At 43.6% G+C, this 115,343-nt stretch carries 94 protein-coding genes; 53 read left to right on the top strand and 41 right to left on the bottom strand.

All coding sequences use genetic code 11. The annotated features are described in order from the left end of the window. The first annotated feature begins 24 nt into the window (after positions 1-24). Entirely contained in the window at positions 25-243 is a 219-nt protein-coding gene (locus tag ACO1R6_RS23625) for a PspC domain-containing protein (RefSeq protein WP_486268020.1), read from the top strand. On the opposite strand, the gene ACO1R6_RS23620 is transcribed toward ACO1R6_RS23625, so the two are convergent. The 14 genes from ACO1R6_RS23620 to ACO1R6_RS23555 all read right to left on the bottom strand — a co-directional run bounded on the left by ACO1R6_RS23620 (position 208) and on the right by ACO1R6_RS23555 (position 18,249). Then, positions 208-1,260, bottom strand: coding sequence for a glycosyltransferase family 2 protein (locus ACO1R6_RS23620; RefSeq protein WP_486268018.1), 1,053 nt, complete (start codon positions 1,258-1,260; stop codon positions 208-210). The genes ACO1R6_RS23625 and ACO1R6_RS23620 overlap by 36 nt on opposite strands. Further along, on the bottom strand, positions 1,250-1,585 hold the full coding sequence (locus ACO1R6_RS23615) for a YbaB/EbfC family nucleoid-associated protein (RefSeq protein WP_486268017.1): 336 nt from the start codon (positions 1,583-1,585) through the stop codon (positions 1,250-1,252). The genes ACO1R6_RS23620 and ACO1R6_RS23615 overlap by 11 nt, the downstream gene beginning before the upstream one ends. Before the next feature lie 196 nt (positions 1,586-1,781). Continuing rightward, entirely contained in the window at positions 1,782-3,686 is a 1,905-nt protein-coding gene (locus ACO1R6_RS23610; protein ID WP_486268015.1) for a T9SS type B sorting domain-containing protein, read from the bottom strand. Next, positions 3,683-4,840, bottom strand: coding sequence for an aromatic amino acid lyase (locus tag ACO1R6_RS23605; RefSeq protein WP_486268012.1), 1,158 nt, complete (start codon positions 4,838-4,840; stop codon positions 3,683-3,685). The genes ACO1R6_RS23610 and ACO1R6_RS23605 overlap by 4 nt, the downstream gene beginning before the upstream one ends. A 2-nt stretch (positions 4,841-4,842) precedes the next feature. Continuing rightward, on the bottom strand, positions 4,843-6,231 hold the full coding sequence (gene hisS, locus ACO1R6_RS23600; RefSeq protein WP_486267999.1) for a histidine--tRNA ligase: 1,389 nt from the start codon (positions 6,229-6,231) through the stop codon (positions 4,843-4,845). A 253-nt stretch (positions 6,232-6,484) separates the two neighbouring features. Then, a complete protein-coding gene (locus ACO1R6_RS23595) occupies positions 6,485-8,047 on the bottom strand; it encodes a GNAT family N-acetyltransferase (protein WP_486267997.1) in 1,563 nt (520 codons plus the stop codon). Positions 8,048-8,341: 294 nt separating this feature from the next. Then, positions 8,342-8,998: a CoA transferase subunit B gene (locus ACO1R6_RS23590; protein WP_486267995.1), complete on the bottom strand. Its 657-nt coding sequence runs from the start codon at positions 8,996-8,998 to the stop codon at positions 8,342-8,344. A gap of 241 nt (positions 8,999-9,239) precedes the next feature. Then, positions 9,240-9,932: a CoA transferase subunit A gene (locus ACO1R6_RS23585; protein ID WP_486267993.1), complete on the bottom strand. Its 693-nt coding sequence runs from the start codon at positions 9,930-9,932 to the stop codon at positions 9,240-9,242. Between the two features lie 33 nt (positions 9,933-9,965). Then, entirely contained in the window at positions 9,966-10,898 is a 933-nt protein-coding gene (locus ACO1R6_RS23580; RefSeq protein ID WP_486267991.1) for a bifunctional riboflavin kinase/FAD synthetase, read from the bottom strand. Next, positions 10,882-11,574: a tRNA pseudouridine(55) synthase TruB gene (truB, locus tag ACO1R6_RS23575; RefSeq protein ID WP_486267989.1), complete on the bottom strand. Its 693-nt coding sequence runs from the start codon at positions 11,572-11,574 to the stop codon at positions 10,882-10,884. The genes ACO1R6_RS23580 and truB overlap by 17 nt, the downstream gene beginning before the upstream one ends. A 2-nt stretch (positions 11,575-11,576) precedes the next feature. Beyond that, a complete protein-coding gene (locus tag ACO1R6_RS23570) occupies positions 11,577-12,416 on the bottom strand; it encodes an undecaprenyl-diphosphate phosphatase (protein WP_486267987.1) in 840 nt (279 codons plus the stop codon). Next, positions 12,417-12,632 carry a DUF3098 domain-containing protein gene (locus ACO1R6_RS23565; protein WP_486267985.1) on the bottom strand — a complete coding sequence of 72 codons (216 nt, stop codon included), beginning with the start codon at positions 12,630-12,632 and terminating at the stop codon, positions 12,417-12,419. It abuts the gene before it with no gap. A 78-nt stretch (positions 12,633-12,710) separates the two neighbouring features. Then, complete coding sequence (locus ACO1R6_RS23560; RefSeq protein WP_486267983.1) at positions 12,711-13,610, bottom strand: cell division protein FtsX; 900 nt, start codon at positions 13,608-13,610, stop codon at positions 12,711-12,713. Positions 13,611-13,665: 55 nt separating this feature from the next. Beyond that, a complete protein-coding gene (locus ACO1R6_RS23555; protein WP_486267981.1) occupies positions 13,666-18,249 on the bottom strand; it encodes a translocation/assembly module TamB domain-containing protein in 4,584 nt (1,527 codons plus the stop codon). A gap of 6 nt (positions 18,250-18,255) precedes the next feature. Here ACO1R6_RS23555 and tsaD point away from each other — a divergent pair, with 6 nt between their 5' ends. The 4 genes from tsaD (at position 18,256) to ACO1R6_RS23535 (ending at position 21,494) form a co-directional block, all read left to right on the top strand. Continuing rightward, a complete protein-coding gene (gene tsaD / locus ACO1R6_RS23550) occupies positions 18,256-19,260 on the top strand; it encodes a tRNA (adenosine(37)-N6)-threonylcarbamoyltransferase complex transferase subunit TsaD (RefSeq protein WP_486267979.1) in 1,005 nt (334 codons plus the stop codon). A gap of 254 nt (positions 19,261-19,514) precedes the next feature. Then, positions 19,515-19,982, top strand: a complete 468-nt coding sequence (smpB, locus tag ACO1R6_RS23545; RefSeq protein ID WP_486267977.1) for an SsrA-binding protein SmpB — start codon at positions 19,515-19,517, stop codon at positions 19,980-19,982. Between the two features lie 255 nt (positions 19,983-20,237). Then, positions 20,238-21,020, top strand: coding sequence for a C40 family peptidase (locus tag ACO1R6_RS23540; RefSeq protein WP_486267975.1), 783 nt, complete (start codon positions 20,238-20,240; stop codon positions 21,018-21,020). Between the two features lie 96 nt (positions 21,021-21,116). Then, the gene (locus ACO1R6_RS23535; RefSeq protein ID WP_486267973.1) at positions 21,117-21,494 is read left to right on the top strand and encodes a hypothetical protein; all 378 of its coding nucleotides are present in this window, start codon (positions 21,117-21,119) and stop codon (positions 21,492-21,494) included. A gap of 160 nt (positions 21,495-21,654) precedes the next feature. On the opposite strand, the gene ACO1R6_RS23530 is transcribed toward ACO1R6_RS23535, so the two are convergent. The 3 genes from ACO1R6_RS23530 to ACO1R6_RS23520 all read right to left on the bottom strand — a co-directional run bounded on the left by ACO1R6_RS23530 (position 21,655) and on the right by ACO1R6_RS23520 (position 24,590). Further along, the gene (locus ACO1R6_RS23530) at positions 21,655-22,143 is read right to left on the bottom strand and encodes a dihydrofolate reductase (protein WP_486267971.1); all 489 of its coding nucleotides are present in this window, start codon (positions 22,141-22,143) and stop codon (positions 21,655-21,657) included. 281 nt (positions 22,144-22,424) lie between these two features. Then, positions 22,425-23,354, bottom strand: a complete 930-nt coding sequence (gene fmt / locus ACO1R6_RS23525; RefSeq protein ID WP_486267969.1) for a methionyl-tRNA formyltransferase — start codon at positions 23,352-23,354, stop codon at positions 22,425-22,427. Between the two features lie 6 nt (positions 23,355-23,360). Further along, entirely contained in the window at positions 23,361-24,590 is a 1,230-nt protein-coding gene (locus tag ACO1R6_RS23520) for an exo-beta-N-acetylmuramidase NamZ family protein (RefSeq protein WP_486267967.1), read from the bottom strand. Positions 24,591-24,647: 57 nt separating this feature from the next. Here ACO1R6_RS23520 and ACO1R6_RS23515 point away from each other — a divergent pair, with 57 nt between their 5' ends. After that, complete coding sequence (locus tag ACO1R6_RS23515; protein WP_486267965.1) at positions 24,648-25,862, top strand: ABC transporter permease; 1,215 nt, start codon at positions 24,648-24,650, stop codon at positions 25,860-25,862. A 206-nt stretch (positions 25,863-26,068) separates the two neighbouring features. Here ACO1R6_RS23515 and ACO1R6_RS23510 read toward each other — a convergent pair whose 3' ends face one another. The 3 genes from ACO1R6_RS23510 to ACO1R6_RS23500 form a co-directional block, all read right to left on the bottom strand. Next, on the bottom strand, positions 26,069-27,256 hold the full coding sequence (locus ACO1R6_RS23510) for an MFS transporter (RefSeq protein WP_486267942.1): 1,188 nt from the start codon (positions 27,254-27,256) through the stop codon (positions 26,069-26,071). Between the two features lie 729 nt (positions 27,257-27,985). Next, entirely contained in the window at positions 27,986-28,363 is a 378-nt protein-coding gene (locus ACO1R6_RS23505) for a PH domain-containing protein (protein WP_486267933.1), read from the bottom strand. 80 nt (positions 28,364-28,443) lie between these two features. Then, positions 28,444-28,695 carry a hypothetical protein gene (locus tag ACO1R6_RS23500; protein WP_486267931.1) on the bottom strand — a complete coding sequence of 84 codons (252 nt, stop codon included), beginning with the start codon at positions 28,693-28,695 and terminating at the stop codon, positions 28,444-28,446. A 702-nt stretch (positions 28,696-29,397) separates the two neighbouring features. Here ACO1R6_RS23500 and yiaK point away from each other — a divergent pair. Then, entirely contained in the window at positions 29,398-30,399 is a 1,002-nt protein-coding gene (yiaK, locus tag ACO1R6_RS23495) for a 3-dehydro-L-gulonate 2-dehydrogenase (protein WP_486267929.1), read from the top strand. Positions 30,400-30,678: 279 nt separating this feature from the next. Here the strand turns inward: yiaK and ACO1R6_RS23490 are convergent, their stop codons facing one another. Together ACO1R6_RS23490 and ACO1R6_RS23485 are read right to left on the bottom strand one after the other, a co-directional pair. Next, the gene (locus ACO1R6_RS23490) at positions 30,679-31,440 is read right to left on the bottom strand and encodes a hypothetical protein (RefSeq protein WP_486267927.1); all 762 of its coding nucleotides are present in this window, start codon (positions 31,438-31,440) and stop codon (positions 30,679-30,681) included. Further along, positions 31,437-31,832 (bottom strand): response regulator transcription factor, encoded by a 396-nt coding sequence (locus ACO1R6_RS23485; RefSeq protein ID WP_486267925.1) that lies wholly within the window; start codon positions 31,830-31,832, stop codon positions 31,437-31,439. The genes ACO1R6_RS23490 and ACO1R6_RS23485 overlap by 4 nt, the downstream gene beginning before the upstream one ends. Positions 31,833-32,717: 885 nt before the next feature. On the opposite strand from ACO1R6_RS23485, the gene ACO1R6_RS23480 reads away from it, so the two are divergent. Further along, positions 32,718-34,145, top strand: coding sequence for a putative oxidoreductase C-terminal domain-containing protein (locus ACO1R6_RS23480; protein WP_486267923.1), 1,428 nt, complete (start codon positions 32,718-32,720; stop codon positions 34,143-34,145). Positions 34,146-34,336: 191 nt separating this feature from the next. On the opposite strand, the gene xylA is transcribed toward ACO1R6_RS23480, so the two are convergent. Next, positions 34,337-35,671: a xylose isomerase gene (xylA, locus tag ACO1R6_RS23475; protein ID WP_486267921.1), complete on the bottom strand. Its 1,335-nt coding sequence runs from the start codon at positions 35,669-35,671 to the stop codon at positions 34,337-34,339. 45 nt (positions 35,672-35,716) lie between these two features. Beyond that, a complete protein-coding gene (locus ACO1R6_RS23470; protein ID WP_486267919.1) occupies positions 35,717-37,234 on the bottom strand; it encodes a xylulokinase in 1,518 nt (505 codons plus the stop codon). A 515-nt stretch (positions 37,235-37,749) separates the two neighbouring features. Here ACO1R6_RS23470 and ACO1R6_RS23465 point away from each other — a divergent pair. The 5 genes from ACO1R6_RS23465 (at position 37,750) to ACO1R6_RS23445 (ending at position 42,896) form a co-directional block, all read left to right on the top strand. After that, positions 37,750-38,439, top strand: coding sequence for an NUDIX hydrolase (locus ACO1R6_RS23465; RefSeq protein ID WP_486267917.1), 690 nt, complete (start codon positions 37,750-37,752; stop codon positions 38,437-38,439). 32 nt (positions 38,440-38,471) lie between these two features. Continuing rightward, entirely contained in the window at positions 38,472-39,146 is a 675-nt protein-coding gene (locus ACO1R6_RS23460; protein ID WP_486267915.1) for a response regulator, read from the top strand. Positions 39,147-39,152: 6 nt separating this feature from the next. Further along, positions 39,153-40,538 carry a sensor histidine kinase gene (locus ACO1R6_RS23455; protein WP_486267913.1) on the top strand — a complete coding sequence of 462 codons (1,386 nt, stop codon included), beginning with the start codon at positions 39,153-39,155 and terminating at the stop codon, positions 40,536-40,538. 89 nt (positions 40,539-40,627) lie between these two features. Continuing rightward, entirely contained in the window at positions 40,628-42,196 is a 1,569-nt protein-coding gene (locus ACO1R6_RS23450; RefSeq protein WP_486267911.1) for a SulP family inorganic anion transporter, read from the top strand. Between the two features lie 25 nt (positions 42,197-42,221). After that, entirely contained in the window at positions 42,222-42,896 is a 675-nt protein-coding gene (locus tag ACO1R6_RS23445; protein WP_486267909.1) for a carbonic anhydrase, read from the top strand. Positions 42,897-42,971: 75 nt separating this feature from the next. Here the strand turns inward: ACO1R6_RS23445 and ACO1R6_RS23440 are convergent, their stop codons facing one another. Continuing rightward, positions 42,972-43,904, bottom strand: a complete 933-nt coding sequence (locus tag ACO1R6_RS23440) for a hypothetical protein (protein WP_486267907.1) — start codon at positions 43,902-43,904, stop codon at positions 42,972-42,974. Positions 43,905-44,233: 329 nt separating this feature from the next. Between ACO1R6_RS23440 and ACO1R6_RS23435 the strand changes: the two genes are divergently transcribed. From ACO1R6_RS23435 to ACO1R6_RS23405, 7 genes are all read left to right on the top strand, one after another. Beyond that, positions 44,234-44,644 carry a hypothetical protein gene (locus tag ACO1R6_RS23435; protein WP_486267905.1) on the top strand — a complete coding sequence of 137 codons (411 nt, stop codon included), beginning with the start codon at positions 44,234-44,236 and terminating at the stop codon, positions 44,642-44,644. A gap of 317 nt (positions 44,645-44,961) precedes the next feature. Continuing rightward, entirely contained in the window at positions 44,962-47,397 is a 2,436-nt protein-coding gene (locus ACO1R6_RS23430; RefSeq protein WP_486267903.1) for a DNA topoisomerase 3, read from the top strand. 86 nt (positions 47,398-47,483) lie between these two features. Continuing rightward, the gene (locus ACO1R6_RS23425) at positions 47,484-48,332 is read left to right on the top strand and encodes a metallophosphoesterase family protein (RefSeq protein ID WP_486267901.1); all 849 of its coding nucleotides are present in this window, start codon (positions 47,484-47,486) and stop codon (positions 48,330-48,332) included. Next, positions 48,313-48,957 carry a hypothetical protein gene (locus ACO1R6_RS23420; protein ID WP_486267899.1) on the top strand — a complete coding sequence of 215 codons (645 nt, stop codon included), beginning with the start codon at positions 48,313-48,315 and terminating at the stop codon, positions 48,955-48,957. The genes ACO1R6_RS23425 and ACO1R6_RS23420 overlap by 20 nt, the downstream gene beginning before the upstream one ends. A gap of 130 nt (positions 48,958-49,087) precedes the next feature. Further along, positions 49,088-49,309 carry a DUF2905 domain-containing protein gene (locus ACO1R6_RS23415; protein ID WP_486267897.1) on the top strand — a complete coding sequence of 74 codons (222 nt, stop codon included), beginning with the start codon at positions 49,088-49,090 and terminating at the stop codon, positions 49,307-49,309. Between the two features lie 53 nt (positions 49,310-49,362). Continuing rightward, complete coding sequence (locus ACO1R6_RS23410; protein WP_486267895.1) at positions 49,363-51,132, top strand: DUF885 domain-containing protein; 1,770 nt, start codon at positions 49,363-49,365, stop codon at positions 51,130-51,132. Positions 51,133-51,289: 157 nt separating this feature from the next. Next, positions 51,290-52,051 carry a YdcF family protein gene (locus tag ACO1R6_RS23405; RefSeq protein WP_486267893.1) on the top strand — a complete coding sequence of 254 codons (762 nt, stop codon included), beginning with the start codon at positions 51,290-51,292 and terminating at the stop codon, positions 52,049-52,051. Between the two features lie 54 nt (positions 52,052-52,105). Here the strand turns inward: ACO1R6_RS23405 and ACO1R6_RS23400 are convergent, their stop codons facing one another. Together ACO1R6_RS23400 and ACO1R6_RS23395 are read right to left on the bottom strand one after the other, a co-directional pair. After that, positions 52,106-52,699, bottom strand: coding sequence for a hypothetical protein (locus ACO1R6_RS23400; protein ID WP_486267891.1), 594 nt, complete (start codon positions 52,697-52,699; stop codon positions 52,106-52,108). Between the two features lie 80 nt (positions 52,700-52,779). After that, positions 52,780-54,165 carry a dicarboxylate/amino acid:cation symporter gene (locus tag ACO1R6_RS23395; RefSeq protein ID WP_486267889.1) on the bottom strand — a complete coding sequence of 462 codons (1,386 nt, stop codon included), beginning with the start codon at positions 54,163-54,165 and terminating at the stop codon, positions 52,780-52,782. Between the two features lie 381 nt (positions 54,166-54,546). Here ACO1R6_RS23395 and ACO1R6_RS23390 point away from each other — a divergent pair, with 381 nt between their 5' ends. Then, the gene (locus tag ACO1R6_RS23390) at positions 54,547-55,536 is read left to right on the top strand and encodes a dipeptide epimerase (RefSeq protein ID WP_486267887.1); all 990 of its coding nucleotides are present in this window, start codon (positions 54,547-54,549) and stop codon (positions 55,534-55,536) included. A gap of 4 nt (positions 55,537-55,540) precedes the next feature. Here the strand turns inward: ACO1R6_RS23390 and ACO1R6_RS23385 are convergent, their stop codons facing one another. Further along, a complete protein-coding gene (locus ACO1R6_RS23385) occupies positions 55,541-56,041 on the bottom strand; it encodes a DUF4199 domain-containing protein (protein WP_486267885.1) in 501 nt (166 codons plus the stop codon). A 545-nt stretch (positions 56,042-56,586) separates the two neighbouring features. Between ACO1R6_RS23385 and ACO1R6_RS23380 the strand changes: the two genes are divergently transcribed. The 3 genes from ACO1R6_RS23380 to ACO1R6_RS23370 all read left to right on the top strand — a co-directional run bounded on the left by ACO1R6_RS23380 (position 56,587) and on the right by ACO1R6_RS23370 (position 58,817). After that, positions 56,587-57,036 (top strand): MarR family winged helix-turn-helix transcriptional regulator, encoded by a 450-nt coding sequence (locus tag ACO1R6_RS23380; RefSeq protein WP_486267883.1) that lies wholly within the window; start codon positions 56,587-56,589, stop codon positions 57,034-57,036. Between the two features lie 50 nt (positions 57,037-57,086). Then, positions 57,087-57,758 carry a YceI family protein gene (locus ACO1R6_RS23375; protein WP_486267881.1) on the top strand — a complete coding sequence of 224 codons (672 nt, stop codon included), beginning with the start codon at positions 57,087-57,089 and terminating at the stop codon, positions 57,756-57,758. Positions 57,759-57,893: 135 nt separating this feature from the next. Beyond that, positions 57,894-58,817, top strand: a complete 924-nt coding sequence (locus ACO1R6_RS23370) for a cation diffusion facilitator family transporter (protein ID WP_486267879.1) — start codon at positions 57,894-57,896, stop codon at positions 58,815-58,817. A 6-nt stretch (positions 58,818-58,823) separates the two neighbouring features. On the opposite strand, the gene ACO1R6_RS23365 is transcribed toward ACO1R6_RS23370, so the two are convergent. Both ACO1R6_RS23365 and ACO1R6_RS23360 read right to left on the bottom strand, forming a co-directional pair. Then, positions 58,824-59,576, bottom strand: coding sequence for a Dph6-related ATP pyrophosphatase (locus ACO1R6_RS23365; protein ID WP_486267877.1), 753 nt, complete (start codon positions 59,574-59,576; stop codon positions 58,824-58,826). A gap of 97 nt (positions 59,577-59,673) precedes the next feature. Next, positions 59,674-60,225 carry a hypothetical protein gene (locus ACO1R6_RS23360; RefSeq protein WP_486267875.1) on the bottom strand — a complete coding sequence of 184 codons (552 nt, stop codon included), beginning with the start codon at positions 60,223-60,225 and terminating at the stop codon, positions 59,674-59,676. A gap of 222 nt (positions 60,226-60,447) precedes the next feature. Between ACO1R6_RS23360 and ACO1R6_RS23355 the strand changes: the two genes are divergently transcribed. Together ACO1R6_RS23355 and recR are read left to right on the top strand one after the other, a co-directional pair. Next, positions 60,448-60,729: an ATP-dependent Clp protease adaptor ClpS gene (locus ACO1R6_RS23355; protein WP_486267873.1), complete on the top strand. Its 282-nt coding sequence runs from the start codon at positions 60,448-60,450 to the stop codon at positions 60,727-60,729. A gap of 13 nt (positions 60,730-60,742) precedes the next feature. Then, positions 60,743-61,348 carry a recombination mediator RecR gene (gene recR, locus ACO1R6_RS23350; RefSeq protein WP_486267871.1) on the top strand — a complete coding sequence of 202 codons (606 nt, stop codon included), beginning with the start codon at positions 60,743-60,745 and terminating at the stop codon, positions 61,346-61,348. A gap of 298 nt (positions 61,349-61,646) precedes the next feature. Here recR and ACO1R6_RS23345 read toward each other — a convergent pair whose 3' ends face one another. Continuing rightward, complete coding sequence (locus tag ACO1R6_RS23345; RefSeq protein ID WP_486267869.1) at positions 61,647-62,444, bottom strand: alpha/beta fold hydrolase; 798 nt, start codon at positions 62,442-62,444, stop codon at positions 61,647-61,649. A gap of 828 nt (positions 62,445-63,272) precedes the next feature. Here ACO1R6_RS23345 and ACO1R6_RS23340 point away from each other — a divergent pair. Then, positions 63,273-64,490: a pyridoxal phosphate-dependent aminotransferase gene (locus ACO1R6_RS23340; RefSeq protein ID WP_486267867.1), complete on the top strand. Its 1,218-nt coding sequence runs from the start codon at positions 63,273-63,275 to the stop codon at positions 64,488-64,490. Positions 64,491-64,499: 9 nt separating this feature from the next. Next, positions 64,500-65,510 (top strand): bifunctional heptose 7-phosphate kinase/heptose 1-phosphate adenyltransferase, encoded by a 1,011-nt coding sequence (locus ACO1R6_RS23335; RefSeq protein WP_486267865.1) that lies wholly within the window; start codon positions 64,500-64,502, stop codon positions 65,508-65,510. Positions 65,511-65,526: 16 nt separating this feature from the next. Here ACO1R6_RS23335 and ACO1R6_RS23330 read toward each other — a convergent pair whose 3' ends face one another. Both ACO1R6_RS23330 and ACO1R6_RS23325 read right to left on the bottom strand, forming a co-directional pair. Next, complete coding sequence (locus ACO1R6_RS23330) at positions 65,527-66,099, bottom strand: D-sedoheptulose-7-phosphate isomerase (protein ID WP_486267863.1); 573 nt, start codon at positions 66,097-66,099, stop codon at positions 65,527-65,529. Between the two features lie 101 nt (positions 66,100-66,200). After that, positions 66,201-67,145, bottom strand: a complete 945-nt coding sequence (locus ACO1R6_RS23325) for an ROK family protein (RefSeq protein WP_486267861.1) — start codon at positions 67,143-67,145, stop codon at positions 66,201-66,203. 390 nt (positions 67,146-67,535) lie between these two features. Here ACO1R6_RS23325 and ACO1R6_RS23320 point away from each other — a divergent pair, with 390 nt between their 5' ends. The 3 genes from ACO1R6_RS23320 (at position 67,536) to lolA1 (ending at position 71,984) form a co-directional block, all read left to right on the top strand. Next, positions 67,536-68,570 carry a quinone-dependent dihydroorotate dehydrogenase gene (locus tag ACO1R6_RS23320; protein ID WP_486267859.1) on the top strand — a complete coding sequence of 345 codons (1,035 nt, stop codon included), beginning with the start codon at positions 67,536-67,538 and terminating at the stop codon, positions 68,568-68,570. 71 nt (positions 68,571-68,641) lie between these two features. After that, complete coding sequence (locus ACO1R6_RS23315; protein ID WP_486267857.1) at positions 68,642-71,317, top strand: DNA translocase FtsK; 2,676 nt, start codon at positions 68,642-68,644, stop codon at positions 71,315-71,317. 22 nt (positions 71,318-71,339) lie between these two features. Continuing rightward, positions 71,340-71,984 (top strand): outer membrane lipoprotein periplasmic chaperone LolA1, encoded by a 645-nt coding sequence (gene lolA1, locus ACO1R6_RS23310; protein WP_486267855.1) that lies wholly within the window; start codon positions 71,340-71,342, stop codon positions 71,982-71,984. Between the two features lie 110 nt (positions 71,985-72,094). Here lolA1 and ACO1R6_RS23305 read toward each other — a convergent pair whose 3' ends face one another. The 5 genes from ACO1R6_RS23305 to ACO1R6_RS23285 all read right to left on the bottom strand — a co-directional run bounded on the left by ACO1R6_RS23305 (position 72,095) and on the right by ACO1R6_RS23285 (position 77,390). Further along, the gene (locus ACO1R6_RS23305; RefSeq protein WP_486267853.1) at positions 72,095-72,730 is read right to left on the bottom strand and encodes an ABC transporter ATP-binding protein; all 636 of its coding nucleotides are present in this window, start codon (positions 72,728-72,730) and stop codon (positions 72,095-72,097) included. Continuing rightward, positions 72,720-73,514, bottom strand: a complete 795-nt coding sequence (gene lpxA, locus ACO1R6_RS23300) for an acyl-ACP--UDP-N-acetylglucosamine O-acyltransferase (protein WP_486267851.1) — start codon at positions 73,512-73,514, stop codon at positions 72,720-72,722. Before lpxA ends, ACO1R6_RS23305 begins: the two co-directional genes overlap by 11 nt. Positions 73,515-73,688: 174 nt before the next feature. Beyond that, a complete protein-coding gene (locus tag ACO1R6_RS23295) occupies positions 73,689-75,086 on the bottom strand; it encodes a bifunctional UDP-3-O-[3-hydroxymyristoyl] N-acetylglucosamine deacetylase/3-hydroxyacyl-ACP dehydratase (RefSeq protein WP_486267849.1) in 1,398 nt (465 codons plus the stop codon). Between the two features lie 26 nt (positions 75,087-75,112). Beyond that, positions 75,113-76,135 (bottom strand): UDP-3-O-(3-hydroxymyristoyl)glucosamine N-acyltransferase, encoded by a 1,023-nt coding sequence (gene lpxD, locus ACO1R6_RS23290; protein ID WP_486267847.1) that lies wholly within the window; start codon positions 76,133-76,135, stop codon positions 75,113-75,115. 25 nt (positions 76,136-76,160) lie between these two features. Beyond that, on the bottom strand, positions 76,161-77,390 hold the full coding sequence (locus ACO1R6_RS23285) for an HD domain-containing protein (RefSeq protein ID WP_486267845.1): 1,230 nt from the start codon (positions 77,388-77,390) through the stop codon (positions 76,161-76,163). A gap of 164 nt (positions 77,391-77,554) precedes the next feature. Here ACO1R6_RS23285 and porX point away from each other — a divergent pair, with 164 nt between their 5' ends. Genes porX through ACO1R6_RS23270 form a run of 3 tightly spaced genes read left to right on the top strand, consistent with a single transcriptional unit; the run spans position 77,555 to position 80,785 of the window. Continuing rightward, positions 77,555-79,117, top strand: coding sequence for a T9SS response regulator signal transducer PorX (gene porX / locus ACO1R6_RS23280; protein ID WP_486267843.1), 1,563 nt, complete (start codon positions 77,555-77,557; stop codon positions 79,115-79,117). Between the two features lie 8 nt (positions 79,118-79,125). Further along, entirely contained in the window at positions 79,126-79,554 is a 429-nt protein-coding gene (gene tsaE, locus ACO1R6_RS23275) for a tRNA (adenosine(37)-N6)-threonylcarbamoyltransferase complex ATPase subunit type 1 TsaE (RefSeq protein WP_486267841.1), read from the top strand. A gap of 1 nt (position 79,555) precedes the next feature. Next, on the top strand, positions 79,556-80,785 hold the full coding sequence (locus tag ACO1R6_RS23270; RefSeq protein ID WP_486267839.1) for an alanine dehydrogenase: 1,230 nt from the start codon (positions 79,556-79,558) through the stop codon (positions 80,783-80,785). Between the two features lie 75 nt (positions 80,786-80,860). On the opposite strand, the gene fahA is transcribed toward ACO1R6_RS23270, so the two are convergent. The 3 genes from fahA to ACO1R6_RS23255 all read right to left on the bottom strand — a co-directional run bounded on the left by fahA (position 80,861) and on the right by ACO1R6_RS23255 (position 83,612). Continuing rightward, positions 80,861-82,135 carry a fumarylacetoacetase gene (fahA, locus tag ACO1R6_RS23265; protein WP_486267837.1) on the bottom strand — a complete coding sequence of 425 codons (1,275 nt, stop codon included), beginning with the start codon at positions 82,133-82,135 and terminating at the stop codon, positions 80,861-80,863. 101 nt (positions 82,136-82,236) lie between these two features. Beyond that, positions 82,237-82,503, bottom strand: a complete 267-nt coding sequence (locus tag ACO1R6_RS23260) for a NifU family protein (RefSeq protein WP_486267835.1) — start codon at positions 82,501-82,503, stop codon at positions 82,237-82,239. Between the two features lie 5 nt (positions 82,504-82,508). After that, complete coding sequence (locus tag ACO1R6_RS23255) at positions 82,509-83,612, bottom strand: Mrp/NBP35 family ATP-binding protein (RefSeq protein WP_486267833.1); 1,104 nt, start codon at positions 83,610-83,612, stop codon at positions 82,509-82,511. Positions 83,613-84,365: 753 nt separating this feature from the next. Between ACO1R6_RS23255 and ACO1R6_RS23250 the strand changes: the two genes are divergently transcribed. From ACO1R6_RS23250 to ACO1R6_RS23160, 19 genes are all read left to right on the top strand, one after another. Beyond that, positions 84,366-84,521 (top strand): hypothetical protein, encoded by a 156-nt coding sequence (locus ACO1R6_RS23250; RefSeq protein ID WP_486267831.1) that lies wholly within the window; start codon positions 84,366-84,368, stop codon positions 84,519-84,521. A 146-nt stretch (positions 84,522-84,667) separates the two neighbouring features. After that, positions 84,668-87,763, top strand: a complete 3,096-nt coding sequence (locus ACO1R6_RS23245) for a SusC/RagA family TonB-linked outer membrane protein (RefSeq protein ID WP_486267829.1) — start codon at positions 84,668-84,670, stop codon at positions 87,761-87,763. 12 nt (positions 87,764-87,775) lie between these two features. Beyond that, positions 87,776-88,315, top strand: coding sequence for a RagB/SusD family nutrient uptake outer membrane protein (locus ACO1R6_RS23240; RefSeq protein WP_486267827.1), 540 nt, complete (start codon positions 87,776-87,778; stop codon positions 88,313-88,315). Continuing rightward, positions 88,263-89,306, top strand: coding sequence for a RagB/SusD family nutrient uptake outer membrane protein (locus tag ACO1R6_RS23235; protein ID WP_486267825.1), 1,044 nt, complete (start codon positions 88,263-88,265; stop codon positions 89,304-89,306). The genes ACO1R6_RS23240 and ACO1R6_RS23235 overlap by 53 nt, the downstream gene beginning before the upstream one ends. A gap of 30 nt (positions 89,307-89,336) precedes the next feature. Further along, positions 89,337-90,782, top strand: a complete 1,446-nt coding sequence (locus tag ACO1R6_RS23230; RefSeq protein ID WP_486267823.1) for an arylsulfatase — start codon at positions 89,337-89,339, stop codon at positions 90,780-90,782. A gap of 232 nt (positions 90,783-91,014) precedes the next feature. Next, positions 91,015-92,649, top strand: coding sequence for an arylsulfatase (locus ACO1R6_RS23225; protein WP_486267821.1), 1,635 nt, complete (start codon positions 91,015-91,017; stop codon positions 92,647-92,649). Between the two features lie 33 nt (positions 92,650-92,682). Beyond that, positions 92,683-93,741 carry a formylglycine-generating enzyme family protein gene (locus ACO1R6_RS23220; RefSeq protein ID WP_486267819.1) on the top strand — a complete coding sequence of 353 codons (1,059 nt, stop codon included), beginning with the start codon at positions 92,683-92,685 and terminating at the stop codon, positions 93,739-93,741. A gap of 520 nt (positions 93,742-94,261) precedes the next feature. Continuing rightward, on the top strand, positions 94,262-95,326 hold the full coding sequence (locus ACO1R6_RS23215) for a LacI family DNA-binding transcriptional regulator (RefSeq protein ID WP_486267817.1): 1,065 nt from the start codon (positions 94,262-94,264) through the stop codon (positions 95,324-95,326). A gap of 336 nt (positions 95,327-95,662) precedes the next feature. Beyond that, complete coding sequence (locus ACO1R6_RS23210) at positions 95,663-97,969, top strand: DUF7133 domain-containing protein (RefSeq protein WP_486267815.1); 2,307 nt, start codon at positions 95,663-95,665, stop codon at positions 97,967-97,969. Between the two features lie 995 nt (positions 97,970-98,964). Next, positions 98,965-101,037 carry an alginate lyase family protein gene (locus ACO1R6_RS23205; protein WP_486267813.1) on the top strand — a complete coding sequence of 691 codons (2,073 nt, stop codon included), beginning with the start codon at positions 98,965-98,967 and terminating at the stop codon, positions 101,035-101,037. A 98-nt stretch (positions 101,038-101,135) separates the two neighbouring features. Next, positions 101,136-102,476, top strand: coding sequence for a Gfo/Idh/MocA family oxidoreductase (locus tag ACO1R6_RS23200; RefSeq protein ID WP_486267811.1), 1,341 nt, complete (start codon positions 101,136-101,138; stop codon positions 102,474-102,476). A gap of 384 nt (positions 102,477-102,860) precedes the next feature. Next, a complete protein-coding gene (locus ACO1R6_RS23195; RefSeq protein WP_486267809.1) occupies positions 102,861-105,188 on the top strand; it encodes an alpha/beta fold hydrolase in 2,328 nt (775 codons plus the stop codon). 123 nt (positions 105,189-105,311) lie between these two features. Continuing rightward, positions 105,312-106,586: a BNR-4 repeat-containing protein gene (locus tag ACO1R6_RS23190; RefSeq protein ID WP_486267807.1), complete on the top strand. Its 1,275-nt coding sequence runs from the start codon at positions 105,312-105,314 to the stop codon at positions 106,584-106,586. A gap of 9 nt (positions 106,587-106,595) precedes the next feature. Continuing rightward, the gene (locus ACO1R6_RS23185) at positions 106,596-107,282 is read left to right on the top strand and encodes an SGNH/GDSL hydrolase family protein (protein WP_486267805.1); all 687 of its coding nucleotides are present in this window, start codon (positions 106,596-106,598) and stop codon (positions 107,280-107,282) included. A gap of 133 nt (positions 107,283-107,415) precedes the next feature. Continuing rightward, positions 107,416-109,743 carry a hypothetical protein gene (locus ACO1R6_RS23180; protein ID WP_486267803.1) on the top strand — a complete coding sequence of 776 codons (2,328 nt, stop codon included), beginning with the start codon at positions 107,416-107,418 and terminating at the stop codon, positions 109,741-109,743. Positions 109,744-110,087: 344 nt separating this feature from the next. Then, positions 110,088-110,300 (top strand): hypothetical protein, encoded by a 213-nt coding sequence (locus ACO1R6_RS23175; RefSeq protein WP_486267801.1) that lies wholly within the window; start codon positions 110,088-110,090, stop codon positions 110,298-110,300. Between the two features lie 190 nt (positions 110,301-110,490). Then, on the top strand, positions 110,491-111,564 hold the full coding sequence (locus ACO1R6_RS23170; protein ID WP_486267799.1) for a PAS domain-containing sensor histidine kinase: 1,074 nt from the start codon (positions 110,491-110,493) through the stop codon (positions 111,562-111,564). Between the two features lie 711 nt (positions 111,565-112,275). Beyond that, a complete protein-coding gene (locus ACO1R6_RS23165) occupies positions 112,276-114,681 on the top strand; it encodes a hypothetical protein (RefSeq protein WP_486267797.1) in 2,406 nt (801 codons plus the stop codon). 488 nt (positions 114,682-115,169) lie between these two features. After that, on the top strand, positions 115,170-115,343 hold a 174-nt coding region (locus ACO1R6_RS23160; RefSeq protein ID WP_486268088.1), incomplete at its 3' end, for a twin-arginine translocation signal domain-containing protein.

Raw genomic sequence — 115,343 nt, 5'->3', positions numbered from 1 at the left:
TCGTTAAACATTATTTTTGCCTGTATGGAACGCATTCAATACTTCCTGGAGTCACAAGCGTTTGGCGTCTGCGCAAAAATTGGTGAAAAACTAGGCTTTGCAACCAGCAGCATACGCTTCTCTTTTATTTATTTGTCTTTCTTAACCTTTGGCTCGCCGGTAATTGTATACCTGATGCTGGCCTTCTGGATGAATATCCGCAAAAACTTACGCCGGCAACGCAGTACGGTTTGGGACGTGTAAAGCTGCAAAAGTTTTTTTTTGCTTAATAAAATATTCCCAAACAATACTTTTTTGTAATACCAGATCCGGATTTATTAAATCGGCATTCTGTGCCAGGTGTTGCTTACTACGCCAGTATTTGCGGTTTTGCCATAAATGCCGGTGTGCCCTAAAAACTGCCGCCGCATCTTTGGGCTGACCATCGGTTAAAAATTTAAACGCCGCTACCCAATCTAATACCACCCGAATAAAAATAATTTGTTGCCGCTTTTGCGGGGCAATATTTTTATACAGCAAAGCCAGGCCGTTCCGGAAATTCAGGTAAGTTTTGTGCGGATTATTTTTTGGCAGGGTGCCCCCGCCAACGTGGTAAACTTCACTTTGGCCCTGGTACATTATTCTGTAGCCCAATAATTGCAAACGCCAGCACAAATCTATTTCTTCCATGTGGGCAAAAAAAGCTGGTTCTAAACCCTGGGCTTGTTTATAAGCCGTTGCCCTAACAACCAGGCAGGCACCGGTAGCCCAAAAAACTGGGGCTACATCGTTATATTGCCCGTAATCTTCTTCTATCGATTCAAAAACCCGCCCCCGGCAAAACGGATAGCCTAAAAAATCAATAAAGCCGCCGCCGGCTCCGGCGTATTCAAACTTGGTACGCTGGTAATACGATTTTATTTTGGGCTGACAAGCCGCAATGGTGCGGTCGGTATTCATTAAAGAAATAATGGGTACTAACCAATTGGGCGTTACTTCTACATCGGAGTTTAAGAGCACAAAATATTCGGCAGTCAAATTCTTTAGGGCGTGGTTATAACCTTCGCAAAAGCCATAATTTATTTCGTGCCGGATTAAAGTAACCTCCGGAAATTCTTTCCTTAAAAATTCGATGGAATTGTCGGTAGAAGCGTTATCGGCAACTACTACCTGGCAACCCGGCGAATACGCCAATACCTGGGGCAGAAATTGTTGTAAAAATTTTTGTCCGTTCCAGTTAAGAATTACAATAGCAACGCTAGAAAGAAAATCAGATACCAAAATTACTCATGTCTAAACCAGGAATATTGGGCAGTAAACCCTCAGTATGGCGTTTTAGCTCGTCCTGAGCTTTTTCGCCGGCTTCTGCCATTGCTTTGTTTACGGCAGCTACTATTAAATCCGAAACCATTTCTTTGTCGTCTTTATTCAGCAGGGAGTCGTCTATTTCTAAACTGATAAGCTTGCGTTGGCCGTTTACTTTGGCTTTTACCAGTCCGGCGCCCGACTCGGCGGTAACCGTAATAAATTGCAAATTGTCCTGGGCTTCCTTCATTTTAGCCTGCACTTCTTTTAGCTTGCCCATCATGCTAAACATATCAAACATAAGCTTATTCTTTAGAAAAGTAAATATTAAACAAAATTAGTTATCAATCCCTATTCGGCCAAATAAACCCGACCGGGTTTTCGGCAATAATAGGTTAACTAAGGGTTAAGTAGTAACCTTTAAGTGGGTGTGTGCTTTACCTGAACAACCCTTGTTGTTATTTATTTTAAAAACACCTCTTGCTGCCGCCTGCCGGTTATCTCACTAACGTAATTGTGCCGGTTTTGATTATTTGTTTGCCGGTAGTATCGGTAGCATTTAGAGAATAAGCGTAAACGCCCACGGGCGCTTCGCGGCCATTAATATTGCCATCCCAGCCCTGGGCCTGGTTGTTGCTCCGGAAAACTACTTTTCCCCAACGGTCATAAACCGAAAGGCTGAATTTACCAAAAACTATTCCTTTAATTTCAAAACGGTCGTTCAGGTTATCGCCGTTCGGCGAAAAAGCAGTGGGTATTCTAAAACTAGATTCTTGCCGTAGTAGCTGGGTGTTGGAATAACTTATTTCCTGGGCATTGCCAGAAGTAACTTTTATGCGGTAAATAAGTTGCTGTTGAGTATTAAGGGCCGGCGTGGTAAAGGTGTTGCCAGTAACCGGGGTGCTGCTGGCCACATTGCCGTCGGGTTCTAAGCGCTCTACAAAATATTGCCCATTGGTGCTAAAACCTATGTATTCGGTCCAGGAGAGGTTTACTAAACCATCGGGTGTTAAGGCTGCCTGTAAAAAGACGGGGCAAGTAATATTGCTGGCGGGGGAGGTGTTGCCACAATTATCGTTAAAAGATGCCTGGTAGCATACCTGGTTGTTTACCAGCCCAACGGGGGCATCGGTGTAAGTGGTTTGGTCTGTAGTAGCCAGGTTGGCAAAAGCCGCGTTGTTGGTACTTTTTTGGTAAGATATACTTTTAACCGGGCTGTTGCCCACTGGAGCAAAAGTAAGCAGTACCTGGTTAGTTGGGCTAAAAGTGCTTTGTAGAGTGCCCGGCGGCGGGGCAATATTGGTAGTAGCCATCAAACAAGTATCTGCGGAAACAGCCGTATAATTGTTTTTTAATCCGGCCCGTAGCTGATAACAATAGCGGGTGCCGCAAGCCACATCGGTATCGGTAAAAGACAGGGTACTACCCGGCAGGGTTTGGAGAAGATTTCCATTCCGGTATAGCTGATAATTCTCCAGCTGCGCATTTTCGGGGTAAGCGGGCCAATTTATATTTATCTGGATATTCCCGTTGGTGGCGGTAAAGGGTTGGCTACAAATAGCGGCTGGGAGAGTTATGTTACTACCGCAGCGATCCGTTAAACGTACCCTGAAACAAACTGAATTGGTCGTATTTATATTATTTAAGGTAAACTCCTGGGTTGCATTAGCCGGGTTCTTAATCGTATCGATTAAAGTAGCGGTGGTTCCATTCATGCGCTCCAGCACGTATAAATATTCGGGTTGCAGGTTTTTCAGGCCGAGCACCAAAGAGCCGGTCGAGGCCATTTTGGTAATCCGGATATTTTCCAGCGCCGGGGCTACCGGCGGAGGCAACGGCGAAATATCTTTTTCGGATTGACCGCTGCAAGAAGTACCCGTAAAGCTGCCGGTAACCGTTACTTTAAAAGGTCCGTTGGTGCCATAAGTATGTAAGACCGGCGTATTGCGGGTTATATTCTGGCGGGTGCCATCGTTAAAATCAACATGGTAGCTATTATATACATTGTCGGTAAGGCTAACCTTTACCTGGTTTTGGGCGCAAGAAACAACGTTAAAAGTAGGCGGCGGCGTATCTACTACTACAAATGTCCGTTCTTTCTGACTAATTTGCCCGGTATTTAAAAGTTGGGTTACTGTATATGTTCCTGGGCGGGTAAAGGTGGTAACTTTTACTGTGTCGTTAAAAGTCAGGTTATTAGTTTTATCGAAGTCGTAATATTCTTTGTCGGGTTGAGTGTTGGGTAAGCACGACCGGAACCGAACTGGTTGCCCGACGCAGAATTGCGTTACTTCCTGACCTTGCTGGTTATAAGCCTTAAAGTTATCAGGGCAGGTCGTATTCTGACCCCACAACAGGTTTTTACTTATAAAAAAAAAGACTAATAAAACTAACTTTTTCAAGTTACCGGGTTTGGCGATGTACTGCGTATAAAAGTGATGGTTTTTTCGAGTTGTTCCGAAACCATTTCTTTAGGAACGAATAAGGCGGAGTGATAATATGTGCTTAAGGTTAAATTTCCGGCTGTAATATTAAAAACCCGGCCTACTTGTGCCACCGTCCAGAAAGCCAGCGCCGTAAGTTGCTCGGTAAAATCTACCGCCTGCGAGAACAAGTGATTAATAATATTTAGATCGCCGCGGGTAAATACCACTTCAGTGGGGTTAGGGGCCACTAAATTTAACCTTTTTTGGTGCGATTGTACCAATGCCGACGCTAGTTGAAAGCCCGTAGTGGCCGGTGGTTCGGCATTGGCATACAGATTTTCCAGGGTTTCAGAAGTATAGTCAGATAAGGCACCAATTACGTGTTTTAACTCTGTTAATATAATTAATAATGCATCGCGGAGAAGACCTAAGTTTTGCTGGGCAACCGGTAAAATTATTTGTTCCTGAAAAACTGTTCTGGCTTTTGTAGCAGCCGCTTGTAGTGGCCCAATACCGGCACTAAAAGGTGCTTCGGGGGGAGTAAGCTGGCTCAATACCTCTAATAAATACGCCAACCAAGCCAGTTGCGGCTGGAGTTTAATTAAATTATTTACGGTTTCGGCGTAAGTAAAACTAGGTTGCGTGATGAATAAATTAATTTCGGCGGGTGCTAAGGCCAGCGGTTCCCAACTAAAAATATCGTTTACATCGGCGGCATTAAGTGTATAACCCTGAAAACTAACTTTGCCCTTGCCCAGTAGCGGCAAACATAATTGTGCTGCCTGGCTGGTAGGGGAGCCCTGGGTTTGTACCACCGGAAAAACCTCACGGTTATAAAACGCCAGCACCCGTTGCAGCACCGCCGGGTTTATTTCGGATTGATCCGGCTGAATAAAAGTATAAAGTTGTAATACCAACGCCAGCCGGACAACATCATCGGGCACAAACGGACCAAAACTAACCGCATGGGTAGACAGATAAGCCAGTGCCAGTTCTGCTTTCTCGGCGGGTAGAGTTGGTTCAGCATTTTTTGAAATTGCCAATTGGGGGAGCTCTAACTGGGGTTTTTCCCGCAATATAAGTTCCAGGTTGGCAATATTCAGGTTATCGGGCGTTAGTACAAAAGCCATAATTAATTTCCGGTAAGTTTGGTAATGACATCTTCGGCGGCTAAGGCTTGTTGTTCGCCGGTTTGCATATTTTTTAATTGCAATAAGCCAGTTTGCATTTCTTCGGAACCAACCAGCAACACGTAAGGTATTTTCTTTTGGTCGGCGTAAGTCATCTGCTTTTTCAGTTTGGCGGCTTCGGGATACAATTCAGTGGCAATACCGGCCTGACGGAACTGTTGCAGCAAGGGCAAAGCGTAGGTTTCGGAAGCTTTATCGAAATTAACAATTAAAAGCTGGGTAGTAGCCGTTGCTGCTTGGTTAAATAATTTGAGTTCTTCCATTACGTCGTAAATGCGGTCTACACCAAACGAAAAACCTACGCCCGACACATCGGGCAAGCCAAACATACCGGTTAAATTATCGTAGCGACCGCCGCCACTAATACTGCCCATGTTTACATTGTTTACTTTTACCTCAAAAATGCAACCGGTGTAGTAAGAGAGGCCACGGGCCAAAGTAGGATCAAATTCTAATTTGTTAAAATTATCAAATTTAAATCCTTGAAGATATCTATATACTTGGAATAGCTCAAATAATCCTAACCGGCCTGTTTCTTCTGGGTCATTGCTGTCTAATCCTTCATTTTGGAGTATATTAATTTTTTCAATATATGAACCTTGAATTGAAATTAAATCAAAAAGCCTGTCAATAGATTTTTTGCTGAAACCCTTCTCATCCAGTTCTTTTTGAACTCCTTCAATCCCAATCTTATCTAATTTATCAATGGCTATAAATAAATCAGATTCCTTTCCTTCCCCTTGAATTTCTTGATAAATTCCACTTAGAACCTTTCTATGATTAATTTTAATCGTGAAATCTGTAATGCCCAGGTTGGTTAAAACTTCATTAATCATCAGCACGATTTCGGCTTCGCAGAGCAAAGATTTAGTACCTACCACGTCGGCATCGCATTGGTAAAACTCACGGTAGCGGCCACGTTGCGGCCGGTCGGCCCGCCACACCGGCTGTATCTGGTAGCGCTTAAACGGAAAACTGATTTCATTCCGGTTCATAACCACAAAACGGGCAAACGGTACCGTTAAGTCGTAGCGTAAGGCTTTTTCCGAAATTTTGCGCAGCATACTTTTGCTGCCGTTTTGGTAATCGGCGGGGGTGGTTTTACTTAAATAATCGCCGGAGTTTAATATTTTAAATATCAGTTGGTCGCCTTCATCGCCGTATTTACCGGTTAAAACCGATAAATTTTCCATGGCCGGGGTTTCTAAAGGTTGGTAGCCAAACTTCTCAAAAGTTTTCCGGATAGTAGAAAATATATAATTTCTTTTTACCACCACCTGGGGGCCAAAATCACGGGTTCCTTTAGGAATAGAAGGTTTTTCTGCGCTCATACTAAATTAAAATTGGCCGCAAAGATAATTATTAGCCATTAGTGTTTTGTAATTAGTTTTTAGCTTTTTGTATTACAGTATTAATTTTTACATAAATCAATATCCTAATATTTGCTGTTCAGAAGTTAATAATAATACCCTTCATTCGATTACATTCAAATATAGGTTAAAAAGAAAAGCGCCAGTACAAACCAGCGCTTTCCTTAAAAATTGAATAAATACTAACTAATTACTAAAAGCTAACCGCTAATCACTAAAACACCGTATCGGCTATTTCTTTTTTCAAGAGCCAGCTCAGGCTGTAGAGATCTTTACGGCGGTCGCGGAGGTTCCGGACACTACCCGTCGAGTTCAGGTCTTTAAGTAAATCCAGGTCTAGGTCGGCAATTAATATCATCTCAGTATTGGGGGTTGCTTCGGCCACTACGGCATCGTGCGGAAAAGCAAAATCAGAAGGCGAAAATACCGCCGATTGCGAATACTGGATATCCATATTCTCTACTTTAGGCAAGTTGCCCATGCTGCCGGTTATGGCTACGTAGCACTCGTTTTCGATAGCCCGCGCCTGGGCGCACAAACGTACCCGCAGGTAAGCATTTTTGGTATCAGTCCAGTACGGTACAAACAATATTTTCATGTCCATGTCCGAGAGCATGCGGGCCAATTCGGGAAACTCTACATCGTAGCAAATTAAAATGCCAATTTTACCAATATCGGTGTCAAACACTTGCAATTTATTGCCGCCCCGCATACCCCAGTAATGGGCTTCGTCGGGGGTAACGTGCAGTTTGTATTGCTTATCCCAGGTGCCATCGCGACGGCAAAGATAACTTACATTGTGCAGTTGCTTATTGTTGTACTCGGGCATGCTGCCAGCAATAATATTAATGTTGTACGACAGCGCCATGTGCATTATTTTTTCCCGTACTTCGTCGGTGTAATCGGCCAAAGACCGGATGGCAGCCGAAGACGACGGGTCGTTGGAAAGTGCCATCAGGGGAGCGTTGAAAAACTCCGGGAACATCACAATATCGGCCTTGTAACTACTTACCGTATCAACGTAAAACTCAATTTGCTGGAGTAAGTCGTCGATGGATTTTAAGCTGCGCATCTGCCACTGCACAATACCAATCCGGACTACTTTTTTCTGACCGCCAATAATTTCTTCGCTGGGCTCGTAGTACACGTTAATCCATTCCAGCAGGGTAGCGTAGGCTTTCGATTCAATGTCGCTGGGCATATAGCCTTTCAGAATTTTCCGGACGTGGAAGTCATTACTCAACTGAAAAGTTAGAATTGGGTCGTACACTTCTTTGTTCCGCACCATTTCAATATATTTCTTCGGCGACATTTTATCGGCGTGCTCCAGGTAACCCGGAATCCGGCCGCCGGCAATAATAGCCCGCAGGTTCAGGTTTTCGCAAATTTCTTTACGCGCATCGTACAAACGCCGGCCCAAACGCAGGTTGCGGTAATCGGGGTGTACAAAAACATCTACGCCGTACAGGGTGTCGCCATCCGGGTTGTGGGTGTTAAATTCACCTTTCCCAACAATTTCGTCGTAGGTGTGTTTATCGCCGTAATCAGCATATTTTACAATTACACTCAGGGCCCCAGCCACTACTTTGCCTTTATCGGTAATACAAATCTGACCTTCCGGAAAAGCATTAAGTAAATTCTCGAATTCTTTTTTGGTCCAGGAACCGCCCAAATTAGAGTAAACCGTATCCATGATAGACTTAACCGCTTTAAAATCGGTAAGCCGCAATTGTCGGAGGGTTAATTTATGTTCAGTTTCTTTTATTTTTTCAGCCATTCTTTATCAATGGGATTTTTAACAAAATTAAAGGTTTGTTTAATGGATAACAGTACGAAGGAAAAATAAAGTTCGGTTTAATTTAATTGGCTGTGTTTAAAACCTTGATTATTTAAATAAAAATTAAGGTTTGATTTAAATTTTTTAAAAACCGGAACAAGTAAGTTTAGCCTTGGCGGCGTTCATGATTTTTGAATGGTGGGCAGGTTGACGGACCTAGGCGGTCGAGTAGTTAAGGAAAATATTAGATTGACTTGGCGTAAGAATTTTATTTGCCAGGAGATAGTTTGTAGTTTAAAACTTTATTTCAGGAACATCTTCCGGAATAATTAAACGACCGGCGGTAGCATTCTTAATTTCGTCTACGCTTACCCCCGGTGCGCGTTCCAGCAAACGGAACCCCTGCGTTGTAATATCCAAAACGGCTAAATCGGTTACAATTTTCTTTACACAATTTAAACCCGTAAGGGGCAAAGTACATGCAGGCAGAAGTTTAGATTGGCCGTCTTTAGAAGTATGTTGCATGGCTACAATAATATTCTTGGCCGAGGCGACCAGGTCCATAGCGCCACCCATGCCTTTTACCATTTTACCCGGAATTTTCCAGTTGGCAATATCGCCGCGCTCCGACACTTCCATAGCGCCCAGAATGGTCAGATCAATGTGTTCGCCCCGGATCATGGCAAAACTATCGGCCGAACTGAAAAGAGAAGAACCCGGCAACGTGGTAACGGTTTGCTTGCCGGCATTAATTAAATCGGCATCTACTTCGGCTTCGGTCGGGAAGGGGCCCATGCCCAATAAACCATTTTCTGACTGCAGTTCTACCTGCATACCCGCCGGAATATAATTGGCCACTAACGTAGGAATACCAATACCTAAATTTACGTAATAACCATCTTTTAATTCCTGGGCTATACGTTTGGCAATACCGTGTTTATCTAATGCCATGGTTTTAATGTGCTAATTTTTTAATGTGCTGATATGCTAATTGGCTAATGTGCCTTAATGGGTTATTTTCTTATTATACTGGTGTGCTAACGGGTTAATTGTTTTTACGCTTACTGGTGGTAATAATTTTGGAGAGCAGCTTTTAAATAGGCAGCAGCTTTTCTAAACGGTTAGAAATTTCCGGTTTTCCAATTAATACATTTAAGTAATTAGCACATCAGCACATTAAAAAATTAGCACATTATTGTACAGTCCGTTGTTCGATGCGTTTTTCGTAATGCTCGCCCTGAAAGATGCGCTGCACGAAAATACCGGGTGTGTGAATTTGATTGGGATCTAATGCTCCGGCTGGTACCAGTTCTTCTACTTCGGCAATGGTTATTTTACCGGCGGCGGCCATCATGGGGTTAAAATTGCGGGCAGTGCCTTTGTAAACCAGGTTGCCGGTGGTATCGCCTTTCCAGGCTTTTACCAAAGCAAAATCGGCTTTTAACCCGGTTTCGAGCAAGTACATTTTGCCGTTAAATTCGCGGGTTTCTTTGTTCTGGCCCACTTCGGTGCCGTAGCCTGCCGGCGTATAGAAAGCCGGTATGCCGGCGCCGCCCGCCCGGATGCGTTCGGCCAAAGTGCCTTGCGGTATTAAATCTACTTCCAGTTCGCCGGAGAGTAGCTGCCGTTCAAATTCGGCATTCTCGCCCACATACGAGGCTATCATTTTTTTTACCTGCCGGTTTTTCAAAAGCAAACCCAGACCAAAATCATCGACACCGGCGTTGTTAGAAATGCAGGTTAAATTTTTAATGTTTTTACGTAATAATTCCTGAATGGCATTTTCGGGAATACCGCATAAACCAAAACCGCCCAGCATGAGCGTGGCGCCGTCCGGAATATCGTGTAAGGCAGCCTGTACGTGGGGTACTACTTTATTAATCATGGGCAATAATTAAAAAAGTAATATAGGTTTTTTTTACCCGTTTAGCAAGGCCAGGGCGGTTTCCTTATCTTGGTGTAATTGCTGGCGCAGGGCCTCTATGCCGTTAAAATTTTCTTCGGCCCGGATGTAAGAAATAAAATAAACCTTAATTTCCTGGTGGTAAATATCGGCGCTAAAATCAAAGATATTTACTTCTATGGTTTGGGCAGTGCCACCTACAGTTGGGTTGGTACCAATGCTAAGCATACCGCCGTAAACCTGGTCTTTTATTTTAACTTTTACCGCGTAAATACCTTGGGCTGGTATTAATTTATGGGTATCGGCAATGGCAATATTAGCGGTGGGGTAGCCAATGGTGCGGCCTAATTGCCGACCGGCCACTACCTGGCCCGTAATACTGTAGGGCCGGCCTAAGTACGTATTGGCGGTTTGAATATTGCCTGCTTCCAGGGCTTTACGAATACGGGTAGAGCTTACCGCAATATGATCAATATCCTGGGCCGGAATTTCCTCTACCCGGAAACCCCAAGCCGGGGCGTGTTGCTGCAAATAAGCAAAATTGCCTTCACGGTTTTTACCAAAGCGGTGGTCGTAGCCAATTACCAATATTTTAGTCCGGATGGTTTCCAGCAATATTTTCTGAATATATTGCTCAGAGGTTAATGCCGCAAATTCTTTGGTAAACGGAATAATTAAAAGATAATCTATCGGGAAGGCAGCCAGTTGCTCTATGCGTTCTTCTATGGTAGAAAGCAAGCCCAAAGGGCTTTGGTTGGCTGCATCTAATACCAATCGCGGGTGAGGCCAATACGTAACTACTACACTCTGGCCATTGGTAGCCCGGGTAATTTCGAGCAGCCGCGCAATTATTTTCTGATGACCTATGTGAACACCATCAAAAGTACCGCTGGTGACAACCGCCTGCGGAAGCTCCGGGAAATCCCGGATATCACGAATGACGTTCATTTTCTAACATTTGTTTACGCAGTTCCAGAATGTCGGCTACGGTAAGGGCTTGGTCTAAGGTATAAGGGCCAATACGGGTGCGCACCAATTTAGATAAATGCGCGCCACACCTTAATTTTTCGCCGAAATCGCGGGCCAGGCTGCGAATATACGTGCCTTTGGAGCATACCACCCGGAAAGAAACCAGGGGCAAGTCGATAGCCGTTATTTCAAAAGCTTTAATTTCAATGGTTTTGGCTTTAATTTCGGCACCTTCGCCACGACGGGCCAAGGTGTAAGCTCTTTCGCCGTTAATTTTTACTGCTGAGTAAATGGGCGGAACCTGCTCTATAAAACCAGTAAAATCTGTAGTAGCCGCCCGGATAACTTCTTCGGTCAGGTAACTAATATCCTGGGTGGCATCTACTTCGGTTTCTAAATCAAAAGAAGGGGTGGTTTGCCCTAAAGTAAAATGGCCGGTATATTCTTTTTCCTGCGCCTGAATTTCTTCTATCTTCTTCGTGAATTTGCCGGTGCACAAAATAAGTAAACCTTCGGCCAACGGATCTAAAGTACCAGCGTGGCCAATTTTTTTTATGCGTAAAATATTGCGGACTTTTTTTACTACATCAAAGGAGGTCCAGGTAAGGGGTTTGTGTACCGGCAAAATCTGTCCGTTTTCTAAATCTAACTGCATGCCTACATTTCTAAATCAATACCCAGGGCCAGCATAATTAATATAATAGCACCTACCACAATGCGGTAATAACCAAAAATTTTAAAGCCGTGGCGGGTAAGAAAACCAATAAAAAATTTAATGGCCAGCATGGCTACTACAAAGGCCACCACATTGCCCAGCAACAAAATCTTTAAATCGTTTGCCGCAATAGCCTCGAAAGAAGCCGCAATTTTGGCGGTATTAAATTTAAGCAAGTCGTCTTTGATATCGAGGTGCAGAAAATCGGTTACAAACTTATAACCGGCGGCCGCCAACATGGTAGGAATAGCCAGGAAAAATGAAAATTCGGCGGAGGCTTTCCGGGAAATACCCTGGGCCAAACCGCCAATGATAGAAGCGGCCGAACGGGAAACACCGGGCATTAAGGCGATGCATTGCGCTAAACCAATAAAAAAGGCTTGCCGGTTAGAGGGGGTGCTGTGGGTTGCATCGTTGTTAAACCACTTATCTACAAACAGTAATACAATGCCGCCCAGAACCAACGAAATGGCTACCGTAATAATACTTTCGAGCATTTGGTCGATAATATCGTTCAGGGCCAGGCCTAACACCAACGCAGGTATAAAAGCAATAAATAATTTTTTGTAGAAATCTACGGATTGAAAAAAACGCTTCCAGTACAGCACCACTACTGATAAAATAGCGCCAAACTGAATATTTACCGTAAAAACTTTGGTAAACTCCAGGGAGCTGATGCCTAATAAACTAGAAGCAATAATCATGTGCCCGGTAGAAGAAACAGGCAAAAATTCAGTTAAACCTTCTACAATAGCTAAAATAACGGCGTACCACCAATTCATTTATGCGTCTTTTCGGTCCTTAACCATTATGGCAAAAAACTCTACAATAAAGCCAGCAAACACAATAAGCGGCCCTAATGTTAAGCCCAGAAAACCAAAGCCGTAAGGTTCTTTGTCCAGGGTCATGATAATAAAGCCAACAGCTAACAAAGCCAGGCCCACAAACATCAGGATGTAATTCTTTCGGCCGAAAGCAAAATCATTTTTTTCTTCCATTTCTATATTATTTAGATAAAGGATAAAAGAATAAGGAGTTGGAATCGTTTTTCTTTTATCCTTTGTGCTTACTCTGTTTTAATATAAATCATCGAGCGACATGCCCAGGTATTTTTTTATAGCCCGGTAAGAACTGATAAAGCCTAGCAAGCTACCCAATACAATTAAGGAACCCAATACAATGCCTATTTGCAGTTCGTCGCGTAAAACGTATAATTCGTTAATTTGGTAATAAGCATACTGGAGCAAACCCAAAAGTAAAATAGAGGCCAACAAGCCACTTAACAAGCCCTGAACGGTAGCCCGGTTTAAAAAAGGCCGTTGGATAAAGCCAGACGTGGCACCCACTAATTGCATACTTCTAATTAAAAAGCGTTGCGAAAACAAAGCCAATTTAAGCGTATTGTTAATTAAAATTACTACCGCTAGCACCAGTATGGCGGCAAAGCTTAATAAAATAATGCTGAGTTTCCGGATGTTTTGGTTTATAGAATCGATCAGGCTGGCCACATACTGCACTTCAAACACGCCCGGAATATTTTCTAAATCTTTTTTAATTTTAGCCAGGTTTTGCGAGTCAGCAAAATCGGCGGCAATATTTAAAATATAAGCATCGCGGAGCGGATTTTCGCCCAAAAAGTTAAGAAAGTCTTCGCCGGTTTCTTTTATAAATTCTTTGGCACCTTCTTCTTTTGAAAAGAATCGGACCTGGGCCTTTTGGTTTTGGTAGGCAATATATTCTTTTTTGGCCAAGGTTTTTTGCAGGGCAGCCAGTTGGGTTTCGGTTAGGTCCCGTTCTAAATAAACCTGCACCTCAATACTTTCTTTAACTATATTGGATAATTTACTTGCATGAATAAGTAAAATCCCAAACAAGCCAATTACAAACAAGGCCAGGGTTATGCTAAAAATAACCATCGCATACGGATAGCTGCCAAGTTTTTTCTTCCGGGTGGGTTTAATCTGATTAGATGCCATACGCGCTTATTGGTGCAAAATTAAGAATAAAAACTACAGTTTATGCGGCTTTTATTTATTTAATATCTTCGTAACGGATATCGGAGTCTAGTATTACGCGTTCGCGTTGCTGCTGGTAACGGCGGCGTAAGCGTCGCCGGGCAAATAAATCGCTGAAACGGTTAAACTGCTCGGTATGCAATATACTGACGTTGGTAGTAGCGGTATTGGTGGTACTGGCAAACCGGCGCTGCGAGGTTAAATATTCCATCCGGAGCCGGAGTTTGCCATTTTGCCCCAGGTAATATTCTACGCGCCAATCGCCGGCAATTGAATTATTGGTGCCGTATAGGTTGCTGGGGTTGTCGGTGCCGTCGGTTAAATTGCCGTTGTTAATGCCGCCTTCGCGGGTTACACGCAACCGCCCTTCTAACAAACTATAACTTAAACGCACCTGCAAGTTACGCAAAGCTACCTGGTCGAGGCCGCTTTCGCCGTTGCCCGCCATTAACCCAATATCTACCTCCAAATTAGAATCTACCTGCGATAAAAAGTTGCCTAATTGGTTGGTTACTAATTCGCTTAAGCTGCCGGTTATACCTTCTTCAATGGCGCTGCTGCCAAAACTGTTCCGTTCGGAGAGCCGTTTTAAAATAAGCAAACTAAATACCTGGCGGTTGAGCTCGTCCTGGTCGTTGCGCAAATCGGCAAATACCCGGGCTAACTGGGTTTCTACATCGCTGGGTGCGTTCCGGAATTCCAAATCCAGGTTTATTTCGGGGGTAAGTAAATTGCCGGTCAGGTTCATAACGGCCATAACCGGAATACGGATGTTACTTAAAGTCGCATCGTTGTTTAACAGGCTTTGCGGAATTAATACGTTTTGCGTGTAAGTAGCCGTAATATTCATAATGCCGGCATACGGGTCGCCGTTCCAGGTAATGGTACCGCCCGGCCGGATTACAAATTCTTTATTTATTAAATTATACAAAGTAAAATTATAGGCACCCCGCACAATTTCTACCTGGCCATCCATGGTAAATTCGCCGCGGGTATCAATATTCATGCGCAGGCGGCCATCGCCGGAACCCCGTACAATGTCGCCGGAGGTTTGGTCCAGGATAATTTCGATGTACGCATCGGGGGTAACCTGCAAATTAAAGTTTAGGTTTATGCCCGCTAAATTTACCTGGTCTTTGGCTGCAATGGGTACTACAGCAGTAGTATCTGAAACATTGCGGTTTACAAACCGGATAAAGTTCTGGCGGGTAACCGTACTACTGTTGTCGAGCGGAATAGATAATTTGGTACCGGCTTCGCTGCGGGCATCAATATTTATTTGCAGGTTGGTTGGTGAGCCCAGTACCGTGGCCGAACCGGTAGCTACTGCTGTACCATAATACAATTGGTTTTGCTCGCGGGTAGTATTCAGCACCATTAAACGCCGGAATTCGCCGCGTAAATCCAGAATCATGTTTTTAAAACCCTGGTGAATAATGCTGCCGCTAACGGTTCCCTGGTTATTTAGCGCATCGCGGAGTTTTACATCCCGGAACGTAATATCATTTTCGGTAAAATAAATGCGGTCGGTAAAAGTGTAATAGGTATTGAGGTAAGTAAAGTTAAATTTCCCGTTGGTAACCAGCACGGAGCCCGCCAAATTGGGTCCGGTTAGCGGCCCGGTAATCTTTACCCGGCCCGCCATGGTACCCGACATATCGTTGAAAAGCGAATTTAAAAGCGGTTCTACCAGTTTTATAGGGGCTTCGTCCATGATAGCCAATAAATCTAATTGGTTTCTTTCATTGGCCGGGTTAAAATAACCACTCACATTCAGCACTTTCATGTTGTTGCGGTTAATTGAAGCATCAATACCCAACCGATCGCCTACGTTGTCCCAGTTTGTTGTACCGGTTATTAATCCCACGTAATAGGTATCCATGTAAACGGAGTCGGCGTTTAGTTTACTCGTAACTTCTACCTGCCGGTAAATATCGCGGGCGGTAAGGTCGGCGTTTAAAAGGCCCCTTATATTGCTGTTAAACAATGGATTCAGGTTTTCCAGCCGGAAATCAGAAATTTTAACGTTTAAAGCGGAAGTGGGGTCCTGCGACAACATACCCGCCACACTAATGCGCTGGTTTTGGTGCGAAATTTCAAAATCTTTAAAATTTATTTCTTTACCTGATCCTGCAATTTCTATAACGTTGTTGGGTGTAATGCGCCAGGGTTTATCCAGTACATTAATGTCGGAATTGGTAAATACTACTTGCAGTTTATTTTCCAGGAAAGCCAGATTACCGCTTAGGCTTACCCGGTTGGTAGCGTTTACCTGGGCTACATTGGTGGTAAACCCAATTGAGCGGTCGCTCCAAACACCTTCTAAGTATAGATTTTCGGTATTAGCGCCCGTAGAGAGCACTTGCCGGCCAGAAGTAATAAAAGCATTGGCCAGTACATCGGGGCTGTAAGGCAGTTTAGAAGTGTTTAATTCAATTTCGTTCGTGATAAACTTGTGTTTTTTGTAATACAAGGTATCGGTATGCCCGATTAAAGTTAAAATGGCGTTGGAACCCTGCCGGAAACTACCTTCCAGGTGGCTATTATCCGAAATGCCCATATCCGGGGCAAAAGCTTTTATAATGCCGTTAAACTCTTTCAGGTGCACATAATAATTTAAATCGTACGTGGGCAAAGAAGTGCGTTTTTTGTTTTTGTAATAAGCCGCAATAACAGGGTCGTTGCTTTCAAAGTTGAGCCAATATTCGCGGTACAAAACTTTTAAATCTTGCAGCAAGGTGGTGTAGTCCCAGGTGCCCGAAGCTTTCAGGTCGGCTACTTCCGAGTTAATATCCAGGGTCCTTTGGTCGCCGTTTAGCGCCGAAACCAGCACCACCGAATCGGTGGGTACCACGTAATCGTTCAGGGTTAAAAGGGTATTCGAAAAATGCGCCCGCCCCACAATTTCGTCGGGTTTAAGCCCCTTAAAGTTTAATACGGCCTGGGTTTGCAGGTTTATTTTCTCTTTCGTGAATTTTAAAGCCCTTAAATCCAGGTGCCGGATGTCGGCTACTACATCATAGGCTGGGTTGGCTTTATTTAGATTAATATCGCCTTTGGCAGTAAGGTTTACGTTGGGGTCGCGAATGCTAAAGTCGCCGGTAAAGGTTTGTCGGCTCAGGTTGGCCTTGGTCTTAATATTGCGGTAATTGTAGCCCATTAAATGAATGGCCTGAATGGTGGCATCTACCTGCACGCGGGCCGTTGCTAAATCAAACCCGGTACCTTTTACCCGGCCATCGACTGACACCGTGGTGATAAGTTGCGGCGTATTAAGTAGTTTGCCTAAATTAAAATTATTGCTTTTTACATAACCGCTGTACGATGATAAATTGGTACGGGGATTGATTTTAAGGTTTACATCCGAAACTACATTGCCCAAAGCCGTACTAAAATTGCCATTGGCCACAAAATCGTAGTAAAAACCAATAAAACTACCGTTTAATTTTACCGTGCCCAGGCGCTGGGCCATTTGGTAAGCTTGTTTGGGTAAGTAGGGTTTAATATCGGCGGCATTTATAGTAGATGGTTTTAAATCTAGTTCTACAAACGTTTCTTTAATTTTTGGTAATCCCCGGGAGCTTACATTGCCTACGATGTGGGTGTTTTTGCCGTAATAAACATCCAGGTTTTTGGCGTAAAACCGGTTTACCCTACCTGTTACCTCACCGGTAATTAATATCTGGTCGTGCAAATCTTTTACCTGGGGCGCAAACATGGCTACATCGTCGGAGTAAATGCGCGACGATTGAAAGCGGCCGGTAACTTTTACGCTATCGTTAAAATTTACAAAATTCCCAAAACGGCGATAATCAAAACGAACGTAATTGGCTAGGTTACTTTTACCCAGTCTTAAGTTCAGGTCTTTAAATTCCCAAAAGGTGGCCGCATAGGTCATGTGGCTGCTGAGCTCGTGCACCCGGGTTTTGGTGCGGCCCTCGGTGGTACGCAAATCGGTAATTTTGGCCTGTAACGTATCGCCCAATACAATATCGGTTATTTGGGCGTAAATGCTATCGGCAATTAGGTGCTGGTAATCAATGCCCGATTTGGCCAAAGGTTTATTCTGGTCGTCGTAGGTAAAGCGCCCGTTTTTAAGGGTAACGGCTTCAATGTCAAAATCAAAAGGCTTGCTGGTGGTAGTGGTGTCTTTTTTGGTCATGAGCCGTTTTAAGGCTTCCATAAAAGAGCTGAGGTTAAATTGTTTTGTGCCGGCATACCGTACCAGGTTGGCCTGGGGGCGATCCAGGGTTACATTATCGAGTTGCAGCCGGTTGGGTTTTAAGATATTAAAATAGTTAATATCGGCATCAACCTGGTTCACCGAAAATAAAACTTCGTTCTTATAATCGAGTACCTTAACTTTGTTTAAAATTACCTGATCAAAAAACTTTATATCTACGCTCCCGATGCTTACTTCATGACCAATTTTAGCGGATATAAGAGAAGCCGCTTTGTGTACGACCCTGGTTTGTACCGACGGAATCCGGATAGCAATCATAATTGCGCCAAACAGGAGCAGTAGAAAAGCAAATAAACCTAAAATAAATTTCAGGAATATTTTACCAACTACCCGAAGGTTAAATTTCTGATTTTCCAATTAAATATGTGTCCTACAATTTTAGCAATTGAGTCTTCCTGCGATGATACATCGGCCGCTATTATTAAAGACGGCAAAATGCTGGCCAATATTGTGGCTACGCAGGCAGTTCATGAGAAATACGGGGGAGTTGTGCCCGAGCTGGCTTCCCGGGCCCACGAGCAAAATATTATTCCGGTTGTTTCTCAGGCCTTGCTTACGGCAAATATAACAAAAAGTGAGTTAAACGCGGTGGCATTTACCCGGGGGCCAGGTTTATTAGGCGCTTTGTTGGTAGGTTCTTCTTTTGCCAAAGCCTTGGCATTGGCACTGAATATTCCGCTTATAGAGGTAAACCACATGCAGGCCCATATTCTGGCCCATTTTATAGACGAACCTAAACCTGCTTTCCCGTTTTTATGCTTAACGGTAAGCGGCGGGCACACCCAAATTGTTTTGGTAAAAAATTATTTAAACATGGAAGTACTGGGCCAAACCACCGACGATGCCGTAGGCGAAGCCTTTGATAAATCGGCGAAATTATTAGGGTTGCCTTATCCCGGAGGGCCGTTGTTAGATAAATTGGCCCAGGAGGGTAATCCTGATGCCTATAGTTTCCCAATAGTAAACATGCCAGGTTACGATTTTTCGTTTAGCGGCATCAAAACTTCAATCTTAAATTTCTTAAAAAATAACAGCTCCCAAAATCCAAATTTTATCCCGGATAACCTGCAAGATATTTGTGCCAGCATACAGCAGGCGCTTATTCTAACCCTGATGAAGAAACTGGTTTTGGCGGCAAAAGAAACCGGTATAAAAGAAATTGCCATTGCGGGCGGCGTGTCGGCCAACTCGGGTTTGCGGCAAACTTTGCAGGCGTATGCCCAAAAATACAAGTGGCAAACCTACATACCTGCTTTTGAGTATTGCACCGATAATGCCGCTATGATTGCCATGGCCGCGCATTTTAAATATTTAGAAGGAGCCTTTACCGACCAATATGCCAGCCCCGACCCTCGTTTAAAATATTAATAAGTGCGTATAACCAGATTATAAATTATTTTAATCTTGTTATAGCTAATCGGCAGCTTATTACCATCATAAATATTAGTAGCTAGGCTGAACGGGAATGACCCGTTAACATCTAAACAGCCTCCGGAAATACTTGTGAATAACAGAAGCTACAAATTAGAACATTTATTTGGGCGGGCAGCAATGAAAAAGCAACCCAAAAATTTTGAAAAAAGAAAATTAAGCGAAACTTTTGAACCCTAAGCGGTGCGTAAATGGCAAAGGAAAAAGACAGAATAAAAAAAACGGTAAATATTCAGAATCGCCGGGCTTCTTACGAATACCATTTTTTAAATAAATATACCGCTGGTATTATGTTAACCGGTACCGAAATAAAATCGGTGCGGGAAGGAAATGTTAATTTAACCGATGGATTTTGTTCTTTTCTGGACGGCGAACTTTGGTTAATACAGGTGCATATTGCCAAATTTACCGAGGGTACTTATAATAACCACGAACCAACCCGCACGCGCAAATTATTGCTAAATAAACGCGAGTTAAACCAGCTTAAGAAAAAATCGGAAGAGCAGGGCGTTACCATTATACCAACCCGGTTATTTATTAACGAAAGGGGCTTTGCAAAAGTAGATATTGCTTTGGCCAAAGGTAAAAAGCTATACGATAAGCGCGAAGATATTAAAGAACGCGATGTAAAACGCGAAATGCAGCGCGAACGCTATTAGACACTAGCGTCTGGATAAAACCAATCAAAAAAATGCTTTAGACTACCTTTTTTATTAAAGCTGTTTCGTGTTTCGGAAATGGCAGGAACGTTTGCCCGGGCCGCTTGTATTCACCGGCAAGTAGTCGGGCAAAAGCTAAAAGATTGGCGGCGATAACACCACCCATAATAGTTGTTAGCCCATTTAGGAAAACACGAAACAAGTTCTATAAAGCGCGTCTAAAAATCTACTATCTAAAATATAACTATAAAAAAATTGGATTACGGAATTTGTGCTTTGAGCCATGTGCCGGTCAGGAGTGAGCCCAGCGACAAAAGTGAATTAATTACGGAGTTGTTCTTTGGGGAATGCTACGCCATTCTGGCGCAGCAAGGTAATTGGCTGCACGTACAAAATGCGCTCGATTTATACGAAGGCTGGATAGATTATAAACAACACCTGGCTGTTACGCCAGATTATTTTACCGCCTGGAAAAGTAAAATGCACCCCCGCACCCTCGATGTGGTGCAAACAGTAAGCAATGCGCAGGTAAGAATCCCGATATTATTAGGGAGTACCTTGCCCTTTTTTGATGGCATGAATATTACCATTGGCAACCAGAAATATTTATTTAACGGACGCGCCTCTAACTTAAACCAGCCGGTAAAAGAAAATTTTCTTAAAAAAATTGCTTTAGCTTTTTTAAAAGCGCCTTACGTGTGGGGTGGCCGTTCGGTATTTGGGGTAGATTGCTCGGGTTTTGTGCAGCAGGTCTACGGTATTTGCGGCTACCAATTACCCCGCGATGCCTGGCAACAAATTTCGCACGGCCAGGAAGTACACTTTGCTACCCAAACGCGCCCCGGCGATTTAGCTTATTTTGATAATGCCGAAGGCCGGATTGTGCACGTAGGTTTAATGCTCGACGACAACCAGATTATACATGCTTCCGGCGAAGTGCGCCTAGATACCCTCGACCACCAAGGTATTTACAACCGCGACCGCAAGCGCTATACCCACCAATTACGGCTTATCCGGCGCATTTTTAAAGATCTGTAAATTTTTTAATCCTTTATTTTACCAACCTTTAGGGTGATATAAACCAACTACTCCGGCACCTTTGCGTAAGACAGATGGTAACAAATATTTACCATTATGGCTATTTCAGAAGAAGATAACAAAAATACGTCGGACCGGACGAACAATATATACGACAAAGATTACCGGGAGCAAACCAACGAAAACCGGCCGGACCCCAGCGCCAAACGAAATGTGGGCTTAGGCGGTGAAACCGAGCGCCGGGGCCAAAAAGACAAATTAGAAAACCTGCATATTGGTGGCAACGAAAGCACCGGCTACGGTGCCAATGACCCCGATAACATAGAGGCTACCGCTCAAGGGCCCGGTTTTGAATTTGAAGGAAGTTACGACGAAATGGATGGTAGCGTAAACGGCATCCGGGCCAACGAACAACCGTTTGGCAGCAACGAAACCGAACCGAACGAAAACGAAGAAGGTTATAAACGCATTTAGCTGTTTTTAAGAAGCTGTTCCACATTTGTTTTCGAACAGGAAAAATAGTCATGGGCGGTGTTATCACCACCCATGGCTCTTTTTGTTTTTATTAAGGTATTAAAGCACCTTATATAAAGTAAATCTTCATCCTCGGAAATTAAATTATACTGGTTAAGAATTACTTCTTACGGATTAGTCTGATAAAGCTATATGGGTAAAGATTTTTTTCGTCGGGCTGGTGGTCTTCTCGCCACACTTCTTCCCACTCATTTTCGGAGAGTTCCGGGAAATAAACATCCCCTGCAAAAGTGGCTTGTATCTTGGTCAGGAAAAGGGTGTCTATTTCGGGTAAGGCTTCTTTTAATATTTCGGCTCCGCCAATAATAAAAATATCATCGTGTAAAGCTTTACCGGCCGCAATACCCGCCGCAATAGAATTAACCACAATAGCGCCGGGTTGTTCGTAACCGGGCTGGCGCGTAATAATAATAGAGGTGCGCTGGGGCAGCGGTTTGCCAATCGATTCAAACGTTTTGCGTCCCATTAAAATGGGGTGGTGCAGGGTAGTGGCCTTAAAAAATTTAAGGTCGGCGGGTAAATGCCAGGGCAGTTTATTATCCTGGCCAATTACCCGGTTCTCCGACATGGCAAATATTGATGCAATCATTTTAATAATTTGTGTAAAGGAATGAGAGGCAACAGTCTAGAAGCCTATATTTTAAGACCAATGCGCGAAAACTGGTAAGGTAAAACTTGGATAAATCTTTAAAGCCATTTTTTTAATTGAACCTGTTTAACCTTTTTAAATACATCTATCAGTTTGCCCTTGTCGGGTGTTTTTACCGGCAAGTAGTTGGGCAAAAGCTAAATAATTGGCGGTGATAACACCACCAATGGCCGTCAATGGGCATCAGCGTAATAAAAACAAAAACAGCTTTAATAGTTAACTTAGGTTTTTAACCGGTAACCTCTTAAAAATTCTTCTACGCCCATGCGTTTTTTGCCTTCCAGTTGTAAATCGGTAATGTTTAAAGTGCCCTGGGCGGTAGTAACGTGCAAGTAATTTTTGCCGTTGCTGGTAAAGGTGCCGGGGGTAACCGTATTATCCGGCGTATCTTGAATTACTTCGGCCCGGAATATTTTTAACGTTTTGCCGTCGAGTAAAGTCCAGGCCGTGGGGTACGGCGATAATCCCCGGATAAAGTTCCGGACCTGTTCGGCGGATTGCTGCCAGTTAATCTGGCAATTTTCTTTAAATATTTTAGGCGCTTCTTTTAATTCCTGACCTGTGGGTTGGGGTTGGGGTTGTACGTTGCCGCTGGCAATGGCCTGGACCGTTTTTAAAGCCAAAGCGGCTCCGGCGAGTTTTAATTTTTCGTACAAAGTGCCAAAATCATCGTCGGGGGTTATGGGTAATTTGTCCTGAAGCAGCATGTCGCCGGTATCTATCTGGTGGCGCAGGAAAAAAGACGTGACACCGGTTTCGGTTTCGCCGTTAATTAGGGCCCAGTTAATAGGGGCCGCCCCCCGGTATTGTGGCAGCAACGATGCATGAATATTAAAAGTACCTAATTCCGGCATTTGCCAAACTACTTCCGGCAGCATCCGGAAAGCCACAATAATTTGCAGATTGGCCTGGTAGCTGCGTAGTTCTTCCAGAAAAGACTCGGCTTTTAGGTTGGTGGGTTGCAAAACCGGAATGTTCTGGCTTACCGCGTATTCTTTTACCGGCGATTGGGCCAGTTTCAGACCGCGACCGGCCGGTTTATCGGGAGCTGTAATAACTGCCACCACCCGGTAATTATTTTCTACTAAGGTTTGCAGCGTAGGTACGGCAAAATCGGGCGTACCCATAAATATTATTCTTAAATCCGGCATAGTTATTTATTCAAAATCGGGGTAAAGTAAATATTTCTGACGCATTTTTTTGTATTGCGTTAAAGCTGGCTGCCAGGTAGCCCGTATTTGGGCTTCGGGTTTACCGGCAATTATTTGTTCTTTTAGTTGCGTGTTGCCGGCCAGGCTGGTAAAAAAGTTGTTAAAGAAATTAGCCTGGTTTGTAGAGTTCTGGTAAAAATCAATCAGGTAGGTAAGCGAAAATTTACCCAGCCCATCTTTAGGCGTGAGTTTGTAGCCATAACAAACCTGGTTTAAATGGGGCGGTTTGGTAGCGCCCGGCATAGACTTAGGCGTAAAAGAATAATTCTTTTTGGTATAAAACGGGCTGCCAATTACCTGAAATGGGGTTTCGGTGCCGCGCCCCACACTTACGTTGGTACCTTCAAATAAACAAATAGACGGATATACCTGTACGGCTAAATCGTTGGGTAAATTGGGCGAGGGTTTTACCGGCAGCGAATACCGGGTTTTGTGGGTATAATTTTTTACCGGAATAACTGTAAGCCGGCAGGTGCGTTGGTTCGGAAGCCACTTTTCGCCGTTAATCATTTGGGCCAGTTCGCCTACGGTTAAACCGTGTACTATCGGAATGGGGTGCATGCCCACAAAAGACTTATATTTCAGATCCAGCACCGGGCCATCTACGTAATAGCCGTTGGGGTTGGGCCTGTCCAGTATCAGCACCGCTTTATTATTTTCGGCGGCGGCTTCCATTACGTAGTGCATGGTGCTAATGTAGGTATAAAACCGGGTGCCTACATCCTGGATATCAAACAAAAGCACATCTACGTTTTGGAGTTGGGCCGCCGATGGTTTTTTGTTAGCGCCGTACAGCGAAAAAATAGGTAAGCCGGTTTTGGCGTCCTGCGCATTGGTAATGTGGGCACCGGCATCGGCCTCGCCTCTAAAACCGTGTTCGGGTGCGTATATTAAAGCAATATTTACGCCGACCGCCAGGAGGGTATCTACCAGGTGCTTAGTGCCCACCACAGAAGTTTGATTTACTACCAGCGCTACGCGTTTGCCTTTTAAAAGCGGTAAATATTTATTGATTTGCTCGGCCCCAGTTTGCACGGCCGGAGCCAGGATTACCGGGGTTGGAGTATAATTATAGCTTACCGGGGCGGCACTTGGCAGTTGCAGATAAGGTATATTTAAACACTTCTGGCCCCAAAGCAGTAAAGATAAACCTAAGTATAGGAGTGGCTGTATCATGCGGTAAAATTAGAAAATTAAATTCAGGCACCTATATTTGTTATTAAAGAAGCCCTTGTGAATATAGCAAAATATATTTCTAACAGAATTACCGACGGCGGACCGCAATCGTTTACGAACTCGGTTACCAAAATTGCCATTATTAGCATTGCCATTGGTCTGGCCATTATGATTGTTTCCTTTGCCATTCTGGAAGGTTTCCGAAATCAGATTCAAAGTAAAATATTCAGTTTTGCGGCCCACATGCAGGTGCGTAAGTACGATACGAATAACTCTTTTGAAGGTAATCCGATTAGTACCCTGGCCGTTGAAAAAGATTTAAAAAATATACCGGATATACAAAAATACCAACCATACGCGCTTAAAACGGCTATTGCCAAAGCCGGCGACGAGGTGCTGGGTTTAATTATTAAAGGCATTGACGCGCATTACGATTTGGAACCCATGCGTAAAAACCTGGTGCAGGGCAATGCACTTAAGTTTAACGATTCGGCGGCTTCCGATGAAATAATGGTTAGTCAGCAAATAGCCGATAAGCTTAAATTAAATATCGGCGATAAAGCTACTTTTTATTTTATACAGAACCCGCCCCGCGCCCGGCGATTTACCATTGCGGGCATTTATAAAACCGGCCTCGAAGAATTTGACCAGGCTTATGTTATTGCCGATTTGCAACACATCCGGGATTTAAACCGCTGGGGCGACACGCTGGCGGGTGGCTACGAAATTGTGCTAAAAGATTTTACCAAAATAGATACGGTGGCCAACGTGGTTTTTGATAAAATGGATTACGATCTGCAGTTGCAAAAAATTACCGACCAGTACGCCCAATTATTTGACTGGATGAAATTGCTGAAAAAGAATGTGATCATATTTCTGGTGCTGATTGTTTTTGTAGCAACGTTTAACATGATTTCAACGGTGTTTATCATGATTTTGGAGCGCACCAACATGATTGGCCTTTTAAAAGCCTTGGGTGCCACCGACCCTCAAATCCGGGAAATATTCTTTTTCCGGGGTTTAAGCCTTACCCTAAAAGGACTGTTCTGGGGCAATGTAATTGCTTTGTCTTTTTGTTACCTCCAGGATAAATTTAAAATCATACCGCTCGACCCCGAGAACTATTACATGGACACGGTGCCTATTTACTGGAACTTTGGCGTAATTGTGTTGCTCAATGCCATTACGCTTATTCTTACCATGCTCTCCATTATAATCCCAACCCTGATGATTACCCGCATTAAACCCGTAACCGCTATTAAGTTTGATTAGAAGTTAGGCGTTATATGGGCGATGTTCGGAGTACATAGGTGATTGGTTCTGGATATGTTAATCAAAAAAATCCTCCAGCTAAAGCAGGAGGCAATGCAATCTCTATTTATTCAGTAACATTGCATTGCCAGCTTAAAAGAAATCAGTTTGCAGAGATAAGCTTATGCAATCCAGTATAGAGCACAATATTTGCTTTTGCCTAAGTCTTACTTCTTCGCTCTAGCCCGCAAATGCACTATTAAAGCCGCCGTAGAAAAGAAGAGGCCAATAAAAACCACGCCCGGCCAGCGCCAGTAATGCCAGGCCTGGCTGGCACTGTAGGTACCTAAAGCGCCGCCCATAAAATAGGTAACCATGTACACGGTGTTCAACCGATTACGGGCCTCGGGCCGGATAGAGAATATTAAGGTTTGGTTGGCAATGTGGGTGGCCTGTACGCCCATATCCATTAAAATTACGCCCAGTACCAAAGCCACCATACTGGTACTAAACACCCCAAACATAATGTAGGATAGGATAATTAAAATAATACTGAAGGTGGTAATTTGCTGCGGGTTGCCTTTGTCGCTGAGGCGACCCATGTAAGAAGCGGCCAGTGCCCCAAAAGCCCCAATCAAACCAAAGGCTCCGGCAACCTCCGGTCCGGCATTAAAAGGTGGCTCGCGCAGCAAAAAAACCAACGTAGTCCAGAAAGCGCCAAAGCACGCGTAACACAAGGCCCCTCTTAAGGCGGCCAGACGCAGCAGGGGCTCTTCGCGGGCCAGATGCGTGAGCGAAACCATTAATTCTTTGTAAGTACCTTTGTAGGTAGGATTAACCTCGGGCAATAATAAATACAACACCAGCCAAAGCACACCCATTAAACCTGCGGCAATAATAAACATGGCCCGCCAACCCAGGTAAGCCCCAATTATGCCGCTAACCGTGCGCGATAGTAAAATACCGATGAGCAAACCACTCATAACAAACCCCACGGTACGGCCCCGGGTTTCGGGTTTGGCCAGGTGCGCCGCCATAGGAATAAGCAATTGTGGTATAACCGAGGTAGCACCAATAAAAAAGCTGGCCACCATCAGAAAGTGAATATTAGGCGACCAGGCGGCCAGCAACAAGGCCAGAATAATAAGCGCGAAATCATTTAAAATTAATTTTTTTCGCCGGAACATATCGCCGAGCGGAATAATTAAAAGCATGCCCAAAGCATAGCCAATTTGGGTGAGCATGGCAATAATACCGGCCTGGCTTTCGGGTACCCCAAACGTTTGCGAAATGGCACCCAGCAAGGGTTGGTTGTAATATAAGTTGGCTACTACTAAACCCGTAGCAATTGCCATTACCCATAAATTTAACCGGGTTAACTCGGGAGGGGTATTGGCCACTGTTTGGTTATGCATATAAATAGAAAAGCTTTATAAACGATGTTTAAAATCAGGGGCAAATTACAGCTAATACTGTATAAGCCGATAGTATAAAATATTGGCTGCGCCGCTTTGCCCTAGCCCATACGTAAGCTTCGGCCTAAATGCCTTTATTTTCTATCTCTAAGCCTAACTTTTTATTTTTATACAGGTATCTTTTGAAAGAATTTCCGGTAAAAAAGGGAGAATATTACGGGTATCTCAACCTAAATATTTTCTACAGATAATGAATATCTGACACCAAGAAGAAACGCATCTGAACGCTAGAATATCATTTTATTCGCCAATATAGGTTCGTATTTCAGTTTTGAGCAGAGTTTGGCGCCATTGGTGGTGTTATCACCGCCAATCTTTTAGCTAGATCTGACTACCTGCTGGTGAAAACACCATAACCTTTAGGCGAAGCTACTAATACTGACGCAAGTTTAGCGAAGCGTAACTTGTGCCAGCATATAAAGGTCAGCTACAAACTGGTGCGAGCAGACGTGAATTATTCTAAAATATTCTTTAACCTAGCTACTACGGTAAAAATACACAGCAAGAATAATGGTTTCAGCCAGCTTATAAAATACAAAACAGCTTAGTAGTTATAAATTTAACCTAAACAAAAAGTATAAAGCAAAAAAGAAGCGCCCTAGCTACAGCGCTTCAGAAATTACCTGTACATAAATAAAAGCAAGCTCTTTGTTGAAGAACACGTAAATGCTACTTTAAAATGTGTGTACTTAATAATTGGTAAACAGAATTAATATTATCGTCTTTCTTAAAGTCTTTCCGAATGGGTTCCGTTTGGCCGGTTATCCAAATTTTTAGTTCGGCATCTAAATCCAGCAGGCCGGCGCTTTCTTTCGAAAAACGGGTAATAGATTTGTAAGGAATAGATAAATATTCGGCTTTGTTGCCGGTTAAACCTTGCTTATCTACCAGTATAAGCCTTTTATTGGTAAATACGAGCATATCCCGCACAACCCGGAAAGCTTTTTCTAATTGTTCGCCGGGCGCCAGCACCGCACCAAACTCTTGCTGCAGTTTTTGGATTGATATTTCGGAAGCGTGGCCCATTAAGCCATCTAATAATCCCATTGCTTTCGTAGTTTATAATATTAATGACTAAAAAAGAGCCCGGTTTAGCATAGTAAATAAACCCGGCTCTGCTTAAATATTTAATTATCCGAAGGAGCCAAACCTATATTTTCCATATTATTTAACTCATCGGTGTTCTCCTCCATTAATTCTTTCAGGGCCGTGTCGGTGTCGTTATTTACCAGCAGCGCAAAAAAGGTAGGGGCATGGGTTTGGGCTGAGTCGTAAGCCAAATTGGCATTTACTACTTTCCAGCCATCTTGGGCCATTTGGTTTAATCCAATTTCAAATGCCTCGGCCGAATCTACTTTTAGAACCTTGTATTTTTTCATGGTAACTAGTTACGCAATTGCTTAGAAATAGGTGGAATAATTTATAGCCGTAAACGTAGAAATATTGCTAAAACCTGAACAACACCAGGTGCTGTATTTTGCCGTATAAATTGGTAAGCTCTAATATATTCTGGGTAGGTATTGCCCAGGAGTATTGCTGGGTAGTATTGTATCGTGTAGAACTTAATTACGTAATTATGGCGCTGATAAAAACAAGGTAAAAAAGAAAATAACCAAACAGTTTAAAAAAATCCTGAAAAGGCACGGCCGGGAAATTGCGCTGGGTTTGGTAACCGCTTTGCTAACCAGCCTGGTAGAAGACCAGAAATCTAAAAAGAAAAAGAAGAAAAAATAATTTAATGACTTAAAACTTCTTAAGATGGTTGGTGCTGAACCCCAACATAAAACAGACCCGCTAAACCAAATTTTTAAAGTAATAAACTACGGCCAAACCATTATAAAAAATATATTTGCCGCGGCACAAACGGCTGCTCCCCATTAAACTTTTATTGAGCCCGTTGCCAAGCCTGGCATTTTTAATGGCTACAGAACTAACGGCTATATAACCTTAATAAAGTTTTAAGCGTAAATATTCCTGGATAGACAAAGCAAAAACGGCCTGGCAATTGCGTCAGGCCGTTTTGCTTTTTACAGGCTTTAGCTCGGCAACTAATCTGGTTTAAAAAAAATCTACTTAAGGGCATGCGTATTCCTTTCGAAACATTAAAACAAGAATTACAGCGGGTATTGATAAAATTAGGGTATTCGCCGGAAAGGGCTAGCCTGAGTGCCCGCCTTTTTGCCGAAACAGATCGCGATGGCGTTTACTCGCACGGCCTCAATCGTTTTCCGCGTTTAGTTGAATATATTCAGAAAGGCTACGTAAAGCCAAGTGCCGAGCCAAGCCTGAAAAATAAATTAGGCTGTTTTGAAGCTTGGGATGGACAGCAAGGCCCTGGCAATATAAACGCGTACCAGGCCATGGCCAGGGCTATTGAATTAGCACAAAATAATGGCCTCGGGGCCGTAGCCTTAGGCAATACCAACCATTGGTTGCGCGGGGGCTCTTACGGCTGGCAAGCGGCCGATGCGGGTTGCATTGGTATCTGTTTTACCAACACCATTGCCAATGTACCGCCTTGGGGCGGCAAAACACCGGCATTGGGCAATAATCCGTTTATTATGGCTGTACCACAAACCAATGGGCAGCACGTTGTTTTAGATATGGCTTTAAGCCAGTTTTCTTATGGTAAATTGCAAGCTTACGCCCAATCGGGTAAAGAGCTACCGGTACCGGGCGGTTATAATACTAACGACGATTTGACCCAAAATGCCGCGGCTATTCAAGAATCGGAGCGGGCCTTGCCCATTGGTTTCTGGAAAGGAGCCGGGTTTAGCCTGCTCCTGGATCTGGTAGCAGCCACCCTTGCTGGTGGGCGTACTACCGCTGCTATTACAGGTATGGCGGATGAATTTGGCGTGTCGCAGGTGTTTATGTGTTTCCATCTGGCCCAAATTCAGGAACCGGCATTTACCGATGCTATTGTACAGCAAGCTTTAGCTTTTATCCGGGCCAGTTCGCCGGTTAATTCCGCAACCGATATTTTGTATCCGGGCGAGCGGGTATGGCAAACCCGCACCGAAAATATGCAAAAGGGCATACCAGTTAACCCCGAAATTTGGGAGCAAGTTAGAAGCCTATAAACAACAATATACGGATAGCACCAGCAGGATTATTTTCCTTGATTTTAATACGGATGATTAGGCTTTGATTATTTTAAACCGTTTAGATTCTAGCTTTTTGTAATTTCTCTTTGCTCAATATTTAATTTTTAGTTGCTTACTCTTAGCTACCCTTAATATTTATACAGATAAGTAAAGAGATGATATTATGTTAGAACTTTATTGTTATTAGTTTCTGATAATTGACTTCTGCTAAATTTATTACTTTATACCCAATACTTATAACTGGCTACTTGCCTTTTAAGAATTATGATTAGGCACCGGCGATAACTGGTTTACCATCATGGCAGTAGTCGGGAAGTTAGGTTGAGCAAATTTGCGGATTCCTGGTAATTTGGGTAGAGCTGGGCCATTCATTTTTTCAATTGCTATTCTTGAGTCGGTCCAACTACTAAAATGAGTAGTGTTGCTTATTTTAATTAGTTGGTACGCTTCAAACTCCGTAGTTCCTATGCCGGGTACCTGGCGCGGGGCAAAAACTTTACTTGCTAATTTTTCCAAACTCAACTTAACCGGTGCCAATATCTGTGCAAGCGTTTCTATAAAACTAAAAGGCGTTTCCGGAACCATACTTTGCACTGCTTTTATCTGCGTTAAATCGGGCCGTTTGTTTAAGAGGTAATATTTTTTTAAAAGATAATTCAGTCGCAGTAAGAAATTATAGTTCAAACCGCCCGGAGAAAAAATATCAGCAATGCCTAAAATTTTGGCTTTTTGGGCCAGTAAGCTATTTACCTTAGGCGCAATTAAAATAATAGGTATTTTCTGCTTAATCGGATCCTGGTTCCACAACTGAATAAATTCAAAAGCATCGCAATTAATATCCAGTATTAAAGCTTCTGCCGGGTGGCCGCTTTTCAGGTATTGGTACAAGTCCTGGCCATTGTTAAAAGTAACCAGGTTTAAATGAGGGTTAGCTTTTAAGGCCGGAATGGTTGCTTGCAAATTTTCGTGCAAATAATAAACGGTACCGGCTGGTTTATTTTTAGAAGCAGTTTTCATGGGTGTTGCGGATTATAAATGGCAGAACGACGAAGAATTGTTTTTACACGGGCTTTCACTTCGCCCGGATTAAATGGCTTTACCACATAATCATCGGCTCCTAATTCCAGGCATTTAATCCGGTCGGTACTGCTGTCTGCTCCCGAAAGAATAAGGATGGGCAGGTTCTTAAAATGATGGCTGGCCCGCAGCGATTTTATAATGTCAAAACCATTAAAGTTGGGCAGGTTTAACTCCGAAATAATTAAATCGGCATAATTATCTTCTTCCAGCCATTCTATGGCCTCATGCGCATCGCGTTTGGCAACAATGTTAAAATCATTTTTTAAGAAATGAGCCAATATCATTTGCACACTGATATCGTCTTCTATAATAAGTAGAGTTTTATGCATATTTGAATAGCTAGGTTTATAAGTAAAATTAAATTTTAAACTAAGAAATCAGGTTGGTGACAAATACTTGGGCCTGCGGTAATTTAATATTTAATGAGCTGGCTTTCTGCTGTTGTATTATAATGCTAATTAAGCAGTTATAATATCATATTCCAAATACCGGAAAATAATTTTTTATATTTTTCTAATATTGTTGTAAAGAGGATAGTTTATCTTGTTTAGGTTAAATTTATTAGGTCTGCCGCTATGTTTGCACTAAGTAATAATTTGATTTTTTAGTACTTAACCAGGTAAAAAGCCGGTATATAGCTTAAATTTAATGTATAATTGGTAATATTGTAAGGGTGTAAATATTGCTTAATATACCTGATGAATTCTGAGTTTATCTTGTGGAGGTAGGTTGATGAATTGGATTGTAGATTTTAACCTGTAGATTTAATTGTAAAAAATGAAGAGTTAGAATGTGGTGGTTAATAAATTAAGGGAGCAGCTACGGAAAATGAATATTTCTTTAATACCAGTTTAAGCACAATTACTAGCAGAAACTTTGCTGTATATTGCAATAAATTTAAAGTTTTGCCTTTTCTGGTTGAATTAGAAACAGCTTAGAATAATTAAATTATAAATCTGTTAAAATAAGTATCCTTGTGTACCCGGCAAAAAGTTAGGGTAAATAATCATAACTTAAAATGTAAAATAAAAGGTTGGGCTCTTAATTTGAGCGGGAGTTTATAGATTGGAAAAAATCAGAATCAATTTTTAGCAAAAAAGCGCTTTGGCAACGTTGCCGGAATAAATAAGTTGATTTTTTGTTGAGTACTTGCGTTACAATCTTTTTATTTATGGTCAGAAAAGTAATGCACCTTTTTACCTACTTAAAAATATATGCTCAAGAACTTAGCTTCCGCTACTTTGCCCGGTCTGGCTTTATGCCTCCTTATCTCATGTTCTGCCAAAAAAAATTCTGCGACTTCCGAGAATGAAGCTGCTTCTGGTACCGCTGGTGCCACCGACAAAAGCATTAAATTAATTACGTTGGATCCCGGCCACTTTCATTCGGCGTTGGTACAAAAAACCATGTACAGCCAGGTAGATCCGGTGGTACACGTGTATGCGCCAGCCGGCGAAGATGTGCAGGAACACCTGAAAAAAATTGAAGCGTACAATTCCCGTTCTGATGACCCAACCAAGTGGCAGGAGCAGGTTTACACCGGTCCCGATTACCTGCAAAAAATGCTGCAGGAGAAAAAAGGCAATATGGTAGTAATGGCTGGCAACAATGCCCGTAAAACCGAATACATAAAGGCAGCCGTTGATGCTGGTTTTAATGTGCTCGCCGATAAACCAATGGCGATAAATGCCGGTAACTTTGCCACTTTAAAAGAAGCTTTTGCATCGGCCGAAAAAAATAATGTGCTGCTCTATGATATCATGACGGAGCGTTATGAAATAACCACTTTGTTGCAGCGGGAGTTTTCTCAGTTGCCCGATATCTTTGGCCAATTACAAAAAGGGACGGCCAGCGAGCCGGCTATTACGAAAGAAAGTGTGCACCACTTCTTTAAATACGTTTCTGGTAGCCCCATTAAGCGACCGTCTTGGTTTTTTGATGCTACCCAACAAGGTGAAGGTATTGTGGATGTTACTACCCACCTGGTAGATTTGGTACAATGGGAATGTTTCCCGGAGCAAGTAATAGATTACGAAAAAGATGTAAATATTACGTCGGCGCGCCGTTGGAAAACCTTATTAAAGCCCAGCGAATTTAAAAAAGTAACCCAACTGGCTACTTACCCGGATTATCTTAAAAACAACGTAGAAAAAGACAGCTTACTGGGCGTATTTGCCAACGGCGAAATAAATTATAGCTTAAAAGGCACCCACGCCAAAGTTTCGGTTATTTGGAATTTTCAGGCCCCGGAAGGCGCTGGCGATACCCATTATTCAATTATGAAGGGTACCAAAGCCAACCTGGTTATCCGGCAGGGCAAAGAACAAAACTACAAACCCCAATTGTACATTGAACCCGTTAAAGGCACTGATTTAAAAGCCTTTGAAACAGCTTTAAAAGCTGCTTTAGCCAAAGTACAAGCCAAATACGCCGGCATTGAAGTAGAGAAAATAAATAATGGCTGGCAAGTGCAAGTTCCGGAGAAATACCACAATGGGCACGAAGCGCATTTTGGCCAGGTTACCGAAAAATACCTGAGCTATTTAGCTGATGGCAAGTTACCAGCCTGGGAAGTACCCAATATGCTGGCAAAATATTATACCACTACCCGCGCCCTGGAAGTGGCTACGCAGGCTAAGTAAAACCGGAAAAAGGTTAAAAAATTGCCACTTAAAAACCTCCTAAAAAAGAAAGGCCTCGCAATTTGCGAGGCCTTTCTTTTTTAGGGTATAACCAACATTCAGAACTAAATTAAAAATCAATCAGCATTTTTCAAACGAAAATAAGCTAACTACTAATAACTAACTACTAATAACTAACTACTAATAGCTGCTTAAATATATTGATTGATAATATTTTCCAAGAGTTCTTGTTTGCCACTAATTTGTTGCGGTTCACCGTTCCGAATGGCAATTTCCCGCAGGTCTTCGAAAGACAATTTTCCTTGTTCAAAAGCCTGTCCATCGCCGCTGTCGAAGGAAGCGTAGCGGTTTTCCCGGATTTTGCGGTAATCCGATTTTTCAAGAATGTCCTGGGCAATAATTAAGGCCCGCGCAAAAGTATCCATGCCCCCAATATGCGCAATAAATAAATCTTCTAAATCGGTGGAGTTGCGCCGTAACTTGGCGTCAAAGTTTACTCCGCCCGTAGCTAAACCACCGGCTTCCAGGAAAATCAGCATGGCTTCGGTTAGTTCGTATAAATCAACCGGAAACTGGTCGGTATCCCAGCCATTCTGGTAGTCGCCGCGGTTAGCATCCATAGAACCTAACATACCGGCATCGGCCGCAATTTGCATTTCGTGCGCAAAAGTATGGTTGGCCAAAGTAGCATGATTCGTTTCCAGGTTTAATTTAAAATCTTTATCTAAACCAAACTGGCGCAAAAAGCCAATTACCGTAGCCGCATCAAAATCGTATTGGTGCTTGGTGGGTTCCATAGGTTTGGGCTCAATCAGGAAAGTACCGGTAAAGCCGGCTTTGCGGCCGTAATCGCGGGCCATCGCCAGGAATCGTCCCATGTGTTCCAGTTCGCGTTTGGTGTTAGTATTTAACAAGGTCATGTAACCTTCGCGGCCACCCCAGAAAACATAATTTTGACCGCCTAAAGCAATGGTTGTGTCAATAGCCGATTTTACCTGCGCGGCCGCATACGCCAGAACGTTAAAATCTGGGTTGGTAGCGGCGCCGTTCATGTAGCGCGGGTGCGAGAAAAGGTTGGCGGTTCCCCAAAGCAGTTGTATACCCGATTCCTGCTGTTTTTGCTTGGCATAGTCTACCATAGTTTGCAGGTTCTTTTCCGATTCGGCAATATTTTTACCTTCTTCAACCACGTCGAAATCGTGGAAGCAATAATAGCCGGCACCTAGTTTAGAGGTAAATTCAAAGGCCGCATCCATTTTTTCTTTGGCGCAGGTAATGGCATCGGAACTGGTTGCCCACGGAAACTGGCGGGTACCCGGACCAAACGGATCGCCGCCGGTACCGGTAAAAGAATGCCAGTAAGCTACCGAAAACCGGAAATGATCTTTCAGGGTTTTGCCGGCTACTACCCGGTTCTCGTCATAATATTTAAAGGCTAAAGGATTTTTAGATTCACGGCCTTCAAAAGCAATCTTGTTAATATTAGGGAAATAAGTTTTATTTCCGGTTACTACGTTTATCGACATATTTTCTGGATTTGGGTTTATACTATTAATGGTGGTTAAAAACTGTTAAATTTCTTTGGTTAGGCGCAGTTGGTTCTCCAGGAGCCGGCACCAATTCTGGTAAATATTTTCGTAGTGGGCTTGTTGTTGGGTATCGGGGGCAATGGTACGGGTGCAGCTAAGGCCCACAAAAGAGCTCGCCGGGTCGGGGTAAATACCGGCACCAACGCCGGCGCCGCGGGCGGCCCCTTGCGAGCCGTCGGTATTATATAATTCTACGGTAGTATTGGTAACGGTGGCAAAAGTTTGGGCAAATAAAGGGCTTAAAAACATGTTGGCATCGCCGGCTTTAACGGTTTCAGCCTGAATCCCAATTTTATTCATAATCTCAAAACCGTAGCGCAAGGCAAAAATAATACCTTCCTGCGCAGCCCGCGCCAAATGCCCTTTGGTATGCGTAGTAAGCGATAAACCGCTAATTACCGCTCCGGTTTGTCTGTTTGCCAAAATTCTTTCAGCGCCATTACCAAACGGTAATATAAGTAAACCGTCGGCTCCGGCCGGCGCCTGGCTGGCAATGTCATTTATTTCGGGGTAGGAGTACTGGTACTTATATTTATTGGAGGTAAATAGATTTTTGCGCAGCCAGGAGTTTAAAATGCCCGTGCCGTTTACAATCATTAGGGTACCGGTAATTGGGTTTTGCTCGGTAGCATTTACGTGCAGAAAAGAATTTACCCTAGATTGCGGATCGTAGGTAATTTTATTGTTGATGCCGTAAATTACGCCCGAGGTGCCTGCCGTAGCCGCTATTTCGCCGGGGTTTAAAACATTAAGCGAGTAAGCATTATTGGGTTGGTCGCCGGCCCGGTAGCCAATTACAGTACCTGGGCTTAAACCCAAAGTAGCCGCCGCTGCCGGCGAAACTTCGGCCTGAAAACCAAAAGTAGGAACTACTTCCGGAATAAAATCAGCGTTAATACCGTAATAATCGAGCAGTTCGAAAGCCGGCCGGTTTTCTTTAAAATTCCATAAAATACCTTCTGATAAACCCGAAGCCGTAGTTTGAATTTTTCCGGATAATTTCATGGCGATAAAATCGCCGGGCAGCATAAATTTACTAATCTGGCTAAATATGTCGGGCTCATTTTCTTTTACCCACTTAAGCTTAGATGCCGTAAAGTTGGCCGGGGAGTTCAAAAAATTTGCCAGGCAAGTTTCTTCGCCCATTTCTTTAAAAGCTTGGTTGCCAATCTCCACGGCCCGGCTGTCGCACCAAATAATGGAGGGCCGTAATACCTGTTGGTTTTTATCTACCACCACCAAACCATGCATTTGGTAAGCAATGCCAATGGCTTTTATATCCTGCGCGTTTATTTTACTCTGGCTTAAAACCTGGCGGGTGGTTTCGATGGTATATTGCCACCAAAGTTCCGGGTCCTGTTCGGCCCAGCCTTCGTTTTTAACCAGCATTTCCATTTCGGTGGTGGGTGCAAAAGCAGAAGCAATCGCTTTGCCGTTGGCGGCATCCAGCAAGGTAGCTTTTACCGAAGAACTGCCAATATCATAACCAAGTAAGTACATAGGATAGGGCTTATTGTATTATTTACAATATTAAAAGATTTAAATTACTTCTACAAATTTTAAATTTAAGATTACAGAACAATAGCTAAACTTTTCGGTTTAGATTTTATTTTTAAAAAGTAATGACTTACATGGCGCTTTAAACCATTAATATTTAGTGTTATGTTAACCAAATGGCCATAGTTTAATTACCTGTGTTGGTTTAGCACTAGCTGTTTAAACTTCATATTGTTGCTAACTCTGGTCTGAATATTAAAATATTAGCCAATGAATATTAGTATCTGAATGTCAATTGTTTGTGGCAGTAGTTGTTCTTAATTTGCTAATTGTGGTATATTACTTAAACTTTGCTATGAATATTTTTTTCTAATTTAGAATTTTACTTTTCTGTACCCGGATTATTTTTTCTTTATATATAAAGGATTAACGGCTTTAGCCGAGACATTTTTAAAATACAGAAACAATAATTAAAAGGGTATTAAAGTGGTTACTTAAACCGCACTTAAATAAATTGTATGGATTATCGCCCCGAAGATATATTACCTTACATTTCTACGGACAATATTATATTTGGATTAAACCACGGCAAACTACACGTGTTGCTGATTAAGCGGGCCATTGAGCCCAAAGCCGGCATGTGGGGTTTACCTGGTGGCTTTATTTTAAAGCAAGAAGACCTGGATATGTCGGCGCGGCGCACGCTGGAGAACATGACCGGCATGACCAACGTGTATATGGAGCAGGTTTATACCTTTGGTGCGGTAAACCGGTTCCCAGATAACCGGGTAGTAACGGTAGCCTATTACGCGCTCCTGAACTACACCCTAGATAACCTGAAAGCAGGGCCCGATGCGACAGATATTCATTGGTTCCCGATTGCCGAAGTACCCGAACTGGTTTTCGACCACCAACATATTCTGGATACTACGCTGGCATTTTTGCGAGCCAAAGTGCGTACTGAGCCCATTGGGTTTGAGCTATTACCGGCCAAATTTACCCTTACGCAACTCCAGGTTTTGTACGAAGCCGTGCTGGGTACCACCTTCGATACCCGCAACTTCCGGAAAAAATTGCTTAAAATGAATTTGCTGCTGCCGCTCGACGAAACCCAGACCGGGGTAGCGCACCGGGCGGCCCGCCTCTATAGTTTTAATAAAGAAACATACCATAAACTTAAAGATAAAGGTTTTACCTTTGAACTATAAACAAAGCATACTATTTACTTACTTCCCGGTCTATGAAAATATTGGTAGTAGAAGATGAACCTAAAGTATCGTCTTTTATAAAAAAAGGTTTGGAAGAACAGGCCTATGATGTTGATGTAGCTTATGATGGATTTTTCGGTAAGAAACTGGCCCTGGAAAACGAATACGATCTAATTATTCTGGACGTAATATTACCCCAGCAAAACGGTCTGGAAGTATGCCGGGCAATTCGGTTACACAAACCCGCCGTAGCCATTCTGATGTTAACCGCTTTGGGCAGCACCGACGATAAAATCCTAGGCTTAGATTCGGGCGCCGACGATTACCTGGTTAAGCCTTTTGTGTTTAAAGAACTTTTGGCCCGCATACGGGCGCTTACCCGGCGGGCTTACGAGGCTCCTAACAACGAAATTCTTAAAATTGCCGATCTGGAACTAAATTTATCTAAAAAAACGGTTACCCGATCTACTGTGCCTATAAACCTGACTGCCCGGGAATTTGCCTTGTTGCATTACTTAATGCGTAACAAAGAACGGGTGGTATCGCGGGTAGATATTATTGAGCAGGTGTGGGAAACATCGTTTGATACCGGTAGCAACGTTATAGATGTGTACATCAATTTTCTGCGGAAAAAAATAGATAAGGATTTTAATCCCAAACTCATTCACACGTTGGTAGGTATGGGTTATGTGCTGAAGGAGGCGTAGTAAAACATGAAAATCCGGACCCGGCTCACCTTGCAGTTTGCTATTATTTTTGCTATAATATTAATATTATTCTGCTTAACGGTATATTTCTATACTGCCATTACCCGCAGCTTTTCTTTTCATGATAGTCTGGCTAACCGGGCCAACGTGGTAGCCCACGTTTATTTAGATGCCGATAAAGTAAGCGAAGCCAACTATCGCCTGATTTTACGCAAATATTACCAAACCTTGCCCTACGAAATAGTGCAGGTGTATAACTGGCAAGGCGAAGTGGTTTTCCGGGAAGGAGATGGTACTTTTACTACCAACCCCAATATTATTAATAATATTAAGGAAAACCACCTGGTTAAGTGGCAAGAAGGCCAGCGGCAATTTACCGGCCTTACTTATAAAGATGTAAAAGGCGATTACGTGGTTATTGCCTCCTCTATTGATGAAGTTACCATTGAAAAGTTAAAGGACCTGCGCCTGATATTAATTACCGGCTTTATAGGTTCTATGGTTATTGTAATAATTTGCGGGTGGGTTTTTGCGAAACAAGCCCTGCGGCCTATTTTAAAAGTAGTAGCTGAGGTAGAGAAAATAAGTGCTTCGGATTTGCACCGGCGGTTAAGCCAGGCCGATGGTAAAGACGAAGTTTCGCACCTGGCACTTACTTTTAACAACATGCTCGACCGGCTGGAAAGCGCTTTCGACATGCAAAATACGTTTGTCTCGAATGCCTCGCACGAACTCCGCACCCCGCTTACCGCCATGATCGGCGAATTAGAAGTAGCCCTGATGAAACCCCGCGATGCGGCCGAATACGAGCGGGTGTTGCTTTCCATGCTCGACGAAGCCCGTTTATTAACCCGGCTTTCGAACGGAATGCTGCAAATAGCCCAGGCCAGTTTCGATATTTCAAAAATAAAGCTTACGCCCATCCGCTTAGACGAAATTATTTTTCAGGCTGGCGACGAAATAAAAAAACGCCAACCAAGCTATAATATTGAGATTAATTTTGAGAAACTTCCCGACGATGAACGCCGGCTTATCTGCAGCGGCAACGAATCTTTGTTGCTGATTGCTTTACTGAATATTTTTGAAAATGCCTGCAAATTTTCGGTAAATAGCCGTACAGTTTCCGCCCTTATAGCAGTATCTAACCGCGAAATAAAACTGCAGGTAAAGGACAAAGGCGTTGGCATTTCTTCGGCCGATTTAAAAAATGTATTTGTGCCGTTCTGGCGCTCCGATAATGTGCGCGATATTTCCGGCCACGGAATTGGATTGCCGCTGGCCCAGAAAATCATAAAACTGCACAAAGGCTCTATCGATATTTATTCGGAGTTAAATATTGGCACCCAGGTAACCATTGTTATTCCCAGCCTTTATTATGATATTTTAATCTGATTTTAATATCCCTTTAATATCAGTTTAATTACCACACTATAGTTTTGTTAAAAGTGTAGTATAAGGCACTATTGTTTCAGGACTATATTATGGATAATACAAAGCAAAATTCAATTTTTAAGCATCTAAATAAAGACTTACCTGCCGGGTTAGTTGTTTTTCTGGTAGCCCTTCCGCTCTGTTTGGGTATATCACTGGCTTCGGGCGCTCCCTTATTTTCAGGTATTATTACTGGTATTGTGGGCGGAGTGGTTGTATCGTGGTTAAGTGGATCTTCGCTAAGCGTAAGTGGTCCGGCAGCGGGTTTAACGGTAATTGTAATAAATGGTATTGAGCAGTTAGGTTCTTTCGAAACCTTTTTGCTGGCTGGTTTAATTGCCGGGGTTTTACAAATTATATTAGGTTTTGCAAAAGCCGGAATTATAGGCCTTTACTTCCCTTCGTCGGTAATTAAAGGTATGCTGGCAGCCATTGGTCTAATTCTTATTTTAAAGCAAATACCTCATTTTTTAGGTGCCGATGAAGATTTCTTTGGCGAAATGAGCTTTTTCCAGGCGGATGGACGCACCACTATAACCGAACTGGGTTTTGCTTTTGAGCATATTCAGGTTGGAGCCCTAATTATAGGTTTAGTTTCTTTAGCTATTCTTATTCTTTGGGATACTAAAATGTTTCAACGGATTTCCTTTTTTAAGTTGGTACCGGGGGCTTTAGTAGCGGTAGTATTATCGGTGTTTCTTAATTATCTTTTAAAAGCTATCGATCCGGCATTATTTGTTGCCAAGTCTCACATGGTAAACTTACCATTAATAGATTCTACGAGCAGCTTGGTTAACGAATTACGTTTCCCGGATTTTTCGCAGTTAGGTAACCCCAGTGTGTACATAGTTGCCTTTACCATTGCCATTATAGCTAGTTTAGAATCTTTATTAAGTGTAGAAGCCGTAGATAAATTAGATCCGCACAAACGCAATACTCCGCCTAACCGCGAATTAAAAGCCCAGGGGGTAGGTAATATTTTGGCTTCTATTATTGGCGGTATTCCCATGACGGCTGTAATTGTAAGAAGTTCGGCCAATATCAATGCCGGTGGTCGAACTAAAATGTCGAGCTTTATACACGGTATGTTTTTACTCTTAAGTGTGTTTTTCCTGGCCGAATATATTAACCAGGTTCCTTTATCGGCTTTGGCAGCGGTATTACTTATGGTAGGTTTTAAATTAACGAAACCAGCCTTGTACAAAGCGCAGTTTAAATTGGGAAGCGAACAGTTTATTCCGTTTATTGTTACCATTGTAGCTATATTATTTACCGATTTATTAAAAGGAATTTGCGTAGGTTTGGCTATTGGTGTCTTTTACATTCTTAAAGCCAATTACAAATCGCCTTACTTCTTTCATAAAGAAGAGCACCACAACAATGATATCATCCGGATTCAGTTAAGCGAAAATGTAACTTTCCTGAATAAGGCCAGCATTATGCTCACCCTCGATCATCTGCCCGAAAACAGCGAGGTAATTATTGATGGCTCTAAATCCACGTTTATTGATTACGATGTGTTAGAAGCTATTCAGAATTTCCGGGTACAGGCAAGAGACAAAAACATAAAACTACAGATGGTAGATATTCCGGAAGTAGCCTCTGTTTCGGCCCATTAATTTTTTAATTGACCGTTAAAAGCACATGAATAGAATATTTGAAGGTAACCGGCGCTGGATAGCCGAAAAGCTGGCTCAGGATAAAGATTATTTTAAAAAGCTGGCTATGGGCCAGCAACCAGAATTTTTATTTATTGGTTGCTCCGATAGCCGGGTACCGGCCAACGAAATTACCGGGTTAACTTCGGGTAATATTTTTGTGCACCGCAATATTGCCAACCTGGTGGTACATATCGATATTAACATGCTTTCGGTGGTGCAATATGCTGTAGAAGTATTAAAGGTAAAGCACATAATTGTGTGCGGCCATTACGGTTGCGGCGGCGTTATGGCGGCCATGAGCGATAAACAATTTGGCCTGATAGATAACTGGCTTACAAATATTAAAGATGTAATGCGCCTGCACGAATTAGAGTTTCTGCGGATAAAAGACGAGAAAAGTAAAGCCCGGCGCCTGGTTGAGTTAAATGTGATTGAACAGGTGCGTAACCTGGCCAAGACTTCTATAATTCAAAATGCTTTACAATCAGATAACCCACCGCAGTTACACGGTTTGGTATACGATTTAGAAGAAGGTTTACTAAAAGACTTAAACTGGCGCGAAGATGATATAAAGCGGTTTGAGCATATTTACGGCATAACTGCCGTAACCCGCCCCGAGAACGGCGAAGAAGTACCGCCCGCGGTGGCAGCCCATTAAAACATTAACTTGCTTGCATTAAACAAAAAACCGGCACCCTAAGGTGCCGGCTTTTTTATGCATAAAATTTAAGATTTACCATTCGTAGTCGCGCCGCGAAGATGAGCCATAATTATAAGGCGGTCCGGAATTGCCGGTGGTACGGTTATTACCCGAGCGGTTGTCGTTATCGTCCCAGCGGTTTTGGTCTTTCCGGTAACGATTTGCCCGATCCTGATCTTCGCGTTCTTCCTGCGTCAGGTTGTTCCAGGCGTTGCTAATGTAATTGCCTACCCGATCAAAGAAACCTTCTTCCTGGTCGTGGCGGCGGTAGTTATCATCGTCGCGCCGGTTGCTGTACCGGTTAACATCGTAACCCCGGCCTTGGTTGGCATTGCTTTGGTAGCCGTAATCCGATGAATACCGTTGCTGGTTATTTTGGTTGTTAAAGCTGTTATAATCGCGCCGGTTTTGGTCCTGTCGGAAATTATCGTGGCGGTTATAATCGTTGTCGTTCGTTAACCGGTTCCAGGTTTGGTTTATTTTATCGCCGGCTCTTTCAAAAAAGTCGCGGTCACCGGAGCGGTGTTGGTTATAATCCCGGTCTTGGGAATGGTTACCGTAATTAGCCTGGTTTTGCCGATGGTCATCGTCCCAACGATTATGGTGCTGTTGGTTAGATTGCCAGTTTTCGTGGTTCCGTTGCCAACTGTTGTTCTGATTATCCCGGTTATTTTGCCAGCTATTGTTTTGATTGGACCGCTGGTTATCGTAACGGTTTTGGTTATTATTTGACGATTGGTTATACCGTTGGCTGTTATTGTCGCGGTTTAAATCGCGGTACTCATTAGGAGTATGCCAAACAGAATTATCCTGAAAATGATCAGAAGTAGCTTCGGTAGAGCCACGGCGCATAACAGAAGCATTGCTGCCATAACCCGTCCGGCTGGATAATTCTCTTCTGGGGTTTTCGGCACCTGAGCGATAAGTATTAAACGACGACGTGTCTGAATTCTCGTAATCTCTCATAGTTTTAGTTTTTAGGTGAATAATTTTTTTCTTCTTCCTAAAAAGGGAAAAAGCCTTAATTTATTACGCAATCAAATGATTTTAGTTAATAGGCGTTAGCTTTTCCTGTTTTTTTATTATCCCCAAAAAATAATATTCAAACTCTTGCGTTAGAAGTTTTACAAAGCGGCTTTATACGAGATAATGTTTAAGAAAGTTGCTGGTTTTAACGGAAATATTATATAATATCACGCTTTAACTAGCGTATGTTATGTTTTAGCTACTTAAATTAAAATTTAAGTAGCGTTGCCGGGAAAACACCAATATAAATTTAATAATATATTGTAAATATGAAATATCCGAAAATCGTGTTGGTTGGTTTGCTGGGTTTGCTGGCCGGCTGTGAAGAATATTACAACGAAAAAGACAGTGCACCCGATGGCTCTACGCCTTATATAACCATATCGGCTCCGGCCCAAAACAGTATTTTTGCCGCCACGCAAAATATTAAAATAGAATCTTTGCTCTCAGATAAAGATAAAGTAAAAGAAATAGATGTGCAGGTGGTAAGTGTGGCAAATAGCAGCGAAAGCAACGCGCCGGTTCTAAGTTTTAAGCGATTCCCGAAAAAAAATCCTTTTGTGCTGGATACTACTTTTGCTGCCGCTACTTTACCGCCGGGTAATTACCTTTTAATCCTGAACGGGGTAGATGGCCGTACCAATGTGGGTACCAAAGAAGTTTCTTTTACCGTTAAATAATTTTAAGCTCAAAAATTTACCTGTCGTTCTTTAGTCAGGTATTTTTTTGGAGTAAATAAATTTAGGGGAGATATTTTAGTTGCTATTTAAGTTAAAGAAGCAATGCATGATTATTTAATTTGCCCCTGATCATTATTCCTCCGCCTTTTTAATCTCCTCTATTGTAAATACTGATTCCGACGTTTTTCATTCTATAAAAGTTGTTCATAAAATATAGTCTACCAAGGGGCGGGTGTAATAGAATAAGGCAGAAGCTGGAAATGTAAATCTTTCGCCGTAATTTTGCAGCGGAATATTTTTTAGCCAACCCAGGAACGTTGAAAGTTTGTATTGCAGAAAAACCGAGTGTGGCCCGGGAAATTGCTTCGGTAATTGGGGCAAAAACCAAAAAGGACGGTTACTTTGAAGGCAATGGCTACCAGGTAACCTGGACCTTTGGGCACTTCTGTCAATTGCGCGAGCCCGAAGATTATAAACCCGAATGGAAGCGCTGGAGTTTGCACGAACTGCCCATGGTGCCCGATCAGTTTGGTATAAAACTGATGCAGGACAAAGGGGTACAAAAGCAATTTAGAATAATAAAAGATTTACTGCAGCAAGCCACAGAGGTAATCAATTGCGGCGATGCCGGTCAGGAGGGAGAGGTTATACAACGCTGGGTGCTTACCGAGGCCAAATATCGCCGGCCCTTTAAACGCCTTTGGATTTCGTCTTTAACCGAAGAAGCCATCCGGCAAGGTTTTGCCCAATTGCGCAACGGTTCTGAATTCGACTCGCTGTACCAGGCCGGTAAAAGCCGGGCCATCGGCGATTGGTTATTGGGCATGAATGCTACGCGTTTGTTTACCTTAAAATACGCGCAGGGCCGGCAGCTACTATCGTTGGGGAGGGTGCAAACGCCCACTTTGGCCATGATTGTAAACCGGTATCACGAAATTCAGAATTTTAAGCCGGAGCCTTACTGGGAACTTAAAACCATTTACCGCGAAGCCACCTTTAGTAGCCTGAACGGTAAATTTACCGCCGAAGAAAAAGCTGCCGGTATTCTGGCCGAAATAACCGGCCAACTCCTTACCATTACCGATATTGAAGTTAAAAAAGGTGTCGAAAGTCCGCCCCGGCTCTTCGACCTGACTTCGTTACAAGTAGAGTGTAACAATAAATTAAGTTTATCGGCCGACGAAACGCTTAAAACAGTACAAAGTTTATACGAGAAAAAAGTAGTTTCTTACCCCCGTGTAGATACTACTTTTCTGCCCGACGACATGTACCCGAAAATACAGGGAATTTTACAAAACCTGAACAGCTACCAGGGTTTGGTGCAGCCCTTGCTGCAAAACAAAATCCGGAAAACCGGTAAAATATTTAACAACAACAAAGTTACCGATCACCACGCTATTATACCTACGGGTGGCTCGGCAGCTATGGGCGGCACCGAAGCCAGGGTGTTTGATATTATTGCCAAACGCTTTATTTCGGCTTTTTACCCCGATTGTATTGTTAGCAATACCACCGTTCTGGCCGATGTAGCGGGGCATGGTTTTAGAGCCAAAGGCCGGCAAATTCTGGAGCCGGGCTGGCGGGTAGTATACGAGAAAGAAGCCAAAGAAGCGCCGGTTAAAGAATCAGAAGGAGAGGGCAAAGAAGAAGAAAACGCTATTTTGCCGCACTTCGAAAAAGGCGAACAAGGTCCGCACGAGCCTCTGCTGGATAAAAAAATGACCAGCCCACCCAAAGATTATACCGAGGCCACTTTGTTGCGGGCCATGGAAACGGCCGGCAGGCAAATAGAAGACGAAGAATTAAAAGAAGCTTTAAAAGAAAATGGCATTGGGCGGCCTTCTACCCGTGCGGCCATTATCGAAACCCTGTTCAAACGGCAATACATCCGCAAAGAGAAAAAGAAAATTATTCCCACCCAAATGGGTGTAGACCTGATTGGGCTGATTCAGAACCCTACTTTAAAATCGCCGGAACTTACCGGGCAATGGGAGAAAAAATTGCGGATGATTGAGCAGGGCGATTTTAACCCCGCAGCTTTTTTAACTGAATTGCGGCAGTTGGTGCTGGAAATGGTGCAGGAAGTAAAGGCTGATCGCCAGACAATGCACATCGAAGCCAAACCAACAACGCCACCTGTGCCGGAACAAAAGAAACCAGCTACCAAAAAAGCAGCGGTAGCCGTGGCCAATCCGGCTACTGATGGGTATGGTACTTGTCCGGTTTGCCAGAGTGGACGGGTTTTAAAAGGTAGCCAGGCTTTTGGCTGTTCGCGCTGGAAAGAAAATTGCAGTTTTAGATTACCCATTGCCATAAAGGGTAAAACTTTAACCGATAACCAGGTATTAACCCTTCTGCAAAAAGGAAAATTAGTTGTAAAAGGATTAAAAGACGAAACGGAAGCTGCCGGCTATACCGGTACTTTAGCTTTTAGTCCGGATAAGCAACTTACGGTTACCAAAGTAGAAAAAGCACCCCAGGCCCAGGAACCTTTACTTTGCCCCAAATGCCGGCAAGGCCAGATGCTAAAAGGAAAAACTGCTTACGGGTGCAGCCGGTTCCGGGAAGGTTGCCAGTTTTTGGTGCCGTTTACCCTTAGCGGCAAAAATATACCCGAAAAGCAAATCCAAACCTTAATCCGGAAAGGCAAAACTGCTAAAATAAAAGGCTTTGTTTCGCAAAAAACCGGCAATGCTTTTGAAGCCGCTTTGGCACTTAACCCGGAATTTAAAGTTGTTTTTCAGTTTGATTAAAAATGACGCTGTATGCGTTTTTGATTAAGCTTAAAATAGTTATTAAATTTTAAACGGCTTTGGCATTAATGGCCTTTGCCTTAAACATGTTTAGATATAAAAAAAAACATTTTCATTGGCTCTTGTGCTGGGGTAGTTACCTGACCGTTTTCTTTATTCTAGGCGGCTGCGAATTAATAGAATATAGCCCCAACCAGGTCACCCTGTCGTCGCACGAGCAAAATTTAAACGCGAAAAGCGCCGAACAAATACAGGCCTTAGAATTAAAGCCTACCGATACTTTGCGCATTGCCTTAATTGCAGATACCCAACGTTATTTCGACGAAACCGAAGACTTTGTAACTACTGTAAATGCACTTACCGCACAAAAAGGCAAGCGCATTCATTTTGTACTGCATGCCGGCGATCTAACGGATTTTGGGTTATTAGACGAATACCGCTGGCAGCACCAGATTTTGAAGAAACTTAAAATGCCTTACCTGGCAGTATTGGGCAACCACGATTGCGTAGCCAATGGCAAACAGGTTTATCGGCGCATGTACGGCCCGTACGATCAAACCTACCAGTTTGGCCGTAACCGGTTTGTGTTTTTAAACAGCAATTCGTTGGAGTTTAAAGCAGCAGAGGGAGCTCCTCAGTTAGATTATCTTGAAGCTAACCTGCGGGATACCCACAATTACGACAATGCCTTTGTGCTGGCCCATGTGCCCCCTTACGACGCAGATTTTGATAGCCAGAAAGAAATGGCTTATGCGCAGCTTATTCGCCAATACAATGTCCGGTATTCTTTGCACGGCCACCAGCATACCCACCGGGTGCGGCAACCATACCGCGACGGCAAAAATTACATAGTTATTGGCAGTGTAGCTAACCGCAGGTTTTTAGTTTTAACCATTATTGGCCAGGAGGTAAAATATGAGGTTGTTAGTTACTAAAGGGCATGCTGGTGGATTAGCACGGGTAAAATTAATTTTCTCGGGTTTATTTTGGCTAACCTTTTTGCCAGTACTGGGCCAGGAAATAAATATTACGGAGCGCTCTCGTAAATGGTACGTACCCAAACACCTGGCTGTACAATTTGCCGGTAATACGGGTGTATTGGCGGTTGGGCCCGGTTACCGGATCTTTGAAGATAAAATTCAGGCCGATTTGCTCTACGGGTATACGCCAGCATTTGAAGCCGATGCGGCCTTGCACGCCTTAACCTTAAAACTGGCTGCTCAACCTTGGCTGATTGACCTAAATAATCATTACCAGCTAGCGCCATTAAAAATTGGCCTGGGCGTAAACTACTCTTTCGGCGATCAATTTTTTACGGTTCTGCCGGATCATTACCCAGAAGGTTACTACTGGTGGGCCTCCAGCGTGCGTTTACTGCCTTTTATAGGTACTACTTTGGGCCGTAAGGTAGGTAACGCCAAAACCTTTATTCAAAAACTCGAAATTTATACCGAGCTTGGTACTTACGATTTGGTTTTTGTGAGCTGGTTCACCAATAAAAAATTGCCTTTAGGTAATATTTTAAACTTATCGGTAGGTACTAAATTCATTTTAAAGTAAAATTAAGGCATCAATCTGGTTTAATCCGCAACCTTAACAGAACATCCGCCGATAATACCTCCAAGGGAAAATAGATATTGGTTAGATTTCCGGAGAGACGAATAATCAGCATTTAATATTTAAACTGCTTATGCAGCCAGTAGGGAAACTAATTATTTTGGCCGGCTTAGGAATCGCCTTGGTGGGGTTAATTATTTGGCTGTTTGGGGATAAATTAAATTGGTTTGGCCATTTGCCCGGCGATATTCGGGTAGAACGGCCTAATGTTAAATTTTACGCGCCTATTGTAAGTATGCTCCTGGTTAGCATTTTGCTGAGTGTAATATTGTGGCTCATTCGTCGGTTTTTTTAACAGTTCCAGCCAGTATTTTCCTGCCTCATTAATATTTAGCATTAAATCCTTTTATGAAAAAAAAATTACCCTTGCTGCTGTACACTGTAGTGGGCATGCTTTTTATTTTAATGGGTTGCGGGCAGCAAGAGCAGAAGCAATCTGTTTCGGCCGAAGATCAACAGTTTGATGAATTTAAAAATCGGTTGGTACTTAAGTTCTGGCGTTTGCACCCCGATTGGGCCAGCTCGCAAGGTTATCACAAGTATGATGAAGTGCTGGTAATTCCTACTCCGGAACGGCGGGAGGCCGAAATAAAATCTTATCAATCTTACAAAAAAGAACTGGAGGCATTTACCTGGCACAAGCTTTCGGAAAACAACCAAACCGACTATTACATGCTGGTGAATTTTCTGGATGGCCGCTTGTGGTACCTCCAGGAATTTAAGTCTTATGAATGGGACCCTTCGGAATATAACCTGGGTGGGAGCGTAGCCGAAATCCTGAATGGCCGTTACGCTAAGTTAGATGTGCGGCTGCGGGCCATCTCTAACAAGTTAAGCAACAGTGTAGCGTATTATGAAGCCGGCATTAAAAACCTGCGTAAGCCTACCCTGGAGCACACCCAGTTAGCTATACAGCAAAACAAAGGCGCGCTGGCAGTTTTTGGCCCGGCCATACTCGATTCTGTACAGCAATCGGGTTTAAGCCAAACAGAAAAAGATTTATTTAAGCAAAGAGTAGATGCCACCCGTTTAGAAATTGAAAATTATATCCGGTACCTGCAAGAAGAAGTGTTGCCGGTAGCCAGTAAAAATCAGGGCCGCAGTTTCCGGATTGGGGAAGACCAGTTTGGGCAAAAATTCCGGTTCGATATTCAATCGGGGTTCTCGGCTCAGGAAGTGTACCAGAAAGCCATGCTCCGGAAACAAGAACTACACGAAGCTATGCAAAAAATTACCCAAAAGCTGTGGCCGGTTTATTTTCCGGAGCAACCGCAGCCAGAGGGTTTGGTTGCCGTAAAGAAATTAATTTCCCGCATTTCCGAAAAGCACGTGTCGCGCGATTCTTTTGTGGTAGCCATTCAGAGGCAAATTCCGCAATTAACCGCTTTTGTGAACGAAAAGGATTTGCTTACCCAGGATTTGTCAAAGCCCTTACAAGTCAGGCCCACGCCCGCTTACATGCAAGGAGTGGCCGGTGCTTCTATTTCGGCCCCCGGCCCTTACGATAAAGAAGCCACTACCTACTACAATGTTACGCCGCTCGACGGTTACACGCCTGCGCAGGCCGAGAGTTATTTGCGCGAGTACAACAATTACATGCTGCAGATTTTAAATATTCACGAAGCTATTCCGGGCCACTACACCCAACTGGTATACAGCAACCGCTCGCCTTCTATAATTAAAGCCATTTTGGGCAACGGCGCCATGGTAGAAGGCTGGGCCGTTTACGCCGAGCAAATGATGCTGGAAAATGGCTACGGTAACAACAGCCCCGAAATGTGGCTAATGTGGTACAAATGGAATTTGCGGGTAACCTTAAATGCTATTCTGGATTACAGTGTACACGTAAAAAACATGACCCGCGAAGAAGCTGTTTTTTTATTGGTACAGGAGGGGTTTCAGGAGCAAACTGAAGCCGAAGAAAAGTGGAAACGGGCCACGCTTTCGCAGGTGCAGTTATCGAGCTATTTTACCGGTTACACCGAAATTATAGCTTTGCGGGAAGAGTTAAAGAAAAATGAAGGAAAAGATTTTAACCTGAAAAATTTTCACGAAAAATTTCTGAGCTACGGCAGTGCGCCGGTGCAATATATCCGGAAAATGATGCTGGCAGAATAAAGGCCGCTTTTTTATTCCTGCCCGAAGGTTAGTATCTTGCCGGCCTAACCTCCTAACCTGTACAACTTTTATGAAGATTAAGCTGCACAAAGATATTATCGCTTTATTGGTTATGGCGATGGTTTTGTTAGTGTTGTTTCTCTTCTTTTAACGCTCCATGTTTTTTATTCTTTCTAAGCTGTTTTTTTACCTGATAATGCCCATTACCTGGATTGTCGGGTTTTTTTTGTATGGTTTAGTGGCGCGTAACCGCCGCCGCAGCCGGTTTGCACTTTGGTTAAGCCTGGGCTTGCTGCTTTTCTTTTCCAATTCGTTTTTTATGAACGAGGCGTGGCTCTGGTGGGAATACGAACCGGTACCTTTAAAAGAAGTTAAAAAATACGATGCTGGTATATTGTTAACGGGTTTTACTTCGCTCGAGAAATCGCCTCATGATCGGGTGTATACCAACAAAGGTGCCGACCGGTTTTTGCATACCGTACTGCTATATCAAACCAAGCATATAAATAAAATAATTATTTCGGGTGGCTTAGGTTTATTGCGCAAAACCCACGCTTCTGAAGCCTTGGAAGTAAAAACCTTGCTGTTATTGGCCGGGGTACCCGAAGCCGACATCATAATGGAAGACAAAAGCCGAAATACCTACGAAAACGCCCAGAATACCAAAAAGCTGCTGGCCAAATATCCTGAACTCAAGAGCTTTGTTTTAATTACCTCGGGTTTTCACATGCGGCGGGCTACCGGGTGTTTTCAAAAAGCCGGTATTCCGCATGCGGTATTCCCCGCCGATTTTTATTCGTCGGACCGCGGTTTGCGTTTCGAGGATTTTATTCCTGCCGAAGGTGCTTTAGCGGGTTGGCATAAATTTTTCCGGGAAGTAGGCGGCTTTATAATTTATAAAATAATGGGTTACTGCTAAGCCTAAACTCCTGAGTTATGCTACGTTTATTTAACTTAATGCAGTATTATAAAATTATTGATTTTTGGGCGGATTAATCATGATGTGGGCTCCGTGCGTACCCGGGTGCATAATCCAGGGCATCGCTGGCCCTTCGGGTTTAAGGGGTAAGCCGGTGCTTTCGGGGGTAGCGTACGGAATATATACCACATAGCGCAAATAACCATTTTTTACTTCGCCGGTAGTACGGTTGTAGCTTTCTTCGGGCGCTGTATAAACAAACAAAGTAGCAGGCTGCTTAGGCATAGTTAGTTTGCCGGCTTTTACTTCGCTCTCCCGCATTTCAAATATTTGCTGACCATTTTTGCCTTGTTTACGCAACTCCTGGCCCCGGTTCATAAAAGGCTGCAAGTCGCGGTGGTAGCACGATGCCGAAAATCCGTTTTCAAAAGGATTATCGGCTAAACAAATTAGCTCGTTTTTCCCTTGCCGCAGTAATACCAGTTCTTTGTTGCCGGTGTAGCCATACACGGTAGCTTCGGCCCGTTTATCGGCGGGAGCGGCTAAAACGGCCGTTTTTATTTGTATTTCAGAAGTTGGCACACTGGTTTGGGCTTGGGAATAGTGCCCTACCAAGGCTAAAATACTTAATAAAACAAACTTTTTCATAGCATTGCGATTTAGAGTAAAAGGTAAATAATTTTTGCTTATTAATTACCAATTAATCCTACTTATTAGAAAAAACAAGTTTAAATTTCTTCTATTTGCTGCGCTAATGGACTTGGATTATCCTCGAACTCACCTTCCCAACGGGCAATAATGGCAGAGGCTAAACAGTTACCAATTACGTTTACACCGGTACGGGCCATATCCATTAACTCATCAATACCTAAAATAATAAAAATGGGCTCTACGGGCAGGTTAAAAGAAGCGGCAGTACCCAATAATATTACCAAAGAAGCCCGCGGTACGCCGGCAATACCTTTACTCGTAAGCATTAAGGTAAATACCATTAAAATTTGTTGCTCCCAGGGCATGTCTATGCCAGCCGCCTGGGCCACAAAAATAGAAGCCAGCGACAAGTAAAGCGTACTCCCATCCAGGTTAAAGCTATAACCCAGCGGCATAACAAAAGCAACTATTTTGCGGGGCACTCCAATCGATTCCATGGCTTCCATGGCCCGGGGCAAAGCGGCTTCGGAGCTGGTTGTCGCAAACGCAATAGAAACCGGTTCGGCAATGGCTTTGGCAAAACGGATAAGTGGAATCCGGAAAATTAAGGCAGCTGGCACCAATACCACCAATATAAAGACAATTAAAGCTACGTATAAAGTGGCCAGTAACTTAAACAGGTTTATTAAAATGCTAAAACCCATGTGCCCCACGGTGTAGGCAATAGCGGCTCCCACGGCTATGGGCGCAAACAGCATAATAATATTGGTAAATTTAAACATGGTCTCGGCCAGGCTTTCGGTAACTTCCAGCAAGGGCCGGCGCCGGTCTTCAGTAAGCATGGCCAGGCCAATCCCGAACAGAATACTAAATACCACAATCTGCAGTACCTGGCCTTCGGCTACCGATTTGGCAATATTTTCCGGAAAAATGTGCAGAATAATATCGCTCACGGATTGCTTGGCTGGAGCGGTAATTTCGCCGGTATCACTGCCTTTTAATACAATTCCTTCGCCGGCTTTGCTAAGATTTATGGCGGCCAAACCAATAAACAAGGCTAGAGTAGTTACTATTTCGAAATAAATAATAGCTTTTAAGCCCATGCTGCCCACTTGTTTCAGGTTAGAATGGCCCGCAATACCTACCACCAGGGTCGCAAATATTAAAGGAGCAATAATGGTTTTTATCAGCTTTAAAAAGATTTTACTCAGTACATTTAAGCTTAAGGCAAACTCCGGAAAAGTATAACCTATCTCGGCTCCAATTACCATACTGGTTAAAATCCAAGTGGTTAAAGATTTCTTTTTCAAGGCGTAGAAAATGAGCAAGGCTATACCAACCCACCTGATGCCCATTAGAATAACCGGCGAAAACGACATTAAACCGTAATTTTCGAGTACCGTAAGAACAGCCGCAATGGTTAATACAAGTAGCGTAAAAAGTAAAATCTGGGATTTGCGCATAAGGGCCAGGAGAAAGCTAAGAAGGTTTATTTTTATTCATTCAGCCCCATCAACCTATACTTTTTTACTAAAATATTAATCCTAAAACCAAGCCACGGGCTTGCTGGCAAACGCTTTGGGAAGAGCGTGTTGCTTAGGACTAATAAAATTACTAAGTAGAAGTTGAATGATGGACGTAATAAATAAAACTGCTGATAAATGAACAAACTGGTTTAAAATCTGACAAAGATAAAATAAACTTTTATATTATTTTGTGCCAACCCTTACCGATTGTGGGTCATAACTTTATTTAGTTTAGTTTTTAACGGGAGAGCGGCATTAATTAAAAAACCTTAGATATTTGTAAAGAATACTATTTTACCGGCTAAATAATAAAAAAACATGCTGCGCTGGCATATTGAGTCTAAAGCTTTACAACTCCGTTATACCTGGAAGATTTCGCGCAACAGCGCCGATGTTAAAACCAATTTATTTATTCGGGTGGCTGATAGCCAGCACGTAGGGATTGGCGAAGCTGCGCCCAATATTCGCTACGGCGAAACCGCCGAAAATTTAACTAAGCAATTTGAATCTTTGCTTGATAATGGATTGGAATATATCCGGTCGCTGGAAGATTTACAAGTATTGTTAACCCTTTACCCGCCGGCCAATGCTTTGCGTTTTGCCCTCGAAGCGGCTTACATTCATTATACTTGTCAGCGCAAAGGCATAACGGTTGTAGAGTTTTTGCAAGTAACTGCGCCCGGACCCGTGGCTACGGCTTTTTCGTTGCCTATTATGGAACCGGGCCAGATACCAAGTTTTATCCGCGATAATAACCTGAATAGGTTTGCCAACTTAAAAGTGAAGGTTAACCAGGAAGATGGTCTGGAATTAATAAAGCAAGTGGCGGCCATTAACTCTAAACCTTTAATTATTGATGCAAACGAAGCCTGGAATGAGCCCGAAACCTTGCTTTTGTTTTTAGAAAATTTAAAAAGGTATCCGATCGCTTTTATCGAACAGCCGCTACCGGCGGCCCAAACCGATGCTTATAAATACCTGAAGCAAAAATCGCCGTACGAAATATTTGCCGATGAATCGGTAACCAACCAAGCCGATTTTGAAGCTTTGAAAGAACAATTTCATGGGGTAAACATGAAATTGATGAAAGCGGGCGGTTACCTGAACGGGCTGGATATTTTAACAAAAACCCGGCAACACGGCCTGAAAACCATGGTGGGTTGTATGGTAGAAACGTCTTTAGGCATTTGGTCGGCTATGCAGTTGTGCCAAGGCGTAAACCAAGCCGATTTAGATGGCTTTTTAATATTAAAAGAAGAGCCCTTTGGGATTGTGCAGGAAAAAGAAGGTCGCTTATACATGAAATAAATATTTATTCCGGCGCTTTCGATTTTAAAAAACCTGCCAGAATAAGCGAAATTAAACTTCCTGCGGCCACGTAACCGCCCAATGCCCGCAAAGCCTGGGGCAGCGGCCGGAATAATTCGCGGGTTACAATGGCATTAGATTGCACCTGGACATCGGTGGCACCTTGTTGCATTAGGGTACGTTGGTTAAGCTCTACCAAGTAATCTACAAAGCCTGGGTTTATGTATTGCAAATACACGTAAGTAAAGGCCGCCGTAATAACACCGGCAAATACCGAAAGCAAAACGCCCGCTAAAACCCCCTGCCAGTAACTCATTACGCCTAGCCGGGCATATTGCCGGTAAGCCCGAACACCCCAAAAAATACCCAGAGTGGTTAATAACAAAGAAACCAGGCCGGTAAATCTTCCTAAATTTAAGTTATAAGCATCTGTCAGATAGGCCATGTACATATAACCGGCTATTAAAAGCCCGGTAACCAGACCATAAATGCAAAGTTGTTTCATAATAAACCATAGACTTAGCCAAGCTTATTCGCTTACGCTGGTTTTTGCATAACTGCGGCGCAAACTATAAAGATACCTTAAAATAAAAAAGCTAATCATAAAGTATGATTAGCTTTTTAGGTTTATTATGAAAAAACTAAGGAAGAATGTTCAACAGCGGCAACCTTCCGGCTGCCACTGTACTGTTATTATGTACAGTTGATATTCTTCTGCCATGAGAATACCCTTTTTACGCCAGAAACAAATCTTTACCTGTTTTATTTATACTTAAAAATTAGCGGGTAAATACTGAAATTGGTTTAGGTTATTTTTAGTTTAGGTTTGCCAAGTTCTTAAGAGTAGAGCCCAACAGCACATACTCACTTGATCAAATATCAGCTAATGCCTTTTACTGCCAGGTTCTAATATTTAATGGATAAAAAATAATTTGGCTGATTTACAGTGTATTGGATTATGTATTGACTGCGGGAACTAATAAAAAGAATAAATATGTTGTAACATTAAATGTATGTACATATATTTGCATCATTAAACCGACACAACACATGCGCATTGAAGAAGAGATAAAACAACCGGTTTTTAAAAATATATACCAAAAGGCCTATTTAAACTTGATTTATTCGGCGGGCTGGCTGCAGTTACAATACGCCGAGTTTTTAAGGCCCTTTGATTTAACGCTGCCGCAATTTAATATATTGCGAATTTTGCGCGGACAGCACCCAAAACCCGCTACCATTAATTTGCTTATTGAACGCATGCTCGATAAAACTTCTAATGCGTCGCGCATTGTAGACCGGCTGGTAGCCAAAAATTTAGTATTGCGCAGCCAGTGTGAACAAGACCGCCGCACGGTTGATGTGGTAATTACCCAAGCCGGTTTAGATTTATTACAACAGGTAGATAAACAAAGTAAGTTAATGCACCACGGTCTCGAAAATTTAACCGAAGCCGAAGCCGAAACCTTAAATGCACTTTTAAATAAAATCCGGGATTAGTTCCTACTTAAAATTTAATAAATTATCAGATTATAAATTATTTCCATACCATGAAAAAATTAGTTCTTTCGGCCCTAGTAGCAGGTACATTTTTATTTTCTCAGCAGGCCAATGCCCAGGCTGGTAAAACTCTAGCCTTGGCCAATACCAAAACCACCAAAGAAGTTAAAGCCGTAGCCGGCACCACTTATAAAGTAGATCCTGCCCAGAGTACCATGACCTGGAACGGTAAAAAAGTTACCGGTGAGCACAACGGAACCATTAAAATAGCTCAAGGCAACTTAAATGTAGACAAAAACAAGGTAGTAGGCGGTAATGTAGTTATTGATATGACCAGCATTACTAACTTAGATGTTAAAGATGCCGAGTACAACCAGAAGTTAGTAGGTCACTTAAAATCTGATGATTTTTTCTCAACTGAAAAACATCCGCAAGCTACTTTTAAAATAAATAATATTACCCCCATTAAAGGAGCAAAAGCCGGAGCTGCTAACTATACCATAAACGGTAACCTGACCATTAAAGGCATTACCAAACCCGTAAGTTTTCCGGCAGTAGTAAATGTACAGGGCAACACCGTAACCGCCAAATCCGATGCGGTAACTTTAGACCGTACCAAGTGGGATATTCGTTATGGTTCTAAAAGTTTCTTCGAGAACATCGGCGACAAAGCTATTCACGACGATTTTACTGTTCAGTTTAACTTAGTAGCCAAAAAATAAGTTAAATTCTTTATTCCTTTTAAATACTGCTTTGGAGGTTGCTTTGCAATTCCAGAGCAGTTTTTTTTTCGCGAAATACTCCTGACCTTTGTGTCAGAAATTGCGTAAGCGATTTGTTTCTTTAATTTAAAGCCGTTGCAAGTAGCCAATCCTTCTTCTGATTTGCACCCGGCCGCCCGGGGGCTGAAAACTACCTTAATAAGTATCCTGGCCAGTATGGCTCTGGTAATTATTAAAGGTACGGCGGGTATTTTGGGCAATTCGTATGCCCTAGTTGCCGATGCCATTGAGTCGGCTTCGGATGTATTTAGCTCTTTAATTTTATTTGCCGGCCTGCGTATTGCCGCCAAGGCCCCCGATAAAGATCATCCGTATGGGCACGGCAAAGCCGAACCACTGGCCGCAACCATTATAGCTTTAACCATGACGGCTGCTGCCGTTTTAATTGTGGTAGAAAGCATTAGCAATATATTAACGCCGCACCAGGTACCCGCTACCTTTACTTTATGGGTGTTGGGTTTGGTTATATTTATTAAAGAATTTTTATTTCGGTTTATTATAAAAGTAGGCGAGGAGGCCGATAGTACCGCCGTGAAAGCCGATGCCTGGCACCACCGCAGCGATGCCATTACGTCAGCGGCGGCTTTTGTGGGCATTGCGATAGCCATTATTGGTGGCCCTGGCTACGAAGTCGCCGACGATTACGCGGCCATAATTGCGGCGGTTATTATTTTTATAAACGCTTACCGGGTATTCCGGCCGGCCCTGAACGAAGTAATGGATGCTGCTCCCTCGGGCAATATTATAGACGAAGTAAGAGAACTGGCCAGCCGCGTACCAGGCGTAGAAGGTCTTGAAAAATGCTTTGTCCGGAAAATGGGTTTTGAGTTGTTCGTAGATTTGCACGTGCTGGTAGATGGTGAATTATCGGTACGGGAAGGCCACGATATTGCCCACGCGGTAAAGGCTGTTATTCTAAATGCTAATCCCCGTATTTTCGACGTGCTGATTCACATAGAACCGGTAGATGCCGAACACGACCCTTATTTCCGGGATTAATATTTTCTATTCAGTGACCGGTAATAAATCGGCAAACCAGAAGCAAGTATCAGGAGCCGGAACACCGTTAGCCAGGTTATTTATTTGCAGCGTAGCTGTCTCTTCTTTTATTGGTAAATTGGTGGCATAATCCCGCAATACAACCTCACCAACCTTAAATTCTACGGAGTGGGTAAATATTGGTCCGGCATAAACAAAAGAATGATACTCGCCGTTTTCGCCAGCGGCATCTACCCCGTCGGGTAAGGCATCTAAAAAAAGCTGGTTTAGTGGCTGGTTTATAAATGATTGGCCTAATCGCTGATGGCTTACACAAATGATTTGTGCTTTAAAACCCACCCCGATAAATTCCTGCACCAGCGCCAAAGAATTATTTTGCCACAATGGGAAAACAGCTTCCATACCCAAACGCCCCAGCTGTTCTTCACGGTACTTTCGTAAATCTGTTAAAAAGATATCGCCGAAAATACCCGTTGTAATGCCTTCGTTTTTTAGTTGGGTAAAGGCATTGTGCATGCAGGCTTCGTAAACCGCCATACTGGGGTTTTGCGGCACCCAAACAATTTTAAGCGGAATGCCTATAGCCTGGGCTTGTTGTTCTAGCAAGGCCAAGCGCACCCCGTGCATGGTAACCCGGTTATAAGTTTCAGTAACGGTGGTAAGTAAATATTTAATCTGGTAATTTTGTTGCTGTTGTATCCGGTACAAAGCCAAAGCCGAATCTTTGCCGCCGCTCCAGGCAAAAAAAGCATTTTTCATTTGAGATATTTATTAGGGTTTGGCTATAGGTATTACCATATTAGCCTTAAAACAAATAGTCTAATCTTTAATGAGGCAAATAAAATACTTAAAAGATTTATTCTGTCTCAAAAGATGCGGGCACCGCAAAGGTAAGATGGATGCTGCGGCTCCGGCTATTAATCTGCTCCAGGTAATTATCTAAATCGGCTTTATACTCCAGGTGATAATCGGGGTGCAGGTTTTTCTGAATTAATTTTATGGTCCGGATTAGCAAACGGGCCGTGGCCACAAAAAAGCTTTTGTACCGGCTTTCAAACTGCCCGGTAAAATTATTAAAGATAAGCTGCAGCAAATACAAGTTTAATTCTATTTCGGCTTTGGCGTCTTTGGTAATGCGTTTAAACCGGGCTATTTCTTTAACTGATTTCCGGAAAGAGCGGGAAATATTTTTGGTTAGGTTGCGGCTGGTTAAGCCGTACATATGGTCATGAATTTTTTCCGATGTTTCTTCCAGTATTTGTTCTAAGGTTCGGTCGGGCAGCAGTTCGTATGTGAGTATATCGTATAATTCAGCGTCGCGGCGTACAGCTTTTAAAATAATGGCTTCTTTTTCTTTATCGGTTAAATTTTTAAGTTCTTTTTTAAACTCGGCAGAAGGTACAGGCATATAAATTTAACAGTATAGCAGGAATTATTCTTATTTCGGAACATAAGTAACTTTAATTAAATTCCGGAACGATGGCACGGGTAAAATTACGATTATACCGGTAAAGTTAAAATTTGTAACCCTAACCAGCGGCTTAAAAGTATAAGCATACATGGGTACTAAGTTTAACAGAATTAAGGTGTTTTCTTTTAAAAACCAGCTTAATTTCGTAATTTTGTAACTATGAGAACAGAGACCGAAATAGCTTTACAGGAAGATGTATTGCTTCTGGAGGAAGTAGTAGACCTGAAAAATCTGGTAGTTTATAACGATGACATTAACACCTTCGAACACGTAATCCAAACGTTGATTGAAGTATGTCAGCATTCGCCGGAGCAAGCCGAACAATGTACTTACTTAATTCATTACAAAGGTAAGTGCACCGTAAAGGTAGGTACTTTTGAAGAGCTCGAAGCCAAGTGCTCCGCTATCCACGACCGGGGCATTTCGGCAGATATTGTTTAACCTTTAATCCTGAATGAATTTTCCGTCAAAGTTAATCCAGAACGCGGTAGATGAGTTGGCAAAACTTCCGGGAATTGGCCGTAAAACGGCATTGCGGCTGGTACTTCACTTATTAAAAGAAGAAACAAACCAAACCCAATCTTTATCTGAGGCACTGGTAAAAATGCGCGAAGATATCACCTATTGTAAAAACTGCCACAATATTTCTGATACTGAAATTTGTAATATTTGTGCCAACCCCTTGCGCGACCAAACTTTATTGTGCGTGGTTAGCGATATCCGGGATGTGATAGCCATTGAAAATACAGGCCAATACCAGGGACTTTACCATGTATTGGGAGGCGTTATTTCACCGATTGAAGGCATTGGCCCCTCTGATTTAACCATTGGTTCTTTAGTAGAGCGCCTGGCCGATTCGGAAGTTAAAGAAGTATTATTGGCCATCAGCCCAACCATGGAAGGCGACACTACTGCTTTTTACATTACCCGCAAACTCCGCGATTTTAAAGTAAAAATTACCACCATTGCCCGCGGCGTACCTGTTGGCGGTGAGTTAGAATATACCGATGAAATTACATTGGGCCGCTCTATTATTGAGCGAACCTCTTACAGCAAATAAAAAAACAGCGTTTTGCTTTAAATAATAAAAGGCTACCAACTAATTGGTAGCCTTTTATTATTTACTGGTAATTGAATTTAAATATTATATTGTGCATAGCGCATTGGCCTATGCCGTAAACATAAGATAAAAGCTTTTAAAGTAAGTCTTTTTACAACGTAAACCAGGGTAAAATTTGTGCCGGGTTTATAAAGAAAACGGTTTAATAAAACCTATTAGTAGCGTAATAATAAGAGCAAATAGTAAACTGGCAGAATGGTATAAAATATTCTCTGCTTATTTAAACCAAGCCTTAAAATTAGTTTGAAATTAGAAAATTCTCGATTGCTGCAACCGTCTCTAGTGGAGCACTTAAATTGGGACAATGGCCACTAGCTTTTAGTTTAACCAGCGTAGCATCTGATATTTGATCTTGCATGTATTTTCCAACCTCTTCGGGGGCAATGGCATCGTTAGAGCACTGTAATATCAACGACTTGGTTTTTAGTTTCGACAAGTCACTTCGGTTGTCGGAGAGAAAAGTTACGCGGGCAAAATGCTGCGCAATATCAGCATCGGTATGGCAAAAACTGTAAGCCAGTTCTTCGGCTAATGATGGATTTTCCGGATTGCCCATGATAAAAGAGGCAAAAACACCCGACCAATCGGTAAAATTACTTTGCATGTGTTGCAGCATGTCTTCTACGGTGCTATAATCGAAACCGCCGTAATAATTGTTCTGGTTTACATAACACGGCGAAGGAGTAATCAGGATTAATTTAGAAAATCTGGCTGGTTCGGCAATTGCACTTAAAATCCCAATCATGGCGCCAACTGAATGGCCAACCAGAACCGCATCGTAAACCTCTAATTCCCGGCAAATTTCCAGCAGGTCGGCGGCATAACCTTCCAGGGTATTATATTTTTGGTAATCAAAAGCCGATAGTTCTGAGTTGCCGGCACCTACATGGTCGTATAAAACAATTTTATAATCATCTAAAAAACTCGGGTAAACGTAGCGCCACATATTTTGATCACAGCCAAAGCCGTGGATAAAAATCATAACTTGTGTGCCCTTACCAATGATTTTAACATTGTTTCTTTTAATTACTTCCATTAAATTTTATTTAAATTTTATTCAGGTAATCGCTTCCTTGTGCTTTAGTTGGTAGGTTGAATGGTTTTATAATTTTACCATTACTGCTGCTGGTAAGTTTTGAACCCAAAGGTACTAAATATTTCCTTATACACCGACTTTTGTATATCGATTTTATAGATCTGCCTTTCAGTATATCTTAATATATTTTATGCACGAAAGAAGCTTTTATTATGTTTTATATTAAATAATTACTATTTGGTTGGATTTGCTGTATAATTAAATAATAGTGTTTTTAGCCTAATATTATTATAAGTTTAGGACGTGTTAATCAATATTGAGTTTTAGTATTATAATTAAATTTAATTACAGATTAATATACTGAAAAGCCAAACTGAAAAATTAAATTAATCAGCACCTTGCCTGGTGCTACAGGTATTGCCTGATAAATATTCCAGATGCTCATGTTGTGCGTAGCACGCTCTTTCAAATCGTAGCATACCTTAAAACCCTAAACAGCGGTAGTACCTCTTTAGGTAACCAATATTATGTAAGTAATAAATTATTGCTCCTGGCATATTTACTGGTAGTGCAGTAGTTTCTTTGTTTTATAAGCTCACAAAAAAGCTGGCTATTTGGCAAGAATTTATACTTGGTGTCGTTAATTTATTAAACATCAAGATAATAGCTTTAGTTCTTGTATAAGCCATTAAGGTAGCTGTGCTTAAAAATTTAAAAGAACTTTTTGTGCAATAAGCCGCATTTTACCTTTTTAAGATTTTTTATTTCCGGGCCGCTAACATATTTGTTTTAAATCTTTATTTTTGGCACTCAAAATTCCTAATTATCATGCAATCAACAGAACAGGAAACCAGTTTTTTATCCGACAGAATTTTGGCGCTGGCCGAATCCCAGACAATCGCAATGGCCAAAAAAGCCCGCGAACTAGGTGCCCAAGGACATGATGTTATAAACCTGAGCTTTGGCGAGCCCGATTTTCAGACCCCTCAATATATTAAAGATGCGGCTAAAAAGGCCCTCGACGATGGTTTTACCTTCTACACGCCGGTAGCCGGTTACCCGGACCTGCGTCAGGAAATTGTAGCTAAACTAAAACGCGATAACAACCTCGATTATAAACCCGAAAATATTGTAGTATCTACCGGTGCCAAGCAATCTATTGCCAATGTGGTAATGAGTTTGGTAAACCCCGGCGACGAAGTAATTATTTTCTCGCCGTACTGGGTATCTTACGAAGAGGTGGTAAAATTGGCCGAAGGTATTCCGGTGCAGGTAAAAGGAACGCTGGAGAATGATTTTGTAATTTCCCCGCAACAGCTCGAAGATGCCATTACCTCTAATACCAAACTGGTAATGTATTCGTCGCCGTGTAATCCTACCGGTTCCGTTTTCTCGAAAGACGAATTGCTGGCGTTTGCCCGCATTCTGGAGAAGCATCCGCAGATTTACGTTATGGCCGACGAAATTTATGAATACATAAACTTTACCGGCGAACACGCCAGCATGGCGGCTTTTGATTTTATTAAAGACCGGGTAATTACCGTTAACGGCTTTTCTAAAGGTTACGCCATGACCGGTTGGCGCGTGGGTTATATTGCTGCCTGCAAAGAAATAGCCGATGCCTGCGATAAAATGCAAAGCCAGATTACGTCTGGTACTTGTTCTATTGCGCAAAAAGCGGCAGTGGCGGCTTTAAAAGGTGGTAAAGGTTCGGCCGATGAAATGGCAGCGGCTTACCTGCGCCGGCGTGACTTGGTTTTAGGTTTATTAAAAGACATACCGGGCGTCAAAACCTACGTACCGCAAGGTGCTTTTTACATTTTCCCGGATATTAGTGCCTACTTTGGCAAAACTACCCCCGATGGTAAAGTAATTAACAATTCATTTGACCTGAGTATGTACCTGCTGAACGACGTGTACGTGGCGGTGGTTAGCGGTGATGCGTTTGGGGCCGATGAGTGTATCCGGATTTCATTTGCAGCTTCTGATGCCAAACTCGAAGAGGCAATGGGCCGCTTAAAAGAAAGTCTGGCTAAATTAAAATAAGGGCCAGGTTTGTATTCTTTAGATTCTTTATTTTCGGCTTTTAACCAGCTCACCGTTTTAATTGTGGGCGATGTAATGGTCGATTCGTACGTGTGGGGCAAGTCTACGCGGCTTTCGCCGGAGGCTCCGGTACCCATTGTAAATGTAGTTAAAACCGAAAAAAGGTTAGGTGGTGCAGCCAATGTTGCCTTAAATGTGCAGGCTTTGGGTGCCACCACCTTACTTTGCTCGGTTATTGGCAACGACCTGGAAGGTGATGCTTTTCTGCAACTGCTGGAGGATAATAATTTATCGACAGCCGGTATTGTTAAAAGTCCGGAGCGGGTTACTACGGTAAAGCAACGTATTTTATCAGGTGGCCAGCAACTCCTGCGCATCGATGCGGAGCAGGAAAACGATTTATCGGAAACAGAACAACAGCAAATATTAGCGGCTTTTTCCCGTTTGCTGGCCCAAACCGATGTAATTATTTTTCAGGATTACGATAAAGGCGTACTGGGCGAGCATAATATAGCGGCGCTTATCTCGCTGGCCCGGCAAAAAGGTGTACCCACGGTAGTTGATCCCAAAAAGAAAAATTTTTTACGGTACCAGGGTTGCTCTTTGTTTAAGCCTAATTTAAAAGAACTGAAAGAAGGGCTGAAATTCGATTTTGTTGATGCCCAAGCTTCTTATTTAGAAAGAGCTGTAGCAGAACTCCAGAATTTGCTGCAAACAGAAAATATACTGGTAACCTTATCAGAAAAAGGCGTTTTTTGTGCGGCGGGTAACGAGAAAACGTACATCGATGCCCATTTGCGTACCATCTCCGATGTATCGGGCGCCGGCGATACCGTTATCAGTATTGCGGCCGTTTGTATGGCTTTACATTTACCTTTGCCTTTGGTGGCAGCGCTATCGAACTTAGGCGGTGGTTTGGTTTGTGAAGAAATAGGAGTGGTGCCTATTGATAAAGGCAAACTGCTCCAGGAAGCCGTCGAGAATAAAATAGTAGATAAATACCCGGTTCTTTCGGTTTAGAGCCGGGTATTTTTTCTTAAATATTTACCCATTCGGGATGTTGAATAAAAGCATAGCATACTAAATGGCAAATACCCATGTGGGCATCTTCTACCCGTCCAAAATGGTCCGAATCTACCGAAATACTAAAATCTGATATTTCAGCCAGCTTTCCTTTCTGGCTGCCGGTTAACCCAATGGTATAAAGCCCTTTTTCTTTGGCCCAGGTTATGGCTTTTATAACGTTCGGCGAATTGCCGCTTACGCTCATAGCCATGACCAGATCGCCGAGCTGGGCGTAATTGCGCAGTTGCCCCACGTAAATTTCATCATAAGCATAATCATTGCCCAGGGCGGTTATCCAGCTCAAGTTTTCGTTCAAAGACAAACACCGGAACCGTTTGGGTAACTGGTCTGAGGCGCTTTTACCTAAATCGTTTACAAAGTGCGAGGCATTGGCAGCACTGCCGCCGTTGCCGAAAACAAATATTTGCTTTTCTGCTGCCCAGGCATCCCGGAATATACGGATAAGCTTTTCAACCGTAGCCGGCGAAATAGAATCTAATAATTTTTTTTGCGCATTCAGGTAATCAGCAACAAAATTTTGCATGGTGGCAATTGTTTAGGTTTAAAAGTGGCTATAGAAAAGGAATTAAAATAAAATAATGCAGGTAAAGGAATCTCGGCTATACAAGAGGCTTGCTGATTGTATCAGGAAAGAACCGTTTTGGTAATGGTAAGTTGCTGGTGAATTAACTCCAAAGCACCTACCGGCACCGCATTTTCGGCCAATTGCGCCAAAGCAACCGGTGGGCCGGGTAAGAAAGCCTTCATGGTGTAGTGGCGTAAGGCAGCTTCGGCGGGTCCGCGTAAATATTCCCCAATCAGCGAAAGGCCACCGCCCAGAATAATTATATCCGGATGAAAAAGATGCACCACGTGCGATAAACCCAAGCCCAAAGTATCAGCGGTATCTTTTATTATTTCTAAGGCAGTGCTATCGCCTTGCGCTAAGGCTTCTTTTAAAAATTTGGCTTCGCCGCTGCGGTTTTCGCCGGCCAGTTTCCGTAAAATGCCGGTAGGTTCGGTGCGTACGGCTTTCCAGACTTTGCGGTCTACGGCCCAGCCGGAGCAGCAATCTTCTATGGTCAGGCCGGTTTTATCTACCAATAAATGGCCAATCTCGGCTTCGCCCGGCACTGCTCCGTGGTAAAGTTGGTTATTAATTACCAAACCGCCGCCTACGCCGCTACCCAGCGTAATGTAAAAAACCGAACGATAACCCCGGCCGGCCCCGTGGCGGGCTTCGCCCAAAGCAGCCGTATTGGCATCGTTTTCAACGGCTACCGGTACTCCGGTTAATTCTTGTAGCCAGTTTTTAATGTTAAAACCGGCCCAGCCTTCAATTTGGTACGACACCATTACTTCGCCTTGTTGCCAATCTAAAGGTCCGCCAAAGCCAACGCCAATGCCGGTCAGGTAAGTTTCGGTGAGTACTTGCTGCACGTTGTGGGCTACTTTGTCCCGGATTTCCTGCGCACTATCGCCTTTCTGTACCCAGTCGTTGTATTTTTTAATAATATTTAACTCTCCGTCGGCTACTACAAACTGTAATTTGGTGCCGCCTATTTCGATGCCTAAATACCTGTTTTCCATGGCGATTAAGATAAAATATTTTTAGCAGAAAACTTTCAGCATCTAACAGATTAATTATTGGCATTTACCCAAAAAAAAGGAGAGAAGCTTTTGAGGCCATTAAATTTGAAAATTAAGTAAATTATAATTTAAGAGAAAATATTCAGGTTCTTATAAATGCATTTAGAAGCGGGAAAACAGAATATTTTACAACCTGATTTTACTAATGGTATAAAGTTTATTCAGGTAAATAGATAAGGAAGAATCTTTAGGTTAAGATATGTATACATGGCTGTTAGTCAATATGATAAATTAATAAACTTCAGGCTTAGGTTTTAACTGGCCGGATTTTGGCGCAACATTCCCGAAATAAATTGTACATTTACAGAAGGCTCGTCTTAAATTTGCTTTATGTATAAGTCTTTGTTGCGTCCGTTGCTTTTCCGGATTGGTCCCGAAACCATCCATACCATTTCGTATTCGGCTATTAAAACAGCTTACCGCTTGCCAATGGCCCAGAAAATAGGAGAACAGGTATTTTGCCTGAAACACCCGAAACTGGAGCGCAAGGTTTTTGGCTTAACTTTCCCGAACCCGGTGGGTTTAGCGGCGGGTTTCGATAAAAATGCCTTACTCGTCGACGAATTTGCGCAATTTGGCTTTGGCTTTATCGAGATTGGTACGGTTACACCACGGCCCCAGCCGGGCAATGATAAACCTCGCTTATTTAGGTTACCCGACGACCAGGCGCTTATTAATCGCATGGGATTTAACAACCAGGGCGTGGAAGTGGCCGCCGCGCGACTTAAAAACCGGAAGAGCCATATTATTGTGGGCGGCAATATTGGCAAGAACAAAATTACGCCCAACGAACAAGCCCTGCAGGATTACGAATATTGTTTTGAGGCCCTCTATGATGTAGTAGATTATTTTGTGGTAAATGTAAGCTCACCCAATACACCAGATTTACGCGCCCTGCAAGACAAAGAACCCCTGCGTAATTTATTACAAGCCTTACAAGATAAAAATGCGGCCAAGCCAAAGCGCAAACCGCTACTTTTAAAAATTGCCCCGGATTTAAACCAAGATCAGTTAAACGATATTATTCAGATTGCCATTGAAACAAAGCTGGATGGGATTGTGGCTACGAACACGACTATTAGCCGCGACGCTCTCAAAACTAAGTCCAAAACTATCCAAACAATTGGGGCCGGTGGTTTAAGTGGCAAGCCTCTCCGGGCGCACGCTACCGATATTATCCGGTATTTGCGCCAGCACTTACCCGAAAATATTCGCATCATTGGCGTGGGGGGTATTATGACGCCGGCCGATGCCGTAGAAAAGTTAGCCGCCGGCGCCGATTTGGTGCAATTGTACACCGGATTTATTTATGAAGGTCCGTCGTTGGTAAAAAGAATAAATCAGTTAATTTTAAAGGGGTTATAATTTTAGGGTATAATTTGCCGTGGCGGTTAGCCGCAAAATTGGTAGATTTGAAATTGAGTTTTAGTTGAAGTATGGCAAATAACACGTACAAACGGGAGATGGATTCGGGGGCGCGGGCTAAAAACGTGCCACGGGGAAAAAATGAAGTAGCCAGGGAAAAGCCGCCTAAAGGAAGAGAAAAAGAAAAGCCAACTGATCGCAAACCGCTTAAGTTTAGTTTTTCGTTTTTAAATATTTTCCGGGACCGGCGGGTACATTTATTTGTTGGGTTCTTTTTTATTCTGGCTTCGCTTTATTTTAGCGTAGCTTTTATTTCTTATTTGTTTACCGGCCCCGCCGACCAAAGTGTAGTGGAAGCCTTGGATACGACCGATATCAAGGTCGCCGGGGTGGAATCGGAGAACTGGCTGGGTTTGCTGGGGGCGTGGGTAGCCAATTATTTTATTTACGAAGGATTTGGCGTTTCGGCCTTTTTTGTGGTGCCGGTTTTATTTTTTATCGGGTATAAAATTGTTTTCCGGAGCCGTTTTATTTCACTCTCTTATATTTTTACGCTTTGCTTATTCGCTTTGTGCTGGTTTTGCCTCTCGTTTGGCTACCTGGTACTATTTACCCAAAGCATAGAAGCCAATAGTTATTTAAGTGGCGCCATTGGCTACGAAATTGCTACCTGGCTCGATAGCCTGATTGGCTGGGGTACCATTCCGTTGCTGGGCTTCTTTTTGCTTAGCTTTGTTATTTTCTTTTTTAATGTTACCAGCCTGGCCTCGGGTAAAAAGGCCGTGGCCGAAGCCGCGGCTTCGGCGGCCAACACCTTTGCCGCCGATAATGCTACCTACGAGCAAACTTCTACCGGCATAAACCAATACAGCAACCCAACGGCAGGCTTAGAAATTGATGATACCCTGGATGAAACGGATTTAGAAGAAGAAGAGGAGGAGGATGAACCTGATTTTACCGAAGAGGAAGACCCAGAAGAGGATCTGTTTCTGGAAGATAACAGGCAGGAAGTAGCTTTAAAACCTATTGTGTCGGGCGTGGTTAAACCAAAACCAAGCACCAGCACCAGTATTGCGCTGGATATTGCTACCCCACTACCAGAGCCACCGCGTGCCCTGTCGGCAGCTGTTCCTGTCTTTGAAACTGATTTATTCGACGACGAGGTGCCCGCGCCTAAAATTGAAATGGCTGTGCAGCCGGTTGTAGAAGAAGAAACCAGTATTGCCACCGAAAACTACGATCCAACCTTAGATTTAGCGCGCTATCAGTACCCCACGCTTGATTTATTAAACGATTACAGTGCCGCCAAAATTCAGGTGTCTAAAGAAGAACTGGAGGCCAATAAAGACCGCATTGTAGAAACCTTGGGTAATTACAGCATTGGCATTGCCAGTATAAAAGCTACCATTGGGCCAACCGTAACCCTTTACGAAATTGTGCCGGACGCCGGGGTAAGAATATCAAAAATTAAAAACCTGGAAGACGACATTGCCCTGAGTTTATCGGCTTTGGGTATCCGGATTATTGCGCCCATTCCGGGTAAAGGTACCATTGGTATTGAAGTGCCGAATAAAAAGAAGGAAATGGTTTCGATAAAGTCGATTGTATCGACGGAGAAATTCCTGAAGAGCGAAATGGACCTGCCCATTGCTTTCGGTAAAACCATTACGAACGAAGTATTTATTACCGATTTGGCTAAAATGCCGCACTTACTTATGGCCGGGGCTACTGGTCAAGGTAAATCGGTTGGTTTAAATGCGATATTAACATCTCTCATTTATAAAAAGCATCCGTCGCAGTTAAAGTTTGTCTTGGTCGATCCTAAAAAGGTAGAGCTTTCGCTGTTTAATAAAATAGAACGGCATTTTCTGGCCAAGTTACCCGATGCCGAAGAAGCCATTATTACCGATACCAAAAAAGTAATTAATACGCTTAATTCGTTGTGTATGGAAATGGACATGCGCTACGATTTGCTTAAAGATGCCGGTTGCCGTAATCTGAAAGAATATAATCTTAAATTTATTCAGCGCCGCCTGAACCCGAAAAAAGGGCACCGGTTTATGCCCTTTATTGTGTTGGTGATAGATGAGCTGGCCGATTTAATGATGACGGCAGGTAAAGAAGTAGAAACCCCGATTGCGCGTTTAGCGCAGTTAGCCCGAGCCATTGGTATCCATTTGGTGGTAGCTACACAACGGCCATCGGTAAACGTAATTACCGGTATTATTAAAGCTAACTTCCCGTGCCGGATTTCTTTTAAAGTTACCTCTAAGATAGATTCGCGTACCATTCTGGATACCGGCGGGGCCGACCAGCTTATTGGCCAGGGCGATATGTTATTTTCGGTTGGGTCGGATTTGATTCGGTTGCAGTGTGCGTTTGTAGATACGCCCGAAGTAGACCGTATTTGTGACTTTATCGGTGATCAGCAAGGCTACAACGATGCTTATTTATTGCCTGAGTTTGTCGGTGACGAGAGTGGCAACGAAAAAGCTGATTTTGATCCGGCCTCGCGCGATTCATTGTTTGAAGAAGCAGCCCGTATTATTGTTACCCACCAGCAAGGCAGTACCTCTTTGTTGCAGCGTCGTTTAAAGTTAGGTTATAACCGGGCCGGACGTTTAATCGACCAGTTAGAGTCAGCTGGTATTGTGGGGCCGTTTGAAGGCAGTAAAGCGCGCGACGTTTTAATTCCGGATGAATATAGTTTGGAACAATTATTGAATAACATGGATAGAAACAACTAGACTAGCGTAATTTCTAAATAACATGAAAAAAATTATTCCAATCCTACTCGCTTTATTTATGGTAGTTCCGTTTGCGCAGGCGCAGCAGGACCCACGGGCGGGTAAAATTCTGGATGCCATGCGGACTAAATATCAGTCGATGAAGGTATTTAATGCCGTTTTTACCCAAACCCTCGAAAACCCGTCGAGCAAAGTAAAAGAAACCATGCAGGGTGATATTACCGTGAGTGGCGAAAAATTCCGGTTAAAGTTAAAAGATCAGGAAATCATTAACAATGGCACCACCATCTGGACATACATGAAATCAGAGAACGAAGTAAATATTTCGGATAACGACCCGGATGACCAGCAAATGTCGCCGAACGCTATTTTTACTTTGTACCAGAAAGGTTATAAATATACATTTGCTGAGGAACTGCGGGAAGGTGGCCAGGCATACAATATCATCGAGTTATCGCCTTTAGATAAAAACAACTCGGTATATAAAGTGCGTATTCAAATAAATAAAAAAGATAACACCGTAAAAAGCTGGAAAATGTTCCGGAACAACGGTAACCGTTATACTTATACCATTAAAGAATTTACACCTAACCCAGAGGTAGAGCCTAACTTCTTTGCTTTCGATAAATCTAAATACAAAGGCGTTAAAGTAATAGATCTGCGGTAAGCTAAATTTTAATATTACTTAAAAAACAAAAGAGCTGCTTAAAATTAAGCAGCTCTTTTGTTTTTTAAGTAAGAATGCTGAGAATTTCTCCTTAGTTCTTATGAAATATTTTATTTGCGCAATGCGCCTTTATAATGATAATCAGTAATATTTATTTCTTCGTCGCAAAAGCTATATTCGTGCGCCACGTTAGACGAAACAATAACTAAGCGTTGTTGCCGGTTTTGGTTTACGTGCTCCAGGTACCAGTTAATGCCCTCTTGATCCAAGTTGGTGGTGGGTTCGTCTAGCAGCAACAAGGGAGCATCGGTATAAATGGCTAAACCTAGTTTCAGGCGTTGTTTCATGCCCGACGAGAAATCTTTCACGTATTTGTGCCGGGCTTTTTCCAGGTATAGTTTCTGAATCAGATCAGAGGTTGATGCCGAGCGCATTTTCCGGAACCGGGTATGGTATTGCACCATTTCCTCCAAAGTAAATTCTTCGATTAATTCCAGGTATGGGGCACTAAAAGATAAGTAGCGGTAAATGGTATCGGGCGTTAGCACTTGCCCGCTTTGCGCATGCGATAAGGTGCCTTCACTAGGGCTCAGGTAACCCGATAATATATTGATTAAAGTGGATTTCCCGGACCCATTATGTCCCAGTACGGCGTAGGCCTTACCAGTTGTAAATTCGTAAGTCAGGTTCCGGAAAATCCACTCGTAATTAAATCTTTTCCCAACACCAGCCAGGCTAATCTTCATCCTTTTGCGAAAACCCTTTAATAATGCCGCGACCCGAATTGCGAATAAAGTTAACTATTTCGTCGCGTTCGTTGCTGGGTACCATTTCCAGTTCTATTTTATCTAATGCGGCTGCATTGTTTAAGCCACTAATAAAAATGGTGCGGTAAATTTCCTGGATTTCGTTTATTTTTTCGTTTGTAAAGCCACGCCGCCGCAAGCCAATGGAGTTTATACCGGCATAAGTAAGCGGTTCGCGGGCCGCTTTAATATAGGGAGGTACATCTTTCCGGACCAACGAGCCACCGCCCACCATGGCATGCGCTCCAATTTTTACAAATTGCTGCACGGCCGTAGTACCACCAATAATGGCAAAATCCTGAATTTCGATGTGGCCGGCCAGTTGTACCGAATTTACCACAATTACATTGTTGCCAATAATACAATCGTGGGCAATGTGTACGTAAGCCATTATCAGGCAATTATTCCCGATATTGGTTGTGTTTTTATCAATAGCGGTACCGCGGTTAATGGTTACACATTCGCGTATTACAGAATTATCGCCAATGGTAACGGTGCTGGGTTCGCCTTTGTATTTTAAATCCTGGGGAGGGGCCGAAATAACCGCTCCCGGGAATACTTTGCAATTCTTACCGATGCGGGCACCTTCCATAATGGTTACATTAGGGCCAATCCAGGTGCCTTCGCCAATTTCCACGTTTTTAGAAATAGTGGTAAAAGGTTCAACCACTACGTTGTGGGCAATTTTTGCTTCGGGGTGTATATAGGCTAAGGGTTGATTCATTACTGTTTTTGCATTAGAAATTATGAATTATAAATCAGAAATATTATGATGTTTAATGACGAATAATTTTCTTCAAGGCAAATCATTAAATAATTTTTTCAGAAATCAGGAAGGGTAAATTATTTATCCGGTATTTCTAATTCATAATTTCCAATTCAAAATTCATTATATAATTTAAACGTTATCTTTCCGTACAATACTCGCCGACATTTCTGCTTCCATTACCACTTTGCCATTTACAAAAGCCTGGCCTTGCATTTTAGCTATGCCACGCTTAATAGGCGCAAGTAACCAGCATTTAAAGATAATGGTATCGCCCGGAATTACCCGGCGGCGGAACCGGCATTTATCAACCCCCAAAAAGTAAGTCCAGTAATTTTCCGGATCCGGAACGGTACTTAAAACCAGAATGCCGCCGGTTTGGGCCATAGATTCTATCTGGTAAACACCAGGGTAAACAGGGTTACCCGGAAAGTGCCCCTGAAACTGCTGCTCGTTCATAGTAACGTTCTTAACCCCAATAACCGTACTTTCGTCCAGGTAGATAATTTTATCAATCAGGATAAAAGGAAACCGGTGGGGCAGGGTTTGGGAAATTTTATTTATGTCCATTACGGGTTCCTTGGTAGGGTCGTAAATGGGTACATTTAAAATTGCCGCCTCTTGCATTACTTTTTTAATTTTTTTTGCAAAAGCTACGTTGGCCGCATGGCCCGGCCGGGCTGCCAAAATCTGACCTTTTAACGGGCGGCCCACCAGCGCTAAATCGCCGATTAAATCTAATAATTTATGCCGGGCCGGCTCATTTTTATAACGCAGATCTACGTTATTTAAAATACCTTCTTTTTTTACTTCTACTTTGGGTTTACGGAGTAAAGTAGCCAGTTCGGTTAGTTCTTCGTCGGTTACTACCCGGTCTACTACCACTATGGCATTGTTCAGGTCGCCGCCTTTAATCAGATTTTGCTTATACAGGGTTTCGAGTTCGTGTAAAAAGCAGAACGTGCGGCAAGAGGCAATCTCGGTCGGGAATTGATTTATATTGGTTATAGAAGCGTGTTGGCTGCCCAATACCGGCGACTGGTAATCGACCATAACCGTTACGCGATAATCATTCAGCGGCAGCGCGGCCATTTCAACTTCCCGTTCGGCATCTTGGTAAAAAATGCCTTGGGGTATTTCAAAATAATTGCGCAGGGCGTTTTGTTCTTCCAGGCCCACGGCCTCTAAGGCGCTTACAAACTCGATGGAACTTCCGTCCATAATAGGCGGTTCCGGCCCATCTAACTGAATAAGTACATTATCTATTTCCAAACCTACCAAAGCCGCTAAAGTGTGCTCAACGGTATTTATGCGGGCACCATTCTGTTCAATGGTTGTGCCCCGCGATAAATCTACTACATTGTCTACGTCGGCGTTTACAATGGGCTGGTTGGGTAAATCTATGCGTTGAAATTTATAGCCATGGTTGGGAGGTGCGGGTAAAAAAGTCATGTTCGCCATCACGCCGGTATGTAATCCTATGCCTGATACCGTTACCGGCCCTTTGATGGTGTGTTGCTTGTCATTCATGCTGGTGTGCTTTAATTAGCGCGAATTTAAATCTTTTCTTTTAGTTCCAAGAGGGTTTTCTCGAGTTCTGGTAAACGCCGGAATACCGCCAGGCTGCGAAGGTTTTGTTTATAATCGAAGGCCGGCGATCCCTGAATAATGGTGCCGGATTGGGTTACCGTTTTAGAAACACCCGATTGCGCGCCCACAATGGTTTTATCGGCCAAGGTAATGTGGCCTACTACGCCCACCTGTCCGGCCAGGGTACAATAATTACCAATTTTGGTGGAGCCGGAAATCCCGGTTTGCGAGGCAATAACGGTGTGTTTACCAATTTCTACGTTATGCGCTACTTGCACCAGGTTATCTATTTTGGTGCCCTCATGCACAATGGTAGAACCCAGAGTGGCACAATCAATAGTTGTGTTGGCCCCAATATTTACATAATCTTCTAATACCACATTGCCAGTTTGCGGAATATCGCGGTAAGAGCCATCTTTTTGCGGAGCAAAGCCAAAACCGGGACTCCCGATAACCGCACCGGCGTTTATGGTGCAGTGGTTACCAATAATTGTATTGGCGTAAATTTTGGCCCCGGCGTAAATAATTGTGTTATCGCCCACCTGCACATTGTCGCCGAGGTAAGCCTGGGGGTATATTTTTACCTGATTGCCTAACCGGCAGTTTTTACCAATATACGAAAAAGCGCCGCGGTAAAAATCAGTACCAATGGTAGAGTTTTCGCCGATAAAGGCCGGTTCTTCCAGGCCGGTTTTTAAGGCAAGTAAAGCTTTCTGGTATTCTTCGAGCAGGCGCGTAAAGCTGGTATACGGATCATCTACCCGGATTAAGGCCGCCGATACCGGTTGTTTGGGCCGGAAGTTTTTAGCCACAATAACCGCCGTTGCGCGCGTAGCGTACAAAAAATGCTCATACTTTAAATTAGATAAAAAAGCCAACGCACCCGTTGCAGCCTCTTCAATTTTGGCTAATTCCCGGATGCTGGCCGTTGCATCACCCTCTACTTCCCCTTCCAGCAATCCAGCAATTTGTCCGACAGTAAATTCCATGCCGTAAAAATAGTAAACAAATTAATTATAGCGCGATTTCTTTCGGGTAGCAGACATAATACTTTTCCACTTTGGTGCTTAATGCCCGGATATTGGGTAGATCCGAAGCGGCTGCTACATCTACTATGCGGCCATTTTTGGTCAGCAAATCAATTAATTCGCCTTGCGCTTCGTAAGCATTGTTGCTTATTTTACCCGTTATCATTAAATATTTTACATCGGCAGCATCTACTTTAAAATATTCCTGCACCAGTTCGGTTATGCCCAAAATCATTTCTTCTTCAAAAGGCGTGGCCGAAATAATTACTTTAAACAAGCGGCGCTGCAACAAACCGTCGGCCAGCGTAGATAAAATTTTATCTGAGTGCCGGCACCAGGCTTTTATGCCCTGCCAGATGTCGTAATCGTCGAGCGAGATAAAACGGTGCAGTATATCTTCATCTTCTTTAAAATCCTGGATGGTAATATTGCGGTAAAGAAAAAACTCCAGCGCCGGGCTGGCTGTTATCGCAATACCGGTTTGTACCAGTTCCCGCGCCCGCTCAATTAACCGGATAAGCATGTTTTCGGCACTGATAACGGTTTTATGCAGGTACACTTGCCAGTACATTAAGCGGCGGGCTACCAGAAAATTCTCGATGCTGTAAATGGCTTTTTCTTCTATCACCAACTTTTCATCGGCTACGTTCATCATTTTAAGCAGCCGGTTGGCACCAATTTTGCCTTCTGAAACCCCGGTATAAAAACTGTCGCGGTTTAAATAATCCAGGCGGTCTACATCTAACTGGCTCGAAACCAATTGGTGGAAAAATGGCCGGTGGTAGGTGCCATTAAATATTTGGATAGCCAAATCTAATTTATGCGCAAAAACCTGGTTAAGCTGGTGCATCAGGTGCAAAGAAATTTCTTCGTGGTTTACGCCGCTAAAGATAGAAGCCTCCAGGGCGTGCGAAAAAGGGCCGTGCCCCACATCGTGCAACAGAATGGCCAGCAAGGAAGCTTCGCACTCTTTGTCTGATATTTGATTACTTTTGCTCCGGAGGGTTTGCAGGGCCTGGTCCATTAAGTGCATGGCACCCAACGCGTGATGAAAACGGGTATGCAAAGCGCCCGGGTAAACAAAGTCGGTAAGGCCTAGTTGTTTAATGCGCCTAAGGCGCTGAAAATAAGGGTGTTCAATAACGTCAAACAAAAGTTCCGACGGAACTGTGATAAATCCGTAAACCGGATCATTAAAGATTTTTTTCTTATTCAAGATATAACCAAGTTGGCTGTTAATCGTTGTGCCTATGTAGGTATAAACGGCAAAAGCAGTTTTAAACCGCATTAATTCTTTAATTTTACTTTAACTACAGGTGCTTCAGCAGGGTTTTAGCGCCCCGGCAAGTGCCTCAATTACACCTAATAAATAGCTAAGCGATGCAAAGATATAATATTTTGTGGGCCGATGATGAAATCGACCTTTTGAAACCCCATATCCTTTTTCTGGAAGACAAAGGCTATGATATTACGCCGGTGTGCAGTGGGGCCGATGCCATTGAAAAATTTGCCGAAAATAATTACGATGTGGTTTTCCTCGACGAAAACATGCCGGGTATTTCGGGTTTAGAAACCCTGAACGAAATTAAAACCGTGCGGCCCAATATTCCGGTGGTAATGATTACCAAAAGCGAAGAAGAGCATATTATGGAAGAGGCCATCGGTTCTAAAATTGCCGATTATTTAATTAAGCCGCTCAACCCCAACCAGATTTTACTTTCGGTAAAAAAAATATTAGATAATAAACGACTGGTATCCGAGAAAACGAACAGCTCTTACCAACGCGATTTCCGGACGTTGGGCATGGCTTTGGGCGAACGCTTAAGTTACCAGGAGTGGGCCGAAAATTATAAAAAGTTGGTGCGGTGGGAACTAGAAATAGACGAAACCGAAGGCAAGAGCATGGCTGATGTTATAAACATGCAAAAAGACGAGGCCAACTCTAACTTCGCTAAGTTTATCATGGATAACTACGAAGAATGGATTAACAAAGAAACCGACGACCGGCCGCTGATGTCGCACGAAATATTTAAGCAACGCGTTTTCCCGATGATGAAGGAATCGCCGCAGCCCATTTATTTTGTGCTGATTGATAATTTGCGTTACGACCAGTGGAAGGTTTTAGAACCCATAATTTCGGATTATTTTACCGTAGAAAACGAAGAGCTGTTTTACTCTATCCTGCCCACTACTACTGCTTACGCCCGTAATTCTATATTTTCGGGTATGCTGCCGTCCGATATGCAGAAAAAATACCCTAAAATGTGGGTTTCCGACGAAGATGAAGAAGGTAAAAACCTGTACGAAGCTGAGTTTCTGGAAATTCAGATGCAGCAAAACCGTATTTCTGAAAAATACAGCTACAATAAAATAACCAACAGCGCCAATGGGCGCGATCTGGTAAATAAATTTACCAATCTAGAGGCAAATAAATTAAATGTAATCGTGTACAATTTTGTGGATATGCTGTCGCATGCCCGTACCGATAGCAACATGGTGCGCGAATTGGCTCCCGACGAATCGGCTTACCGTTCTATTACCAAGTCCTGGTTTTTACATTCGCCTTTATTCGAAACTTTAAAATTAATCGCCGAAAAGAAAGGCCGCCTCATTATAACCACCGACCACGGTACTATCCGGTGTAAGCGGCCTTTTAAAATTATCGGCGACCGCAACACCAATACCAACCTGCGCTACAAACATGGCAAAAATTTAGGCTTTACCGAAAAAGATGTATTTGTAGTGCGTAAACCCGAGCGCATTTTTTTACCCAAAGAGAATATTTCAACGGCTTACGTTTTTGCTTTAGAAGATTACTTCTTTGCGTACCCTAATAATTTTAATTATTATGTAAACTACTATAAAGATACTTTCCAGCACGGTGGCATTTCTTTAGAAGAAATAATAATACCGTTTATAACCTTGCAGCCTAAAAACGCTTAATTGCCGGCATGAACGAGAAAGTAATAACGGTGCCGTCGCTGGCCGAATTACCGGCGGCGGCGGCAGCGGTTTGGGATTTTGCAAAAGAGAATAATATTTTGTTATTTGTGGGCGAAATGGCAGCGGGGAAGACAACCTTAATAAAAGAATTATGCCGGCTGGCAGGGGTGGAAGAGCCGGTTAGCAGCCCTACCTACGCCTTGGTAAACGAATATGCCATTAATACCGGCCAAACCCTCTATCATTTTGATTTTTACCGGATTAACGAAATGAGCGAAGCCCTGGATATGGGTGCTACGGAATATTTCGATTCGGGTAATATCTGCCTGATTGAATGGCCAGATAAAATTACGCCCCTGCTGCCGGACCATTATGTAAGCGTATCGATTGACAAAGGTGCAGGAGAGGCCCGTACCATAACGTTGAAAAAAAACTGATATGAACGAAAATATTCCTTCGGGCTTTGAGGCGTTGGCGGCCAGCAGCCGGGCGCTTTATCCGAAAGAATCGATGTTGGCTATAGAAACCCGGAAAAAACGCCTTTTTATTGGCATTCCGAAAGAATATTCTTTACAGGAAAACCGGATTGGGCTTACCCCCGAAGCTGTACGTTTGCTCACCGACAATGGCCACGAGATTTTAATCGAATCGGGTGCCGGCAGCCCTTCTAAATACGCGGATCATGAGTTTTCTGAAGCCGGTGCGCATATCGTGTACAGTACCAAAGAAGTATACGAGGCCGATATTATTTTAAAAATTGCGCCACCTACCTTCGAAGAATTAGAATATTTCCGTTCGGGGCAAACCCTTATTTCGGCGTTGCAGTTTGGTAGCCTTACCGGCGATTATGTAGGTGCGCTTTGCCGGAAAAAAATTAATGCGATTTCTTTTGAATTACTAAAAGACCGTTCGGATAGTAAACCCGTGGTGCGGGCTATGAGCGAAATAGCGGGCAGTACGGTTATGCTTATTGCTGCTGAATATTTAAGCTCCAGTAGCGAGGGTAAAGGCATAATTCTGGGCGGCATAACGGGCGTACCACCGTCGCGCGTAGTAATTCTGGGGGCTGGCACTGTAGCCGAATACGCTACCCGTGCCGCCATTGGATTGGGTGCCGAAGTAAAAGTTTTTGACGACCACATTTACAAGCTGCGGCGGCTTAAGCAAAATATTGGCCCTTATTTATTTACCTCTACCATGGATGGGGCTTTACTCAGCCAGGAACTAAAGCTGGCCGACGTAGTAATTGGTGCCCTTTCTATCCGGAGCGGGCGTTCTACAGCTATGATTCCGGAGAGTATTGTGGCCCAGATGAACCCGGGTTCGGTAATTATTGACGTAAGTATTGACCAGGGCGGCTGTTTTGAAACCTCGGAACTTACCACACTTAGCCGCCCGGTTTACCGCAAGTACGATATTATTCATTATTGCGTGCCCAATATTGCTTCGCGGGTGCCCCGCACCGCCACCAATGCTTTAAGCAATATTTTTACACCCATTTTTATGGATATTTCTAAACACGGCGGCATAAATGAAGTATTATTTACCCATGAGCACTACCGCAGCGGCGTATACATTTATAAGGGAAGCCTTACCAATGCCACTATTGCCAAAATGTTTAACATGCGCTACAAAGAATTAAGCCTAATGATTGCCGTCCGGAATTAAATAAGTTCAAGACTTAATTTAAATGCGGATAGATAAACCTGAAATCGAGGTTAATATTTTAGCAGCGTTTTTACTTTAAAGAGTCGGGTAAATTTTGTTCTGTAATTCTCCAAAACCAATTCGGATGTTTTGGCGCTCGGCGTAGCCTTTTATAATAACGGTGTCGCCGTTTTCTAAAAAAGATCGGGAGGAGCCGTTCGGTAAGGTCAGGGGTTTAGAACCTTGCCAGGTAAGTTCCAGCATCGAGCCGTAAGTTTCGGGCTCGGGGCCGCTAATGGTGCCGGAGGCAAATAAATCGCCTACTTCTAGGTTACATCCGTTGCTGGTTTGGTGGGCCAACTGTTGGTTCATGTTCCAATAAAGATAGCGGGAATTGGTTTTGGAAATTAATACTGGGTCAGCATCGTCAGGTTGGAGGTAAACTTTCAAGTTTATATCCAAGTGCTTTTGGCCATCGTACTCCAAATACGGCAAAACTTTTGGCTCTTGCATGGGGCCGGCTACCCGGAATGGTTCCAGGGCATCTAAGGTTACTACCCACGGCGAAATAGAGGAAGCAAAACTTTTGCCTAAAAAGGGGCCTAGCGGCAGGTGCTCCCAGCGCTGCATGTCGCGGGCCGACCAATCATTGAATAAAACCAGCCCAAAAATATAATCGTCGGCTTCGTCGGTTATTACAAAGCTGCCCAAGTCGGTGGCGCGCCCCGTTACAAAGGCTACTTCCAGTTCAAAATCCAATTCGCGGGTAGGGCCAAAAACAGGAGTTTGGCTGTCGGTGGGTTTGGTTTGCCCTTGCGGGCGAAAAACCGGCTGCCCCGATACCACAATAGAAGAAGCGCGGCCGTGATACCCTACCGGCATATATTTCCAGTTCGGCGACAAAGGATTTTCGGGATTCCGGAACATTAACCCTACATTGGTGGCGTGCTCCAGGCTGGAGTAAAAATCGGTATAGTTGTTAATTTTAACCGGTAAATGCATGGTTACTTCCTGCTGGCGCACCAGGCAGGCTTTCATAATGTCGGGGTTGTCGCGTATTTCGGGGTTATTATTTCGGAGTAGTTCCGATACCCGATCGCGTACTTCGCGCCAGACCGGTTTACCCAGGGCTATAAAATTATTAAGGGTGCTTTGGTGAAAAACCGAAGGATCCTCTAAAGACAATAAATCGAACAAACCTTCCTGACAAACGGCACACAAATCCAGTACGTACTCGCCAATGGCTACTCCCACGCGCGGATCGCGGGTAGGGGTGCTAAAAATACCAAAAGGTAAATTTTGAATGGGAAATTCGCTGGTGGGGGATATTTGTATCCAGGAGTGCAGGTTGGAGTCGTTGGCTCTGATCATAAAATCGGATTTATACCGCTTGCGTAAAGGTACAAAAATAAAAAAACCGGAAATGGATTTACCACTTCCGGTTTCTTATAAAGAAAACATTTATTTAAATCTTAAATCATCGGGGTTAAATTAACCGCCACCACCGATTTAATTTCGGGTACTTCGCGTTTAATGGTTTGTTCTATACCAGCACGCATGGTCATTACCGACATGGAGCAGGAACCACAGGCACCCAGCAATTCCAGTTTAAGTACCATATCTTCCGACAACTCCAAAACTTTTACGTTGCCGCCATCTGCTTCCAGGTAAGGCCTTATCTGGTCTAAAGCTTTTTCTATACGTTCAAATAGTAATTCTTCTGTGTTGGTCGCTACCATGTTTATTAGGTGTTAATAGGTACTATTTTCGTTTTCGCCAGTCCGGCATTCCGCACCGAAACCTGTTGGGCAACGGCCTGGGCTACTTCTTCAAATACTTTGCCCGCCGGCGAATCCTGTTTAATGGCTTCCGGCATTCCATCATCACCACTTTCCCGAATACTCTGTACCAGTGGTATTTGTCCTAACAACGGAACTCCCCATTTAGTTGCCAATTGCTGGCCACCACCTTCGCCAAATATATAATATTTGTTTTGGGGTAGCTCAGCGGGAGTAAAATAAGCCATATTTTCTATAATTCCGAGCACTGGCACGTTAATTTGCGGTTGGCGGAACATTTGCAGCCCTTTTTGGGCATCGGCCAAAGCTACCCGTTGGGGCGTGGTTACAATAATAGCTCCCGTTACGGGCACGGTTTGCACCAGGGTCAGGTGAATGTCGCTGGTGCCAGGAGGTAAATCAATTAATAAATAATCCAGTTCGCCCCAATCTACATCCGAAATAAATTGTTTCAGGGCTGAGCTGGCCATGGGACCGCGCCACACCACCGCGTTTTCGGCCGGAGCCAGAAAACCAATCGAAATCATTTTAATGCCGTAGCGCTCAATGGGCTCAATCAGGTTTCGGCCATCAGGCGTCCGGAATACACGCGGACGTTCTTCTTCGGTATTAAACATTACCGGAATAGATGGCCCGGAAATATCGGCATCAATTAAACCTACTTTAGCGCCCATCTGGGATAAAGCAATGGCCAGGTTAGATGTAACCGTAGATTTACCTACGCCGCCTTTACCCGACGCAATAGCAATAATATTTTTAACATTTTTTAGTATGGCCGAATTGGTATCGCGGGCCGTAGTAACCCGGCTGGTCAGGTTAACCGTTACGTTGGCTTCCTTATCTACCATGGTATGGATAGCCCGGATACAGGCATTCTGAATTAATTCTTTCAGGGGACAAGCCGGGGTAGTCAGAATAACGGTAAAAGAAATATTTTTGCCGTCTATCTGTATATTTTCAATCATGTTCAGGGTTACCAAATCTTTGCCCAGATCCGGCTCCTCTACATAACTTAAAGCTTTTAATATATCTTCTTGGGTAATTGCCATAAGGATTTTGCTTTCCACAAATTTCTTCCGCAAAGGTACTAATATTTAGCCAGAATACCTGCGTTTTAGCAAGCTTAACACCACCAGAGAAGGAAAGATTCGTATTTGGGCAATTTTAAAGAAACTCTAATGCTGCTTAGCTTAAAAAATAAGTAAGTGGCTGTTTATGGGCGATTTAAATATATTTTATGGTTAGTGTTTAAGAACTACTAAAATAAAATAAATATAAGAGATAGGATTGATTCTTAACAGAATGACGGAATTAAGGGATATGCGTTTGCATATACTTTATTATAAGAACTTAAAACAACATTTTATACCAATTCCAAAGTTTAAACATGTTCTAAAAAGTTTCGGGGCCCAACGCTAAACCAAGAATATTTGGGGCTGAGTAGTTGTAATAAATTGATTTTGAATGGAGTAGGAGGTAGTAGGCAAGTTGAATTATCAGTAACTATTCTAAAATATTAAGAAAAGTTACGTAATTATTTGCTTTATAAAAAAAGCCTCTATTTATTTGTCTATAATTTCTATAGACTTAAAAAAATGAATAAGGTTTTAGCCACTATATCTCCGCTGGGGCAGCAAATTGCTGGTGGTAAAACCATGCCTTTCTTTATAGGAGCTTTATCTTGGGTTCCTTTGCTTCTCTCCCCGTGGGGTTGTTGTTGCTGGTAGTTTAAGCAAGTGCTGGTTTAATGCATTTGCAGTTGTATTAGCCAAATTATTATCCGAAGCTTTAAACGTCTTAAAATGCAGGAATCATTATCTCTTCTTTTATTTATAACCTTGTTATTGGGCTTGCATAAATATGCTGGTCTTTTAAAAATATTACCGCCAACCGAAGACTATTTCGACCAGTTTCCGCTAAAAGATTCAATTCAGAAACCGCAAAAAGACTGCCTATGAAATAAAGCCGCAAAATATAAATAAAGTGCCGGGTAGCAGAATGGGTGCCGGTACTAAAAAAGGCTTTCCCGGCTAATCACGCCTCTGGACTAGGCAGCAACCGGGAAAGCACAGGAAATAAATGTAAAATCAAAATTAGTAAAATTATGAAAAAGCTGCTACTAAAGAGTAGTAAGTTAATGCTATTGTTTTCACTTTCCGGCACGGCCGTTCAGGCGGCCACTTTTTCCGGTACAGCAATATTTCATTTAACGTGGCAACCCGCCAAACTTAACCAGGAAGTGCGGGGTACAGTTGTTTCGGCGGCCGGAGAACCATTGCCCGGTGTTACGTTAGTCTTAAAAGGAACAAATAATGGTGCTGCTACCAACATTGATGGTACCTTTACTTTAACCGTACCCGAAGGAAACGGCATTCTGGTGTTTTCTTTTATTGGCTACCAAACAAAGGAAGTACCTATAAACAATCAAACCACTTTTAGGGTAACCTTAATCGAAGATGCCAAAGCCCTGGAAGAAGTAGTGGTGGTGGGTTATGGCACCCAGAAAAAAGTTAATGTTACTGGCGCTTTGGCCACCGTAGATAAAGAAGTACTGGCCAACCGGCCCATAACTAATTCCACGCAGGCGTTACAAAACCTACCGGGCGTTTACACCAACCAAACCAAAGGCCGGCCGGGAGATGATAATGCTAATATTCGTATTAGAGGGGTAGGAACACTAAATAATAATAACCCGCTCGTGCTGGTAGATGGCGTGGAATTTCCGCTGGGTAATATTAACCCGAATGATATTGAAAGCATAACGGTTTTAAAAGATGCCGCTTCGGCGGCTATTTACGGCAACCGGGCCGCCAACGGTGTAATTCTGGTAAAAACCAAAAGCGGCCAGAAAGGCAAATTTCAGGTAGATTATAATTATTACTACGGTCAGCAGGAAGCTACGCAATTACCCGAGGTAGTAACCAACTCGGTGCAGTACATGGAAGGGAAAAACCGGGCTTTGGCCAACGAAGGCAAACCGGCCGAATACAGCCCGGCTTTGATCGACGAATATAAAACTGGTACCTACCCTTATATATATCCGAATACCGATTGGTTTGATATAATGTTCCGCCAGGCGCCCATTCAGGAACATAGCCTGCGTTTTTCGGGTGGCAGCGACAAAACCGTTTTCTCGGTTTCTTTGGGATATTTGGATCAGCAGGGAATTATGATTAGTACCCTGGGTAAAAGGTATTCGGTTAATACCAATGTTACCGCAGATGTAACTAAACATTTAAAAATAGGAGCTAACCTGGTCGGTACCTTTTGGAATAACCGCGAAAGTGCTTATACCGCCGACGAAGGTAACGGAGAAGGAGGAATTTTAGGTTTAACTTTCCGGGGATTGCCCATGCAGGTGCCTTACGCCCAGGATGGTTCTTACGCCGACCAGTGGATACGTGTGCCGGGCCATAATTTCTTCCGCAATACGGTTGCTTTATCAAACGAGGGTTTCCGGAAAAATAACTCTTACCGCACCTTAGCCAATTTATTTGCCGAAGTAAGTCTGCCATTTAATATTCGTTATAAAACTACCGTGGCGGCCAATATTCTGTTCGGCAGCGAAAAGTTTTCTTATCCGCAAATTAACCTGACCCATCCCAAAACCGGGGTACAAACGCCTATTGGTAATGTGCCGGCCCGGGGCCAGCGCCAGACCAGTCAGGAAAGCTTAAACCTGACTAATTTTCATACGCTAACCTGGGATAAAGCTTTGGGCGAGCACCAGTTAAATTCTTTACTAGGGTTCAGCATCGAAACGTTCAGCAATGGCAGCTTTACCGCTTATAACCAGGGTTATTTGGGTAACGACTTAACTGAACTCGATGCCGGATCATCTTCGCCGCAAGTGGGCGGTTCTTCCGGCAGGTCGCGTTTAGCTTCTTATTTTGGCCGGATTAACTATAACTATCGCGAGAAATATTTGCTCGAAGCCAATTTCCGGTACGATGGATCTTCGCGGTTTGCCCAAGGCAACCGTTGGGGCTTTTTTCCGTCTTTTTCGGCAGGCTGGCGCATGAGCGAAGAAAATTTCCTCAAAAACCAATCTGCCCTGAATAATTTAAAACTGCGGGCTTCTTACGGCCGGCTCGGCAACCAGGCTATCTCTTTGTTTAGTTACGTAGATGCCATTGCCCTGGGTCAGAATTACAACTTTAACAACACGGTGGTGAGCGGGGCGGCTATTACCCAGTTAAGCGACCCCAATATTACCTGGGAATCTACGGCCATTGCCGATGTGGGCCTGGAAGGCGGGCTGTTTAACAACCGTTTGAGCTTTGAACTGGATTGGTTCCGTAAAAAAACCACCGATATTCTGCGGCAGGTGAGCGTGCCGGCCCAGGTAGGTAACTTAACCGGCCCATTCCGGAATATTGGCAGCGTTTTAAATCAAGGGGTAGAAATTACGTTGGGTTATCGTGATAAAATTGGTAATTTCCGTTATAACCTGGATGCCAATGCTACTTATATTAAAAATAAGGTACTGGATGTAAAAGGTCAGGTTTATTACAGCGGCAATACCATTACCAAAGCTGGGGTGCCCATTAATTCCTTCTTTGGTTTGCAGACCGAAGGTATTTTCCAGAACGAAGAAGAAATAAAAAATCATGCCTTTCAGAATGCCATTACCAAACCCGGCGACCTGAAATATAAAGATATCGACGGCAATAAAATTATTGATAACAACGACCGGGTTATTATTGGCAACAGCATACCAACTTATACCTATGGTTTCTCCTTAGGAGCCGGCTACAAAAACCTGGATATTTCGGCCATTTTCCAGGGCGTGCAGGATGTAGACACTTACCTGACCGGAAATTTGGCGCAACCCTATAAAAACGGGGCGGGGGTTACCCCAGAATGGCTAACTGATTCCTGGACGCCCGAAAACCCGAACGCACCATTACCCCGGTTAACCACTTCTAACGGTTATCCGCAGAATTTCCAAACTTCCAGCTTCTGGATTCGGGATGCGTCTTACCTGCGCCTGAAAAACCTGCAGGTTAGCTACGGTTTACCGGCCCATTGGCTGCAGCGCGCCCGGTTACAGCAACTGAAGGTTTTCGTGAATGCCCAGAATTACCTCACTTTTACCCAGTTTAAATTCAGTGATCCGGAGCGCAACGTTACCCGCGGCGACTTGATTGAATACCCGAATACCAAAATTCTGACCACCGGTATTAATATTACCTTTTAAGCTACAGTTAACATGAAAAAGCCTTATATATTTTATAGCACTTTATATAGCACCCTGATATTTTCTTTGTTTTCCTGCGGCGATAATTTTCTGGAAGTAACGCCCACCGACCGGTTTACCCAGGAAAGCTATTGGAACACCCGCGAAAAAGCCGAAGCTGCCCTAAACGGAACTTACGCCGCCTTGCTGCACGGCAGCTTGTACGGGGGCGGTAACCCAATTTTCTTTGAGAGCCTAACGCCTAATACGCTGAACTTTGGTGGGGCCTTTAACCTGATAGCTACCGGCGTACACAACGCGGCTAATACCGGCATCATTAATACAACCTGGAACGGCGCTTATCGCGGTATTGGTCGGGCCAATAATTTCTTGGCGAATATTGATCAGGTACCTATGGATGAGACGCTGAAAAAACGCTACAAAGCCGAGGCCAAATTCCTGCGGGCTGTCTTTTACTTTCCGCTCTGGAATTTATACGGCGGTGCCCCTTTAATTACCGATGCTACCAATTTTTGCCGTCCAATCCACTTTGCCGCGCAATTCGGCCGATGAGTTACTAACCCAGATCCTGAAAGATTTGGAAGAAGCCGCCGCCGACGATGTGTTGCCCCTTACGTATAGCGGCTCCGAAAAAGGCCGGGTAACGCGGGGAGCCGTGCAAGCCTTCCGGGCACGGATACTGTTGTATGCCGGCCGTTGGGCCGAAGCCGCCGCCGCCGCTAAGAAGGTAATCGACCAGAAAACGTATACTTTATTTCCGGATTACCGCGGTTTGTTTTACCTCGAAAACGAAGGCAACTCCGAGGTGGTTTTTGATGTGCAGTTTCGTTTTCCGGAGTTTACGCATTCCCTGGATATTAACCTGGACCAGCAAAACAGTGTAGCCCCGCTGCCCGATTTAGTAAATGATTATTATGCCACTGATGGTAAACCCATTGCCACCTCCGCCGTTTATGACCCGGCCAAACCTTACCAAAACCGCGATCCCCGGTTTTTGGCCACTATTATTACGGAAGGTAGCCAGTACAAAGGCGCTAAGGTAGGAGCCGTTCAGTATCCCCGCACCGGGTATGGTCTAAAAAAATATACCATTTACAAAGACAACGAAATACCTACGGTAGCCCCCACCAGTGATCAATCGGAGTTAAATTATATTTTGCTACGCTATGCCGATGTGTTGCTGACGTATGCCGAAGCCCAGAATGAGGTAGCCGGACCAGATGCCTCGGTGTACGAAGCCGTTAACCTGGTGCGGCGGCGGGTAAAAATGCCAGATTTGCCCTTAAACCTGAGCCAGGAACAATTAAGAAAGGAAATCCGGCACGAGCGACGCATTGAACTGGCCGGTGAAGGCTTATATTATTACGATATCCGGCGCTGGAAAGTAGCAGATCAGGTACTAAATACCGATATTTATAATAATAAAGGTCAACGGATTGATACCCGTAAATTTAACCCTAACCGCGATTATTTATGGCCGGTGCCTTCGGTTGCTATTCAGGAAAATACCGCGCTGGCGCAGAATCCGGGCTACGGCAATTAAATAAGGCAGTGTTTCTAACCAACTTTAAAAATGAAAAAGAAAATATTACCAATATTCTGGTCTTTATTTCTTGGGCAAATATTATTTAGCCACTTTACCCAGGCGCAGACGAAGTCCAGGCACAAAAAGCCCAATTTTATATTTATTCTGGCCGATGATTTAGGATACGGCAACCTGACCAGCTATAATCAGCGCAGCCCTATACCAACCCCCAATATTGACCGGCTGGGTAAAGAAGGAACCAAATTTACCCGCTTTTATGCCGGCAGTACGGTATGCGCGCCCTCTCGCTGCGCCCTCATGACGGGGTTGGACATGGGCCATGCGTATATCCGAGGCAACAGCCGCGAATCGTTGCGGGAGCAGGATATAACCCTGGCGCAGCGGTTGCAGGCCAGCGGCTATGTTACCGGTATGTTTGGTAAATGGGGTTTGGGCGAAGAAAACTCTTCCGGCACGCCGGAAAAAAAAGGCTTTGATGCGTTTTTTGGTTACCTGAATCAAGGGCACGCGCACGATTATTACACCGACCGGCTGTACGAAGTGAAGAACCGGCAAATGCAGAAGGTGACCACCGATACGGCCGCTTACACCCACGATTTGATTATGGATCGGGCGCAGGCTTTTCTGCGGGATAATAAAGATAAACCTTTCTTTTTATACCTGCCCGTTACTATTCCGCACGCCGAGTTAAAGCTGCCGAAGAAATATTTGCAGCCTTTCCTGCATGCCGACGGCAGCAGCAAGTTCGGGCCCGAAACACCTTTTATTCATAAAACCGGCAACTACGACAGCCAGGACAAACCGCACGCTACCTTTGCCGCCATGATTAACAAGCTGGACCAGGACGTAGGCCAAATATCCCGGTTGGTAAAAGAGTTAGGGCTGGACGATAACACCTATATATTCTTTACCAGCGACAATGGGCCGCACCGTGAAGGCGGCGGGGACCCGGAATATTTTAACAGCAGCGGTCCGTTGCGCGGTATTAAACGCGATTTATACGAAGGCGGTATTCGGGTGCCCTTACTCGTGCGGGCTCCCGGCAAAGTACCTGCCGGCCGTACCAGCGATATTCCCTGGGCTTTCTGGGATATATTGCCTACCCTGAATACCCTGGCCGGTGTGCCGGTTCCGGAAAATATTAACGGTATTTCGTTTGCCCCAACTTTAGCTGGTAAGCCGCAACCCAAACAACACGAATACCTTTACTGGCAGTTTAAAGAAGGCGCTTTTAAAGAAGCTATTATTCAAAAAGACTGGAAGCTGCTGCGTTTTAAGTCTGAAGACAAGCCTGAGGTGCTGGAACTATACCATCTGGGCAAAGACCCCGGCGAAAAACAAAACCTGGCGGCAACTTATCCCGACAAAATCCGGGAATTACTGGCCGTATTGGCCAGAACCAAAACACCCGCCCAAAATAAATTATTCGATTGGTCGGCCTGGCACCACCAGGCAGTTGCCCCCAAAAATTAATACCTAATGGGATAACCCTATTTCATAATACTACACCCTATAAGGGTTATTGTCTTGAAAGGATCTATTGATTAATTTAACTTACAGGTGAAGATTAGGAAAGCTTATAACTTTCCTAAACACAAGATCCTTTCAGGCTGACTAGAAAAGTGTTTTACGGTATAAGATAGGGTTAATTGCTTTCGGTATAAACTGCATTTAGAACACCACAATTTTCTAACTAAAAAATTATATGCTAAAAATATTTAAATGGCCAATTTTAATTGGCAGCCTGCTGGTTATTGCCTTAACGGGCAAGGCGCAATCCAGTACTAAAAAACCAAATTTAGTTTTAATCTTGGTGGATGATATGGGATACTCAGACCTGGGTTGCTTTGGATCTGAGATTCCGACGCCCAACCTGGATAAATTAGCCCAAAACGGCTTGCGCTTGTCTCAGTTTTACAATACTTCCCGCTGCTGCCCTTCCCGGGCATCGCTCATGACGGGCGTTTACCCCCACCAGGCCGGCGTCGGCAGCATGAATGCCGATTTGGGCAATCCGCAGTACCAGGGCTTTCTGAATAAAAACGTTATTACCATTGCCGAAGGCCTGAAAACAGCAGGCTATACCACCCTCATGTCGGGGAAATGGCACATAGGTAACCAGCCGGACCAATGGCCGGGCGCCCGTGGGTTCGACCAGTATTTTGCCCTGATTGGCGGCACAAGTAATTATTTTTATCCGCATCCGTACGAGTTAAAAGCGCAAAGCTTTTTTGTGCTGAATGGGCAAAAACAAGAAAACTACACAACCGAAAAAAAACCGGCTGATTTTTACCTGACCGATGATTTTACAAATCATGCGTTGCGTTTTCTGGATGGGACTAAAAGCAGCAAAAAGCCATTCTTTCTGTACACGGCTTTTAATGCGCCCCATTTTCCGCTACAGGCCCGGGCCGAGGACGTGGCCAAGTACCGGGGTAAATACCTCCAGGGTTGGGAGGTAGTCCGGTCGGCGCGTTATCAAAAATTGTTGAAGTTAGGTTTAATTAAACCCGAATGGAAATTATCACCCCGCGATTCGCTTATTCCGGAATGGAACCAGATGCGGCAAACCGAAAAAGAAGCCTGGGACTTAAAAATGGCCGTATTTGCCGCCATGGTAGACCGCATAGATTACAACGTTGGCCGCATTGTAGCTAAATTGCAAGAACTAGGCGTAGACCAGAATACATTAATCTTGTTTATGTCGGATAACGGCGCCAGTCACGAATATCCTTTCCGGGCAGCCAGCCAAACCGAAGCAGTAGCGCAATTGGTTAAATCGCAACCGCACGACAGCCCGCAATCTTATATTTCTTATGAGTATAACTGGGCCAACGTAAGTAATACACCTTTCCGCTCTTTTAAACACTGGGAGCACGAAGGCGGCATCAGTTCGCCGTTTATTGCCTGGTTTCCGGGTAAAATTAAAGGGGGGCGCATTGCCGATAATCCGGCACATCTCATCGATATTCAATCTACTCTGTTCGACTTTGGCGGTGTAAAATACCCCACCCAGGTAAAAGAGAATAAAATATTGCCAACCGAAGGCATATCGCTGCGGCCTTTGCTGGAAGGTAAACCCTGGAAAGGGCACGACGTGCTGTACTGGGAGCACCAGGGTAACCGGGCCGTACGCCAGGGCGATTGGAAATTGGTTTCTATGTATCCGGAAAATAAATGGGAGCTTTATCACGTGGGCCGCGACCGCACCGAACTGCAAAACCAGGCCCAGGCGCACCCCGAAAAACTAAAAGAATTAATCGGTTTATACAACAATTGGGCTAAGCGGGCTGGGGTAGTGGAGTGGGATAAAATCAAACCCGCACCAGCAGTTAAATAAATTATTACTAAATTGGTTTTTATTTAGTACAAAATGCACCAATCTTTAAAATATTATTCCTTTGGATTTCTTTTAATCGGGCTGGCCGCTTGCCAGCCCGATACCCAAAAAAATATTCCTGAAACCCAACAGGTAACGGCCAACCAGGTAGTAGTGCCGCCGGTAACCGATACCATTCCGGCCAAAATGGTTTATATACCCGCCGGTAAATTCCGGATGGGCTCCGATGATGCCAATTTTCCGGATGCCCAGCCCGTACACGAGGTAGAGGTAAGCGGTTTTTGGATGGATGAACACGAGGTTACCAATGCCGAATTTGCCCGGTTTGTAAAAGCTACCGGCTACGTAACAGTAGCCGAGCGGGCCTTGAACCCGGCTGATTTTCCGGGGGTGCCGGCCGATAAACTGGTGCCGGGCTCGGGGGTATTTACACCGCCGGCCCAGGAAGTAAGCCTCGATAATCCTTTGCAATGGTGGCAATACGTGCCCGGCGCCAGTTGGCGGCATCCGCAAGGGCCCAGCAGTTCTATAGCGGGCAAACCCAACGACCCGGTGGTGCAGGTATGTTACGAAGATGCTGCTGCCTACGCCAAATGGGCCGGCAAACGCTTGCCCACCGAAGCCGAATGGGAGTACGCGGCCCAGGGTGGCAAAGGCCGTCGTAAATATTATTGGGGCGATGAACTGAAGCCAGAAGGTAAATGGGTAGCCAATATTTACCAGGGCAATTTCCCGGATAAAAACAGCGGCGAAGATGGCTTTATTACCGTTGCCCCGGTAAAATCTTTTCCGGCTAACGGCTTTGGCCTATTTGATATGGAAGGTAATGTTTGGGAATGGTGCCAGGATTTTTACCGGCCCGATTATTACCAGCAAAGCCCCCGGTTAAATCCGAAAGGGCCCGCAGATAGCTACGACCCCCAAGAACCAGGCGCTGTAAAACGGGTGCAGCGCGGCGGCTCATTCTTGTGCTCAGACCAATATTGCGTGCGTTACAAACCCGCCAGCCGGGGCAACGGCGAAATTTCGAGTGCCGCCAACAACTTAGGTTTCCGGTGTGTAAAAGACGGAGGACCCGATAAAAAAGGATAGTAAATTTATCTGCCGCTATTTTCTGTCCGAAATAAATATTTCTAGCACACAGGGGTTGAGTGAACCCCTGTATTTTTTTTGTGGCAAAGAAGTTTAGCTTATTATTTTAATGAGTTAAATTAATTTACCCGTTAAATTTAAACTTCTAGCCCGCAAACCTTCAGATACATTTTAGCCTTTCAACATAAATATTCACTTCTATTTTTTGATTTTATTTCTTTTTTACCTTTCAATTGCTCAAAATTATTTAATATGCACTTTGTGTGGTTTACCAAATGATAATGCTGTTAATATTATGGGAGCATTGGTTCTAAAATTTAAGCATCATTTGAGTAATCAATTAAATAACAGTACTGTTTAGTAGCTGGTAAATACTAGCTTTATTAAATTTGTTGTAGCTTATGTTTGATTGGTACGCCTTGTTTTAGAACCAATCATTAATCAACCAACACAGGCCGCAAACTATCATTTATTTATACCAAAATACCGCTGCTTATTTTTAAAGGGGCACACGAAGTTAATGAAAAAGAAAAGCGCTGAAGTAGTGGGCGTAAAAGAAATTGCCCTTCGGGCCAACGTTTCACTGGGTACCGTAGATAGGGTTTTGCACAATAGGGCCGGAGTTTCCAATGCCACCCGCGAAAAAATAATGGCCATTGTAAACGAATTAAATTATCAACCCAATATTCTGGCCCGAAGTTTAGCTTCCAAAAAAGTTTACAAAATTGCCGTTTTAATTCCGGCTGTATCCGACGAAACCGCCTTCTGGCAAGCACCGCTGGATGGCATCAAAAAAGCGGCCAACGAAGTAAGTTTGCACGGTTTTAATGTAGAAGAATATTGCTTTGACCAAAACGATAAAAGCTCATTTACCCGGCAAGCCAAACTTATTTTAGAGAATAAAGTTGATGGTATTATTATGGCACCTTCTTTTATCGAAGAATCCATCAATTTTACGGCAAACTGCAAAAAACTCAGAATTCCTTATGTATTTATAAATTCTGATTTGCCCACCCAGGATAGCCTTTGTTACATCGGTCCGCATTTGTATAAAAGTGGTTATTTAGCGGCGCATTTAGCCAACTTAAGCATCGAAGAAAAAGGCCGGATTTTAATCCTGAATATTTCGAAAGAGATTGAGAACCACCACCATTTGCTTAAAAAAGAAGAAGGTTTCCGGAGCTATTTTGTTGATAAAAAGCAAGACCGCAAAATAGTTAAACTAGATATTAAGCAAACCGAATACGCAGCGGTAGAACTGCAGTTGACCGACGTGTTTGGGAAATACAAAAACATTAAGGGCGTTTTTGTGACCAATTCCCGAGTAGCAACCGTATCGAAATATTTAGCCAAAGCCGGACTTAGCGATATATTGGTAATTGGGTATGATTACCTGGCCGAAAACGTGGAATACCTCGAAAAAGAAGTGATAGATTATTTAATTTGCCAAAAACCGGAAGTGCAAGGGTATAAAGGTATTATGGCCTTGTTTAATTATCTTGTACTGTCGGCGCCCGTCGATCCGGTGGTGTATATGCCTATTGATATCATTACAAAAGAAAATTACGAATTCTATGTTAATTAAATTTTCTTTCAACTAAATAACCTTAGCTGCCGCATTCTTTTCTTTCCTGTTGATACATAAGCGCTATAAAGGCGATAATTTAGCTTCATGCGCAAATATTTATTATATTTTCGTGTACGTACACGATATTTTATTTAAATTTAAGTGCCAAGCAGTTAATTTTAAATTAAATCTCTCTTTTAAACGTTTGTTTTAAAGCGTTTTTCCTGATTAACAGAAGTAAACCCGTGTAACAATGTTGGTGACGCGCTATTTAGGGGTAAAACTTGCTATTACAACGAAGGTGATATTTAAACTGATAACGACTTTTTGGGTGGGTAAAACATTATTTTAACCATGAGAAAAATTCTTTCTTTCGTATTCTTAAGCTTAGTGGGTGGCATCCTCACGCAATGCCAAGTTAAAAATTTAAATAAAACCGAGCAGGCGGTTGTGAACAAAACCATCGATAAATTTGATGTTTCGCCAGTTTATTCTCCCGAAGAATCGCTGGGCCTGATGCGGGTAGAAGATGGTTTTGAGGTAAAATTAGTAGCCGCCGAGCCCCTGATTAGCACCCCCGTTACCATGTCGTTTGATGCCAAAGGACGCATGTGGGTGGTAGAAATGGAAAGCTACATGCCCGATACCTTGGGCACCGGCGAGAATGAACCCAAGGGCAAAATTGTTATTCTGACGGATAAAAATAAAGATGGAGTTGCCGATGACCGGAAAGTTTTCCTGGATTCGCTGGTATTGCCCCGGGGCATGTGCCTCGTAGAAGATGGCATACTGGTAATAGAACCGCCCCGGCTTTGGTACTATGAAATTAAAAACGACAAGCCTGGTAAAAAAATATTAGTAGACCCCACGTACGGCGAAGGCGGCAATGCCGAAAGCCAGGCCAATGGCTTGTACCCTGCCCTGGATAACTGGATTTACAGTGCTGCTTCGGACCGCAGATACCGCCGGATTGCCGGTAAGTGGGTAATAGAGCGCACACACCGACGCGGGCAATGGGGCTTAACCCAGGATAATCACGGCCGCTTATATTTTAACAATAATACCCAAAACCTGCTCGGCGATTATTTTGCACCTGGTTTTGGCGCCGAAAATAATAACATGCGCAGTGTAGCCGGTTTCAGCGAAAAAATATTGTTTGATAACAAAGTTTACCCTATTCGGCCTACGCCAGGCGTGAACAGAGGGTATAAAGAAGGCACCCTGGATGAGCAAAAACGGCTGGTAAGCTTTACGGCGGCCTGTGGCCCGGTAATATACCGCGGCGATTTGTTTGGCGATGCTTACGCCAACAATGCCTTTGTGGCTGAGCCGGCGGCCAATCTCATTAAACGTAATATTTTAACAGAAAAAGGTTACGAAACAGCCGGCCAACAAGCTTACCAGCAACGGGAATTTCTGGCCAGTTTCGATGAACGTTTCCGGCCGGTAAGCCTGTATAATGGTCCGAATGGCGCTTTATACGTAGTAGATATGTATCGCGGCATTATTCAGCACAAAGCTTTTTTAACGTCTTACCTCAAAAAAGAAATCCGGACCCGCAATTTAAGTCAACCATTAACTCACGGCCGTATTTATAAGGTAGTGCCAAAAAATAGTAAAGCCCAATCTGTTACTTTCCCAAAAAATCCGCAGCAGTTAGTAAAGCTATTAAACCACCCCAACGGTTGGGTGCGCGATTTTGCCCAGCAATTATTAATTTCCCGGCGGCAAGTACAGGCGGTACCGGCCTTGCGCAAAGCCTTAAGCCAAACCGAGCAGCCATTATTGGTGGTGCATGCCCTCTGGACACTAGAAGGCTTAGGTGCGCTGCAGCCTACCGATGTAATGCCATTGCTTCAAAATACCTCCTGGGCTTTGCGCATGCAAGGTTTAAGTGTGCTCCCGGCTGTCCTTAACCAGCAAAATCACCCGCAATTTATACCAGTATTATCCCAAATGGTCAGCCAAAAAGACACCCTTGCGGCACCTTATGTAGCTTATCTGGTGCAAAGCTTACAACCCTTAAACGAAGTGGCGGCCAACGGCATACTAAAGAAAATAATGCTGGCGCACCCCAATAATAAATATGTGGTAGATGCTGTAATCAGTAATGTAAGGGGTAAAGAAACTGCATTTATGAAAGAGGTGCAAGCGGCGGGCTTAAGCCCCAATACCTTAATGTATAAACGAATGAATGTAGTGCTGGCGGATATCCAAAACTCGAAACAAAACGGCAATACCCTGGCCTTGCTAAAAGAGTTTCCGCGGGGAGCTAACCTTTTTAAAACAACCTGCCAGGCTTGCCATGGTGCCGACGGTAATGGGGTAAAGATGCTGGCGCCTCCGTTAAACCAATCGGAATGGGTTACCGGCGATAAAAACCGGTTAATTTCTATTGTACTCTTTGGCTTAACCGGCCCGGTTAAAGTAAACGGCACCGTATATAAAGTACCTGAAGTAAGCGGCGAAATGCCCGGCATAGCCTATAACCCAGATGTGGTAGAAGATGATATAGCCCAGTTATTAAGTTTCATCAGAAAATCTTGGAGCAATAATGCCGATAAAGTTACTGGCGAAGATGTAAGTAATGTCCGGAAGCAATATATTGGCCGACAGCAGGCATTTACCGTTGAAGAGCTGGCAAAAAATACACCTCATTAGTGATTGGTTTTAAAGTAAAAGCCAAGTCCTATATAATACCTAAAAAGGGTTATCGTGCCACATAGCGCATTCAATTATCTAAACTTATCCTTAATGGGTGCCTTCTAACTATTCTGGGTGAATTATTCTATTTAATCGGTTTGATATTAAGTATTAACTTAAACGCCGACCTTTTGCAGGTGTATTGGTAAACTCTAATATTACTCATAATACGGCAAAAGTTTAGCTATATAAATCAGAGATTTAGTTTATAAAGAAAAATACTTGGATTACGAATCTCTTTTTATATCTTCGGGTGCGTACACGTTGAGTAAAAATATTGTTTATCAGCCTATAAGCTTTCTTTATACGGATGAAGCTAACATAAGCATTGTACTGCCAACTGAAATGAAATATTCTCAACTGATAAATCAATACGAGATAAACCCAATAGTCTGTTAAAGGACATTTAAGGCTGGAAATGCCTAAAAAATAAAGCAGTTTGTAAGCACTATAAGTTTCTGGCACTATTCCAGAACAGGAGTTAGTTTCTTTGGTATGAAAATAAAAGCTTTATAGTTTATACTTCTGTCTGAACTGATTCCTTCTTTTTTAAGGAAAGAAACGGAAAATTTTCTAACTCAGCTTATGAACGGGTGCATGCCCGGAAGTTGAAAATTTATTTAGAAGCTTTAGCTGTAAGGTTTGAAGGTGGTAATAAGCTGTGGCAGGCCGTGGTATTCAGTTTATTTTACTGGTATGCGCTTGTAATCAGGAACCCAGAATAGCTTAAAGAAGGAAAGAACGGGCATTGACAGTTCTGTTCGGGTTAAATGATAACACTACTGGTTAGGGGAGAGCTATACCTTTTGTTGTGGTAGAGGGTACGACGCGATGGTTTCTACCTCCAGGCTATTTAGTTCATTATTAATATTAGAAGCTTCATCGGCTACTATTTTGGGTTTATGCCTAATCCATTACGCGTAAATAAAATTACCAACCTAAGAAACACCCGTATGAAGCATCTTGAGAACCGACGCGCTTTTTTGCAGAAAATAGGTTTGATGTCTGTAGCTGCCGGCGCAGGAACTATTCTACCGGTTTCGGCTATCACCCAATCATCAAAAGCAGTAGACTTGACTGTTTTACCGGAGCTGTCGTCTTTGCCGCCGGCGCAGGTATTTACGGTGCTGGCTTTAGACCGTCCTGAATTAGCCTCTGTGCGGCGGGCTTTAGAGCAAAAAGGCCAGGAGGCGGCCCTCACAGCCCTGTTGAGTTATTACCGCAAGCGTTATCCCAAGCCTAAAGATACAGCACGCCGCTCAGGTTCTGATAAGGGTTATTACAAAGCCGACGGTAACAGTATAGAACGGGCAAATAATTTAGAGCAGCATATTTTCCAGTGGGGACCTTACCCGTCTGCTAATTATGGTGCAAATATTAATTGGGCCGCCGATCCGGCCAAAGATATTGAGTGGATTGCGGCTGTTTACCGGTTTTACTGGCTATCAGATTTAACCAATGCCTATGAAATAACGGACGATGAACGTTACGTCCGCACATTTGTAAACCTTACCCAAGATTGGATTAAGAAGCATCCCCTCGAAAAGTCACTTAATGTCATTCATCCTGTTTACGGGCACTGGAAAGGTTATGCCTGGCTGGACTTGCAAACCGGAATCAGGGCAACGAATATTTGCCAGGCTTTTCGGACCCTGGTGCACGGCAAATCCTTTACCCCACAGTTTTTAGGAATTTTACTGGCCAGCCTGTACGACCATCAGCTTAAAACAGAAAAGCTACCGATGGCTAATGTTCATAACAAGGCTATTTTTGAGCAGCGGGGCTTTATTAATGTTATTCATACTTTCCCGGAATTTAAAGATAAAGACAGGTGGCTAGATATTGCAATGACGATTACCCATGAAAATCTGCTGGCCCAAACCACTACAGATGGTGTACAGCGGGAGTGGTGCGGCGGATACCATGCCGGGGTGTTCCGGGATGTAATGGAAATAGATAGCCGGATACATGATTTAGGGCGGCAAATGCCATCGGATTATGTACATCGGGTTAAAGCCATGGCAGAACATATATTTGGCCTTTCTACACCCGAACTGGGATTCCCGATGTTTGGCGATACTGCTCGCGATAAGATTTCTTCGCCGGACCGGAAAACCTGGCAATTGTATAATATGTTAACGGAAGCGGGGCAATATTTTAAAGAACCTAAATACCAGGCCCTGGCCGACCTGAACGTAGCACAATTACCCAAAAATGGCAGCGTAGCCTTTGCAGAAGCCGGCCTCTACACCATGCGCAAGGGCTGGTCTACGGATCAGGTGTATTTAGCACTCCATTGCTCGCCGCCGGCTATTAGCACCCACGACACGCCCGATAACGGTACCTTTGAGCTTTATGCTTACGGACGGTGGCTTATGCCGGACAGCGGTTTTTACACGTACGGCAATAATCCAGAGGCCCGGACCTGGCACCGCCAAACCCAGGTGCACGCTACCCTAACTGTAAATGGCAAGGACACGGATATAATTGGCCGCCAATTAGGTTGGCAGTCTAACGAAGAAGCGGATATGTTATGTGTTGAGAACCAGTCGTACAAATATTTTTTGCACCGCCGTACGGTTTGGTTTTCGGGTAAAAATAGCGATACGCCTTTCTTTGTTATACTGGACGAAGCCAACGGCGACTTAAAGGGCGATTTAGAACTGCATTTCCCCATGGCTCCCGGGCCTGTTCGGATAGATCAGCAAGCCCGACGCATTACTACCGGGTTCGATGATGCAAATCTGTTAATTCAAGTAGCCGGCAAACATCCGGTAAGCTTGCGCGAAGAAGAAGGTTGGCACGCCTGGCAATACGGCAAGCGGGAGGCCCGCAGCACCGTAACAGCCGTTTATAAAGGACAAGCACCTACTGCTTTTGTTTCGATATTAGTTCCTTACCGGGGCAAAACGCCACCAGATTGCCGCCTTATTACTGACCCCACCACCTTAATCGCCGGCAGAAATCCGGTAGAAATTCAGGTAGAAGTAGCTGGACGCAAACAGGTACTTCAGCGGAAGGTATAAGTAAAAGCTTAAAACTATGACTAAGAAAGGCAACTGTTAATTATTTAATATTAGAATTCATTATTTTGATAAAAGAACTACCTGAACAAGCTACATTAATGGAAGAACCACGCAGAAATTTTATTAAAAAAACAGCCCTGGGAGCTGCCGCTTTAACCTTAGGAGGCATTTTGCCGGGTTTTAGTGCCAAAAGCTACGCCGGCATATTAGGTGCCAACGACCGGATAAGAGTGGCCAATATGGGCGTAAATGCCCGTGGCCTGGATGTCGCCCAAAGTTTTGCGCTTCAGCAGAATTGCGAAGTACTGCACGTGTGCGATGTAGATAGTCGGGCCGCCGACAAATGCATTGGCCTGGTAGAAAAAATTCAGAAGAAACGCCCCAAAACCACCCCGGATTTCCGGAAAGCCCTCGACGACAAACAAGTAGATGCATTGGTAATTACAGCCCCTGATCACTGGCATGTACCGGCGGCCATATTGGCTTGTAAAGCCGGCAAACACGTGTACGTAGAAAAACCCTGTAGCCACAACCCGCACGAGGGAGAATTAATTGTGGCCGCCGCCGTTAAATACAAACGGGTAATTCAGATGGGGAACCAGCGTCGTTCTTACCCCAATGTAGCGGCCGGAGTTGCTGAATTGCACGATGGTGTAATTGGTAAACTTTATTTATCAAAATCTTGGTACGCCAATAACCGGCAAACCATTGGCACCGGTAAACAAACCGCCGTACCAGCCTGGCTAAATTACGAGTTGTGGCAAGGACCGGCTCCGCGCAAGCCTTTTAAAGACAATATTGTACATTATAACTGGCATTGGTTCTGGCACTGGGGCACCGCCGAGTCGGGTAATACCGGTACGCACCAGATGGATTTGGCGCGGTGGGGTATGGGCATAGATTATCCGGTACGGGTGTCTTCCAACGGTGGCCGCTTTCATTACCAGGATGACCAGGAAACACCCGATACCCAGTTTATTTCCTTTGATTTTAAGGAAAACAAAAGCATTACGTTTGAAGGCAGAAGTTGCAACGCCCGCGCAGTAGACGGCAGCAAAACGGCGGTTTCGTTTTACGGCGATAAAGGCTCGATGCTGATTGACGGGAACAGCTACACTATTTACGATTTGCAGGGCAAGGTGCTGAAAGAAGTAAAGAGCAATATTAAAGTAGATGGCACCAATGTAACCAGTCCCTCGCAGCAACTCGATGCGCCCCACATGCAGAATTTCCTCGACGGCATTCGGGTAGGAGCGAAGCAAACCTCCGATATTTTGGGTGGACACAAAAGTACTCTGTTAAGCCAGTTGGGTAATATTTCTTTACGCACCGGCCGCTCCCTGCAAATAAATCCGGAAAATGGCCATATTCTAAACGATGCCGAAGCCATGAAATACTGGAAAAGAGAATATCAGCCCGGCTGGGAACCAACCTTGTAATGGTATTGAGAAGATTCAATATTTCAACTTTTAACCTGCCAGGAATTTTAATATTTATTAAGCAAACGTCATATTTTAGACTCTCTAAATAATAATCCCTAATTCATAGAAAGATAAAATTGGAAGAGCCAAAAGCGCCAGCATTTTCGCTGGTGCTGTCCTTTTCTGACTTGTGCCCGCTTAAGTAGTTAAAGAAGTTTGAAATCTATATAGTAAGGCAACCAGCACAGTTAAATACGGCGGAACTGGTCGCATCTAATAAAGGAAATACCCGTGTATGGTAAAGGAAACAGATATTGCAAGGAAAATTCCCGAGTAAAATATTGCAGAAGCCACGCTAATTATTTCTATTTCATCTGAAATTTTTCTAATAGATACCTGTATATGAAATTTTTTTGTACCACCATTTTACTGGTATTTTATTTGGGGTTAGACCTGGTGGCTCAAAGCACCACGGAGCGGCAACAAAAATATTTGGAGGAAATCCTTCTCATTAATATTCCGCAGTATTTTAAAGAAAATACCCGGCGCGTTACCTTCCAGGATAGTACTTGGAACGACTGGCTGAAGCGCACAAAAGAACTTCCGCCTGATTTTTCTCAGATGCCCTCAGTCCCGTTTTTACCGGAGCCCTTAATTTTATTTAAAAATGGGAGGGAGCAGCCCATTACCACCCCGGCGCAATGGCAGGAAAAACGAACCTGGATAAAAGAACAATACCAGCATTGGGTTTCGGGCAAAGTGCCGCCTGCACCAGCCAACTTTAAGGTAAAAGTATTATCGGAAAAAGAAGAGAACGGAACACTTTTGCGGATGGTAGAACTACGCTTTGGCCCTAATGAGCAGGCCCGCATGACGGTAGAACTGATGATACCCAAAACCAAAGGGCCTTTACCCGTTTACCTGACCCAGTGGAACCACCGGGTTTGGGCGCAGCAGGCCGTTAGGCGGGGCTATATTGGTTGTGTGTATGCGGCCGCCGATATAAAAGACGATACAGAAGCTTACCAGGCCATTTACCCCAATTTTGATTTTAGTATGCTGATGCGCCGCGCCTGGGGAGCCTCGCGGGTAGTTGATTATTTATTAACGCTGCCCGAGGTGAATAAAGCTCAGATTGCCATTACCGGCCATTCCCGCAACGGCAAGCAATCGTTATGGGCAGCGGCTTTCGACGAACGCATTGCCGCGGCCATTCCTACTAGTTCGGGCACCGGCGGTGGCGATCCCTGGCGCTACGGCGACCCGCAATTTGCCAGCGAAACCTTAGATCGGGTAACTGCCTGGAACGGGCATTGGTTTCATCCGCGGTTACGCTTTTTCTTTGGCCGGGAAGATAAGCTGCCCGTTGATCAGAATTTATTAATGGCTTTGGTAGCGCCCCGCTTATTATTGCTGCATTACGCCATTACTGAAAGAGGCCTTAATCCGTGGGCAAATGAACAAGCGCACCAATCAGCCAAGAAGGTTTATACTTTTCTGGGAGCGGAGCAAAATATTGGGGTATTGCCACGGTACGGCGAACATGCTTTAGCTGCCCGCGACATAGAGCATTGTATCGATTTTCTGGATATTCATTTTAAACGCACGGGCCAGCTCTGGGTAAATAAACTTTATTATAATTATTCTTTTACCGATTGGGCCAAAGCACAGCCGGCCGATAGTGTAGCCGCGGTTAGAACCAAGCCCGTGCAATTGCCAAATAAATACAAAAATATAGCAACTTTTGATGCCTTTAGGCCCCAGATAACCGACCGGTTGCAATGGCTTTTGGGAGAAGAACCGGCAGCTGTCAGAAATGTACAAGTTAGTCCTACGGCCGCCGGTAACTACGATTGGATTGCTAGGCTTACGGGGCAGCCCGAACCCACGGGTGCGGAAATAATCCGTTTGGGTTCTTACACCGGTATCGGCGATAATCTTTCGGGGGTTTTGTACCGGCCCAATGGTAAAAAGGCTAACCAGGTAAAAACCGCTAGAGGTAAAATGCCGGTGGTTATTTTTCTGCACCAATATGCCTATTCTACCGGCGCAGCCTGGGGATACCACAAAGCGGGCAAACCCGGCAATAAATTATTGTTTCAGACTTTAATTGATAAAGGCTTTGCCGTACTGGCTTTTGATATGGTAGGTTTTGGGTTACGCATCGAAGAAAGCCCACAATTTTACCAGCGTTTTCCGCAGTGGTCTAAAATGGGCAACATGGTGGCCGATGTACGGGCTTGTGTAGATGCCCTGGCCAATTTTGATTACATTGATAAAGATAAGATTTTTCTGTTGGGTAATGCTTTGGGTGGTAGCGTGGCCTTGTTTAGCGCGGCCCTAGACGAGCGCATAGCCGGGGTGGCCGTATTATCTGCCTTTTCGCCGTGGCGTACCAGCAATGCACAATATCCCAGCATCTACAATTTTTCGCACCTGCACGGTTTAATGCCACGCCTGGGATGGTACGCAAACCAACCCCAGCGGGTACCTCTCGATTACCCGGAAATTATTGCGGCCATAGCCCCGCGACCACTGCTAATTATTTCGCCGCAGCTCGACCGGCATGCCGATTTAAGTGCCATCCAGGAGACTATTAAATCTGTAACAGCGGTGTATGATTTACATAAAAAAACCGGGCAGCTACAGTTTACAACTCCCAAAGAAATAAACCGTTTAACTGAGCCCATGTGTCAGGAAATTGCCAATTTTTATAGTAAACTTTTATAAATGAGTTAAGTGTAATATCCTGGGTAATTTTTTACAATAGCATTTAACTACCAGGCCAAGGGAATAAATTTTAAATATATTAAATATGGCTGCCATTTGTGCCGCCGGAAGAAACCTGAAGAAATGTTTAGAAGAATAGTAGTCCTTTTTATTTTTTTAATAACCATTTCAAAATTTACCACGGCCCAAACCAAAACTGGTAAAATGCCCGGAGCTACAGTAGTAGCCGAAGATGGTGCTTGGTGCTGGTTTTCCGACCCAAGAGCAGTTTATCACAAAGGTAAGCAGGAACGCATCTATTTTGGGTACATCAGCAGCCAAGGCGATGTGGTAATCACTGCCCGCAACCTGAAAACCCAGGCGCAGGAAACCTTTGTACTGCACGAAAAGCTACAGGTAGACGACCATAACGTGCCCTCTATTTTGTTTTTACCCGATGGTCGTTTGTTAACTTTTTACACCGAACACAATGGCCGGATTTTTATGCGGCGCAGCCGGCAGCCCGAAGATATCACTAGTTGGGAAGCCGAAGAAATATTGCCATTTGGTACCCGCGTTACTTACTCGCACCCAATAATGTTATCCGAAGAAAAGAAGCGGATTTACCTCTTTTGGCGGGGCAGCGATTGGCGGCCTACCTTTTCGTACAGCGATAATGGCGGACGTACCTGGACAACCGCGCAAGCGCTTATTGCGGGTCGCGGACTCGAGAACCGGCACCGGCCTTACCTGAAAGTAACTTCGGATAACAAAAAAAGAATTGATTTTGCTTTTACCGATGGCCATCCGGCCGGTGAGGCTACCAACTCGGTGTACCATGTTTATTACGAGAACGGCAATTTTTACCAGAGTAACGGCGCGCTTATAGGTGCGGTAAAAGATTTGCCGTTGCAGCACGAAGCTATTAACAAAGTATATGATGCCACGGGCAGCAACGTAAGGGCCTGGATTTCGGATATTGCTTTGGATAAAAACAACCGACCGGTATTGGTATATGCCCGCTTTCCGGCCGTAACCGATCACCGCTATTATTACGCCGCCTGGAACGGCCAGGCCTGGGACGAGCAGGAACTCTGCCGGGCGGGCAGTTGGATGCCCAGTACACCGGCTGGCAAAAAAGAAAAAGAAGAATATTATTCCGGCGGCATTGCCCTGGACCACACCAATCCAGAGAAGGTTTTGCTGGCGCGTCCGGTAAATGGCCGTTTTGAAGTAGAACAATGGACCAAAAAAGGCAAAACCTGGCACAGCCAATTCATTACCCAAAACTCAACGGTTAATAATGTACGGCCTTACGCTGTCGAGAAATATACGGGCAAAGAACCCTTGGTGCTGTGGATGGCCGGGCCTTACGAGCATTACACCAAGTTTAACACCAAACTGTACTTAAATCGATAATATTTAGCTATGAAACAGTCCAGACGCGCTTTTTTAAAAACCAATTTATCGCTCGGGGCCTTGCTTTGCTTGCCTATTTTGCCAGGCATGAGCGGAACCCAAAAACAATACCGGGTATTTATTATCGGCGATTCTATTTCGATGGGGTATATGCCTTTCTTAAAAAAGCAACTGGCCGATGTAGCCGATGTATCGCGCCCCGACGAAAACTGCGGTGCTACCGAACGCGGCCTAGCCAAGCTGGATACCTGGTTAGGCGCAAATAAATTCGATATTATTCATTTTAATTTTGGGTTGCACGATTTAAAACACGTAGACCCCGTAACCAAAAAAGCCTCTGCCAAACCCGAAGATCCGGTTTTGGTCGATTTAAAAACTTACGGAGAGAACCTGGAAACGTTGGTAAGTAAAATGAAAGCCACCGGTGCCCGGTTAATATTTGCTACCACTACGCCGGTGCCGCCCAATTCCGGCTCGCCGTTGCGGGAACCCGACCAACCCGAAAAATACAATGCGGTGGCTAAAAAAATAATGAAAAAGCACAAAGTAGTTGTAAACGATTTATACGGGTTTGCTTTGCCCCAACTAAGCCAGATTCAGCGGCCCAACAATGTGCACTACACCGAGGCCGGCTACGAAATATTGGCCGGACAAGTAGCCAAATCTATCCGGGAAGTAATTGCCAAAATGGCCTAAACAAATATCGACCGCTTTACCTCATCTTTTCTGCCGCCTATAACCAACACCACACACCATCACTGGAATAATTAACCCGCAAAACCCCGATAAACCAAGCTTTAACCGCCGCAAAATATTAACCTCTTTGGGTATGGCCGGTTTGTTAATGGTACCCAATCTTTTAACGGTACAAGCGGGCACGGCCGTTGCCAAAAAGAGCAAACCTACCTTAGGTAAATTTTACGGTACCGTAGCCGATATAAAGCTGGATGCCGGGCTAAAAGAAGGCGAAATAGTACGGGCAGCAGGTTATCACCACGTAGGCGATGGCGGTGGCGGCGAATATCTGATCCAAAAAACAGGCAAAACCGCCGAAGAAAATATTAATTTACCGAACGGGTTAACTGCTGCTTTAATAAATGTTAGTGCAGTAAATTACAAAATGTTTGGTGCCGTCGGCGACGGGCAACACGACGATGGGATAGAGATTAAGCGGGCGCACCTGTTCGCCAACCAAACCGGCTTGCCGGTAGTGAATCTAAGCGGCGAATTTTGGTTAAAAGAACCAAACAATATTCCGGTGCAAACCAATGTGCAGTGGGGCCACACCAAATTTTATATCGACGAAAAATTCAGTAATAATAAAGATGTGCGGTTTATTGTGGAAAGCCGCGAAAAGCCAAGTCCAATAAATTTAGACGCTGCTGCCAAAGCCCGGTTAATTTCCCAAATAAAACCAGGTGTATCCTTAATTCCGGAACTGGCGCCTTATAAAAACAACCTCGTCATTATTTCGGATGCCAACGACCGCATTGGAGTACGGAGCGGTGACCGGTACGGCGGCCGGCAAGCCAGGGCCCGCGAGGAATTGTTTTTTGTAGAAGAACACGGCCGCATTCTAGGCGATATTGCCTGGGAATTTAAAGATTACACCAATTTGGTTGCGTATCCGGGCAACGATAGTTACCTGATTATAGATGGCGGCAGCTTCCACGTATCGGGCGAAGGCCCGAATAAAAGCTTTAAAGGCTATACCCAAACCGTTTTTTCCATTAGCCGCAGCCGTACCATTATCCGGAACCAGTGGGTGGGGCTGGAAAAAGGCAAAGCCGATGTGACCCTGAACCAACGTAGTGGATTTTATACTTTCCGGCAGGTGTACGATGTAACCCTGGAAAACGTACGGCTAATACCTTGGGAAAAAAACCGGCCCGGCGACAACAAAGTACCCGAAGGAACTTACGGCATTGGTGGCAATCATATATTAAATGCCACTTTTCGGAACGTAACCGCCGAGGGCAGCCCGGTGCACTGGGGCGTATTTGGCACCAACTTAAACAAAAATTTCCGGGTAGAGCAATGCACCTTAAACCGCATAGATGTGCATTTCCATTGCTGGAACCTGTACGTACGCGATTCTAAAATTGGCACCAACGGCATTACCATTACTGGTGGCGGCGACTTGTTTATAGATAATACTACTTGCAACAGCAGCAGCTTTATTAATTTCCGGAACGATTACGGCGCCAAATGGGACGGACACATTCGTTTGCGCAATTGTCGGCACCAACCAATTACCAACGGTATGGCCGGCATTTTTTCTTTTATGGCCGATAATTTCGATTACAAATACCCGATTGGCTACGGGCGCTCCATAAAAGTAGAAGACATGGTGGTAGACTACAATGCTGCACCGCAATCGAATGGCACCTACTGGCTCATGCGCACCTCGGCTTTTTCTAAAACAACCGAAGGGCACCGGGTGTTCTTTCCGGCCGATATCGCGTTCCGGAATATTGTGGTAGAAGGCCGGGAAAAAGGCGTGCGCTTGTGGGAAATTACCGATCCGCAATCGTATAAACTAGCCAAAGCCGGCGGCTACAATGGCGTACAGGTAAAACCCAATGCCAGTATTCTGTTCGAAAATATTCCTTTAGAAATCCTGGAACCACAAGAACCGCAATCGGAAGAGCAAGTACATTTTTCTCTGCGCAATACCAGCAAAACTAAATATTTCGATACCTACGCTTTGTACCCCGAAATCAGGTTTGTGCGGTGCCATGGTTTGGCCGGACATTTTGGCGGCCATATTGCGGATGCATCTTTTGAATTTAGCCTTATTAACCGCTTAACCGGCAGTACTGGCAAAGCCATGCCGGGCAGTTTAACGTTTAACAACTGTAAGTTTGAGCCGGAAATAAAAGATAACGGACAAGCATTTTATTCCTTGGCATCGGAGTTGGGTACTAGTTTTAGCAACTGCACGTTGTTTGCCCCGGTAGTAAATAAACGGCCTCGGCCCGAACTGATAAACCGCTACGGCTTTATCCAGTTAAATAAAACTGTGCGGTATAACCACAGCAATACCCGGCTGGGCAACGATTTGCTGCAATATTCTAAAGCTAAAGGAATAAAATTATCGCCGGGTTTTATGGCGTTGCTCCAGGCCAATTACGAAATGACACCCGGTTTAACCTAAACCATTATTTTATTTGCTGTCGTAATCAAACAGATAATATTTATCGCCCATTTTATTCCGTAGCCAAGCTATAAAAGTAAAGGCTACAGAATTTTCTTTGCCGCGTTTTTTCTGGTTCTAAGGTAAATATTAGGTAAGCAGCAAGCCGGATTTTGGTGCGCGGCCTAACCCAATCCGGAACCGGTATATTTTAGTTTTAAGGGGCGTTTAACCAATTCTTTGCATGGTTAGTGTGGCCAGTAAGCTTTTATACCGGCCATAATACCGGAAACACGCACGCTTTTAAGTATTTTTTTCTCATCCCAGGTCTAGTCTAAGCCGTTATATCTTTTTTGATTGGGTTAATGGCAGGATTAGTAAATTATATTATTCATAACCTTCAGGTAAATAGCTTAAATCCTGCCGAAGCGAAGGAAGCTTTATTTTACATTGATTATTTACTGCGCACGGTTCCGCCGGAGCCGGAGAAAAAAAGATTAGAAAATTTTAAAAAAGAAGTTCAGGAGCGTATTTTCTATTTAAATGCGCTGCAGGCTAAAAACGCAAATACCGATTAAAGTTTAGATAGCAAAGGCAGGAAAGGCGGTTAAGGTTTAACCAAACACCAATAGGGGCAGGTAAATTTTAAGCTAGAGTTTTCGGATATAAGATAAATTTAGATAAACTTGTACCGGTAGACCTGTGTTTCCCTGTTTATGATTATATAAGTAAAGCAAATAATTGTTTGCTTCGTTTTAAATTAAGCCCATGAGTACAACTGGTCAAATTCTGGAAACTTTTTACGAACAATCAGACCAGATTCATTTTGTCTATGATTTATCGGCACAGGTATTTACCTACCTGAATCCGGCTTTCGAAAAAATCTGGCACAAAAAACGCAAAGGCATTATTCAAAACCCCGGTTCTTTGCTCAAAACCATTCATCCCGACGACCAGCAGCACGTGCAGGATTCGTTGCGCGAAATTCTGGATGGTGCCATTATTTCGGAAATTGAATTCCGGATTAAAATACGCAACCATGCCGAGCGCTGGATTTGTGTAAAACCTTTGTTGCTGGAAGAAGAAAGCGTAATTGCCGGTACTGCCCAGGACCATACCACCCAAAAAGATTATGTCGATTACCTCAAAAAGTTTTCGTCGAAGAAAAATTCCATTTTGCATATTCTTTCCCACGATTTAGCGGGGCCTTTGGGCATGATTAGCAATATGGCCGAAGTATTGCAATCTGATTTAAAATCGCACCAAAACCAGGATGTGCACGAAGTTATCCGGCTCATACAACGGAGTAGCAACCAGGGCCTGCAACTGATAAAAGAATTTTTAAAACAAGAATTATTAGAATCGGCCGAAACGGAGCTGGTGCGGCGGCGCGTAGATCTGGTCCAGAAAATAAAAGATTTAATCGACGAATACCAGCACGGGCAATCCTTAACGCATAAAACTTTTTATTACCACACGTCTGCCGACGCTATTTTCCTGGAACTGGATGATACAAAGTTTATGCAGGCCATTAATAATTTAATTTCGAATGCGATAAAATTTACGCCCGATGGCGGGGAAATAACAGTTTCTTTAGAAGAAAAGCCGCAAACAATATTAATTAAAGTAGCCGATAACGGCATTGGCATTCCGGGTAAATACCACGCCACCCTTTTCGAGAAATTTACCCGCGCCCGTCGGCCAGGCATTAAAGGCGAGCCTACCGTTGGTTTGGGAATGTCTATTATTAAAACCATTGTAGAGTGGCACCTCGGGCATATTTGGTTCGAAAGTCAGGAAAACAAAGGCACCACCTTTTTTATTGAAATTCCTAAAGTTTAGGCAACTCTACCAAAATATAAAAGCAAAAAATATTCAAGATTAAGTTATATTATTATAAAGCTGTTTAGGGTTTTGAAAATGGCATGAACGATTGCCCTTGCTGCGTGTTTTCACCGGCAAGTAGTTGGGTAAAGGCTTTAGTATTGGCAGTAAACACCACCCCTGGCAGTAATTCCTTTTCTTCTAAAACCCGATACAAGTTCTATAGGTCTTGCTGTTTAGTCAAAACAACTATTTAGTATTGGCGCGGCTTTTCTGATGGTAAAACTATAATTTACCGCTAAATACTCTTTTTCTGTCCTAAATTTTACCTGCCGCAAAAAATTATAGTTAAATAATTTGATTTCCGGAATATATGTAGCAATTTACGTGTACGTAAACGGAGGCATCATTATTTAGCTGTTAACTTTAATATAGACCCTGGAGCTAGGTTTAGGCTGATAGTAGTGTTAAAATTTAGCTGGTTAAAAGGTTTGCGCAGAAGGTTACCGGGTAAAATGCCTGGCGCCAACGCACAGTACTATTTTCTTAAAATTAACCTAAGTGCTGGTTATTACATACAATATATACAAATAAAACCAGGACCGTTTTACTTGAATATTTTAAAACTTTTACCCCAAATATATAGCCGTGCGGTAGGGTAGGCCAGAAAAGAAGCAAGTTCTGGTGCTTTAGAAAGTTATTTTCGGTGAGCAATTTTTAAATAAACGAATGGCAAAAAATTCTGAACAAGCCTTCTCTGGCAACCCGTACGTAAACCGGCGCAGAATAATTACTGCTTTTGGCAGCGCCGGGCTTACTTTATTTGCGGGATCAGTTTTTGCGCTATCACCTAAAAAAGATGCGAATAAAAAAATAGGCTATACCAAAATTTACCCTACAGTTAGTGATCTGGTGCAGGATAAATCGCTGGACGAAGGCATGCTGGTACAAACGGCTGGCTACTTTGCCCTAGGCGATGGCGGCGGCGTAATGTACGAAATCCGGAAAGACCCGGATAAAACCGTTGCCGAGAGCAATATTTTACTCGCCAATAATTTATACGCCACGCTGGTACCCAATGGCTTTATAAACTACCAAATGTTTGGGGCCAAAGCCGACGGGCAAAACGATGATAGCGTGCAAATTAAAGCAGCCCACGCGTATGCTAACCATCGGCGTTTACCGGTAATTAACCTTTCCGGCGAGTACTGGTTACAAAACCCAAATAAAATTGAGATCAAAACCAATGTGCAGTGGGGCCAAACCATTTTTCACGTAAACGAACAATTTAATTCTAAATCTGTTACCCGGTTTTCGATCGAAAGCTCTAAACCTTCGGTAAATATTACCCTGTCTGCTGAAGACAAGAAAAAACTATTAGCGCAATTAAAACCGGGCGTACAGGTAATTCCGGAATTGGCGCCTTACAAAAACTCTTTGGTAATTATTGCCGATAAAAATGACCGGATTGGTTACCGGGCCGGCGCTAAGTTTACCGGTCAGTCCTGGGATCGCGAAGAATTATTTTTAGTAGAAGAACACGGCCGTATTTTGGGCGATATTGCCTGGGTATTTAAAGACTATACCAAACTAATAGCTTACCCGGCCGATGAAACCTATTTAACCATTGAGGGCGGCACCTTCTTTATGTCGGGCGATAGTCCGGGCCGGAATTACGATGGTTATCGCAACAATGGCTTTAACATTAGCCGCAGCCGCACCATTATTCGCAACCAGTGGGTAGGCTTAGAACCCGGCAAAGCCGATGTAGCCATGGACCCGCGGCGGGGATTTTATGCTTTCACGAACGTTTACGACATTACCTTAGAAAACGTCCGGCTGATTCCGTGGGAGCAAGACCGGCAAGATAATACAAAAGATGTACCCGCCGGCACTTACGGCATAAGTGCCGCCCGGATTTTAAACGGTACTTTCCGGAATGTAACCGCCGAGGGCGGCCCCATTCATTGGGGCGTATTTGGTACCAACCTGAATAAAAATTTCCGGATAGAAAACTGCCGCCTGAACCGGGTAGATGTGCATTTCCATTGCTGGAACCTGCACATAAAAGATTCAAATATTGGCTACCGCGGCATTTCGGTTACAGGCGGCGGCGATTTAAAGATAGAAAACACTACTTGTGCCAGCCGCAGCTTTATTAATTTCCGGCGCGATTTTGGGGCCAAGTGGGACGGCAATATTTACATCCGCAACTGCCGCTTTATTCCGCCGGTACCCACCGATGTTACCTTCCTTGATTTCAATCCCATGAATTTCGACCACAAATATCCGGTTGGTTTTGGGCGTATAATTAAAGTAGAAGATGTTACCGTAGATTATAGTTTGTTTCCGGATGCAGTAGGGGCGTGTTGGTTAATGAAAGTGCCGCCTTTCTCTAAAACCAAAACCGGTGAACGCTTATTTTTTCCGCACACGGTATCCTTTAAAAATATATCAGTTACGGGTCGGGCTTTGGGCGTACGGCTGCTCGAAATTTATAACCCGGAAACCTATAATATAGGCAAAGCCGGCCAGTACAACCAGAGCCAGGTAGAGGCTAACGCCAAGCTTACCTTCGAGAATATTCACCTCGAGAGTTTAGAAAAAGTAACAGTAAACACCAAAAAGCCGGCCCATTTTCGCATTAGCCAGGCGGGTAACGGTAAGTACGAAGATGCCCAAGCCCTTTACCCCGAAATCAGGTTTGTAGATTGTAATAACCTGGTAGCCGATTTAGGTGGCAGCATAGCCGATTTAATTTTGGAACGTTGCCAGATTTCGGCGTTGCACGGCAACGAAAAAGGCAAAATGCCCGGCAGCATGTCTTTTCAGAACTGTTCGTTTCAGCCCAGGGCAAAACTTAATACAACTAATTTTTATTCGCTGCATACCGAGCTGGGAACATCCTTTACCAATTGTACCATTTATGCCCCCGTAATTGACGGTAATGCTAAACCCGAATTGGTAAACGAATACAACTTTGTGCAAATAAATAAAGCGGTTAGATTTAATCATTTAAACACTAAATTAGGTAACGAAATTATTCAGTATTACAAAAATAAAGGTCAATCATTTGCGCCTAAATTTATTTCCTGGTTAAAAAACCACCACGAATTAGAAAGTGAGATTGTTTAAAATATAAGGGATATTGGCTGGTTAAAAGTTATTGGATCGTAATTTGATATATAAATCAAAGTCAGAATCAAATAAGTCTGATTGATTATTTAATTATTTGTTTTATAGAAGTTTAAGAATAATTAGAAAATTTTTTTAATCAAAATAAAATAAATATGCCAGCTGATTTTAAATGAAATGGACGTTAATTAGATTATATTTATTAAATTTAAATACAGTTTTAATCTGCTTTATAGATTTTAACAGTAAAAGTTTAATATAGTGCTAAAGCTTTAAACTCCAGATAAGTTTATTAACACCTTATAGTTGCTAATGATAGAATTCTAAGCTAAAGAAAATGTATTCAAACTAACTAAATTATGCTACTCATATTAATTGCACTTACTAATAGCTAATTTAAACTAGTAAAAAGAATTTCAGCAATTTGAAAGTATCGCCCGGATAAAAAATATATAAACAAAAACTAAATTTTAATACCAACTAAAAACATGTTCGAGGATTATACCAGAAGAAAATTTATTAAAACAGCGGCCGTAGCTGGCATTGGTTTAGGCTTACAGTTAAGCACCGGTCCGGCATTTGGTAAAGAAAAAACAAAAGGCAAGCGGGTAGGCATTATTGGTTTAGATACCTCGCACAGCATTGCTTTTACGAAAGAGTTA

It is taken from the genome of Adhaeribacter sp. (genome assembly GCF_057359045.1).
This window is presented reverse-complemented; position numbering and strand designations above follow the sequence as displayed.

Excerpts from the sequence above, each read along its gene's own strand:
- ACO1R6_RS23625 (WP_486268020.1), top strand. The coding sequence starts at position 25 with ATGGAACGCATTCAATACTTCCTGGAGTCACAAGCGTTTGGCGTCTGC.
- ACO1R6_RS23615 (WP_486268017.1), bottom strand. The coding sequence starts at position 1,585 with ATGTTTGATATGTTTAGCATGATGGGCAAGCTAAAAGAAGTGCAGGCT.
- ACO1R6_RS23605 (WP_486268012.1), bottom strand. The coding sequence starts at position 4,840 with ATGGCTTTTGTACTAACGCCCGATAACCTGAATATTGCCAACCTGGAA.
- hisS (WP_486267999.1), bottom strand. The coding sequence starts at position 6,231 with ATGAGCGCAGAAAAACCTTCTATTCCTAAAGGAACCCGTGATTTTGGC.
- ACO1R6_RS23595 (WP_486267997.1), bottom strand. The coding sequence starts at position 8,047 with ATGGCTGAAAAAATAAAAGAAACTGAACATAAATTAACCCTCCGACAA.
- ACO1R6_RS23590 (WP_486267995.1), bottom strand. The coding sequence starts at position 8,998 with ATGGCATTAGATAAACACGGTATTGCCAAACGTATAGCCCAGGAATTA.
- ACO1R6_RS23585 (WP_486267993.1), bottom strand. The coding sequence starts at position 9,932 with ATGATTAATAAAGTAGTACCCCACGTACAGGCTGCCTTACACGATATT.
- ACO1R6_RS23580 (WP_486267991.1), bottom strand. The coding sequence starts at position 10,898 with ATGAACGTCATTCGTGATATCCGGGATTTCCCGGAGCTTCCGCAGGCG.
- truB (WP_486267989.1), bottom strand. The coding sequence starts at position 11,574 with ATGCAGTTAGATTTAGAAAACGGACAGATTTTGCCGGTACACAAACCC.
- ACO1R6_RS23570 (WP_486267987.1), bottom strand. The coding sequence starts at position 12,416 with ATGAATTGGTGGTACGCCGTTATTTTAGCTATTGTAGAAGGTTTAACT.
- ACO1R6_RS23565 (WP_486267985.1), bottom strand. The coding sequence starts at position 12,632 with ATGGAAGAAAAAAATGATTTTGCTTTCGGCCGAAAGAATTACATCCTG.
- ACO1R6_RS23560 (WP_486267983.1), bottom strand. The coding sequence starts at position 13,610 with ATGGCATCTAATCAGATTAAACCCACCCGGAAGAAAAAACTTGGCAGC.
- tsaD (WP_486267979.1), top strand. The coding sequence starts at position 18,256 with ATGTGTCCTACAATTTTAGCAATTGAGTCTTCCTGCGATGATACATCG.
- smpB (WP_486267977.1), top strand. The coding sequence starts at position 19,515 with ATGGCAAAGGAAAAAGACAGAATAAAAAAAACGGTAAATATTCAGAAT.
- ACO1R6_RS23535 (WP_486267973.1), top strand. The coding sequence starts at position 21,117 with ATGGCTATTTCAGAAGAAGATAACAAAAATACGTCGGACCGGACGAAC.
- ACO1R6_RS23530 (WP_486267971.1), bottom strand. The coding sequence starts at position 22,143 with ATGATTGCATCAATATTTGCCATGTCGGAGAACCGGGTAATTGGCCAG.
- fmt (WP_486267969.1), bottom strand. The coding sequence starts at position 23,354 with ATGCCGGATTTAAGAATAATATTTATGGGTACGCCCGATTTTGCCGTA.
- ACO1R6_RS23520 (WP_486267967.1), bottom strand. The coding sequence starts at position 24,590 with ATGATACAGCCACTCCTATACTTAGGTTTATCTTTACTGCTTTGGGGC.
- ACO1R6_RS23510 (WP_486267942.1), bottom strand. The coding sequence starts at position 27,256 with ATGCATAACCAAACAGTGGCCAATACCCCTCCCGAGTTAACCCGGTTA.
- ACO1R6_RS23505 (WP_486267933.1), bottom strand. The coding sequence starts at position 28,363 with ATGGGATTATTAGATGGCTTAATGGGCCACGCTTCCGAAATATCAATC.
- ACO1R6_RS23500 (WP_486267931.1), bottom strand. The coding sequence starts at position 28,695 with ATGAAAAAATACAAGGTTCTAAAAGTAGATTCGGCCGAGGCATTTGAA.
- yiaK (WP_486267929.1), top strand. The coding sequence starts at position 29,398 with ATGCGTATTCCTTTCGAAACATTAAAACAAGAATTACAGCGGGTATTG.
- ACO1R6_RS23490 (WP_486267927.1), bottom strand. The coding sequence starts at position 31,440 with ATGAAAACTGCTTCTAAAAATAAACCAGCCGGTACCGTTTATTATTTG.
- ACO1R6_RS23485 (WP_486267925.1), bottom strand. The coding sequence starts at position 31,832 with ATGCATAAAACTCTACTTATTATAGAAGACGATATCAGTGTGCAAATG.
- ACO1R6_RS23480 (WP_486267923.1), top strand. The coding sequence starts at position 32,718 with ATGCTCAAGAACTTAGCTTCCGCTACTTTGCCCGGTCTGGCTTTATGC.
- xylA (WP_486267921.1), bottom strand. The coding sequence starts at position 35,671 with ATGTCGATAAACGTAGTAACCGGAAATAAAACTTATTTCCCTAATATT.
- ACO1R6_RS23470 (WP_486267919.1), bottom strand. The coding sequence starts at position 37,234 with ATGTACTTACTTGGTTATGATATTGGCAGTTCTTCGGTAAAAGCTACC.
- ACO1R6_RS23465 (WP_486267917.1), top strand. The coding sequence starts at position 37,750 with ATGGATTATCGCCCCGAAGATATATTACCTTACATTTCTACGGACAAT.
- ACO1R6_RS23460 (WP_486267915.1), top strand. The coding sequence starts at position 38,472 with ATGAAAATATTGGTAGTAGAAGATGAACCTAAAGTATCGTCTTTTATA.
- ACO1R6_RS23455 (WP_486267913.1), top strand. The coding sequence starts at position 39,153 with ATGAAAATCCGGACCCGGCTCACCTTGCAGTTTGCTATTATTTTTGCT.
- ACO1R6_RS23450 (WP_486267911.1), top strand. The coding sequence starts at position 40,628 with ATGGATAATACAAAGCAAAATTCAATTTTTAAGCATCTAAATAAAGAC.
- ACO1R6_RS23445 (WP_486267909.1), top strand. The coding sequence starts at position 42,222 with ATGAATAGAATATTTGAAGGTAACCGGCGCTGGATAGCCGAAAAGCTG.
- ACO1R6_RS23440 (WP_486267907.1), bottom strand. The coding sequence starts at position 43,904 with ATGAGAGATTACGAGAATTCAGACACGTCGTCGTTTAATACTTATCGC.
- ACO1R6_RS23435 (WP_486267905.1), top strand. The coding sequence starts at position 44,234 with ATGAAATATCCGAAAATCGTGTTGGTTGGTTTGCTGGGTTTGCTGGCC.
- ACO1R6_RS23425 (WP_486267901.1), top strand. The coding sequence starts at position 47,484 with ATGTTTAGATATAAAAAAAAACATTTTCATTGGCTCTTGTGCTGGGGT.
- ACO1R6_RS23420 (WP_486267899.1), top strand. The coding sequence starts at position 48,313 with ATGAGGTTGTTAGTTACTAAAGGGCATGCTGGTGGATTAGCACGGGTA.
- ACO1R6_RS23415 (WP_486267897.1), top strand. The coding sequence starts at position 49,088 with ATGCAGCCAGTAGGGAAACTAATTATTTTGGCCGGCTTAGGAATCGCC.
- ACO1R6_RS23410 (WP_486267895.1), top strand. The coding sequence starts at position 49,363 with ATGAAAAAAAAATTACCCTTGCTGCTGTACACTGTAGTGGGCATGCTT.
- ACO1R6_RS23405 (WP_486267893.1), top strand. The coding sequence starts at position 51,290 with ATGTTTTTTATTCTTTCTAAGCTGTTTTTTTACCTGATAATGCCCATT.
- ACO1R6_RS23400 (WP_486267891.1), bottom strand. The coding sequence starts at position 52,699 with ATGAAAAAGTTTGTTTTATTAAGTATTTTAGCCTTGGTAGGGCACTAT.
- ACO1R6_RS23395 (WP_486267889.1), bottom strand. The coding sequence starts at position 54,165 with ATGCGCAAATCCCAGATTTTACTTTTTACGCTACTTGTATTAACCATT.
- ACO1R6_RS23390 (WP_486267887.1), top strand. The coding sequence starts at position 54,547 with ATGCTGCGCTGGCATATTGAGTCTAAAGCTTTACAACTCCGTTATACC.
- ACO1R6_RS23385 (WP_486267885.1), bottom strand. The coding sequence starts at position 56,041 with ATGAAACAACTTTGCATTTATGGTCTGGTTACCGGGCTTTTAATAGCC.
- ACO1R6_RS23380 (WP_486267883.1), top strand. The coding sequence starts at position 56,587 with ATGCGCATTGAAGAAGAGATAAAACAACCGGTTTTTAAAAATATATAC.
- ACO1R6_RS23375 (WP_486267881.1), top strand. The coding sequence starts at position 57,087 with ATGAAAAAATTAGTTCTTTCGGCCCTAGTAGCAGGTACATTTTTATTT.
- ACO1R6_RS23365 (WP_486267877.1), bottom strand. The coding sequence starts at position 59,576 with ATGAAAAATGCTTTTTTTGCCTGGAGCGGCGGCAAAGATTCGGCTTTG.
- ACO1R6_RS23360 (WP_486267875.1), bottom strand. The coding sequence starts at position 60,225 with ATGCCTGTACCTTCTGCCGAGTTTAAAAAAGAACTTAAAAATTTAACC.
- ACO1R6_RS23355 (WP_486267873.1), top strand. The coding sequence starts at position 60,448 with ATGAGAACAGAGACCGAAATAGCTTTACAGGAAGATGTATTGCTTCTG.
- recR (WP_486267871.1), top strand. The coding sequence starts at position 60,743 with ATGAATTTTCCGTCAAAGTTAATCCAGAACGCGGTAGATGAGTTGGCA.
- ACO1R6_RS23345 (WP_486267869.1), bottom strand. The coding sequence starts at position 62,444 with ATGGAAGTAATTAAAAGAAACAATGTTAAAATCATTGGTAAGGGCACA.
- ACO1R6_RS23340 (WP_486267867.1), top strand. The coding sequence starts at position 63,273 with ATGCAATCAACAGAACAGGAAACCAGTTTTTTATCCGACAGAATTTTG.
- ACO1R6_RS23330 (WP_486267863.1), bottom strand. The coding sequence starts at position 66,099 with ATGCAAAATTTTGTTGCTGATTACCTGAATGCGCAAAAAAAATTATTA.
- ACO1R6_RS23325 (WP_486267861.1), bottom strand. The coding sequence starts at position 67,145 with ATGGAAAACAGGTATTTAGGCATCGAAATAGGCGGCACCAAATTACAG.
- ACO1R6_RS23320 (WP_486267859.1), top strand. The coding sequence starts at position 67,536 with ATGTATAAGTCTTTGTTGCGTCCGTTGCTTTTCCGGATTGGTCCCGAA.
- ACO1R6_RS23315 (WP_486267857.1), top strand. The coding sequence starts at position 68,642 with ATGGCAAATAACACGTACAAACGGGAGATGGATTCGGGGGCGCGGGCT.
- lolA1 (WP_486267855.1), top strand. The coding sequence starts at position 71,340 with ATGAAAAAAATTATTCCAATCCTACTCGCTTTATTTATGGTAGTTCCG.
- ACO1R6_RS23305 (WP_486267853.1), bottom strand. The coding sequence starts at position 72,730 with ATGAAGATTAGCCTGGCTGGTGTTGGGAAAAGATTTAATTACGAGTGG.
- lpxA (WP_486267851.1), bottom strand. The coding sequence starts at position 73,514 with ATGAATCAACCCTTAGCCTATATACACCCCGAAGCAAAAATTGCCCAC.
- ACO1R6_RS23295 (WP_486267849.1), bottom strand. The coding sequence starts at position 75,086 with ATGAATGACAAGCAACACACCATCAAAGGGCCGGTAACGGTATCAGGC.
- lpxD (WP_486267847.1), bottom strand. The coding sequence starts at position 76,135 with ATGGAATTTACTGTCGGACAAATTGCTGGATTGCTGGAAGGGGAAGTA.
- porX (WP_486267843.1), top strand. The coding sequence starts at position 77,555 with ATGCAAAGATATAATATTTTGTGGGCCGATGATGAAATCGACCTTTTG.
- tsaE (WP_486267841.1), top strand. The coding sequence starts at position 79,126 with ATGAACGAGAAAGTAATAACGGTGCCGTCGCTGGCCGAATTACCGGCG.
- ACO1R6_RS23270 (WP_486267839.1), top strand. The coding sequence starts at position 79,556 with ATGAACGAAAATATTCCTTCGGGCTTTGAGGCGTTGGCGGCCAGCAGC.
- fahA (WP_486267837.1), bottom strand. The coding sequence starts at position 82,135 with ATGATCAGAGCCAACGACTCCAACCTGCACTCCTGGATACAAATATCC.
- ACO1R6_RS23260 (WP_486267835.1), bottom strand. The coding sequence starts at position 82,503 with ATGGTAGCGACCAACACAGAAGAATTACTATTTGAACGTATAGAAAAA.
- ACO1R6_RS23255 (WP_486267833.1), bottom strand. The coding sequence starts at position 83,612 with ATGGCAATTACCCAAGAAGATATATTAAAAGCTTTAAGTTATGTAGAG.
- ACO1R6_RS23250 (WP_486267831.1), top strand. The coding sequence starts at position 84,366 with ATGCAGGAATCATTATCTCTTCTTTTATTTATAACCTTGTTATTGGGC.
- ACO1R6_RS23245 (WP_486267829.1), top strand. The coding sequence starts at position 84,668 with ATGAAAAAGCTGCTACTAAAGAGTAGTAAGTTAATGCTATTGTTTTCA.
- ACO1R6_RS23240 (WP_486267827.1), top strand. The coding sequence starts at position 87,776 with ATGAAAAAGCCTTATATATTTTATAGCACTTTATATAGCACCCTGATA.
- ACO1R6_RS23235 (WP_486267825.1), top strand. The coding sequence starts at position 88,263 with ATGCTACCAATTTTTGCCGTCCAATCCACTTTGCCGCGCAATTCGGCC.
- ACO1R6_RS23230 (WP_486267823.1), top strand. The coding sequence starts at position 89,337 with ATGAAAAAGAAAATATTACCAATATTCTGGTCTTTATTTCTTGGGCAA.
- ACO1R6_RS23225 (WP_486267821.1), top strand. The coding sequence starts at position 91,015 with ATGCTAAAAATATTTAAATGGCCAATTTTAATTGGCAGCCTGCTGGTT.
- ACO1R6_RS23220 (WP_486267819.1), top strand. The coding sequence starts at position 92,683 with ATGCACCAATCTTTAAAATATTATTCCTTTGGATTTCTTTTAATCGGG.
- ACO1R6_RS23215 (WP_486267817.1), top strand. The coding sequence starts at position 94,262 with ATGAAAAAGAAAAGCGCTGAAGTAGTGGGCGTAAAAGAAATTGCCCTT.
- ACO1R6_RS23210 (WP_486267815.1), top strand. The coding sequence starts at position 95,663 with ATGAGAAAAATTCTTTCTTTCGTATTCTTAAGCTTAGTGGGTGGCATC.
- ACO1R6_RS23205 (WP_486267813.1), top strand. The coding sequence starts at position 98,965 with ATGAAGCATCTTGAGAACCGACGCGCTTTTTTGCAGAAAATAGGTTTG.
- ACO1R6_RS23200 (WP_486267811.1), top strand. The coding sequence starts at position 101,136 with ATGGAAGAACCACGCAGAAATTTTATTAAAAAAACAGCCCTGGGAGCT.
- ACO1R6_RS23195 (WP_486267809.1), top strand. The coding sequence starts at position 102,861 with ATGAAATTTTTTTGTACCACCATTTTACTGGTATTTTATTTGGGGTTA.
- ACO1R6_RS23190 (WP_486267807.1), top strand. The coding sequence starts at position 105,312 with ATGTTTAGAAGAATAGTAGTCCTTTTTATTTTTTTAATAACCATTTCA.
- ACO1R6_RS23185 (WP_486267805.1), top strand. The coding sequence starts at position 106,596 with ATGAAACAGTCCAGACGCGCTTTTTTAAAAACCAATTTATCGCTCGGG.
- ACO1R6_RS23180 (WP_486267803.1), top strand. The coding sequence starts at position 107,416 with ATGGCCGGTTTGTTAATGGTACCCAATCTTTTAACGGTACAAGCGGGC.
- ACO1R6_RS23175 (WP_486267801.1), top strand. The coding sequence starts at position 110,088 with ATGGCAGGATTAGTAAATTATATTATTCATAACCTTCAGGTAAATAGC.
- ACO1R6_RS23170 (WP_486267799.1), top strand. The coding sequence starts at position 110,491 with ATGAGTACAACTGGTCAAATTCTGGAAACTTTTTACGAACAATCAGAC.
- ACO1R6_RS23165 (WP_486267797.1), top strand. The coding sequence starts at position 112,276 with ATGGCAAAAAATTCTGAACAAGCCTTCTCTGGCAACCCGTACGTAAAC.